This is a genomic window from Paenibacillus sp. Soil766 (genome assembly GCF_001428105.1).
Lineage (GTDB): Bacteria > Bacillota > Bacilli > Paenibacillales > NBRC-103111 > Paenibacillus_E.
Window position 1 is genome coordinate 288,356 of the sequence record NZ_LMSJ01000054.1, and the last position, 91,106, is coordinate 379,461.

Genomic DNA, 91,106 nt, shown 5'->3' on the forward strand with positions numbered 1-91,106 from the left:
TGAATGCCAGCGCCACCGCCACTGTCCGAGCCGGCAATAGTCAATGCTTTGTAAATCGCCACGGTACTCCCCCCACTACCTTTTCGTAACTTAATGTTCTAACGGTTATGACGGATGCTGTCATCACCTACATCACGATCTCCATAATCTAACGGACACGGCAGTCGTTATTGCAGCTGAATTCTCCAAGTGAGTAGGAATTCCTACTGAATAGCGACCTCTGTGTCCGTTAGCCTTGCATAACACTATACCCGGCTCAATCCATCCATCGGACTGCTCGCCGACGCGTAACGCTTTTTCGGAATGCGCCCCGCTTCAAAGCCAGCACGTCCCGCTTCGATCGCGAGTTTCATGGCGTAAGCCATTTTGATAGGATCCTTCGCGCCCGATACTGCCGTGTTCAGCAGCACACCGTCCGCTCCCATTTCCATCGCCAATGCTGCATCCGAAGGTGCACCAATCCCTGCGTCCACGATGACCGGAACCGTCGCTTGCTCGATGATGAAGCTTAGATTCAACGGGTTAATGATCCCCTGCCCCGTGCCAATCGGTGATGCCCCAGGCATAATCGCATGTACGCCGAGCGCCTGCAGACGTTTAGCTAATAACACATCGTCCGATGTATAAGGAAGTACAATGAAGCCTTCCTCTAGCAGCATTTCTGAAGCTTTTAGTGTTTCGACTGGATCGGGCAGCAGCGTCATTTCATCTCCGATGACCTCGACTTTGATCATGTCGCACAAGCCAGAAGCTTTAGCTAGACGTGCGATGCGAACGGCTTCTTCAGCGGTTTTGGCACCAGCGGTATTCGGCAGCAATGTGAAATTCGACGTATCCAGCATGGATAAGAAATTCGGCTGACTCGCCTCAAAAATGTTCATACGACGCACCGCGAACGTTAGAATTTGCGACTCACTGATATCCACCGCTTGTTTTTGAATCTGAAAATCTGGAAACTTCCCCGTGCCTAACAACAAACGTGAGCGAAACTCATATGGACCAATTTTTAACATGTATTTATCCTCCTCCAACGAAATGAACGATCTCAATTTTGTGACCTTCCGCAAGCTCAGCGCCGGCGTGATCCTCTTTATGTAAAATGGCTGCGTTATGCTCAACCACGAGCATTTTGTCGCTTAGGTCGAAATGCTCAAGCAGCTCTACAACGGTCCGAATCGTATCGGGTACGTCGACCCGCTGACCATTAATGTGCAGTTTCAATGCTTATCAATTCCTTTCCTGTAGCTGAAAATGTGTCCTGATCCTGCTGACTCACTCGATTAGTCTTTGGCGATAAATCCGGGCTGAAGGCATCTAGCCAAGGGGCTATCGCACTATTCCCCTGTTCACTTGTGCCCTCTCCACCCAAAATCAAATCCGCCATCACCCTCCCGGTGATCGGGCTCAGCAATATCCCGTTGCGGTAATGACCGCACGCTGTATACAAACCCTCCACCGTCGGCACTTTGCCGATGTATGGCAGTCCGTCCGCTGTCTGCGGACGCAGCCCCGACCAAGCCTTCTCCCACTCAGCATCGCAAAGTAGCGGCATGAGGCCCCTCGCGCGTTCCATCAGCTCGGCTAGCCCTGATAGCGACACCTTGCGGTCATAGCTGTGCGGCACGACTGTCGCGCCAACCACCAGCCGTCCGCCGGCTTTCGGAACGATATAGCACCCTGGCGAGAACAGGGTTTTCTTCAATATAGGCTTCGGCGTCCTTACGGAGAAGCACTCGCCCTTCACGGGATACATCGGCAACTCGATGCCGATGCTGCCAAGCAGCTGACCGCTCCACGTGCCTGCGGCGACAACCACGTGGTCGCTGTAGAGGGGACCGGCGGCCGTCTGCACGCCGATGACGCGCTCCTGCGCGGTCAGCAGCCCTTGCACCTGGGCGAACGGTTGCACCTTCGCCCCAAGCACCCCAGCCGCCTGCGCGAATGCCGCCGCAAGCAGCGGAGCATCAACCTGCCCATCATCGGGCAGGTACAGGGCTCCGCACGTCGCCCCGCTCAGCGCGGGCTCTATGGCCGTGGCTTCAGCAGCGCTGAGCCACTGGGCCTTCTCGCCCGCGGCGCGCTGGAGCTTCTCCCGCGCGCGCAGCTCCGCCTCTTGAACGTCGCTGAGCGCGACGTTCAGCAGCCCCTCACGGACGAGGCCGATGTCGATGCCCGTGAGTTCTCGCAGTTCCCCACTCAGCTCGGGGAACATGGCACGGCTCTTGCGCGCCCACTGGAACAGGGCGCCGGTATCTTCCATCTCGGACTGCGCGCCGAGCATGCCGGCTGCCGCCGCCGAGGCTTCTGTACCTAGCTGGCTGCGCTCTAGCAGCGTGACGGATTGCCCTCTTTTGGCCAAGTAATACGCGATGGATGTACCGATAACACCGCCGCCAATGATGATGACATGGGATCTTGTTGTTGACATTGTGCTCACCTCTATTTATTGAAGCTCATCATGATAGGCTAGAACGGCTCCTAGCGGATCCGCTGCTTCCCAAATTCCGCTCATCACCGCGATGCCAGATGCTCCTGCATCCAGAGTGGACTTTACCCTCGCAGGTGTCATTCCACCTATCGCAATTACCGGAATATTAACGTGGCTAACTAGTTGTCTTAACTGCTCCAAACCTCTTGGTGGTACGCCTTGCTTAGAGCTTGTCGCAAAAATATGACCGAACATAACATAATCGGCCCCCTCTTGTTCACGCCATTTTGCCTCATCTGCCTGATGCACAGAGACTCCGATGCGCTGTATCCCCCGGCAAAACTCATCCTGCATAACAAGAGATGGCGTCGTACCTGGAAGCTGAACCCCCCCTGTTTGCAAGGCCAGAGCGACGGAGGGAAGCCCGTTAACGTACAGGCTTTTGGCAGGAATCCCTTGCTCCAATAAATACTGAATGCCGATAAACACTTCATCCAAGGATTTCGTTTTCTCACGAATATGAATCGCTGTGACATACGGGTGAATCTGCGCCGCAATCTTTGCGATCTCAGACCATGTAATCTTCCCATTGGATATGACATGCAGCTCTTTCTCAGACATTGAAGGCGACTCCTCTCAACGAAACCTCACTTCTCTTTAACCCTGCGAATCATCCTGACTGTGCAAATAAACACAAAAAAACCACTTTCCTCAGGAAAGTGGTTGTAGGCTGCCTCATCATAAACAGTAATAAAATCGGCTCCAAAGCTCGTTCCACTTTCCTCCGCTGGCATAAACCAGATCAGGTTCAAAGGGTTCAGTCTACACTGTCTCAGCCTCTCGGCGCCCCTAGGGATTCATTCGTATGCAATTACTAATCATCATAGCATGACAGCCAACTCTTGGAAATACCAATTTTCCATTTTCAATTGCAGTCAGCCTATCCTTTCTCAGTTTAGTGAGAATTACGTCTTCCTACTGAAACCAATTCCATTACTTGCCGTATAGAATATCAGTAAATCTTATATTAAGGGGTGTTTGTCATGGAACCATTTGTACTGCCCGAACCCGATCGACGAAGACCATCCTCACTCCCGCCGCGCTTGTTTACCAAAATTACTATCGGCCTTGCTATCGTTCTCGCCCTTATTTTTGGTTCTTCTACCTTCTACACCGTACAGGAGCATGAGAAGGCGGCTATTCTAACATTAGGCAAATATACGACCGAGAAAGAAGCAGGGCTTCACTTTAAACTCCCGTTTCCCATTCAACAAGTGGTTGTACTTCCTGCCAAAAAGACACAACGTATCCAAATCGGTTTTCGTGAAGCCAATGGCAAAATCACTCCTGTCGAAGAAGAAGCCATGATGATTACAGGGGATGAAAATATTTTATCTGCTGATGCCGTGGTGGAATGGAATATCAGTGACATGCGTAACTACTTGTACAATATTGATAATGCCGAATTGTTCCTTCGCAACTCCGCAAGTGCAGCGATTCGTTCAGTTATTGGCGCTACGGCGCTAGACTTTGCCATTACAGAAGGAAAAACCGAGGTCCAAGGCAAGGTCAAAGAACGATTGATTGAGATGCAGACGAAGTATCAAACAGGTATCCATATTGTCGATTTGAAATTCCAAGATATCGAACCGCCAGCTGGCGATGTGCAGAATGCTTTTAAAGACGTAACGAATGCTCGTGAAGAGAAAAATACGAAGATTAATGTGGCTACAAAATACGAAAATGATATCCTTCCAAGAGAGCGCGGTAACGCTCAAGCACTGCTTGAGAATGCCGAAGCTCAGAAGAAATCACGGATTTTGAATGCGCAGGGGGATGTTGCGAAGTTTAATGCCCTGTATGCGGAGTATGCCAATAATAAATCAGTTACAGAGAGCAGGCTTATCATAGAGACGTTAGAACAAATATTGCCGAATGCCAAAATTTTCATTAGTGACAGTTCCGGCGAAACAGTTAAATATTTACCAATTAATGAGCTGTTGCGGAATCCTGCTGCTGCAGCAACTGGTACAACAGGAGGGACTGCGAAATGACCTTACAAAGTAAATGGATTTTGAGATCCATCATTGGTGTCGTTCTCGTCTTTTTCTTCCTGATCTCCATCTTTATTGTCAAAGAAGGCCAATACCGCGTCGTTCTCAAATTCGGTGAAGCCGTTCGTATCCAAACAGAGCCCGGTATTCATTTTAAAATTCCCTTCATTGAATCGGTTCGCACGCTTCCTAAATATCAAATGGTGTATGATAGCAAGCCTACATCCATTCTGACCAAAGATAAAAAGCCGATCGAAGTTGATAACTATACGGTATGGCGCATTGATGATGCTCAGCAATTCTTGCGCACGATTCAATCGATCACAGGCGGGGAAGAGCGTATCGATGCCGCCGTGTACAACACCGTTAGACGGAAGCTTTCGGAGATCAATTACAGCGATATCATCAGCGAGAATACGCAGCGCGGTAATTTGAACGATGAAATTACGAAGGAAGTTTCGGATTTGATGGAGCGTGATAATTACGGCATTCAAATCGTTGATGTGCGGATCAAACGCACGGACTTACCCGATTCGAACAAGCAAAGCGTGTATAAACGGATGATCTCCGACCGCCAATCCATTGCAGCGAAGTACTTGTCCGAGGGAGATGAAGAGTCGAAGAAAATCACCTCCAAGGCTGACAGACAAGCAAGCGAGTTGATCGCACAAGCGCAAGCGGATGCTAAGAAAATCGTAGCCGAAGGCGAGCAAGAAGCGGCTAAAATTTACAACTCCGCTTACGGCCAGGACCCTGCCTTCTACAATTTCTATCGTACGTTGGATAGTTACTTGGTGTCATTTAAAGGGGAGCCAGTCATTATGCTGCCAATTGATTCCCCGTACACGAAAATTTTACTAGGTAAATAATATAATTACGCCCCAAGGTAACCAAGGCATGCTCATCTCAGGATGGCATGCTTTTTTTTATTTATGTGATTAACCTTCGTCCAAGGAGCAGGACAGCCACTCCCCATCACCTGGAATCACTAATTGATTCAACAACCCTTCCATTTCCAATCTGCTCAATAAATCCGCACGTGTCACGTGACAATGATTGATCGTATCCATGTGTACGGCAACGATATGCGTGAATGGTGCGTACCTGCATAGGCTCACCACATCATTCGCATCCATTGTAATGGGATCACCTACTTCGAACTGAGCTCCACCCGCATTGACAACGGTCCAAGCTGGTTGATGCACTTCCAACGCTCGCTGCACATCGTCACACCAAATCGTATCCCCCGCGAGATACAGTGTCGGCTCGTTCTCCGCTTTGAAAACAAATCCGGAAACCTGCCCCATCAACTTCCCAATCTCACCAGTCCCATGTTGTCCACCTGTTCGGAACAAGGTTACTCCCCGTATTATATAAGACTCCTGAATCGCCGTTACGGACGTAAACCCCGCAGCCGTAAACGCTCCTTCATCCCCTGGTTGGCACAGGATAGGCGTTGATTTAGGTATGGCTTCCGCAGCTGCCCGATCCCAATGATCCCCGTGCAGGTGGGTCACGATGACCACGTCGGGTTGACCTATTTCCGCTAATGGAAATGGCAGAGGCACGATCGGATTCCTTCTTGGATTAGCTGTATTCATGATCGGCGGATTGGCTCCTGCGTCACTAAACATCGGATCAATTAGAACTGTAACTCCTGCGTATTCCAGCCAAAGTGTAGCGTGGCGGATTAATTGAAGGTTCATTCCCAAAGCACCTCTTATCTTATAATTGTTGTTCTGCTACAATTGTAAAATAGTTGGCGTGTTACTCATACAATCTGATGAAAAGAATAATCGATTTTCCATTTCATTGTGAAAGGAATTTATAACGTGTTAAGCAATCCACCGATCGATGAGATCGATTTACGTATTTTGCAACATTTGCTGCAAGATGCCACTCAGTCGCACAAAGTCATTGGCCAGCAAGTACATTTAACGGGACAAGCCGTTGGTGCTCGCATTCGTAAGTTACAGGATCTCGGTGTAATAACTGGCTATACCGTAAACTGGAATCCCGAGAAAATAGGGCAAGTCGTGCATGCCTTTATCGTTGTTTTCATGAAATCAAACACCGCTCATCAAGCGTTCCTCGCTTACATTGGGCATCAGGAGAGTGTAGTTGAAACGCACCGCGTAAGCGGCGAAGGCTGCTATTGGATGCGGGTTCGCGTCCGTTCGCCCCTTGAATTGAATGCGTTCCTTGATGAGCTTCTCACATATGGCAATTACAAAGTCAGTCTTTCCATCGGTCAAGTTAAATAGCAGACTAGACCTCAAGCTGATCACGAAAGGATGTTCACCTAGATGCTGCCTCAGTTGAATCGCCAACTAGAAAAGATTTTGCCACTCATCACCCCCATCAGTGTTCTTATCGGGGTTCTGCTTGGAAGTCACTTATCTGGATTCACTTATTTATCACCATGGTTGTTTGCTTTCATGACCTTCTCGGGAAGCATCGCTTCGAGCTTCAAAGAGTTCATCAAGGTGGTCGTTCAACCACTTCCTCTTCTTACTACCTTGTTCATTTTGCATGTCGGGATGCCGCTAATTGCACTCGGACTCGGTCATGCTGTCTATAGTCAAGAACCGTTGACGATTACGGGCCTTATTTTAGCCGCAGCCATTCCTACTGGGATTACAAGCTTCGTGTGGGTGGCGATTTATCGAGGCAATATTGTGCTGACGTTGTCGATCATCCTGATGGATACGATCCTTTCACCTTTCGTCGTACCTTATACGCTTTCTGTGTTGGTCGGCACTAAAGTGCAGCTCGATACGTTCGCAATGATGAAAGGCCTGTTCTTCATGATCGTCGTTCCTTCTCTCATCGGGATGGGGCTGAATCAATGGACGCGGGGAAAAATTAAGGAGCAGTGGGGCGGCCGTTTCGGTCCTTTTTCTAAACTATTCATGGGCGTTGTCGTTGCCATTAATAGCTCTGTCATCGCTCCGTATTTGCGCGACTTCAATGCGAAGCTGCTCGGGTTGGCAGGCTTTGTACTTGTCGTAGCCTCCCTGGGCTACATGATCGGTTGGCTCGTCGCTAAATTGTTCCGCTGGGAACAAGATGTCGTGGTTGCCCTTACTTTTAACAGTGGTATGCGTAATATTAGTGCAGGCGCGGTACTTGCCGTAGCATATTTCCCGCCGCCCGTGGCGATTCCAGTCGTGCTTGGCATGCTGTTCCAGCAGTCGCTCGCTTCCCTCTTCGGTTTTCTGCTGAATCGGAAATATGCGTTGAAAAGTGACACACCCAGCTTAACCGTTAATGGTGTTAAACAAATGTGAAAAAAAGACTGCTCAGCTTTCGCTGGGCAGTCTTCATTTTACCAATTTACTTCGAAAGGCGTGTAAACATCACATAGGAATAGATGATCGGAATGAAGGAACTAACGACAATTGCCGTAATGAAGATGATGATTGCCATTGAACTCATTAAGAACGCCGCTATGAAGGCAATGATGCCGCCAATCATCATCAGCGGACCACCTAAACGATGCGTTTTTCTCCAAATTTCTTCATTTGCAAGTGTCCACGGTGTCCGTATGCCAAACGTGTAGTTGGGCTTCACTTGCGTTAAGAAATTCCCCATCACGGCAAACAACACACCTAGCAAAATCATCGTAATTTTCTTAAAGTCCAGGCTGTACCCTAAATTAAAGAATATGACTGCCCAGCCGACAACAGCTAAAAGGATGCTAATCCCGAACCGCGTTACCTCATAAGCCGCAGGAAATTTCTCGAAATTCGCTTTCTTCGGATCAATTGCTCTCATCACTCGCATGAACAGCGGCAGCAAGCCTAACAGCACCAGCATGAGCAGCGACATTTCTTTGCTCATCGTACCGTTCACTTCATTATTCACGCCAAAATGACTCGCCATCGTATCTGGTAGTCGATTATACAGTACGAATCCCCCTAGCGCTGGGGAAAGGCTAATCACATACAACAAAATCTCTTTCCACTTTTTCATGATGATTCCTCCTCATCTTTTTTGTTAAGTATGTTAAACATCCATCCGATGACGTCTTCAACAACCGTGGTGTGCAAGGTGTATTGAATATGTTGCCCCTGACGTTCATCCATTACCAATCCTGCCTGTTTAAGCAAGTTCAAATGATGCGATATGCTCGGCTTACTAATCTTGAAATGATCAGCGATATCACCAGCATGCATACTCTTTTCTCGCAACAATTGCAAAATTTCACGACGAGTCGGATCCGCTAGCGCTTTAAATGCCTCATTCAAAAGATTGCCCCTCCTTATTTAGATATTTATCTAAATGTATAATAAGATAATACCTCTGTTCTTCCAACATGTCAATTGGCGTTTGCTCTCCTTCGTTTTGGCGATTAGACGAAGTAGGTTTATAATGAGAAAATCATACTTACATCTCTCGTCAGACAGGATGGATCCGCATGAACGATAAAATTGTAATGCCCGTTTGGACAATCGGTCTGTTCATTGTTGTTATGAATACAACGATGTTCAACGTTTCGATCCCCAGTATCATTCAAGATCTTAGCATCACAGCAGATCTCGGATCATGGGTCATTTCCAGCTATTCCATTGGCTATGCCTTATCTACGGTCATATACAGCAGACTTTCGGATGTGGTACAGATACGCAAACTCCTCATCGTAGGTCTAGTTGTGCTTGGACTTTCTTCCATATTCGGACTGTTCGCCAGGGAGTTCCACACCCTGCTGACCGCGCGTATTCTCCAATCCACAGGCGCAGGGGTGATGTCTGGCCTTGGATTGGTTCTCGCCAGCCGCTACATCCCAATTGAGCGAAGAGGCTCGGCGATTGCGATGATTTCCGCAGGAAGTGCTATGGCCTTCGGCCTAGGTCCGATCGTAGGCGGCTTAATCAGCGAATATTGGGGCTGGAATGGGTTATTCGCGATTACTTGTTTGGTCCTCGTTATTCTTCCAATACTCTTGCGATTGCTCCCCAAGGAGCAGCCTGTGCCGTTCCGCTTCGACATGCTAGGAGCGCTATTGACAGTCGTCAATGCCGCAACCTTATTACTCGCTGTCACGCAAATTTCTGGCATGTGGCTTACCATCAGCGCCATCTCTTTCGGCATGCATGTTTGGCACCTACGGCGATCCAATAACACGTTCATTAACCCTGTATTGCTGGCGAATCCAGCATTTCGGAAGCTTGTCATGATCGGGTTCTGTATCTTGGTCTTGAACCTTGGGAATCTATTTCTGATGCCACTTGTTCTCGCCAAGGTGTTCCATCAATCCGCCATGACCATCGGTTTAACAATTGCACCAGGAGCGATCCTCTCCGCATTCCTAACCCGCTTCGTCGGCCGCTGGATCGATCGCTTCGGCAACATGCGGTTTTTACTGATTGGACATGGGGTTTTATCCACTGTGATGGTTGTATTCTCGACGTTGCTTGGTGCTTCACCACTTGTCGTGCTAGTCGGCTATCTTTGTTTCTCGCCTGCGTTTTCCGCGACAATCGCATCGCTAAATAATGAGACTTCACGTATACTGCCGAAGCACTTAATAGGCTCAGGCATGGGACTCATGCAGCTGATCCAGTTTTTCGGAGGATCGATGTCGGTCGCGATATGCGGCATTCTACTTGAAATCCAGCAGAATACATCGCTCCTTCAATCGTACAAGCATGTGTATGGCTTGTTAATTGTAATTGGGATCTGTTCACTGGGATTGCTGTTGTTGTACAGACTGTCGGGGATGCGAGTAGGCATCGAGGATCGTGCAGCAGCCAAATAGCGGGGGGAATCATGTTCCGTACACAGAAAAACTTCTGTACAAGTCCTTCGAGGATAGGCGACTGATGTTTCTATTAGTTTCCATCTAGTGATTGAAATAATCAAACAAGGAAGTGACATCTGATGTGGAACAACTTTCATCTTCACCTGATTCCTCTAGCAATCAAGGCCCGCCATTCCTCAGTCTGACCGATACAAGGACTTTGTTTGGGGCTACCACAAGCGTTAACATAGGCTATAATAATAGCAAAGTTGTCACATTAAGTACCCAGCTATATAAAATTGGTAATTTACAATTACCACCTACTGCTGTGGATCATCATTTGCATATATCAGGTCTTATCTATGAAAATCGTTATGTGGATTACAATAGCATTGCCCCAGCCTTTCAAATCACAGTGAAGAACCGATAGGCCAATGAAGCATCCATACCTGAACAAGTTGCCGCGATAAAATTGCTTTATAATTTGAGTGATAGTAGTAGGCTCTATGACATTTCAATAGATCAACCTCTTAAGTCAGGATTGCATCAGTTAACCATTAGTTTCCAAGTTGGCGAACGAATAGTCTTGCAGCGGGACTGGGATATCATGAATACGGCGAAATAGCCGGATGTACAAGAAAGCAGGTTGCCGAGGCAACCTGCTTTCTTGTACCTACAATTAACCTTGCCTCCACTCTCGCTTCAGCATGCCATATACAATGAGGTCAATGTAATGATCGTTCAGCCATGCGGCATCCCGAATCTGACCTTCACTCGTAAACCCGAATTTCTCCGGAATGGCTCGGCTTTTGAAATTGGTATCTCCGCATCTGATTTCAACTCGGTTTAGGCCAAGTTCATTAAAAGAATAATCAATCATCCATTGGCATGCTCGTGTCATGATCCCATGTCCTTGAAAGTCTTCCCCTAACCAGTAACCCAGACTGGCGAAATGATTAGCCCAATTAATCGGGTGAAATCCGATGCAGCCTGCCAATTCACCTTTAAACCAAATGCCGGCATTGAAGCCATTGTTGGATGCCTCTTGCGTCTGACAGTGCTGAATAAAAGCTCTTGAATGATCGCTATTCTGCGTGGCGTCCACCCAAGGCAACCATTCTCTCAGGTAATCTCTACAGCTGTCGGTTAGTTCAAAAAGAGCCTCGGCATCCTTGGGCTCAAACGATTTCAGTGTAAGCTCAGCGTCCAGTTCAATTCGCATAATTTCCTCCCCTCTAGGTGATTTTTCAAGTCGTTCCCTTCGCATAAACAGCAAAAAATAACATCATTTCTCCGATGATAACGTAATTCGGCATTTCAAACATCAGATCCAACCCAAGAAATACAGCTAGTAACCCTAGAAATACAGCTAAATGCCCTATCTTCAACCGTTGATGTGCATGCCTATATTTGTGGAAAACCAGTGATGTCGAGAAAAAGTAGAGGAGCACGGAGCCGAAAATAAAGCTTATCATAAACCCATAATTCAACTGTTCCAAGAATAGCAGCTGGATCGATGCGGCCATCATACATAAGGATAAATAGATGAATAAATGGCCATAGATGATGGTCTGTCCTGCCGTTTCTAGGTCTTTATTCACTTTCTTCTCGACGTTCTCGAAATATTGCCACCACATCGCAATGATGAGCAGGAATGTGATCGATGCAAAAAGTATGGATCGCCATGTCCAATCACTCGACTGTAGGACAGTCAATATGCTTATAACCGATTCTCCGAGCAGAATCAGCGTAAATAGTGAGAAACGCTCTAATAAATGATGCGTATTAATGGGGCTTTTCACTAAGTATTTCCGACCCAATAAAGGGAGCAAAATATCCACCATAATTCCCGCATACAACACCGCGTATCGAATCCATGAGTCAAAAAACAGAGAAAGTGCCGATATGACCAGTCCGATCCAAAAACGGCTGCCTAAATAACGTGCAGTAGTCCGTCGATGATCTTCTTCTTTTTTATGTACAGCTAGGTATTGAATGGCTGTCATCGCTCGCAAACCTAAGTAGCCGATGAGAAAGGGCACAAAATACTGATCAAAATCGACCGACAGGCTGGCCGTCATAATTAACACGAAAAATAATTGCAGAATAAGAAAAACGCGATGCGAGGTACTGTCCCGCCCAAACCGATTAACAAAAACGGACTGCCCCACCCAAGCCCACCATATCGGAACAAAGATCAGAACGAATTTGCTTAAATACTCAAGAGGGATGGTGCCATGATGCACATGCAGCAAGACATGGCTCGCTTTGGAAACCGCTGCTACAAAGAGCAGGTCGTAGAATAGCTCAAGCCAGGTTACTTTTTTCTCAACCATTGCTTTGATGTGATGCAGCCCTGGTGTGTGATTGTTCATTGTTGGGCTCCTTTGTTATAGTTGTTATTTAAATTTCTGCCGATATCATGTTATTCGAGATCCAACTCGATAATCCTGTAGTATCCGTCGTTAGATAGCTTATTGAAAAAAAGCCGCACCCCTTAGAGGACGCAGCTTCGTACCACAACTTTATTTAAATACAGGAATTTCCTCTGCATAAACTTCATTTGGTCTGCCGCTTGTATAGGTAACCTTACGGTCAATCATACAATATCCATTGTCGCGCTCCTCCCAACTACTTGTCTCCACTCATTATACCTTATAGGGCCTCCATCAACCATTGTCGTTCCTCTGCCCCTACGGCGTGGATCAGGTGCGCAAGCACTTTCTTCTGTTCCGGATTTAATCGCGCAAATACCTTGGGCTCCGCATGGCACAACGCACGAATCGCAGCTTCAAGCTCCTCCCGGCGGTTAGCCGCCTCAGGATCACCTGTGAACGTCGGAAACGCCTTCGCTTCTGCAAATTCCTTGATGACAGCATCGGATAATTTCCGCAGATACGGCTTCCTTTTCTCACTAATGAACGTGCCCAGCTCATCCAGCAGATATTGAAAAGCGTCACTTTTGCGGCTCGCACCGAATATAAACGACTGCTGACCGCTCAGGTCTTCATGACTAAAATCAAACTGATCAAATAGTTTACTCTGAATGTAGACACTATGATAAAAGGAATCCCCTTTATTGTTAAACGTTGTGGGCTGTTTATGCTGCTCTTTCATCTTCGAGTCGATAAAATACAGCTTCGAATATTCGTGATTCATGCGATCTTCCCAACGAATATAGGTAATTCGAAATTTCGTCTGCGACATCGGATGCACAGATAGGAAGGTTTCCTTTTCCGCGATCAAGCTAGTGTAATCCAATGGCTCACCATCAATACGAATCGTATACGGCTTGTCCGCATGCAGTTCCAAAAACCAACCGAATTCTCTGCTCAAAAATGCCAGAAAATCCTCAACCACGAACTCCTTAATGATGTTCGTAAACGTGACGGTTGTCCCTCTATCCTTATCTGTTAGATCAGGCTTAGTCACTTCATAGGCATCCAATCGCTTCGCTTGAATATGAATCTTATACGTATTTTTGAGCAGGAGACCATCCTCGTACGTGGTTTGCCAGGTAGCCTCGGAAGCAAAACGGTGAAATGTTAAGCGACCTATCCCATTTTTACCGTGCATAGCCGAGGTTGTTCTCCCCCGTTTATCCGGATCCACAGCTTTCTCCGATTCATAAAAAGGCGTAAACTTTCCCTCTAAATCCTTCAGCTTAATGCCATAGCCATTGTCTGCAATCACGATTTGATCCACGCCGTCTAGTATGTTTTTATGAAGGGTTATGTCTACCGCCGTAGCCTCAGCGTCGAAACCATTCCATATGTATTCGGCAATAGCTTGCAAATAATCAAACTTACGAAGCGCTTTTTCGATACCTTTTGAGGATATTTTTATGTTGTTCATGGCGATCAACCCTTTCTTCATATAATCTGCCTGTACGTATACACTTATCATATTGCAAAAAGCTCATTTCGTATGTCGATTGATGTACGCTCAGGGCAAGTCTTTTTCGACAAAAAAAACTGACCCCTAAGGTGTCAGCTTCCATACTTCAATTCGGCTATCGCTTTTTTGTACTTATCGATTCTTTCATAGTCTTGTCGGGTAGGCTGTTCAATTCGACCAAGGTCACAATTATCTTCTAAGTCTAAGAGCTTCACAATCGATGCTAATGGATTTACTTTGATCCTCTTAATAAATCCCTCATACGACTCATCAGGCCTTCTAGTAAGGCAATCTAGCGCTTCCAGGATAGGTACACTAAAGCCTTCTTTTTTCAAATCAAAGAGGGTAAAACTCGAATCCTCCACGACATCATGTAAGACAGCAACTATGGATTCTTCCGAAGATTTCGCCCTGCTAGCTAAACGAATCGGGTGCAAAATGTAGGGGCTTCCCCCTTTGTCTACCTGACCATCATGGGCCTTTGCTGCGATTAAAATGGCTTTCGTTAATGTGCTCATCGATGTCACCCTCTCACCTTCTTCGTGAAAATAGCTTTTTCACCAGTTATAGCATAAGTCCCTGTTTTTGCATACGGGTGCCGCATTGTATAATGTATAAATAATACCAAAACAAGGAGAACCATTTATGCTAGAGAATAACAACTTTTCAGAAGTTACAACGGCTGGTAAACGCCTACATATGCAAGGAGATTGCGAGAATTGCTTTGGTTTATGTTGTGTTGCGCTGCCCTACGCAGCTTCAACGGATTTTGCTAACCATAAGGATGCTGGACAACCCTGTACGAACCTGCAAGCCGACTTTCGTTGTGGCGTACACACCCAGCTTCGACAGATTGGCTTTCGAGGCTGTACCGTGTATGACTGCTTCGGCGCGGGACAGAAGGTTTCGCAGCACACTTTCGGAGGTACGGATTGGCGGAAAGCGCCTGACACCGCGCAGCAAATGTTTGAGGTATTTCCGCTGATGCGCCAGCTTCATGAGCTGCTCTGGTATTTGACGGAAGCTTTACAATGGCCATCAACTGAGGAGATTCATGGGGAGCTAAGCGCTTTGCTCGCTGAAACCGAACGCCTCACGAACCTCGATCCCGACAGCCTGGCCAACTTGGACGTTGCCGCACATCGCGCTGCCGTAAATGCTCATCTTCTTCAAACCAGCGAACGTGTGCGCGAAGAGGCGCTTCAAGCACTTCCAACCACCAAAGGACGCCGTAAAACTTATGGGAGAGGCGCCGATCTGATTGGTGCTAATTTGAAAGGTGCTGATCTCCGGGCCAGCAATCTACGAGGAGCCTATTTAATAGCAGCTGATCTACGAGGTGCCGACCTGCGGAAAGCAGATCTGATCGGAGCCGATTTCAGAGACGCCGACCTTCGTGGGGCAGATTTGAGTGATAGCCTGTTTCTTACTCAGTTTCAAGTGAATGCCGCCAAAGGGGATAGGCACACGAAGTTACCTGCGCACTTAACACACCCTGCACATTTCAGTAGCGAGTAGCCTTCTGGCAGACAAATAGTCCGATTTATCCGAAATAAAACGAGAACTTCTAGTGAAAAAGTAAGATCGACTAATAGATGTGGTGGCGCCATCCGACCTAGAGGTCCTTGACCATTCGCCATACAGCGTTAGGTTGGTCTTCTTCTTTTTCTAGGAGGCGAAAGCCACATTTTTCGTACAAATGAAGCGCAGGCAAATTCGTTGGAGCCACACGTAAATGATACGATTTCACAGCATATTTCTCAAAGAAACCTTCTGCATACATCACTAATCGTCGACCGTATCCACGTAGGAATCTTTCCGAAAAGCTATAATCGTTGCTCGATCCTTCTCCACATCTATCGGTCTAAACTCCATAGGTGTCGCCTCCCACATGGCATTTTAATCCCTAATTTTAAGCTGGCTTTCAGCATTTATTCGCTATTCTTTCATAATAACATCGTACAATGACAACGTGGACAAACAAAAAATAGGAGTGATACATACACGTATGAGTATGAAAAAACTAGCAGGCATATGCATCTTGATCCCCATTCTTCTAGCAGGATGCGGGAATCAATCAGACACTCAAAGCGCAGCAACTGGCACCTCTCAACCTGTACAGCAAACGGAGAAGGCGGCAGGTAATAGCCAAGAGAATAACCAACAAAATCGCCCTGCGATGAATTCTGCACAGAGACAGCTTTTCAGTACGTTCCAAATGCTCAGCATGATGGATAAATCGGATGGTTTGACCATTACGAAGGAGCAAGCGCAAGCCATGCTGCCTGTCGCTCAGGAAATCGTCACGAAGAATGAACTCAGCGATGATAATAAAACGAAGCTGCTGGCAAATTTAACTGATGCTCAGAAGTCCTTCCTAACCGATTCAGAAACACGCATGAGTAATCGCGGTAATGGCGGCAACGGCGGTCCAAACGGACAAGGCAATGCTGGGCAAAATGGCCAGGGATCAGGCAATCGAACTGGTGGTTCCAGCGATGCAGCTAAATCTCCTGCGCCAGATGCTTCAGCTACCCCTAAAGCGGGCGCAGCAGATGGGACAGGAAGTGGCCAACAAGCTGGCGGCCAAAAACCGAATGGTGCTGGTGGTGGCGGAAATGCTGGAGGAGGCCTAAATGGCGGAGGCTTCGGTGGAGGCAATCGCCCTGCAGGCGGACAAATGGGAGATGTGGGTAAGCAGTTCATTGAATTGCTGCAAAACAAGGTGAAATAAGTCGAAATATTTCCTAGGAAATCAAAATAAACGGCTAGTATAGAGCGGAAATAGCGGCACATCAACTAGATTTCCTTAGTTCCGTTACAAGGGAATGAGCGTTTAGGGAATTGGGTTCTCATACATTTTTATCTCTATCATCTATCAACCCATGCAATTCTATCTGTCGAGCATAGAATAGTTGGCAAGTAGTGCATATACCGATAGGAGATGGCGAGATGACTAATAAACGACGTATCGCAGGAAAACCGAGTAGAATTGTTCGACTTCCAAGAAGCGCAGGCATCCCAAAAGTGAAAGCTATGCTGCTATACCATGCTCAACTGAAGAAGCACAGCAAACTAGGAGCAGGCCGCTTATTTCCGAACCAAAGAACAATCTCAATTGGTACAGATAACTCTTGGTTCAACGCTCAGGAAATTCCGCGTAACCCAGGATGGATACCAGTGACCAACGCTAACTATGTTTGGTTCTCTGGCAACCTGAACAGTGAGAATGCGGTCATTTCGACACGCTTCTCGCTCTCGCAACGAAGATCTATTCTGAGCGCTTCACTTTTCTTATCCGTTGATAACTTCGCGGTTGTCATCATCAACGGTGTACCCGTGGTCTATGACGCGCCACAGAACACCCCTTCTTTCTACAACACTGGACGCAGCTTCAATATAAGACGATTTTTACGACGCGGCCGTAATGATATCGTCATCATCGCCTTCAACTTTGGCGGACCACGCAGTGATAGCAATCCTGCTGGTGTAGCAGCAAGACTGGACATTCGACTCAGCTCACTTCTGTAAATTCATGTAAATAAGAAAAAGACCTCCAAACCACAATCTGTTGGTTTGGAGGTCTTTTTGCAGTTCATTGCTATGCTCTTAACGCCTGAATAACCTGCTCTGCATCCGCTTCACCGCTAGCAACCTGCTCGATGTGCTCACCGAACATATCACACATATACACGAATAGGGTGAGAATTTCTAACACTTCATCACTCTCGAACGTACGCGAAGCCGACAAGCTATACACATAACGATAGTGGATCTCGCCTTCCTCATTCACACCAAAATGGCCAATTGGCAAGCGTGTATTAATTTCGAGCAAGAGCGCGGCTACACCTTCACGGGCATCTGCTTGCAGATGAAACGGCAGTGTGCTGTAAATCTGTAGAAGTTGAATGGCAACAATTTCATCATCATTCAATGGCAAAAAGCTAAAATGAAGGAAACGATCTCTTCCTTGGCTATCCTCTTGAAAGCCTGCCATTAGCACATGTAGCGGAATCGCTTCGGACTTCTCTAATAAATTCGTGGCGAGCTCTGCCCCATCCAAAATCTCTTTCAATTGCCCTAATTGCGCCAAGTGGCGCGCGTGTGCAAGTTCAGTCAACATATCTGTTCAATCTCCTATTCTCTCTTACCCATTGCTTCAACAATAGCGCTTTTCAGCTTAGTTGGATTGCCCTTGAATTGATTCAAAGCTTCAATGCTGATACCAGCTGCTTCTACGAAGCTCCAAACTTGTCTATATCGCGTTACAACTGCTGCGTCCGCTTCGTCATAGTCAGGGAGCTTATCGAACATATCATAGATAAGATCCGTGTCATGCGCACGTTTCTCGAGCTTCTTCTCGGTTGATTTATCCGCGTTGAAGACTGCCTTAGTAATTCCCCATGCGCCAGCTTTCGATGCGCGATCACGTCCAGCTTGCTTCAAGGATCTGGCAATTGGTATAGCTGCACTAATACCTGAAGCAACGATTTTCAGTGGCATCCCCACTTGTGCTCCTACCCCTGTAAGCGTTGCAATATCTGCCGCAATTTTGGTGAGCTCAAGACCGATTTGAATAGCTCCACGATCTGTTCGCTTCACGTTAATATTTTTCATTTCTTTCGCTAATTCATATTTAGCGATTTCATCGAGCTGCTGATTGGCTGCGGCCACTTTGGCTGGATCACCTGATGCAATATCAGCGTTCAACTGCGCCTTTTTCGCAGCCAGCTTCGCTTTGTCAACACCTGCATTTCGCGTGTACCAACGTTTTTCTTTGAGAATATCGGCATTCTCTGCTTTGCCTTTGAAGTCACGTTTCATCGTCGTCATCGCGCTGCGATTTAAACCGGCTTTGATCACATCAACCGTTTTGATAGCAATTTTCACGCCGCTTACGGCAATGCTTACGCCTGGTATAACGGATGTTAAGCTAGCTGTACTTGTCTCCATGATATCCATGATGCCTTTGGCCACTTTGATACCGGATTGCGCAGCTTGGATCGCGTTACTAATGATCTCGATAACGCCTCTAGCTTTTTCCCCTTTATCAAGACCACCATTGTCCACACTCTTTTTATACATATCATAAATCGCTTTAACGGCCATAATTGTATTCTTAACTGCGGAGATCGCTTCCGCAACTGTCCCTGAGTAGTCACTGACGGATGAGGAAGCCCCAACACCATCTTCTTTACCCGTGGATTTGGCAGCTTTATCAACGAGGCCAGCCGAGCCGCTGACCATTTTACCGCCTGCCTCAATCATAGTCGATCCTGTACCTGCATACTGAAAACGTTTATCATGATCCTGTCGCTCACGAGAAGCAATAATTGTTTCTCTGATCGCACTCATGATCTGGAACGGCCCGCTCACAAGATCTGCTGTAGAAGCTACGGCCCCCATGGTAGCTGACTGTTGCGCTGTTCCAGCATCCTTCGTTTTATCGTAGGAGTCTTTCAAATCATCTGAACGTTTACCGAAGCTGTCGGAGAACGCTCCGCCAACCCCAGCTGTCATGTCTGCATTATCCTTCGTATCATCACCCGTTGGATGCATCGTAGAGGCAGAAGCAACTACTGGCGGAGCTGCATTTCGGGTTAAGGTCGGCGGCGCTACCTGCGACGCTGGTGCCACTGTAGCYGCTCCCGGCGGAGCGACCGTCCCTGCAGCAGTTCGCGTTAAGGTCGGCGGTGCTACCTGCGACGCTGGTGCCACTGTAGCCGYTCCCGGCGGAGCGACCGTCCCTGCAGTTCGCGTTAAGGTCGGCGGTGCAACCGTCGACGCTGGTGCCGGAGCAAGGCCTGTTGCTCTTGCTCGGTGGAACGTCACTTGAGGACCTGGTGCTGCAGTCTGCGGCGCAACCTGTGAAGCTGGCGCAACTGTTGATGTTGGTGCAACCGTCGATACTGGTGTCGGAGCTAGTCCGGTTGCTCTAGCTCGGTGGAACCTTACTGGAGGAGCCGCCGCCGTTGCCGCTTGTCCCGAATTATTACGCTGAATAACCTGATTCGCGTAAGCTTGTGTAGCACGATTACCAACCGTTCGTTGCATCTGCATAAAGACGTTAGTCCCCATAGGTGACATTTGCGAGGTACTCGTACTTGTCGGAGCCGATAGCGATTGCTGCATTTGCTGATGCGAGGGGCTCGCTGGTTTGGTCTGGCCTTGTTTTCCTTGGGGCATCTCTACCATGCTCCTTCATGTTATATTTCTTGCTTATTTGCTTTACTTACCGCCTCGCTGTTGAACAACATGGGTTAATTCATGACCAAGCAGTTCTTGCCCCTCGCGTGAATCTGGATTGTATCGGCCTTCTCTGAAGAACACGTCATTGCCCGTAGCAAAAGCTTCTGCGCCTAACGATCTATTAATCTTAGTTGACTCTGAATCATTATGTATGTTTACGTTGCTGAAATCTGTTTGGAACGCAGATTCCATCTTCGCTTGAATGCTTGAATCCATTTTGCTGCCGCTGCCTTGTTTGGCCTTAATCTGCGACTCAATTCCTTCACCAGCTTCAAATCCGCCTTCGGACGATGACTTCATTTGCAGTTCCTCTTCCTCCGACTCGCCGCCCTCTGAGAGTTGGATCGACTCTCCTGAAGAAGGCTTCATCTGCAGCTCCTCTTCCTCCGATTCGCCGCCCTCTGAGCGCTGGATCGACTCCGTTGATGGCTTCATCTGCAGCTCTTCTTCCTCCGACTCAGCGCCCTCTGAGCGCTGGATCGACTCCGCTGACGGCTTCATCTGCAGCTCCTCTTCCTCCGACTCGCCGCCCTCTGAGCGCTGGATCGACTCCGTTGATGGCTTCATCTGTAGCTCCTCTTCCTCCGACTCGCCGCCCTCTGAGAGTTGGATCGACTCTCCTGAAGAAGGCTTCATCTGCAGCTCTTCTTCTTCCGACTCAGCACCTTCTGAGCGCTGAACATCTGGTTTAGAAGCCCCACTACTCTCCGAAGAAGCAATGTGCTCCGCCGCGTGTTTCCCCATTTGGTCCGCTTCCTGCTCATATGCATCACCAGCTGGACCAACGGTCATCTTGGTCTGAATGTTCAACATATTGCCAACAGCGCGATTGCCGATAGCACGTTGAATGTTCATCAGATCAGAGGATACAGAAGAATTTGTTTTATTACTTTTTTGATTCGTATGCAAAGAAGAATCTGGTTGCCGGTTAATATGGGATTTTTGCATGGCATAACCCTCCTAGCGAGCTTTTAATGGAATCATTCATTCAAATCTGATCTGCACGTCTATATGTCCGTCCCTCTGTGCAAGAAGTCTGTCAATTTACTATATCACAACGCTATGAAGCGGAGTTTACTATTTGAGCGAATTGCGATCAATAATAAGCACAGCAATATCATCGGACTGAACGGCACCATCTGCGAACAGATCCACATCTTGCACCATTTGACTAAGCAAATACCCAGGATTACTTGCTTGCTCCCTCACTAATACATCTTTGAGGCGGGCAAAGCCATATTGGTGCTGAAGTTGGTCTTCAGCCTCCGTTATGCCATCCGTATACACGATAATGCGATCTCCTAGGTCTAACATGACCTCATTATCCATATACAACGTATCGTCCATAACACCAAGAGGGAGTCCCTTTTTCCCCTTCAGTAATTCTACTTCACCATTAGCCCTCACCATATAGGGTGGACAATGACCGCCGTCACTATATAAAAGCTGACCTGTCGCTACGTTCAATACCCCGCAAAAAATCGTCGCAAACATAGTCGAATCATCCTTATACAGCTCTTGATTGACAGCCGTCAGCAGCTCACCTGGAGTCAACTCCACGGACATCTTTCCTTTGAGCAGCGTCATTGTCACCGCCATGAATAAAGCAGCTGGAATTCCCTTGTCAGAAACATCACCAAGAACGAAGAACATACGATTCTCGTCAATGCGAAAATAATCATAGAAATCGCCGCCTACTTCGCGTGCGGGTCGAATGATGGCCTCCGCATCTGCCTGCGCTCTGCCGCCGAGCGTCTCCGACGCGGAAGTTCCAAGCGTGGCATCCTCACCACGGCTTTGCAGACTTAAGCTCTTCCGAGGAAGAAACCCCATCTGAATATCTGTTGCGATACGCAGTTCACTTTCCATGCGTTCCTTAGCTGCCGTCGTGACTTTCAACGCATGTACCGACTTCTCGAGTGCATCGTACAGCATCGCATTTTCTAGCGAAGCTGCCGTCGGTGAGGCGATCGACTCCAGCAACTGCAAGTCTCGATCCGTGAACGGTGTATCGCCACGCTTGTTCAACACCTGCAGCACGCCAATGATTTTCCCTTTACTGACAAGAGGAACACAGAGCATGTTGCGGGTTGGATAATCAACGCGCTTCGCGACCTTGGACGACCAGCGTTCATCTCGCGCAGCATCGTCAATCTTGACCGACTTCCCTGTCTGTGCGACCCATCCTGCGATGCCTTCGCCGATCTTCAGTCGGATTTCACGCACCTCATCACCTTTGGCGCCAAGCGCAAGATCGAAGAACAGTTCACCTTTGTCCTCATCAACCAAAATAACAGATGAAGCCTCCGCGTTCATGATGCGAGATGAGGTTTCCATGATTTTAACAAGCAAATCCTGTTTACGAATCGTCGAGTTCACTTCCAGGCTCACATCAAAAAGCTGCATCGTACGCTCGAGCTCCAGCTCTGCTGCGTGACGCTTACGATTCCCAAGCTGCCACTGGATGACAGCCACAAGACACAGGATAACAAGTACACCTACGGCTATCTCCATCCAGCTCAGCTCCTTTGCATGTCGTGTAATTAACCAACTTAACAAGTTCTTTCGAACGAAGTGCTACTCACTTTAGTCGAATTATTTAATGGCATTAACTGCTTCATCTTCCGTCTCATATAGCTTGAAAATGCTGCTAAATCCTGACATATCAAAAACTTCCTTCACTTGCTCATTCATACGAGATAGCGCAAGCTTGCCCTGAATGACCTTGACCATTTTGGCAGCGGACAGCAAGCTTCTTAGTCCTGCACTGCTCACATAATCAAGTCCTTGCAGATTAAATACGAACTTGCCCTTACCTTGCTCCACCAGCTTAGCGAACGCCGATTCCAAGCTTGCCGATGTATTCCCATCCAATCTGCCTTGTAAACTTACTACCACAATGTCACCTTGCACCTGCTCGGTAATATTCACGAAACACCCTCCTCTTGGATCCGATTCTTTCTCATTAGCAGAACATTCTCCTCATTCAAACGTTCATACCGAAGTTCGTCCATAACTTGCCGGACAAAGTGGATACCCAGCCCACCGATTCCGCGTTCTTCGATACTTTGGTCGGTGCGGGGGCTGGATTTGAGCAGTGGATTAAAAGGAATTCCCTGATCACTCAAACAAAGCTCCCAACCATCGGGGGTTTGCCCAACATCAAGGCGAATTGTATGCATCCCATTTTGATCAGATGGGTAGCCGTATAGAATAATGTTTGTTATGAGCTCATCGCAGACCAAATTGATTTGAAACAGAGCCTTCTCATCCATGCCGAGGGACCCTGATAAGCCTTGGATAAAGGCTGCTAGACGCTCTAGCTCTTGTAAATCGTTGCGCAATACGATGGACTCAATACCCAAGACGATCACTCCTACGACATTTTCAACAGCATGTTCTCAAGCAATCGTACTCTTGCACTTGATGCATGTAGCATCCCGATCCCAATCTCCGGATATAACCTCACTAAGCGAGACAAGCTCTCTCCTTGCAAGGTAAGAACACGTACTTCATCAAAAATGACCTGTGCGGTAACAGACGACGGGGAGCCATCTAACGCAGTCGTTTCACCAACCGCTTGCTTAGGTCCCAAAACACCAATCGTCGATGTCTCTCCAACACCTGTCTCATTGCTTAATTCAACATGCCCCTCAATTAGTAGATACATGGCTGCGTTCGATTCACCCCGCCGCAACAAGTAAGTTAAATCCTCGTGCACTTCTTCCGTCGCAATACCCGCAATTAACCCTAGCTCATCGACGGACAAATCCGCGAATAAGTTGACTTGCTTCAAGAAAATCACTTTATCCAACATCGTTAGAAATTTACGTTCTTCTTTCATATCAGCACGCTCCAATGCGCTTAGTGCGTAGATGGAAATATCCTTAAGCCAGCTATCTGACCATGTTGTTGCTTCTTGAAGCAGTTCCAGCGGCTGTAATCCCTCCATGACATCTGTCACGCCTTGTTGCTTTAACTGGTCTAATAACGCATAGGCCAATTTACGATCGCCTAATCCCTCCGCAAGGACCTCTAATCCGTTCTCACGAAGTTCGATATTCTCGTCTTGAATGGCTTCACGCAGCGTCATAATGATCCGCTCATCAACAAGCTTAGCCATGACCGCCCAGGCTCCATCAATCAGTGCCTCATGCAGCTCACCACATCGTTCCTTAGCCAATTCTGCTAGACCCGTCAGGCCAAGCTTCTCTAAAGCAGCAGGCAATACACGCTCTTGAGTTGATGCTTGCAGACGCTCTGCACATTGTGGGGCGAGCAGGGAATGAAGTCTGCTTTCATCTAGTAGCTCAGCGAGTGTTGTTACAACCGCATTCCAAATGAATGGATTCGGATGGTGACTATACTCCAGCAAGATCGGCAGTGCTTTATCACCCATATCCACAAAAGCTTGCAGAATGGCTTTGAGCAGCTCTTGATCCGCCATGGAGACCATCCCCAGCATCATAGGGATGCTTTCCACATGCTGAAGCTTACCAATACAATGCGCAGCTGCCACCTTCACAGCGGGACGCTCCTCATCGAGTAAAGAAACGACCCAATCCGTGTACGTATTCAGTTTCAAATCAGCTACGGTATGACAGCCATAGACGGCCCATTCGCCGCCGGTATCTAGCATTTTGATAATAGCTTCGTCGCAAGCCGCGTAGCTCTCTTCACTTTCTAGGGCATACAGGGCTTTGACCCCTTCATGCACGACCTTGGGATGCGTATCCAACAGCTTCACACGGATAAAGAAATGAGACTGACTTCTCAAATGCGTTGCCTTGGAAATCAACTTCACACACTCCGCACGAACCTCTGGATCCTCATCCTCCAGGAATGAGGCGACCTGCACGAGGTCTTGAATCGTGGCACCTTGCAAGTTCATCGCACGTAATACCGCAATGCGAATCCGCGAGCTCTCTTCTCCAATCATTTGGATCAAATGCGGCAAGAACGCAGAATCTTTGGCTTTACCAATAATTTCGAGAGCTAGCTCCCGCACGTAATCATTCGGATGTTTCAGATAGGCTAGAATAGCCGATAAGGCTTTGGAACTGCGAATGCCCCCGATAAAAGAGCCCGCAATTTCAGATAAATCTCCGTGTAGGGATTGAACGCTTTTGACTAATTCACGAATATACAAATTCCGGCCGAACCACGCTACAACGACTAGAATCCCTGCAATCACCACACCTAGCCATGCCAGAGGCGACAATTGAAGGAGACCAAACGAATACAGCATAGAGAAGAACGAGCCAATCAGAATACCGCCAGATGCTGCAACCCCTTGCGCGAAATAGCGATAGCCATCCCGTTTGGAAATTGGCATCATTTTGAAGAACAGCTGATAACAAGGCTCTGCGATGTAGTACAGCAAAATATAAAAAACCGCATAAGATCCAGAAACCATGACCAATCCGAGCGACTGATTCATGAATAACGCTGTGAGGCCAAAACCGCCAAAGAAGATGACTGTGATGCCTAATAAAATATTACTGGCGCCTAACCAGTTCATTAAGCGAGTAGATACCGTTTGTAGCAATAAGCAGAACGTAAATTGAATCGCTGTGATTAAGCCATAAAACGAGGTCAAATCTCCTTCATTAGAAAACTTATATTCCGCTGCCGTAAAATATTGATACTCCATCATAAAATAAACAGCCGGCATCAGTGTCATCAGCGCAACCGCACACAGCAGGAAGGGACTTCGCAGCATCTGTTTCGCATAGTAGCCTGAAGTTTGCTGCTTCTCTTCCTCACCAGTGAGAGGGACTGGCTGGGCCCTAGTCAATCTCTTATCTTCTTTCAGTGTAAGCGGAACTAAATATCGCATAAGTGCCCTTCGGAAGAAGACAAAGCCGAATACCATGAGAATTGGGGCGAGTGCATATACGGCTTCCGTGCCAAGCAATTTGCCAAGCTGATGGGCCAACAACCCTGCTGTAATTCCACCTGTCGTTGTAGCAGCGATAAAAACGGGCATAAGTCGCTTCGCCTGCTGCGTAGGACACAGATCAAATGCTGTACTCCACAGGAGTAAGGTTAGCTGCCTTACGACAAAGTTAGAAGTGAGGAAAAGAATTGGATAGTAGTATCGATAGTCGAGGCCGCCTAGCTTGAATCCCAGGAGCACAACACCGTTCAGGAAGAGAAGTCCCATCATAATGAGATAGAGCGTCGTCATCATCTTAGCCTTCGGCAGTCGGTTCGCCAGTTTAGCTAAGAGCCAGCCTTCTAGCGGCATGATAGCAGCTTCAACCATATAAATATAGGGCAAATATTGCACGCCGAAGCGCTGATTAAAAAGTGCCATGAACGCCGTGTAATTCAAGGATTCCGCAATTCCGCTAAAGTAAAAGATCGGCAGCATCATCCAAAGCTTACGACTGTCTTCTGTGCGCAGCCCCATCCACCCTTTTAAGGTTCCTTGCATATCATCAGGTCCAATCTATTAGTCTATCTGTCAAGGGGACAGTGGTTTATAAAACGCTAGTCTAGCTTCACCTTCATAGTAATAATTCGGATACGTACCAATGAGTTCGAAGCCATTAGCTTTGAACATCTTTTGAATGGGGAGGTATTCCGGTAAATCACACGTGTAGGTCAAAATGTAACGTCCTTCTGCAAAACGGGCAAACGTTTCTAATGCTTGGAATAACACCTTGGCAAATCCATGTCTTCGATATTCCCGGTGAACAGCCAAGTAATCCCAGAGAAATCCGCCGGATTGATGCTCATTTTCTTTGCAGCTCGTCACTGCGATTATGTCACCAGTCTCATTCTCTATGTACCAATGCCGGTGATTGCGCTGAGATAAACTAAGCATTGGCGCATGACGGAAATGATCTAACTCGCCTGGTGTATGACGTTGATCATCGAAAGAAACAGGTGATAAATAGAAATCTGTAATCCGTAACGCATCTTTCTCATTGGTTAATTCATGCACAGTCCAATTACTTACTTCCATCTCACAATCCCCTTAAAATTTTCGTTAGAAAACTAGCTTCATAAGTATTATCTTAAGAAACAGATAATGTACCATTCCATTCACCAGTCGTACCCTTTTGGAAATATTCATCACACATATAGAAATACAATTGGGCTGCTTTATCTTGACGATTCTGTTTAATAACCATCAAGAACGCTTCGCGTGCATCATAGAACCGTCCTACCTGATAATACGTAACAGCTTGCTCGAACAAGGCTTTCGTCTTCTCTTTCAGGGCACGGATCGTTTCTGCATCACCTTGATACACATCGAACAAGTGAAGAGGCTCTTTCACACCATCTACTTGAATCAAACCAAGATCTCGATAAAGGAAGTCTTTAGGTTTTTCCAAGGTCAATACCACGGAGTCCGTGATCAGAATGGATGATCCTAGCGGCTCAGTCATCTTCTCCAGCATGGTCGCTAGGTTCACTCCATCAGATATAACATTTCCTTCCAAGCGTTGTTCCTCCCCAATGATACCCAGGCGGAGCGGTCCTTTATGTAGCCCGATTCCGAAATCAAGCGGCGAATAACCTACACTCATTCTATGCGAGTTGTAGATATCTAGCTCCTTCCGCATCTCCACACAAGCGTACAGCGCTTCATCCGTCTGATTCGGGAATAAAGCCATAAAACCTGCACCCAAATACTTATTCATAAGCCCTTCATGCTTGCGGACATACGGACCGAATCGTTTGAGGAACGAATTGACGAAATTAAAATTTTCCTCTGGCGTCAGCCTTTTGGATAATTGGTAAAATCCTCGGATGTTAAAAATGAGAATGGACATGTGCTGTTCCACTTGATCTCCAAGCTCGACATCCAGAATACTCTCCTTGTTCAGAAAGCGCAGAAACTGCTGTGGAACGAATCGATAGTAGGATTGACTAAAATTTTCAACCTTGGTGATGTAATCTCGAATCCGCGCAGCCATGGTGTTCACACTGTCGCCCAGGTCCGACACTTCGTCCCGTGTATTAATTGTAACGACAGTATCCCAGTTTCCTTTCGCAATTTCGCCTACGCTGTTACGCAGCTTCCGAATGGAAGAGAGGAGAACATACGTCATGAGTACCAGAACAAGCAGTAAGCCTATGGAGATAAACGCGATATTCCGAATAATTGAGTTTAGGACGGATTGGCGATGCTTCAGCAAGCCATCTAGGTTTTTACTCGTTTCGAAAACACCGACAATTTTACCCGCTGAATTAAAAATAGGTGCAATGGCATAGCGCCATTCTCCAGAGAAATCCTCCCATTGTCCTGTTGCCGGTTTGCCTTCTAGTACAACCTGTTGATTCTCAGGCGTTTGTTGGAATGGATTAAACATATGCATGCCATCATCGTCTTCCATTATGCGATAAATGACACCATTTTCGTATTTGTATACAGCCTTATAAAAGCCTTGATTATCATCCAGTGCATTATTCTCGAAGACAGATTGAATCTTCTTACGGAAGGATTGATAAGTCGTACCTCCATAATCCAAAGGAGATGCGAGGCTTTCCAATTTATCGCCATCCACAAGGTTTTGCCCGTTTTTGGCAAGTAAAATCAACTCACTAAACGTCTCTTCTTCCATTTTCTTCGAAAAACTGTTGTAAATGACGGTAGAGAGGAGAATCATAGCGACAGTAACAACCGGTATGAGTATGAAAATCTGCTTTATCATAAGCGGCAAGCGTCTCTTAAATAGGTTAACAAACACAATTCTAATCGCATACAACACCAGTAAAATGAAGACTACACATATCGACCATACCAGGATTGCATGGTTTTGAGCAGACTGACTGAATTCTGCTTCAACTAAGGAAGGTGTAATCGTACCATCGGGAAGTCGGCGATTAATTTGAGCGGACTCTACGATAATCAGACTGCCATCAGGACCAATACTGCTCGTAGTCGCGTCAAAAGCAAGCTCTACACCGCTCGCTTTGGCCTTCTCGTCGTTAACAATCCCCTCTAATACATAAGGTTGTTTCGGATCCAGTCTTGTAATCATACGCGAGTTAAAATCAATGAAAATCAACCGTCCCTGATGGTCCAAGAGGAAGCTCTCTGGGAAATTACGTCGTGTGCGATCGATCCCAGGAAGCGGATAGACCAACTCGGAGCGCCCCTCACTATTAGCACGATAAATTTCACCGCTGCGCGTGGAGTAGTAAATTTCACCTGGTTTAAATCCGTCTGCTTCTGACACGTATTTGTTGTCTGGAAGCGTAATCGAATACATGAGCTTAGGCTCAGTGGTTGTACTATTGCCAACAGGTGTTTCGTATAGAGATAACTTCTTCACTTCATCGTTGAAAAAGTACACCATACCCTCGTGCACTTGCACATTACGCAAGGAGCCTAGTCGGTATCGCTTTAACTGAGCATCCCCATATTCCTGAGTGAATAGGCTGCGATCAAATTCACCATTTGGTTTATAGCGCACAATTTGTTCGGATTTCACAGCGATCCCATAAGGATCTAATAACGTACGAATGGTATATAAATAGCCCTGATCATCGACCGCCATATCGTTAAAACGATATACTTCACCATTCTTCCCTGTTTCACTAGTAATGGAGAATTGTAGAATACCTTGAGCATTTAGTTTATGTATCGTTTTCTTGGCGTTATCGATGACGAATAAGTTATTCTGCGAGTCTGAGATGGCCTTCGATAATCCGTCGAAAGGCATGCTCTTCTTCCATGGCCACAGCTGGATGCTATCTTGATGTGTGCCCAGATAAGTACCTGCAGCACCCAGTAGCAGCAAGACGAGCAGCAATGCCGCAATCGATTTCTTCATCGCTTGTAATCTCCTCTTAATTTGTAATCTGAATGATTTGCATGGCTGCGTTCCAGTCGACACCTAGGCCTAAGGACTCGGAAATGAATCTTAATGGCACATAAGTCCTACCATCTAGCAGCAAAGATGGTCCATCAATCACGATAGGCTGCCCATCTATATAAGCAGTAACTTGATTAATAGAGCTTGTAATGGTTGTATATTCCGTGCTCACCGTGACTGTAAAGCTCTCCGGGTCCCAATCTACCGCCGCTCCAAACGATTCGGAAACGGATCTAATAGGTAAATAGGCTTGTCCATTTATTATAACAGGCGGAGCGGCAAATTTGATAGAAATATTGGAAGAGAGCACGTTTTCTGCCGAAAGAGGTTGAATGGTGACAGGAACTTCAGCCGAATTAGCTGAACCAGTCGCAGCTGGGATAGACGTAATACTCGCCAAGCTTTCTGCCACTGCTGCAAGTTCCTGCTGTTCCTCCGGCGCGTACTTCGTCTTCTCCTGGAGCTGCAGATCGCCTAGCAGCTTCTCCACCTGCTGTTCCAGCTGCGCTTGTACGGCCTCATTGGCTGGCAGCTCCGCCAGCAACAACTGTACCGCGTCCAGCTTCGCGAACAGCGCGGCCTTCTGCGTCGACAGCTTCGCTGAGTCGACGGCCTCGATCGAGCGGGTCAGCGTCGCCACCCGCTCCGCGTCCTGCTGAGCCTGCGCTTCGCTCAGCGCAGCCTGCAGTTTCTGCTTCGCTGCTGCGAGCGAAGCCAGACCCTCGGATGCGCCTACTTGCGCATCCGCGAGCTGCGCCTGCGTCGCGAGAAGGGGCTGCAGCAAGGCTGCAGCGGCTTCCGGCTCGCCGGCGGCAAGGGCTTGCTCCAGCTTCTGCTGCTGGAGCTCAGCTTGGGCGGCCAGCTGGTCCTCGCTGGCCTGGCCGTTGGCGGCGGGGGTACCGTCGCCGCCAGAGTTGCCATCGCCCGGCTCAGCCGGCGATGCGTCTTCTTCGGACAACGCTGCGATCAGCGCGTCCGGGTTGTTCACGAGCGCCATCTGCGCGAGCGCGGCCTTGGCGTCACCTTTGAGCAGCGCCTCGAGCATGCCGAGTTGGGCCTGCGCGTCTTTGATTTGCACGGCGAGATCTGCGATCTCGCTGAGCTTCATGGCAGCAACTGCAGTAGTTTTGGCTGCTTCTAGTTTCTCTATGTCTTGTTTTAGCGTATCGATCTTACCTTGAAGCTGCTCAGGCGTCTCAAGGGAAGCAATGGCACCTGGCTCCTTGATTTCAACGGTCACCTTGAGCGTATCAACGGCTTTTTGAGAAAGAACTGCAGAGCTTGATGGGTTTGTTAGTGCGCTAGGATCTAAGACATCCTCCATACCAATCCAAGGAGCTCCTGGCGCATCCGATTGATACACCATCCCTTGTCCTGATGACGCCATTGTAGCGGTAGCCGCATTAAAAGCCTCAGGTGTCAACGCTTCTAGCTTCACTTTGTACGATCCGATAATGACCGTTCCTAAACCTTCATTCTCACCATCAGAGTCTTCACCCTGTCCAGCATTCTCAGCGGTGTCATCTGTCCCGTTGCCATCGTCGCCACCGTTCTCAACGCCGGCCTGTCCAGCAGATGAGCCACTGCCAGCACCATTGGTGCCACCGGCTCCTGTATTTCCTTTGCCACCATTACTTCCAGCATTTCCTTGATTCCCATTGCTTCCTGTGTTTCCTGTACTTCCTGTACTTCCTGTGTTTCCATTATTGCCATTGCTTCCTGCTTGTCCGTCCGTACCCGCACTGCCATCCGCTCCAGCACTCCCGCTAGCGTCTCCCGAAGTCGCGCCGTCCGCAGCACTCGCTGCAATTAACTGTCCCGTACTCCCTTTACCATCAAGCGGCAGCGTCTGAATGACTTTCCCTTTGTTATAAAGCACGACCTTTATCTGATCAATTTGACTAAATTTGAGCGTCAAATTACGCAACGACTTATTAATCTTCGTCCGTTTCCCAACTTTTTTACCGTCTGTAGTAAATACGGCGTAGTCCGTTGCGCCCAGCTTCTTGCTTACACTTATGCTGAAATCGCTAAGCAGTTGTCCAACCACCGGTTTCAGCTTCCAAGTACCCAATGGAGCTTTCGGTTTCTGCGGTTTCATCGGAGACAAGCCGTCATCGAGATCACGATAGGGCAGAATCCCTTCGCGAAGCGTACGATTCACAGCTCCGCCTGTGCCTTGATCGAGCTTGCCAAGCACCATTTTATAAGCAATTTGTGCGGATACAATTTGTTGATCCGCTTGATCAACCGCATCTTTAAATGCTTGAAGCTCTTCTGATTTCATCAAGCTCAGCTTCACCTTTTGATTTGCCTTATCTAAATTAGTTACCGCAATATCTTTATCTCGCAACGCTTGGGCGTAAGCTTCTTCCGCTCCCTTAGCTTCCAAGAAAGATTGCCGTACAGCCGCGATTACCGCAATTCGGCTTTCTTTTTCCTGCAGCTGCGCCTTATTCTGTTCCATAGTTGCAAGTGGTAATGCATTCTTCAGGTCATCCAAATAGCGCAGTCCATCAAATTCACCTTGCAGCAGTGATTTCGGAATTGGAATGAACCCAAGCAGCATAAAAAAGCCCTGCCAATCCTCTTTCACTCGTCCAAGTGTTTCATCATAGCTTGCTTGAAACAGCTCCATATCGATCTCTTGCTCTTTAAATAACCCATCCATCACCCTCATGCGCGCCGGGCCAAATTTACTGCTATATAAATCACGCGTCGTGTTCAGCTTTTCATCCGCCAAACGCCGAGACTCTGTATCTCTTAATAGGCTTAATGTTGTCTTCTGCCCCATCGATAGATAGGCAGGCAACATGCTCTGGTTCAAATCGGCGTAATCGGGCTGAAACGAAAGCTCCACTTTATTTTCCATATCAAGCTGCAGTAGTTTACCTAGTGCCAAACGACTAGACTTCGCCGTCAATTGCGCTTGTTTGTAGTCCGAAGCCGCCTTCTCTAGCATTTTGTCCACTTTGTCCTGTTCAGCAGCATCTGCGAGACCGAATTTCCGCTTCTTACGTACCGTGTCGACGGATGTCTTCGCTTCCTCAACTTTCTTTCGAGAGCGCTCCTCAACCACAGCATCTTGATAGGCGGTTAAATAACTTTTCTCGATCTCATATCGAGTTGAATCCGCTTGCTGCCGCAAATTTTCCTGCGCTAAATATAACTGAGATCTAGCATCTGGCACCTTCATACGCGTACCAATATCCTGGCTTAAATTATGAGGCTTGGCGAACAATCCGGCTGCTTTAGCCGCTTCATTGTTAACGGTATGCTGTGCTTGCTCTAACTCGATTCTTTTCTTCAGGATATCTGTTCTAGCATCGCGCAGCTGAGGACTCTTTTGGAGCCCTTGCTTAATAGCCTCCCCCATGGTTAAAGCCTTCACCCCAGCAGCTTCCGCCTGAGTATTTGCAACCAGAATTGAGGATGTCGCAAGTATGCTTACGAGCCCTATTTTCACCATATTCAAATCATTCAGAATAAACCCCTCCGCTCACCTACTTCTCTCTCTTTATAGTACAATATCTCTACCACTCTCGCATCCATTCTTTGGAGAAAAATAGCGAAATCTAGCGAATATAGGATTAGATTGCCGCCTATAACCTTTTCTAGTAGTATAAAAGAAAGATGAAAGCATATTTTGCCGAAATATTGCACGGGAAATAATTTCAAGGAAGGGGCTTGGATCATGGGGAATATCGTATGCGGCGGAGCAATGCTGCAATGCACGTTCGGCGCAGCACCTAGCTCTTTAATGGTGCTTCCTGCGAATATGGTCATGACGGCGATGCCGATTGCCAACATTATGGATAATAAGCCCATGGTGAATATACTGCCGTTTGGGATGTGTAATTCTCCATCCAATCCGATGGTTGCAGCGGCAACAGCCGCAGCTTTAGGCGTACTGACACCGATGCCCTGCATCCCGGTTACAGCAGCCCCTTGGGTACCCGGAGCCCCGACTGTCCTTGTCGCGAATATGCCCGCGCTTAACAATAGCTCCAAATGCATGTGTAACTGGGGCGGTGTTATTTCTGTTCAACAGCCTGGTCAGATGACGATTCAGGTCCCCTAAATTCTACTATTTTGACAATTGAAATAAGGAGTGAAAGCATTGGAGCCGATTAAAACGATTGAGAAAGTGCTGAAGCCTATCGTAGCACCTTTCATCGGACATATTATGAAGGCCATCCTGACCGTAGGAAGGCTGCCTAAGCTAGCGATTATTAAATTTCAGCAAATGATGCGAGTCATGTTGCAAACGCGTGAATCCTCATTAAAAAACTACGTTTTGATCGGCTCCTACTACATCTCCAAGAGACTGCTCATCTTCATCGTATTATTCATCCTTGTTCTCATTTTTTTCATTTTTATACGACCACCTAAGATCGTTAATAAATGGTTCAACCGCGTGCCTGTACTTCAGGAAAATACAGCTAAGTTAGGCAGCTTTTCGGGTAATGGTAAAGTCGTTGTCGATCCGAAAAAAGATAAAAAAGAAGCTCGCTATGTCGGCGATCTGGTCGATGGTCTTTACTCCGGCAAAGGTAAGCTGTATCACGCTAACAGTGTACTCGCTTATGAAGGTGATTTCGAGAAAGGCCTGAAAGCCGGAAACGGCACGCTCTATGATGAGCAAGGACACCTGATCTATAAAGGCGCCTTCATCGCAGACAGCTATAACGGAGCTGGCACGTTGTACGACGAGAAGCAGAAAGTGATTTATATCGGTGAGTTTCAAAATGGTAAATTCGGCGGGGCTGGCAAGTTATATGTACCCAGCGGTGACTTGCTCTATGAAGGAGCCTTTAATGGCGGCATGTATAATGGCGCTGGCAAGCTCTTCTCTTCGGGAGGAATTACCCAATACGAGGGAGAATTCTCTGCAAGTTTGTATAATGGGGCTGGCAAGCTTTTTGATGCGAAAGGTATTCTCTTGTACGAAGGCGGGTTCAAAAATGGCAGCTACTCAGGCGAAGGCACGGAGTTCTACCCTAACGGCATGATGAAATATAAAGGCCAATTTCTGGTTGGTTTGTATAATGGCGAGGGTACCTCTTTTGATGAAAAAGGCGTACCGCGCTTCAAAGGCGCGTTCCAGAGCGGCGCCCTGACTGGCGCTGGGGAAGCGTATGACGAGTTAGGCAAACTCGTCTACAAAGGGGATTTCAAGGCCAGCGTCTATGACGGCCTTGGCACGGTGTTTGACGCAGACGGCGCGCCGCTGCTGCGGAGCTTCTGGGCAGGCGGCGCCGTCAGCCTGCAGGGCTTCATCGGTTTGTCCAGCAAGAAAGTCGAAGACTTGCTGGGCAAACCGGCGGAAGTGACGCTGCAGGATGACAGCGTCATGCTCGCGGGCCAGGAGGCGGCGGTCGCAGACGCCTCCGATGCTGCTGCGCTGCCTGCCGCCGATGCGGCAGGCGCGGGGGCTGCCCCAGCAGCAGGCGTGAAGCTGCTGCTGAGCTACCCGGCCTACCAGCTGTCGTTGCTGGTAGAGCCGTCGAAGACTAACCCGAAGGAAGCGGTAGTCACCTCCCTTAGCATTTGGGGCTCGAAACCTCTAGCACTGCTGCAGCCAGGCATCGAGACGTTCAAGAAGCTGAATGAGCCGAATGAAGCTGGCTACAGCGTTATGGAGCTTGAAGTCGGCGCAGGTGCCGGCGCGTACAAGAACAGTTACTATAAGGGTGATTATCTATTCACGCTCACCCATTTCAATAAAACCAAAGAAGCTCACCTGTTGCAGGTGAGCTCGACGAAATAAACGGCTCCGTCCCTTAGACGTATCAATTCCAGACGGCGTTTGTGGCGTTTGTGGGGTTGTGGCGTTTGTGGCGTTTGTGGCGTTTGTGGGGTTGTAGAATAGGCTTAGAGGACACGCACACTACACTTTGTATTAACTGGAAAATGTACAGCTATTTATGAGAAATTCCTTCGAAATCTCGATTTAACTGTAAAATATGTAGTTAAAATCACATTTTTTCATCCATATTGGCAAACTGTAAGAAATTAACTGTAGATTCTCCATCTAATTGAACATTTGCTCGAAAAATCCCGAAATTTAACTACATAAAATCCATCTATTTGCCTGAAGCACCGTAATTTACAATATATCTAGCCGCCAGCCCATTATATAACGACTGTCGTTGCGAACTAAAAGCCTCTAGCCATGATTTCCATGGCTGAGGCTTCTTTCTTACACTTCTATTGTCGATTAACCATCCCGAAATTCTTGCAAGATCCTGCTCGCTTCATTCCGGTCCTCGACTTGCAGTTTATTCAAAATCATCGAAACGTAGTTGGCAACGGTTTTGGCGCTTATATTTAGACGTGTCCCGATCTGAGCATTGGTGTGACCTTCAGCAATCCGCTCCAAAATCTCCATCTCACGTTTGGACAGTTCAGATAGTGCTGGGTGTTCCGAAGGATTGAGTGTTCTCGGCTCCGAGAAGAAATGCATCATGCGTGCCGCAATATCGGAGCTGAAGACAGCGCCGCCATTGCCAACCATACGGACAGACTGAAGCAGTTCGATCTCGTCAGCGTCTTTGAGTACATATCCTTTGGCTCCAACACGCATAGCGGTAAAGACCGACTGGTCGTCTCGGAACATGGTGAGAATTAACACATGAATGTGCGGATACTTTTCTTTGACTAACTGGGTCGCTTCAATCCCGTTGAGTCCTGGCATCCGTATGTCCATTAAAATCAAATCAGGCTGACATTGTTCCACAAGCCCCAAAACCTCATCTCCAGATGCCGCTTCTCCTACGACTATCAAATCTTCCGTGGTTTGAAGCAAATTTCGGACACCGCTTCGAAATATCGGATGATCGTCTGCAATCATTATTCTCATCATCTGTCATTCTCCTCTACACCGATTCATGTACGTTCAAGACAAAGGGATAACTGCCATAACCCTGGCCCCTCCGCCTGCAAGCCGATCTATGTTACAATGCCCCCCCAATTCAGCCGCCCTTTCCCGCATGGTAACCAGCCCAATCCCGCTTTTCCCCCCAGGTACTGGATTAACTGACAAAGGAGCAAAGTGAGCGCCATTATCTCTAATTTCAACTTGAAGCTGACCGTTTCCGGACACCTCTAGCCTTACCGTACAGGAAGTAGCTTTGGCGTGTTTCACGACATTGACTAACGCTTCCGTAACAATTCGATACACCGCTACTTCAACAGCGGCTGGAAGCGTAGGCAACGGCCCAGGTGCATGTAGTTGAATCTCCAGCACTTCGGCGCCTTTCTCCCCTGCAAGCACTGCTGTTGGCTTGGATAGAAGGGCAATCCGTTCTTGTATGGCTCCGATTAGCCCAAGCTCATCCAGTGTTGGGGGACGCAGGTCATGTACCAACGTGCGAATTTCATCCACCGTTGAGCGGATAACTTTGCGCAAGTCCGCCAGCATTTCAATCGCTACTTTCGGTTGTTTCTCGACATAAATTTGAGCCGTCGCCGCATTCAGCGCCAGGGCAGCCAGCTTAGGCGCCAAGTCATCGTGCAAATTATTACGAATGTACAGGCGCTCTTCTTCCCGCGCTAGCACCAACTTTTCCCTTGACTCCTGCAGATCTTGTGCGAGCAGCTTCATCCCCTGTGTCATATGCCAATTCTCCACAATCGGTCCAGCTTGCCTGAGGAGAACATCCAAAAATTTGTTGTCATCCGCCGTAAATACTTCCCCTGCGGATCGGGTGGCGATGTGCAACGTTCCCAATTCTATCCCGCGATGAATAATCGGCAGGACATGTTGCTCATGAAGCAGGCTGCCAGCCGAAGCAACTAATGTCGTCTGTCCGCCGATACCGGTAAAGATTGCCGTATAGGGAAGACGAAGCGCATCCTTCACCGTTTTTACAACCGCATGTAACATCGCATCGGGATCCTGAGGTTGTATCAACTGATTACCAAGCTCAAGCAGCACTGCGTAAGGATCGTCGTGGCGGCCTTTCATTAGCCGATTTATTTGCCGCTGCAACCATTCTTTCAGAGGAGCAAAAGCTACTGCTACAACCGCGGTTGCCAGTAACGAAGCGACATAATGATCCTGCGTTTGAAATACACGGCTTAAATAAAAGACGGTCACGGTATAAATGAGCACGATGCAAACTGACAATGACCCATAAACCAGGGTTCGTTTGACCAGCGGATCAATGTTCCACAGTCTTTGCCGCAGCACGGCGAACATTAAGGTAATGGGAATAGCTGTAAGGGAGGCATTCAATACACCGTTCAAGTATACATAAGTCATTGCAGTTCCATTATTAAGACTAGGATCAAACAACGCACTCATGCCAATGAATCCAACAATGCCAATGGAAGCTCCATAAACAACCCATTTCGTCTGTTGCCGCTCGGCAGCAGTAGCCCTTTTTCGAAACCGATAGACTTGGGAATAGATCAAAATTAGCGTGGATGAACCATACCAGAATAACTGGAATATAGGCGGGATATGAAACTTTTCCCACATCTGCCCTTCGTAAACGAGCGTCATCGCATCCACGATCATAATGAGTATAAAAACGAAACGCGACCAATTGGGCACGAATTTGCCATTCGGAAATAGCAAGAGAAACAACGACAAGGAAACCCAACTTAGCATGGAGACACCTAAGAACCAATAATGTGTAAAAACAGTTCCATCGGATGCGGCCATGACCAACGATGGAAAAGATGATCCGAAAGACACCATCGCGACGACTGCCACCAGCCCCATCGGTTCCCGGAATCCCTTCCAAAGCACGATCGCTGATGTCATATAAAAAACAAAGGTAAATAAAACATCAATAAGTACGAATAACAGTCCAAATTGCTCCAAGTTAAACCCATTTGCCGGCAAAGGCATGGCAGGAACGAGATTACCGCAGCCTTGCATGATGCATTTCCCTACGAGTACCTTGTAATAGCTTGGAATTAAACTTACATATAGTACAGCTGTCAGTAGGCTGAAGCTGACTACAAAAAACTGTGCCATCCGCATCGACCACAACACTTGCCGCTTGTTAACAGCTCCCTGACTGCCTGCTTTGCTCAGATTTAACATTCTTCTCACACCGCCATTCTTTCTTCATGAATCTTTACCTGATTGTATTATAGCTTGCTAGAACGATTGCTGAATATGGATATTAAGCAATTTCCCGTCTCTGAACCGACGATTCCCAAATCGTTCCCGCAAATATTCCCGAAAATCAGGAATACGATGCTCTGTTCGCCATGATTTCCCATCCAGTAATCTAAACACAAGAGCAATACACTTAATCAATTGGAGGATGAGTAAAAATGGCTGAGCAAAAAGTAATTAAATGGCTAGGCATGATTTGTATTTTAGCAGGAATTGCAAGAATGGGGATGACCCCTGCCTCACTAATTTGGGGAACCGATAGCACACAAGAATTGACGACAGGCTTAATTGCTTGCATTCTGATGTCTGTCGGTTCCATCGCATTTTACCTGGTACAATCCCGTGAAACAGGGGTCACCGGTTTTATCACGATTCTCGCCATCATCATTGGAAATATACTAACAACAGCGATGCTATGGTCCCAATTTGCTACTGGCGGCGCAGTTGCGGTCAAACCGGAAGGGTTGCTGTTTAACATTTCGCAAATGTTCGGTACGATTGGTTTCCTCGGAGGCACTTTGGTGTTCATGATCCTGACTTTCTTGGCCAAAGTTTTTCCTCGTTGGGTACCCGCACTCATGCTGATTATGATTCTCGCCATGTTCCTGCCCATTGCCGATAACAAATATTTTGCTTTCTTCTGGGGATTGTCGTATGTAGGTATGGGGTACTGCATCTGGGCTAAAAAGTTAGTGAACGCTGCTTTACCACCATCACAACTCACTTATAATCGCGATGAGCGGATATCTGGATAAAAAAAACGGGCAAGAAGAAAACCGTCAGGAGAGGTTCATCCTGACGGTTCTATTTGAGTTAACCCTTCGGTATACGATGAGATTAGTCCAGTTTTGCCAAACTAATCTCACTATCCGCGTCATCGCCTAACTGACTTGCGAATAATGCAATATCCTCCTTCGTTAAAGGAGTAACGAGGGCAAGTTCCTTGCCCTGCGCCGTTTCAAGCTGCTCCCGTGCTTCCTTGATTCGACCAAGCTGCTGAAGCGTTCGCGCATAGTAATAATAGGACTCCGCGTGCTTAGGCGTTTTGGCGATTACTTTGGTGTACATCTCATCCGCTTCATCTAGACGACCGAGCATATAATAGTTTTGCGCTAAATTATCCATAATGGTTAGATCATTGTCGTTATAATCGTAAGCCTCAAGATTATAGGTAAGTGCTGCTTCCAAGTCACCCTGCAGGATTTGAAAATAACCATAATTCCCATAAACCAGCGTATTCTTAACCTCGCTTGCGAGCTCCTGCAGCATACTCAAAGCCTCGTCCCGCTTGTTCTTCAACCAGTAGACCGTGGCCACATTGAGCTTCGCTTGTATGCGGATATCTGCAGCATTCGTTGATTGCAAGACCTCTTCGAACATTTGCTCAGCCTTGGCAAGATCACCTGTCTTCATTAACAGATAGCCATATCCGATCTGATGTTTAGGTAGAAAAACTTTCGAAACATACGCTTTTTCCATCCAAATTAACGCTTGCTCACGATCCCCTCTCATATAGGCCAGATTGCCCCTCTGAGCATACATCGCAGATCGGTTCACATAAACAAAATAACCTATGATGGCCACGATCGCAGCTACCCCAACAAGCCAGTTAACTTGAAACCCCATGACAATGACGATAATTACAACGATTAATTTAAGAATACTTTTGAGGATAGGCGGCATGCAAACTTCTCTCCTTTACAACTCTAGTAAGTTAGCAACATTGTACCAAAAAAGTAAGCACTTCTCCTAACCAAAAAAATAAGACCGAATGACCATCTGTTAATTGGATGGCTCCGGTCTCATGCAAAGTAGATCCTATGGCAGAGCTAATTTCCCCAAAATCGTCGGTCTTTCCGCTCCTGTCGCCGCAGGAACATTGTTCGGCTCACCTTGGATGAACGCATTACCCAGTAAAGCAAACAGGATCGCTTCCTTCGCATCGCAGGATATGCCCAGCTCGTCTGATGTCAGAATGGTCTGGTCTGGCAGCAATTCACCAAGCATGCTAAGCAGCGTGCGATTATGCGCACCGCCTCCACTCACGATCACTTCCGCAATGCTGCACTGTGGCAAAATGTAATCCTGATACCCGCGAGCAATCGTATGTGCGGTAAAAGCTGTCGCCGTCGCCACGATATCCTCGTGCGCCAGCCCATGCTCCAGAGCAGATTCTAGCCATTCCGAGGCATAAGCTTTCCCGAACATTTCGCGTCCCGTCGTCTTCGGAGGCGGTTCTTGGAAATACGAGTGTGCGAGCATGTTCGCTAGCAATTCGTTATGCACCTTGCCTTTGGCAGCCCAATCACCATTGGCGTCGTACGAAAGCTTCCCTTTGGATAGCTCATATACAACCTGATCCATCACCATGTTGCCTGGGCCGGTATCAAAAGCAATCATGCCGCCATCCGCACTAGCGGCTGGCAGCGCTGTGCAATTGCCAATTCCGCCTATATTTTGAAGGATTCGGCCTTTATTCGCATCTCTGAACATGAGATCGTCACCATAAGGTACGAGCGGCGCGCCTTGCCCGCCAACGGCTATATCGGCTGTCCTGAAATCGCCAACGACAGGCTTGCCTGTTCGTTTGGCAATCACGGACAGATCCCCGATTTGCAGCGTCGATTTGGGAAGAAAACGGTCCGCTTCATCCGCTACTGGAATGTGCCAGATCGTCTGCCCATGTGTCGAAATAAGATCGATTTCATCCATGCTTATGTTTGCAGCTTGGGCCGTTTGGATTACTGCATCTGCGAAACGCTCTGCTATGGCGAAGTTCATGCCGCACACTTGTGCAACATCGGAATGCTCTATCGTACATAATAGCTTAAGCTTTTCTCGCATCTCTTCATCGAAAGGTAGACTATCAAAGTGAAGCAGCTTGATATTCGTCTCTACGCCTCGTCCTTCTATGTGGACAATGGCAACATCAATGCCATCCAAGGAGGTGCCAGACATGAGCCCCGCTATGGTTAGAGAAGTTTGATTTAATAGTGTACGAAGCATGAAAACTCATCTCCATTCTTTTCGTCTACCTTATTTATCTTCATTATGTTATCTGTTATTGCCCAGTGAGCTTAATACAGATACAACCGCAATTTTAAGAGCAACTGTAACTGGTTTTACATGTTCCACACCATAACTGCAGGTGTTAGTGTGTCTCAACATGTATACTTGGGCACTGCAATGGATCCAAATGTGAAAGAATCAGGATGAATTTCTACCAAACCTAGTTGGATTGCGCGAGAATGAGATTATGCAGCCTTGGCCGTATCTGCAAGATGTGGTCCGTTCGCCCAAAGTGAACCCGGTTGGTAAGAAAAATGACTTGCAGATCCCGCTCGGGCTCGAACAACAGGCTCGTTCCTGTAAAACCAGTGTGCCCGAAGGAATGTTCGGATGCATAGTCACCGCTAAACTGAAAGCTGCTCGGATTTCTCAGCAACCAGCCGAGACCTCGAAATTCTTGAGCGCACGGTGTAAAGTTGCAGGATGACAGCTCGATAGCTGCCTTGGAAATAAGTCGTCGCCTCTTAAAAACGCCTTTCTGCCGGATCATTTCAGTGAAATTTGCCAGATCATGCACGGTCGAGAATAACCCTGCGTGACCGCTTACGCCTTGCATGAGTTCCGCTTTTTCATCATGAACGAGGCCTGACTTGTAGGCTTGGCGGTGTTCCGAAAACTCGGTAACCGCATAGCGCGATTCCTCAAACGTTGGACAAAACCCTGTTTCCGACATCTCCAGCGGATCAAATAGCTCCCGTTTGAGATAGGTAGAGAACGCTTCACCCGTCACAATTTCAATGATTAGGTAGAGTACTATCATGCCAATGTCACTATACACGACCTTTGTTCCTGGGGGATGCAGCGGCCTTTCTTTTAAGATGAGGTCCACCAGTTCGTCGCGGGATAGATGCATCATTGCTCTTATGCCGGGGATATCCGCCCTAAGACCCGAAGAATGTGTAAGCAGGTGCACGATTCGGATGGGCTCTTCCTGATGGCAGCGAAATTGGGGTAAAAAGACACCAATCGGATCAGCCAAAGAAAGTTTCCCTTGATCCATCAATTGAAGCACTGTTGGCAGCGTTGCAACCACTTTGGTCAGGGAAGCCAAATCAAAAACAGTATCTACGCTCATTGGAGCAGTTTCCGGATACGTAACTCGGCTACCATAGGCCTGCCTCATAACTTCCGCACCTCGTTGCGCGATATAAAGGACCGCACCAGGCAGATGTCCTTCACCAATTTGTTGTTCAATGAAGTTGCTGATCTTCGCGATATCCCAATTGGACATAACGGCTGTGCTCCCTCCACTTTTATTGCATTGAATCCGTAAGACTATCTCGATTCAAAGAGCAGCTCCGCACGAGGAGTTAGTCGAAATATTCGACTATCTCTCCACAAAGAGCAGCTCCGCACGAGGAGTTAGTCGAAATATTCGACTATCTCGCCACAAAGAGCAGCTCTGATCGTGGAGTTAGTCGAAATATTCGACGATCTCTCCACAAAGAGCGGCTCTGACCAAGACGTTAGTCGAAATATTCGACTAGCTTACCTCGATAAGGGCTTCTGACTGAGGAGATAGTCGTTAAAATCGAGTTACAGACCTTCACTTCCTATTAGTCCGGAATTGCCGAATTAATCACACTGACGCTACTGTAAAATCTGAATTAGTCCTAAATAACCTAACTAAATTAACCAAAATCAGTCTCACGCAAGGATAATGGTTAATTAATTCGGCAAAATCGGACTAAACGTAGCTGCCTCTGGTGAAAATCTAAAGTGAATTATTTCCCTTACTCCCATTTCCAGCCTGCCGGATAGTCCGCGCCAAGCGATACCGGCAAGCGGCCTTGCGGAGTCACAATGCCCAGCAGCGCACGCGCCGTGCTATGCAGCGCTAACGGTCGGCTTTCGTAGGCCGCGACGAATGTCGCTACGTCCGGGAACTCCAGCAGATCGTACGGCACGCGCAGCGCGACGACGACCAGCGGCTTGCCGAGCGCTTGCAGCTCGCGCACGAGCGCGACCTGCGCAGGGTGGAATCGGGCGTTGTACGTCCCGATGACGATCTGCTCCGCAGCGCCCGCATCCGCAAGCACAGCTGCGCGCAGCTCGCTCACTTCCGCAAGCGGGAGCACGCGATCGAGCACGTCCAAGCCATGCTCGGCCAGCGCAGCGCCCAAGCTTGCGACGCCGGCGTACGCTTCGTCGACGCCCGACGAAACGGCTGCGGCCACGGTGACCGCGAGCGTCCGCACGCGCGGCAGCGGAAGCAGCTGCTGCTCGTCCTTGACGAGCGTGATGCTCGCTTCGCTGAGGCGCTGAGCGACCGCGCAATGCACCGCGGTCCCGACCTCTTGCGCCGCTGTCGCAGAAGGCTGCTCCCCAATCACCCCGCGGCGCGCTTTCAGCGCCAGCAAGCGCTGCACCGAAGCATCGATCTGCGCTTCGGCAATACGCCCTTCGCGCACCGCTTGCTCAATCGCCGCAATAGCGCCGATCTGTCTCTCCCGGCTGTGACTGATCAGCACGAGATCAGCGCCAGCTTCAACCGCCATGACAGAAGCCGCAACCGTACCGTAATGCTCGGATATGGCGTTCATCTCCATGCAATCGGTCATGATCACGCCGTCATAGCCAAGCTCCTCTCGAAGTAATCCAGTCAGCACAGCCTTGGAAAGGGTAACAGGCAGCTTGCTTGACTCTAAAGCTGGGAAATAAATATGCGAAGACATAATCGCATCTACCCCACCTGCAATCGCCTCTATGAAAGGCACCAGCTCCACAGCGCGAATCCGCTTTTCATCATGTATGATTGTCGGCAAATCTAGATGGGAATCCGTATTCGTGTCCCCATGTCCAGGAAAATGCTTCGCCGTTGCAACGACGTTCGCATCCTGGAAACCGCGCACAGCCTGAATGCCGAACTGAGCAACTCGCTCCGGTGACTCCCCAAATGAGCGCACGCCAATGACCGGATTATCCGGATTGTTGTTCACATCCAGGTCCGGTGCAAAGTTCAAATTGATACCGAGCGAGCGCAATTCCTTACCCGAGATAAGGGACGCCTCATAAACTCCCTCTGGACCTGCATTTCCGGCAGCCAATGCCATAGATCCCGGCATGAGGGCAACCCCCTCGGTAATCCGAGCAACCATGCCGCCCTCTTGATCAATGGAAATCCAAAGCGGCAACGTGCCATTACGCTCCGCTATCGCTTGCAACCTGCCGGATAACTCAGCAATCTGCTTGGTATTTTGTACATTCCGGGCAAAATAGATAACACCACCGATGTGCTGCTCCGCGATTAGCGCTTCCAGCGACTCCGACGGTTCTGTGCCTTCAAAGCCGCAAAGAATCATCTGTCCGATTTTCTCCTGCAGCGACATGTCCTGAATTTCTCTCATCTTTACTACCATCCCTTGTTACATAAGTGTGTGTATGTGTGTCACCGCAAACGGTTAAGCGCCATAAGGGCAGCACCGCTTGCAGCATCTCTCTTCGGTGTTATACAGGTCATAGCTGGATAACGTTCTTTGAGCCCCTCTATAAAAGCTGTCTGTATGAAGCTATTCTTTAGCAGCGCACTCCCAGCCGTCGCAAGAACACCTTCCTGCATCGACAATTTTTCCGCAACAGGTACAACCAGTTCAAGCAACGAACGGGCACTTTTATCGACAATGGCCAGTGCTGCTTCATCCTCAAGCTCACAAGCCCTCGATAAAATAGGCGCCAATGCCGCGATATCCTTTTTATTCGTCGTTTTGTCATAAACAAACCCAATGATTTGTTGAATCGAAGTCATGCCTAATTGCTCAAACACCATTGGCGTAATGACCGTCTCCGGCATACGTCCATCATGAGCACGAACGACTACTGACAGCAGATCCCTGCCGATACTATAACCGCTGCCCTCATCATCAATAAGGTAGCCGTAGCCGCCAGCACGATGGATGTCACCAGCTTCATTTTTGCCATAACAAATCGAACCCGTTCCTGCAATCAAAATGATCCCAAGTTCCTTGTTATGCGCGCCACAGAGCGCCGTATCTTGATCGCCGGTTATGAATAGAGCTCCCTCATACCCACATGCCCGAACACTCGATTCCAAACGGGTCGTAACGGTCGGATTACTGACACCAGCTGCACCAATACACACTTGCGCGCACTGATGAAGTCCACCGCATACGCTTGCAATTGTTCGAAAGATTTCCTCTAAACTAGCTTGAACACTCGCCTCGTCCTGGCCATTATAGTTAATAGCTCCCGATGTAAACGTGTGAACCTCGAGACCACTCTCATCGACGATGGTTACTGCGGTTTTCGTACCTCCGCCATCAAGTCCCACTGCATATCTCTTCATCAATCAACGTCACCTCCTCATGCCTCTACTATAATGCTCTCTAATACAGATGGTATTGCTGCTTTCTTCGAGCAAACGCATTGCTCTCCTCACGGAATTGTTCCAACAAAGCCGGAACATCAACCTCAGTCTCACGGTAGTAGCTGCCTCCGCCAAGCAAATCTATGAATGGTCTTGAGCCCTCTCTCAAAGGGGGCAAAAATGAAAATTGCTCATAATTGTTCTGAATCGTGTACATCAACGTAACGCCAATATCGATGGGACGAACCGCGCGGTTGTCGAGGACATGAATTTGCACGCCTGCACATTGCTCTCCCTGAAACTTCGAGAACGACGGTTTAAAATAAACAGGACGGAACACGACACCTGGCAGCTTCTTCGCATTCATTTCATCCGCTAACTTGTGTGCATCAATGAACGGAGCACCAATAATCTCAAACGGGGCTGTCGTTCCTCTGCCTTCAGATAGATTCGTTCCTTCAATGATACAAGTCCCAGGATACAGCACAACTGTCTCAAATCGCGGAATGCCGATGGATGGCATAATCCATGGACGTCCCGTTTCTGGGAAGAGCATGTTACGATCCCAGCCTTCGCAGCGTATGACGTGCAGCTTCCCCTGCCACCCCTTTTCATCGTTCGCCATCATCGCGACCTCTCCAGGCGTCATGCCATAACGGACACTAAGCGGGTAGTTGCCGACAAAGGATTCGAATCCGCTTTGCAGCACATTGCCTTCTACCGTAACGCCATCCAGCGGATTAATGCGGTCCAGTACGACGAATTCTTTGCCAGCTCGCGCACAGTCTTCCAAAGCATAAAGCATCGTATATAGAAAAGTATAATAGCGGGTTCCAACATCTTGAATATCGTAGACAATGATGTCGACCGCATCCAGCATTTCCTGTGTCAGACGTTTGGAATCTTTCCGATACAAGCTGTAGACGGGAACTCCCGTCTGCGGGTCCACATAGGTGTCAACAAGTGCCCCCGCAGCTAAATCGCCTCGAACGCCATGCTCTGGCGAAAACAACGCCACTAGATTGAACTTCTCATGGAAGATTTGAATCGTTGATACAAAATCCTTGTTTAATCCCGTAGGTGCCGTAATCAACCCTACCCGTTTACCTGTGAACAAGTGAGCATACTTATCTATACAATCAATACCATTTAAGATCATCGCTGCCTCCCCCAAACTCACCTTGATTTTAAAATGACTGCAACAAGCTCAAGTCTCGTTACAGTCATTTGGTATTTTTTTAAGATTCAGTTTTATGATTTCGTATTATAATTCCGATTGGCGAATTCGCATCGTTTCTTCAGGCACCATGAACGTCTGCGCATATTCTTTTCTCGCTTCAAGACCGCGTACACGCATCAGATGCTTGTAATACTCCAAGTATTGGAACGATTTACTGCCCGTCACGAACCAATGTGTCGACACCGCCTTCACCCATAGATCGAACGCCTCTTTTGGGAAATCGACATAGACATAAGGACGATAATCGACGGCATCTTCCCAGTTCTCGGCGTAATACAACTTGGCTGCAAAATGTGCAGGTTTCTCTCTCTCAAACGAAGATAGCCCCGCGAAAAAGCGCGCATCATTCACAATACGGTGAGTCGTCATATGATCCTTATGCATGCTGTTCTTAAAATGAGTGATGATCACGTTCGGCTTCACGTCGCGAATCACATCGCATACCCGATAACGCATTTCTTCGTTATCTTGCAGTTCACCGTCTGGAATGTCAAAGACGATAGATTCCCCGCCTAACATTTCTGCGAAAGTTCTGGCCTCATTTACTTTTTGCACACGATATTCCTTCATGTCTTGTCCAGCAGGAACGCCACGCTCCCCGGCAGTTAACGCTAAAGTAACAATGCGATCACCCTTCAGAGAGTGGTGGGCTAGTACGCCTCCTGCGGTTAATTCCGCATCTCCGACGTGACCTCCGATAGCTAGAATGGTCAATTTTGGCTCGCTCATTAGACAAACTCCCTTCTCATTACAGCAAAATGTTTCACCGTTTGAAAACCTGCTCGTTCATAAATTCGGATGGCTGGGTTCGACATCCCAGTAAATAGCGACATGTATTCGGTGCCAATTTCCTGAAACGCTTCACATAGCTTATAAAATAATAGACTGCCTAAACCATGTCCCTCATGGTCATGAAGCACACCGATACCGGCAAAATAACCTCGTCCATTCGCTTGACGAATAACGGGTCCTGCGAAGCCAATAACCTTGCCTTGATAGGCTGCAATGACAACGGGCACACCCTGCGCCGTCGCGCCACCGATCTCCTTTTGCCATAACGGATTCCCAAAGCCCTCCAACATGACTTCCACAGCAGCGTGCTTACCCGAGTCAAACATATCGATCGTGTACCCGTGGGCTCGCGCTTTGGCTTCTTTCACACTGTATTCGCCCGGCATCGTAAACGCTGACAAATGGAGATACATAGCGCATTGCTTCGCTCGTTCGAAATAGCCTGTACCTAGCAAAAACGTATAAAACCTACTTTCTACCGGTACACCTGGGGCATTATTATGCTCATGCTTGGGAGTATCCGGGATATACCATGGCAATAACATGGGATTGAAAAAGAGGATATCGGCTTGCTTCTTCCCCAACTGTTTAAAGCGGTCTTCCAAAGCAGTTAATAGCATTAAATAATTCGCATCCGTGTCATGCCCGCTCGCCAACACGATGCAGGTGATGTATCCAGCCACGTCCCCAAGGGGAAGATCATCTCCCGTGCATCCGCACGCAAAACCGATGACCACATCATCTGCAAGTAGAAGGAACGTGCCTTCTCTATCGAAATAAGGATTCCCCGCAAAGATCCCATCAAAGCTTTGTTCTGTAAGCTCCTTATAGCCATCCTTCACCGCGGCTTCATTCCATAACGCGATAACGGATTGCCGATAGGAATCATCCCAAGTTATCAGCATGCTGCAGCTGCCTCCTTTTGACCCGAGTTTAGCCCTTCACTGCGCCTACCGTTACGCCTTCCAAGAAGTATCTTTGCAGGCTAAAGAATAGTATAAACATAGGTAATGCCGAGATTGTAGCCCCTGCCATCATTGGCGCGATCAACGTTGTATTGGCAAAACGGAAGCTTTTCAGACCGACCTGAATCGTCTGCATTTCCATCGTATTGGTCACAAGCAGCGGCCAGAAGAACGTATTCCAGCTCTCCATAAACGTCAGAATCGCCATAACGGCCATAACGGTTTTGGACAAAGGCAGAATAATTTTTCCATAAATCTGGAACTGATTGCAGCCTTCAATTTTGGCACACTCCAGAATTTCGTTCGGGATGCTGCCCATAAATTGTTTAGCAAGAAAAATATTAAACACAGTAACTAAACTTGGCAAAATCAATGCGCTGTACGTATTTTGCAATTCAAACACGTTGACCATCAAAATGTATAACGGTACAAGCGTCACTTGATGAGGAATCATCATGGAACCAAGCAGCAATGCAAAGAGAAAGCCTCTGCCTTTGAATTGAATTTTCGAGAACGCGTAGCCCGCCATACTGGCAAATAAAACGTTTGAAATCATCGTAATGACTGCTACAATGAGCGAGTTCAGCAACCAACGAACGGAATGCTCATTAAAGGCAAAGAAGTATTTATAGGACTCAAGCGTAAATTTTTTAGGAAATAGAGAATACTCAATCTCTCCGACCGCAACTGGATCACTGAGTGATGAAATGAACATGAAGTAAATTGGAAATATCGTCGCCAAAGCAAAAAGTAAGAGGGCGATAAAAATGATCGCATTTCTAATCTTTTTCACTTTAGGTTTATCTGCGTGATTGCTATACAAAGCCATTTATTATCGCCTCCTTAATACTCGACGTCTTTACCCGAAATTTTAAACTGAAAGTATGCAATGATGCCGATCACGACAGCCAAAAGCAAGGATTGTGCTGCGGCTTTACCGAAATCGAACAGCGTGAACGCATTGTCGAAAATAAGCAAACCAACCATTGTCGTCGCATGATTCGGTCCACCGCCGGTCATTAGGAAGGCATTTTGGAATACCTGGAATGAACCAATAACGCCAGTCACCAGTAGAAACAGTGTAGCTGGACGCAGGCAAGGAATCACGATGTGCCATAGCTTCAGGAAGAAGCCCGCGCCATCAAGCTCTGCCGCTTCGTAATACGTTTCGTCAATACCTAGCAAGCCAGCTAAGTAAATAATGATGCTTGTGCCATGACTCGATAGCCAGGACATGAGGACCAATGAGAACATTGCTGTTGCGCTTTGGCCTAGCCAGTTCTGATTCTCGAAACCAAAGAGAGCAATGACATGATTCATGATACCGCCGTCCATCGGGTCGAAAATCCAGAGCCATACAACCGCCAATGCAACACCTGAAGCGACCATTGGCAAATAATAAATGCCTTTGAAGAAAGATTGCGTTTTCTTCTTAAGCGGCAAAATCAAAATAGCTAGTATAAAGGAAAGAAACAAGTTGACAGGCACCGTCAAAACGGTATAAACGACTGTGTTGCGCATCGCTTTCCAAAACAACGGATCCGTCAACGAATTTACGTAATTGTCAAAGCCAATGAACGTGGAACCAAGCGGTTTGTATTTCTGCATACTAATGATAAAGGCACTTACAACCGGGTAAGCATGAAACAACACAAACACGATGAGAGAAACAGCAATAAACGCATAACCCCAAAGGGCATCTCCTTGAAACTTCTTTCTTTTAATCGGTTTTGCGATATGATTCAAACTTGTCACCCCCCTTTCAGAAACTTTCGCTTAAAATAGTTCGGATAGCCGCGCAGCAGTTGCTGCACGCCTATCCGAAGATCACGCTATATGTTAGTCTTTAGCAATTCCGTCTGCACCAAACTCTTTAATCGCTGCAGCTTTCACTGCATCATACATAGCTTGAGGCGTAATTTCACCTGCAAGTAGACCTTGGAATTTAGGAACGATTACTTCTGTTTCCAACTTAATTGCTTTTGCAGCCAAATCAGTCGGAATATCTGTACGGTTCGGTGTTGCATTTTTAAGCATGTTGTCCACAGCTGCTACGTTGTCAGGATTTCTGTCAATCTTCATGCTCTCAGCAGCTTTTTTCGCGCTTTTCGTAATATGCGCAGCGAACAGATCGTTATTCGTCGCTGCTGCAACGTTACCGCTAGCCAAGAAGTAAGCCGCTTTTACAACGTTTGCTTTATGCTCAGCAGTCGGCTCTTTTTTGCCGCGGAACGTCATGTAACCATCAACAACTGTGTTCGCGGATGCTTTAGCACCTTGGAACGTTGGAGCAGGCAATACGATGTAATCAACGGGTACGCTGTCTTTTACAGCACTAGCGTCATTTGCTTTAAGTTTCGCATTGTTTGCTTTTGCGGAGTTTTCAAATACAGCAAGACCTTTACCTGTGATCATTGTTTGAGCTGTTAAGAACATGTTCCAACGCTTACCTGCATCGACGGAGCTAAGCTCTTTCGGCATGGAACCGTCATCGATCAGTTGACGAAGATCCTTCAGCAAGCCCAGGTAGTTTTTGCTTGTGTAAGCATATTTCATATCGGATGTAAATGCGTAAGGCATACCAGCGTTTTTAGCCATAATGCCCAGGTAGTCAACCGCAGCTACCCCTTTTACTGCAAACGTAAAGCCGTAACGCGTTTTACCGTTTTCAGTAACTACGCCTTTCTTGATCGCTTGACGGAATTCATCGTAAGTCCAGCCATTTGTCTGTACTTTTTTCCAGTCAATGCCCGCTTTCTCTAAGAACTCTTTATTACCGCCTAATGCATGAACTTCCATGTAAGCTGGGAAGCCGTATAGACCTTTGCCGCTTTTCATGTAATCCAATGCCGTTTTATCGTAATCGCCTGTCATCTCAGCTGTAGCTGTATCTGAAACATCCATCAACAAGCCTTGCTCCAAATATTTCGGGATTGTTCCTGAACCACCGAAAGCGATATCCGGAGGGCTACCTGCATTCACTTGTGTATCCAGCTTCTGTTTCATATCTTCCCAGCTTGCTGGTTCGATTTTCAACGTTAGGTTTGGATATTGAGCTGTGAAATCCTTGGACAATTGTTCAAATGTTTTTTGATAGTTCGGTGAAACCGGTGGAAGTAGTGCAGTAATCGTGTCTTTCGCAGTGCTGGCTGTAGCTGCAGGAGCGTTCGTGCCTGCTGGTGTAGTTGTTTCTTTCGTACCAGAAGTACCACCACAAGCTGTTAGAGCCATTGTTAAAGCTACGACAGAAGCTAAAATGGGCATTTTTCTTTTCATGAAAAACAAACCTCCTAGTGTAGGGATCCTTGATGATTGATCAAGTCTCTCCTCATTTGTTTTACTAATGATTACACGACTTTTACATAGGTCCGTATGGCTCTCTTCAAACTACCCTCACACTGTTCTAACGCGTCTTCCGCTTCCTTCACATCCATGCCGGTTTTAATCATCATAATGGCAAGTTTGCAGTTCATAGATGCTTTCTCGAGATGGGCACTCGCTGTTGCTTCATCCACCCCAGTTGCAATCCTTATGATGCGAATAGAGCGATCATGCAATTTAATATTGCTAGCCTTCATGTCAACCATGAGATTGTTATACGTCTTTCCAAGCTTAACCATTGTTCCCGTAGTCAGCATGTTAAGAACCAGCTTCTGTGCTGTACCCGCCTTCAGACGAGTAGATCCCATAATAACTTCTGGCCCAACCACTGGCGCGATGCATACATCTGTAACAGCTACCAATTTGGAATCCTTGTTATTTACGACACCAATTGTTGCGGCACCAATTTCTTTCGCTTTCTTCAAGCAAGCGATAACGAATTGTGCACTTCCGCTGGCCGTAATCCCAATTACCGCATCCTTAGCTGTCACTCCGCATCGTTCAATGAGGGCGACCCCCTCCTCAGCGTTGTCTTCAAAACCTTCCACTGCTGTTCGCAGTGCCCCATCGCCACCGGCGATATGACCTTGCACCATCATTGGATCAATGCCAAAGGTTGGAGGACATTCAGAAGCATCAAGCACACCGAGTCTGCCAGAGGATCCAGCTCCTACGTAGAGCATTCTGCCACCGTTTTTGAGAACTCCATGCAAAATATCAACCGCTTTCATGATCTGCGGTATTTCGGCTCCGACTGCTGCTGGAACCAATGCATCCTGTTCATTCATCATCCGAAGCATTTGCTCTGTTGAACATTCGTCTATTGTCTGTGTCTTCTCATTAATCTCTTCCGTAGTTAAACCCGATAGATACTCATCCATGCTGTTGTCCTCCTGCCTGCTGTACTCTTTTCCACAATAGAAAGTATAAGTTTTCGATTCTCGAAAACGTCTTTCTGTTTGGCGATAAAACACACATCTAAACGCGGCCGCTCATCTTTGAATGGCCTCGATAGAGGTTTTCTCACTGGTTTTATATTAGCGAAAAACTTCAACTTGGTCAATACTTTTTGAAATTTTATTTTATGGTAAAATAAAATATTGATTTTTTATTTCTAAATTTTCTACAAAAAAAACGAAGCCTGAAAGGACATCGTTAGTGTGTTCGATTTGCTTATTTCCTATGCTTGCTGCTGGCAATAATGTCGTGTGTTTTGGCCAAATACTTCTTCACATGCTTATATTCGCTGCTGGCTACTCCTGCAAAAAGAATATCAATCACGGTTAACATGGCGATTCTTGAACCCATGGCTCCGCTTCGAATCGTGACCTCTGGTGTCGAGATACTAAGTACAATATTCGCATTATCTGCTAAGGCGCTTTTATTATACTTGGTAATGGCGATGATCGTAGCGCCGTTCTTCTTGGCGATTTCGAGCGTATCCAGAATTTCCATTGTGCTGCCCGAATTCGATATGAAGATGGCGACGTCACCTTTCCCAAGCAGCGTAGCGGCAGTAAGTTGACTGTGTCCATCTGTATAGGTGTGACACATCTTGTTAATGCGTGAGAATTTCTGCTCAGCATCCATCCCGACTAAGCCGGAAGCACCGATCCCGAAGAATACGATTCGGTTGCATTCAACCAGCACTTTCACCGCGCGCGCAATTTCATTTCGATCAATAACACTGCGCGTATCTTCAATGGATTTGCTATTATTATGCGAGATATTAGAAATGATAGTATTGAGATCATCCCCAGGTTGAATATCCGTGTATTGGTCTTTCTGCTCATCATCCATCGATCCCAGCGAAGCTGAAATACTCACGATAAAGTTGCGGTAGCCCTTGTACCCCATCGTTTTGCAGAAGCGCAGTACAGAGGCATCACTTGTTTTCGTCAATTGAGCGAGACTCTTAATCGAGAGATGTGGAATCTCATCCACATTGTCTAATATATACTCAGCCACTAACTTCTCCACGGGAGTTAGGCTGTCTTTCATATCGCGAATTTTGATCAAAATATTATCATTTATTGACATATAGGGTCCCTACTCACCATAGATTATCCGTGCTGAAATCACCTCCATCATACGGATTATTAGTTAAAAACACAAGATGAGACTGTAAATTTTTCATAAAAAATAACACCAATCAAGAAATTTTATTTCGAAATAAGTCAATCGAGATGAAATTAAATGCCGTAATCTGAGTCTATGAATACTGCGATACGTGAGGATAAAGCCCCGTTCGAGAATCGCTCTTGTGTGTGGTTCTTTGTGCGATAGGCTAGCTGGAAATTTAACTACTTCTACTTCTACTTCTACTTCTACTTCTACATCTACTTCGACCGCCCAGCCGTTCTCCGTCGTCCCAAAAAAATTAAATGGATTTTACGCAGTTAATTTGGTTCAAATATCCTATTTAGTATAAAATAACTGGATTTCATGTAGCTAATTTGGTGGTTTTTTGTGAGATCAGTTCAAATCCGGAGAAATAGCTGGAGGTTTTCCAGTTATCGCCAGAAACATGGAAATGCTTATGAATTAGCTGTATATTTTCCAGTTAATCTGAAACAGCCTTCCAACTACCCCATTTCGGCTCGCACCTTGCGACCATTGGAAAGATGTTTTCTCTATCAAATCTAATACAAGAAACCCCCAACCGTAGAGGTTGGGGGCAATTTATTAGGCAATAAGTTCGGTGGATCTACGCTGACTGGAGGTGATTAGTTTCCTTCTTCACCGTTATCTTCTGAGCCTTCTTCTTCGTTTTGATACACGATTTTCTCATCCAGCAACATGCGTGATTCACCTCCTTGGGTATATATGCCTATATTATAAAATAAGGCGACATACACTAGCAAGATGACTTATGACTTCGCTCAAAATTTGATGAAATCTTAATGAAATTGTCGAAATTCGAAATTTCACGTAAGCGAAACATCCTCTTTGGCTAATCGCGCCACCTTGATCGAAGCCAATGCATACACCACGAGTGCGCTCCAGATAAACGCAAAGCTAATTAGCAGTACAGGCGAGAACTTTTCTTTAAACATAAAAATGCTCAACAGAAGTGTGATCGATGGGCCAATGTACTGAATGAAGCCTAGCATAGACAGCGGCAGTTGTGCGGCAGCTTTGGCAAACCATAGCAAAGGCAGCGCTGTGGCAGCGCCAGCTAGGAGCAGCATAATCAGCGTGATCGGCGGCAGTGTCCAAGCAGCATCCTGATGCGTTGCAAATAAGTAGATGACGTAGGCAATGGCGATCGGGAAAACGAACGCTGTTTCCCCCGCGAGCCCGATTGAGGCATCATAGGTTACTCTTTTTTTCACCAGGCTATATAAGCCAAAGGTACCTGCTAACGTGAGCGACACCCACGGAAATCTGCCATAGTCAATCGTGGCAATCAAGACACCAATCGCTGCCAAAGCCACTGCCAGCCATTGTCTGCCCGACGGCTTCTCGCGCAGGAACAATACCGCCAGCATAATGTTGAAAAGTGGCGTAATGTAATACCCGAGACTCGTCTCGATCACATGCCCATTATTTACCGCCCAAATAAAGATTAGCCAATTGGTGCTGATCAGCAAACTGCTTGCCCCCACCAATAAGAAAGTCTTGCGATTCATGATAAGACTGCGAAATTGGCGCCATTTGCCTTTACCAACGAGAATCATAATCGCCATAAATACGAATGACCAAATCACGCGATGCGATAATATTTCTCCAGCCATTAACGACCCGAAAAGCTTCCAATACACAGGCAGCAATCCCCAAGCAATATAAGCAATAATGGCGTATCCAAGCCCTTTTTTCATCGTAAAAACCTCACTTCACATACGAGTAACACAATTCTATGCCGCATAAAATTTGTCCGTCGGTTAATTATATTGCTCCATTGTAATGTAGTGTAGGGATTTTGTATATGCCACCTCTATTTCCACATGTTTTGTCATGAATAAAATCCCAATAATCTTGGATAATAAAAGAAAAGAATATGGGATGAGCGTGGTGAAGATCGATGCTATTTTCAAACTGGTTCGGAAAGAAGAAGTATCGTTCGGTCCAAGAGCAAGTTAATCAGCCGCCTAGCAACACCATAAGTACGTCTTTGGTGCAAAATATAACCTATTTACATAGTCAGTTCAGTCAAACCCCCGACCTGGTTGTGCGGCATTTTATCATAAAGAAGTCTGGTGAGCAGGCAGCGTTAGTCTACCTCAATGGACTAGTAGATAAAAGCGCAATTAATAATAATGTGCTCCGCCCGCTGCAATTTGAAATGGGAGACGGGAATGCAGTTGACGATATTACGGTAGATGTAGGCCAAATTCAAAGCTTGTTTACATGGCCGCATGTCGAGAATGCCATTTTGCGAGGCAATAGCATTCTCTTTGTTAATGGGCAGACAAAAGCCTCCGCCTTAGGGACGCAAGGCTGGCCGCAGCGGGCGATTGAAGACTCACAGATCGAAGTTTCTTTAAAAGGAGCACATCAAGGCTTTGTTGAAACAGGCAGTCAAAATATTGCCTTAATCCGCCGCTATATTCAAAACCGTGAATTGAAAATTAAAGAACTGGTGGTTGGGCGAAGAGGAAACACCTTAGTTTCTATCTTATATTTAGCTGATGTCGCTAATCCTGAGGTGCTGAAAGAACTGGAAGACCGGATTCAGCAACTTGATGTCGATGTCATCCTTAACACAGGCGAGTTAGCAGAGTTTATCGAGGACAATCCGTACTCGCCATTTCCTCAATTTATTACAACGGAAAGACCGGATGCCGCGGCTTCACAAATATTGCAAGGAAGATTCGCAGTTGTCGTCGACTGTTCACCAAGCGTATTGATAGCACCGGCAGCATTTATGTCGTTTTTTCAAAACATCGACGACTACAGCACACGATGGTCGATCTCTACTTTTATTCGACTGCTGCGGATGTTCGCATTTTTCATCGCAATCTTTTTGCCGGCGTTCTACATTGCCGTCATTTCCTATAACTTCGAGATCATCCCCGTTAAATTACTGCTCACGATTGGCGAGTTCAGAGGTCGAGTACCGTTCCCGCCGTTTTTGGAAGCGATCATCATGGAGCTAACGCTAGAAATGATGCGGGAGGCTGGGGTGCGTCTCCCTGCTCCCGTTGGGCAAACCGTTGGTATAGTCGGGGGCATTGTTATTGGACAGGCAATCGTTCAGGCAGGATTCATCAGCAATACTATGGTAATTATCGTTGCTTTTACAGCCATTGCATCGTTCATCCTGCCTAATTATGATATGGTCGCGGCCGTCCGGCTTATCCGCTTCGCCATGATGATAGCTGCTTCCATGTTCGGCTTTGTAGGCATCATTATTGCATTGATGACAATGATCGGGCATCTAATTGCGCTCGAATCGCTTGGAACACCGTACGGTACCCCTTTCGCACCGGTTCGATTTGCTGATTGGAAAGATACGTTCGTCCGTTTACCGCTGTGGACAATGGTCAAGCGACCTTTAGGCACAAGAGCGACTCAATCGCAGAAGCAAGGATCAAATCGTCCAAAAGGTGATGGGAAATGAAGAAATATGCATTCAACGAGATCACCTCTACACAATACATTTTTCTGAATAGCGGCATTCAAATCAGTGTTTTCTTTTTGTCGATGCCACGGAAATTAGCCGAAAAGGCAGGTACGGATGGCTGGATCGCACTCATCATCGGCTGGGCTGTTACGGTAGCAGCAAGCTTGATTGTTATTCAGGTGATGAAAAGGTACCCCGAAGGAACATTGTTTGATCTACTAACACGATATGTGGGCAAATGGACAGGTAAGGCGGCTGCCATCTTTTTTGCTCTTTATCTCTTTTATTACGCTTACACGGGGCTCGTCCAGGCGGTATTACTTACAAAGGCATGGCTTTTGCCGCAAACTTCGGCATCTATCGTCATGCTGTTATTGCTCATTCCCACTTATGTGATTGCACGTAATGGACTTCGCGTCTTGGGCAGATATGCGGAAATTGTTTTTATGATCTCCTGGTGGATACCATTTGTATATTTACTTCTGCTCAGGGACGTTAACTGGCTCAATATGTTTCCTATATTAAAGGAAGGATGGATGCCTGTATTTTCAGCGGTACCAACAACGTTCTTTTCATATATCGGATTTGCTACTACGTTTATTTTGTATCCGTTTTTGAAGAACAAACAAAATGCTTCTAGCGCTATTATGATCTCCGATACACTGACGATGTTTGGGTATTTGTTCATTACGGTTATCTGTTTTGTCTATTATAGCCCGGATGAAATTCAGAAGTACAATGAACCTATGGTTAGTATCTTAGAATCAATCGAGTTTAAGTTTGTAGAACGGATAGGAGTGCTGTTTATCGCATTTTTTTTGCTTATTTTCTCATTAGCATGGATACCCGCTATCTACATGGGCGTTTTTTGCACAAGCTGGTTGCTCGGAAAGCAGGATCATCGCAATCATTTGCGCCTATTGTGGTTATTCACTGCTGTGGGTACGTTTTTCTTCATCCCAACATTTAATCAGAGCGATCGCATGAATGATTTCCTTATTCAGGTTGGTTTTGGGATCGAATACGTTTTTCCCGGTTGCCTACTCATCTATGTATGGATGCATGATCGTTTTCAGTGGAGGAAGAACTTATGAACAAACGTCCCCTTCAAGTTATTCTCATTGCAATGGTTGTCGTCATCATTTCAAGCTGCAGTGACAGGTTAGATATGGAAGATGCCTCATTTGCCTTATTAGTAGGTTTGGATCTCGATAAGGAAGGTGAGTTCATTGTATATAGTACATCTCCTGTTTTCAGTGAAGATGTCGAGAAAAAAACGCGTGAACTTAGGGTGAAACCACAAACGAATCGTCAGTCAAGAGAAAAACAGGACAGTTACACACTGGGTGTTTTCCAAGGTAGAAGTATTCAAGTCATACTGTTATCTAAGCAAATTCTGCAGCAAGAAAATTGGTTCCAACTAACGGATGTCTGGTTTCGCGATCCGAAGAATGCGTTAACTCCAAGGATCATTGCTTTCGACGGACCTCTCTCTGAAATCATATACCTAAATTCGAAAGATCAGCCGATGCTGCCCTTATTGCTGCGGGAAATGATCGATACGAAGGACGCCAGATCCGAAACGGTAAATACGACTTTGCAAGGGCTTCACATGCAATTACGTGAAAAGGGTGGCACTCCCATCATCTCTGAAGTTCGAGTGAAAGATAAACAGATTGCGATGACAGGCATAACACTGTTAGATCATAAAGGGAATTTTGCTGATTCTCTGAACATAGAGGAAAGTATTCTATTGCGAATATTGCAAAACAGTACGAAAAAGACCGTCAACTTAACAATCCCCATTCCCGGCGAAATGAAGATCGGACCGTTTCATACAGACAAATTAAGTTTAAACGCTGATAACATAAAGGTAAAAATCAAGACCTCCTATCTCATGGACAAGTTTCAGTTCGATATGCACATTACCATGCGCGTTGGATTATCCGAGCTTATGTTCCCTTACGACGTGCGAAGTCATGGAAAAGAGTTGGAGAATAAGATAACCGATCAAATGCAAAAGCAGTTGGAAAGCCTCATCAAGAAAATACAAGCGGATAAAATCGATCCGATTGGGCTTGGGTTCCACGCACGGGCGCACGAATATAGCCATTTCAAGAATGTGGAAGATCATTGGGGTGAAACGCTGGCCAAAGCCGACATTCATGTTTTCGTGAAGACAATCCTAGGCTCTATGGGAACAGTGAAATAAAAGCTCTAAGGGAGGACAGCAAGTGAAAAAATATACATTGAATGAAATCACCTTCATGCAGTATATCTTTCTCAACTTTGGTATGGTAGTGAGCATCGGTTTTTTGTCGCTGCCGCGAGTATTAGCCGAACAGGCAGATACGTCAGGCTGGATCGCTCTCATCATCGTTTGGTTGATCTCATCTGCAGCGAGCTTGATCGTCATACAGGTGATGAAGAAGTATCCAGATGGCACCTTGTTAGATCTATTGACGGTGTATTTGGGCAAATGGGCAGGAAAAGTGGGAGCCGTCCTATTTGCTCTTTATTTTTTTTACTATGGATACACCGGTCTTATCTATACAATATTGATTACAAAACAATATCTTTTGTCGCAAACTCCGGCGTATATCATTATGCTTCTGCTACTCATTCCCACTTATGTCATTGTGCGGAACGGCCCTCGCATCTTGGGCAGATATGTGGAAGTGATCATGCTCCTTTCTTTATGGATCCCCTTCGTTTATTTGATTCCGCTTAAGGACGCTCATTGGCTCCGTCTGCTTCCTGTGCTTAAGGAAGGATGGACGCCTGTATTCTCAGCGGTACCTAGCACTTTCTATTATCATATAGGTTTTTCAACCACGTTTATTCTCTATCCATTTCTCAAAAACAAGCAGAAGGCCTCAGCCGGAATTCTTATCTCGTATTTACTGACGATGCTCATGTATTTGTTCATAACCGTTATCTGTTTCGTGTATTTCAGTCCAAATGAAATGATGGAGTACAACGAACCGACGATCAATGTACTGAAAACGATTGAGTTTAAGTTTATAGCGCGGATCGAAGTGTTGTTTATTTCGTTCTATTTACTTATCTTTTCATTATCATGGATACCGACGATGTATATGAGCGTTTTTTGCACAACTTGGCTAATCGGAAAGCAGGACCACCGTAATCATTTGCGTCTGCTTTGGCTATTCATCGCTGTGGGCACGTATTTCTTCATGCCTACTTTTTTTCAGAGCGAACAAATGAATACTTTGCTTGGTCAGATCGGCTTTGTTGTCGAGTACATGGTTCCTGCTGGTTTACTCCTATATGTATGGCTACATGATCGTTTGGGGTGGAGGAAGCAATTATGAACAAGCGGCCACTATCCGTTTTTTTCATCATTATGATAATGGCTATCGTACCGGGGTGCAGTGATCGGTTGGATTTAGAAGAATCCACAAACAACCTCGCTCTCGGTCTGGATCTCGACAATGAAAACAACTTGCTTGTATATTCGAGCAGCCCTTCGTACGGTAGAGATATAAAGAAGACAACACTAGAAATCGAAACGCAGTCGCAAACTGTTCGTCAATCGAGAGAGCAGCAAGATCAATTTGCACCAGGTGTTGTTACAGGCAAAAAGGTTCAAGTCATGCTTATCGGAAAACGTATCCTTGAACATGAAGACTGGTTCCCGATACTGGACCCTTTCTTTCGTGATATGAAAAATCCATTAACAGCAAGAGTCGTCGCTTTCGATGGATCTATCTCCGACATTATCTACCTACAACCGAAAGATCAGCCGATGTTACCTTTATTGTTGCGGGGGATGGTCGACACGAAAAGTACTAGATCCGAAACGGCAAAAACAACGCTGCAGAAGCTGCATTGGCAAATGTATGAGAGGGGGGTGACGCCCTATATCTCCGAAATCCAGTTGGACACGGCCAAACAGATCAGGCTGGCTGGCGTAACATTGCTAGATCATAAAGGGAAATATGCGACTTCTCTGAGCGCAGAGGAAACCGTTTTACTTCAAATATTGAATAAAAACGCCAAGAAGCCTGTAAGCTTAACACTTCCAATTCCTGGTCAAAAGAAGAGCGGTCCATTTCATACAGACCATTTAAGTATATCGGTTCAAGGAATGAAACCGAAAATAAAAACCTCGTACAATCAGAGCAAGTTTCTGTTCGATATCAACATTAAAATGACAGCCGGTCTTACTGAACGTTTATTCCCCTTTGATGTGCGAAAGAATCGAAAAGAGCTAGAGAAAATGATTTCTGAACATGTGCAAAAGCAATTCAAGAACCTCATCAAGAACTTTCAGAAGCATCAAATCGATCCGATCGGGCTTGGTCTCTACGCACGAGCTCATGAATATCGTCAATACAAGAAAGTAGAGGATCATTGGGGAGAAGCGCTGTCAGAGGCAGACATTCATGTTTCCGTTAAGGTTATATTAGGAAGTATTGGACCCATGAAGTGACTGGTCCTAGGGCGGGGGACAAGCGAAACGCAAAAAAATCCCCGATACACGGGGATCCTTCACACGATTATCCTTTTACCGAACCTGCAGCTATACCTTCTACAATTCGATTACTCAATAAGATGAATGCGATCATGATTGGCAAAATACTGATCATCAGGGTCGCGCCAATCGCGCCCCAATCGGTCGTATATTGGCCGACGAAGTTCTGAACACCTACGGTCAGGGTCTTATACTTTTCCGAGGAAATGAACGTATTCACGAAAATAAACTCGTTCCAATTATAGATCATATTGATGATCACAGCGGTAGATAGCACTGATGCCGTCATCGGCAGCGTAATGCTGAAGAAAATACGATTCACGGAGCACCCGTCCATAACGGCTGCTTCTTCTACTTCACGTGGGAGTGTGTAATAAAAGCCGAGCATAATCATGATCGTAATCGGCAAATTAAACGCAATGTAGGACAAAATGATCGATAACGGATGATTGGTTAAGTTCATTTTCATAAACATACTGAATAGCGGAATGAGCGTCGAATGCACGGGAATCATCATGCCAACCATAAACAGGCCCAGCACCAAGGATTGCAGCTTCCATTTCATCCGGGTCAATGCGAATGTCACTAAGCTTGCTAATAAAACAGTGATCCCAACCGATGCTAACGTCATCCAGACGCTGTTAAAAAAGTAACTATTGATATGGCCCTGCGTCCAGACCTTCTCGTAATTCTCCCAACGCAATCTCTCGGGGAAAGCCATCGGGGCGAGATTGAAGATTTCCTCATTATTTTTCAAGGAGAATAGCATGAGCCACAAGAGCGGAAAAATCTGAATCACAGCGACAATCGATAACACGATATAGAGTATGCCATATCCGATTTGTCCTGGCAGCTTGCTTCGTTGGGTTAGCGCCTGTGCCTGACGACGGGTGGTTTCGAGTTGCATTGGAATCGGAATCTCCTTTCGTTACGAGTATTGAATTTCATCTTTGGACGCTGTCGCTTTACGAATTAACCACGTAGCCACGAGGCATATCAAGAGCAAGAAGAAGCCAATTGCGCTGGCATAACCGAAATCGTAGCCTTTGAACGCTTTGCGGTACATGTAAGAAGCCATTACTTCACTGGATCCGTTAGGTCCGCCCCCTGTCATGACATAGATGAGGTCGAAATATTTCAGTGATCCTACGACGGCCAGAACGACCGTTACTTTCATCACCTCTGCGATTAACGGAACACGAATGGAGATCGCAATGCGCCACGGGCTGGCACCATCAATACGTGCTGCTTCGATCAGCGAGGTTGGTACATTTTTCAATGCAGCGTAATAGATCAAAATATAAAATCCGGCGTACTGCCATAAGATCGGCATGAAAATCGCGTATAGAACAATGGATGGATTGGACAGCCATTCCGGTGTATGCGTAACCCCCAGAGACGTTAGGATAGCATTCAATACCCCGTTCGTTGGGTGGAATATTTTCAACCATAATTGCGCGATAGCGACAGAGGAAAGCAGCATAGGAATGAGATAGATTTTGCGAAAAAGATTAGCCCCGCGAATGTTTGCGGACAGTACCAAGGCGACTAGCAGATAGCCGAGCAGGGAGATCGTTGAGAAGATCGCCAGCAAAAACGAGTGCTTCGCGCTTCCCCAGAACAATTTATCTGTAAGCAGTTCTGCGTAATTATGCAAACCAATAAAACTCATTTTGCCTACGCCATCCCATTTCATAAGCCCGTAGTAGCCCGTCATAATGATCGGCATATAGATCAAGGCTAGCAGCAGAAATAACGAGGGGATCACGTAAATCGCAATCATGGATTTGTTAGACATGACTTTATCCATAGCAGGCACTCCCTTTCTGAAACCAATAAAGGTAAAGGACATACCACTTTGCAGGGATATGTCCTTGCCCGTATCGTTCGTATTCGTTAGATTACTTGGCTTCTTTCGCCATGGCATCCTCATGATTCTTCGCAAAAACTTCCGGTGTCACTGCTTTACCAAACAAAGCTTGAATCATATTCAAGTGAACTTCTGCGGAAGCAGGCTTCATCTGAACATCTGCGAACAGCGTAATGTTGCTCGCTTTATTCAACTCATTTAAGAGGTCAATGTACATTTGTGGCAGCTTCACTTTGGATGTGTCTACTTTCGTTGCTGGGATTACACCTGCTTCAGTAATCGCGTGCTCGCCCCACTTCGATACGAAGAAGCTAACGAATTTCTTGGATTCTTCTTTTACTTTGGAGTTGTTCGCTACGAACAAGCCCACGCCCGGTCCGCCAACCCAGCTATCCATGTTGCCTTTACCGCCATCAACCGTTGGGAATTTAAAAAATCCGATTTGATCCTTGAACGCTTGCGGCACATCTTTGTTCGTTGTGTAGTTCGGTAATTCCCATGTTCCCATCATATACATCGCGGCTTTGCTGTTCATGAACTCCGCTTTACCTTCGTCATTGCCAAGCCCATTGAAGCCTTTGTTAAAGGCATTCATATCGACAAGCTGGGAAATTTCCGTAGCTGCGCGAACTAAACCTGGATCGTTGAAGGAACCTGTGCGGTCAATCGCTTTTTTCAATGTTTCTGGTCCGCCGATACGGTCAGCAAGGTACATGTACCATAGTGAGCCAGTCCAACGGTCTTTGTTGCCTAGTGCGATTGGAGCTACACCGTTCGAGCTCAGTGTTTTGACTATGTTTTTGAACTCATCATATGTCTTAGGAGGGGCAAGGTTATACTTGGCAAAAAGTGCTTTATTGTAATACACCGGCACGATGTTCAATTCAACCGGAAGACCGTAGGTTTTACCGCTGAATGCGTAAGCATCTGTTGTGCCTTTCACGAATTTATCTTTCAAATCCCCTTGCAACAAGTCATCAAGCGGAGCGAACATGTCGCCTTTTACATAAGGATCCATGTAGCCTGCTGCCCACGTGAAGCCCACATCAGGAAGGGCATTCGAGGTAGAAAGCACTTTCATTTTATTCTTGTATTGTTCATTCTCGAGCACTTCTTGCTCAATCGTCACATTCGGATTCGCAGCTTGATACTCTTTTATGATATCGTTTACAATTTTGTTTTGTGTAGCGGAGTTTCCTGTCGGCCACAGGTGCATCATTTTAATCGTTACTTTTTTGGCGGGTTGCGCAGTTGCAGCTTCCGTTGCTTTCGCTGTCTCTTTAGGCGCTGTTGTCGTTTGACCTGCATTATCGGTGGAGCTTGAACAGCCCGTCAGTGCCATCGATAGGCCGAGCATCGTAGTTAGCGACCATGTAAGCGTTTTTCTTACCATGTTTGTTTCCCCCTAATCATTTGTGTGCTACGTGTTTTATTGTAGCGCTTTCATTGTGCCCGCAGGGAGTAACAGCTATCGGGTAATATTCCACTATTTCGAGGTATCTATCCGATCATCGGCGTCCACCATCTGTTTCCGATACTGATTCGGGCTCGTCCCTTCATACTCTTTGAACAGCTTGATGAAATATTTCGACGTCTGGTAGCCTACCTGCTCCGAGATATCCGCAATCGTTAATCTGGTTTGCAGCAGCAGCTCCTTCGCCTTCTGGATCCGGTTTCTCGTAACATATTCACTAAAGGTGAAACCCGTTTGCTCTTTGAAAAGAGCGCTGAAATAGCTTGGATTCAGATGGATCTGGCTTGCTACCTCGCTCATGCCGAGGGGATCTTGTAAATGTGCCTCCACGTAATCTACCGCTTGTTGGACAGGTGGACTGTAATTTTTGGCGGAAGTTTTCGCCTGCATTAAGCGCGTGTCCACCATTTTCTCCATCGTTTCAACGCGGCCGCGTTCTTCCTCAATGCGCAGCGCCTGCTCGACAGCATCGATCAGCTTGCTCTTCTGAATGGGCTTGAGCAGATAGTTAACAACACCTAATTCGATTGCTGTTTGTGCATATTGAAAATCCGGATGTCCTGAAATAATGATAACTACTGGCTTGTGGGCGAAACCACGTGTGCCTTCTACGACTTGCAGACCGTTCATCTCGGGCATGCGGATGTCTGTAATTAAGAGATGCACGGGTCTTGATTGTAAAAGCTCAAGAGCTTCTGCCCCATTGCTGCAGCTGAGTATCGCATAACGCCCGATGGACCAGGCTTCTAATGCTTTGCGTATGCCTTCTCTCGTTAATGGCTCATCGTCAACGATGAGTATGGTTTTGCCCGATTGGTTCATCGTGTTCCTCCTACAATCTCCCCACAAAGTGACGTGTTCCTTCGAAGCATATTCCGTCCGCATCGAGCTTTAGCTCGATCGGCGTCTAAACTTACTTTTCAAAACGGTCATACATCTCTGAATTGCTTCGATAATAGTTTAGACATTACTTCGCGGGGACCCCAAGATATTTATTTTTCGCCAGAAAAACTAGCCTCGAAAGCATTCGCGTAAATAGGAATATCGAAGCTCACGCTGGTACCCTGTCCGAGACTACTCGTGATCGTTAAGCCACGATATGTATCTGGAAGTGACGGATAATAGAGCTGAAGACGTCGCTGCACATTGGAAATGGCCATGCCTTTTCCTTTGCTCGTTGGGTTATTTGTGTTAGGGCAAGCGCCAGCAGATGAACCCAGATTCGGGCTTGATGGAGAGCTCGATGCGGAAGAGCTAGATTCATTGCCCGTGGCTGCGCTATCACGTTCCATCGACTCCAGCACAGCTTGCAGTGTCTGTTCATTCATCCCAGGACCGTCATCACGTACCGTGATGCGCAGCTCCGTCGGCTCAAGCGGCGACGGTTCCACGCAAATCGTGATGAGTCCCGCGCCTATTTTGCCCTCCAAGCCATGCAAGATTGCGTTCTCCACCAAAGGCTGAATCAGCAGCTTCGGTACGTGTACGTGACTGTACATCTCTTCGCTGTCTATTTTCCAAACGAGTCGCGAACCGAACCTCACACTCATAATGCTCAGATAACGCTTAATATGCTCCAGTTCCTCCGATAGGTTGACCCACACATCCTTGTTCGGATTGCCGATGACATAGCGAAATAAATCAGACATAGCTACAACAAGATCAGCTAGCTCTTCTTCCTCTTTTTCCTGCAAGGACCAGTACAGAGCTTCTAATGTGTTATACAAAAAATGAGGATCAATCTGCGCTTGAAGTGCTTGCAGCTCTGTTCGGCTTTGAATCATTTCTTTCTCGTACACGAGTTTGATGAGTCGATTCATATTATCTACCATCTGATTGTAAGTCATGTTCAAATCATTCAGCTCTGTGGTGTAAGACTGCGTCAAATTGGGTGTGAGTACCCCTTGCCTTGTATTCCTCATGGCTCGCATCAATCTGAGGATGGGTCTCGTAATCATCGAGGATAGCAGAAACGACAGGATAATAAACAGCACCAAACCGATGGCCCCAGATACGATAATCGCCCAGCGCAACACAGAAATCCCATCTGTCACATCACTCACTGGGTACAAAATCATCAACGTCCAGCCTGTCTGCTCCGAGAGCTGTTTCACCAAAATATACCGTTTCTGCTCTAACGTAACCTGCTGCGAATCGGTATGCATCAGCCCGCTGATGTTCGCAAGTGCTGTGCCTTCAGAGACAATTGGCCTTGCCGAGCTATCGGCAAGCAGCATTAATTCGCGATGCCCCGCATCGGGGAGTTGGCTTTGGAAATCAAAATAGCTGCGATTAATCCGCACCATCAAATATCCGCCATTCGAGAACCAACGGTCAATTAAATTGATCCGACGAATGGCGAGAACTGTGTCCGGATTCTTCGGATCGCTCCCAATCCAGATCAGCCTGCCCTTCTCTTTATCCGCCTGCTCGATCCAATTCGGCTCGATAAGATCAGTTAGCTTTTGCTCGTCCAGTGGAAACATGCGCGCAAAGTCCGTCGTATACAACTCGACATTGCTCACACCACTGTAAGCTTGGATGTGATTGGCGATTTTCAGCAGCGACTGACGCTCACTGAAGTTTGGCGCCTTTCCTTGAACGGATGATAAAAACAATTGCTGCAAATACACATCATTTACAGCCTGTAGCGTCAACGTATCGATTTGCGTAATGATCGCTTCAAGCCGGCCGTTCGCTTGACTAGCGATTTGCTTCATCTGTGTCTCCGCCTTCGTACCCAGGAGGGTGGACACCGAATTATACGTAATCGCACCTGCACAGACCAGAACGATAATCATCACAGCAATAAATCCCGCCAACATCTGATTGCGCAATGTATTCCAGTTAGCTAGCTTCTGCCACAAGCGGAGTTCCCCTTTTCGAGTAGAGTTTGTGATGCGAGAGATACTGCAGATTCGAGAGATTCGAGAGATTCGAAAGATTCGAGAGTCAATGGATTTAAGCATCCAATGGATTCAATATGCAAAATCATACTACATAGAAGTTAGTTTGGCTATTAAACTATCTAAATTTTGAGTGGAACATTTTTTAAGTTTTCACCACAAGCACAATTGGTCCGCTGTAAGTCGATTTTTTCGACTTGCGTGAGCAAGACAGGGGCTTTCGGGCGCTGTAAGTCGATTTTTTCGACTTACGTGAGTAAGACAGGGGCCCATGGAGCGCTGTAAGTCGATTTTTTCGACTTGCGTGAGCAAGACAGGGGCCCATGGAGCGCTGTAAGTCGATTTTTTCGACTTACGTGAGTAAGACAGGGGCCCATGGAGCGCTGTAAGTCGATTTTTTCGACTTACGTGAGTGAGACAGGGGCTTTGGCGCGCTGTAAGTCGATTTTTTCGACTTGCGTGAGTGAGACAGGGGCTTTGGAGCGCTGTAAGTCGATTTTTTCGACTTACGTGAGCGTGACTTGGGCCCATGGAGCGCTGTAAGTCGATTTTTTCGACTTGCGTGAGCGTGACTTGGGCTTAACCAAAAAAAGCCCACCCACCTTCACACCAAATGTGAATACGTGAGCAGACTGATGGACTTGAAGGACTGACCGTAACTAGTATTTTCTACTGTGGTAAAAGAAATTAGGCAGCTTCACTTCATTCGTGTAGTGCTGATGAAAAATGTGCGTCGTCGCCGGGGACATCGGCGGAATCAGCCACGTCCAATCGCCCGTGACATCGCGTTCACTTTTCTCTTCCTTGTCCTCGAAGCGATTGAACTGCTTCGCTGCCGTGTGGTGATCGACGATGGCAACACCTTGCTGCCCATACGAATGCAGCACCGCTACATTCAGCTCGACCAGCGCTTTGTCTCGCCACAGCGTCGACTCCCGCCGCGTGTCGAGCCCCATGATCGACGCTACCCGCGGCAGCATGTCATACCTGGCCTCATCGGCAAAGTTCCGCGCGCCGATTTCGGTTCCCATGTACCACCCGTTAAAAGGCGCCGCGGGATACATCACGCCGCCTATTTCGAGGTACATGTTAGCTACCATTGGCACCGCATACCATTGCAGATTCAGTTCAGCGAAGGCTGGCAGCTCAGGATGCCTGATAGCCACCTCCATAATCAATGCTCTCGGAATCTCGAACAACCGCGGAGCTCGTTCTCCCACTTGAAGCATGAGCGGCAGCACATCAAAATGTGTGCCAGCTCCCTGCCAGCCAAGTGCCTGGCATGCCTTGGTGAAAGCCACTGAAACGGAATCGCCGACGATCCCATGTTCCGTCTCATAGCCAGCATAGCGAATCAGCTGCTCATTCTTGATCTGAACAACAGATTTCCCTGCACGCGAAGGAGGAAATATCGTGATGACGGGGCGGATTTTGCCGCCATTCGTCGCTTCCTCGATATGTCTGAACAGCGCATCCGCCGCGGCTTCCTCCGTCTCTATATGCCGAGCGTCGTGTACACGAAGCGACTCCCAGAACAACCGACCAATGCAGCGGTTGCTGTTGCGCCAAGCCATTTTTGCACCGTGCACCAGCTCTTCAACCGTATGCTCATACGTCCCTTTATAATGAATCGCTTGCGTAATTTCGGCAACACGCGTGTCGATTTGAGCCTGACTTTTGCCCAATTCGGTATAGCATTCTTGTATAAAAGGGATCGCTTTCTCTAGTTGCTGGACTTGAACTTTCATGGTGTAGCTCCAATCATTTCACACTAAATTGGTCGGGAATATAGCTGATATGGGAAGTTGCGACGATCGTTAGCTCGCCCAATTCTACCGCAAACTGCACAGCATCATCACCGACATAGAACCATAATTTCCGTGTAGGCTCATTCTCAAACTCTTGGAAAACAAATACGTTCAGTTCATTTTTCCATTTCAAAAGCTCCGCAATACGCTCCGGCTGATCAATCTGAACACGAAACAACCACTGTTCGCCTTGCTGCTCCCATGTATAGGGCACGGGGTGCTTACCCGTATCAATAAATGCACGACCGCCAACCGCATGCTTCACTAGAAAAGTTTCCTTCATCGCTGAACCTCCTCCATCTCTCCAATATCGCCTTATGGCAGATCAATAAGCATGAAATGTGTATCTTCGAGCGCACGAATCGTTAACGTTGACTCTGCTTGGATGCGCGCGCTATCCTTTGTTTCGAGTATCGCATCATTGGCCGAGCATTTCCCGCTAACGAGCATGAGAAAAATACGACGATTCTCACCTTGCTCGAACACCAACTCTTTCCCTGCATCCAGTTTGCTCAGGTAGATGCTCATGTCTTGATGGATTTTGGCGATGTGAGGGCCGCCTTCGGGTGTCACGACTGGCAACAGATGATTAATCATCGCCTCTGGCTCATACGTCACATTTTCAAAAGAGGGCTCTATCCCTCGCTTCGCTGGCATAAACCATAGCTGAAATAGACTCATCGGCTCCGTTTCCGATGCATTGTACTCGGCATGAATCACGCCGCTCCCCGCGGACATCCGCTGCACACCGTTGGAAGCCGTTATGGCTACATGGCCGAGGCTGTCTTCATGCTTAATCGCTCCGCTGAGCACGATGCTGACGATCTCCATATCACTATGGGGATGCGGGCCAAACCCCCGTCCTGCTGCGATATCATCGTCATTACACACTCGCATGACACCAAAGCTGACATTTTCTTCATCAAAATAGTCGCCGAATGAGAAGCTTTTGTGGCTCTTGAGCCACCCCAAATCAGTTGAATTACGCGTGTCAGCCGGGAATACTTGGATCACAGCAATCGCCTCCTTCTATAAGTACCTATAGCTTATCACACTGGAGTTCCTAACTTCCATGTCAGATCGGTGGCAGAACGAAGCCAGTTGTGTGACGATGGCCAATTCTGCCTCTGTATGCGTGTTTTTCACCGTTACAGCTTGGGGTAACACCAGCCAGCCAGTCGCTACTCCCCCTGCATCCACTGCTCATACAGCGCATCCAACTTCCCCTGCACAAGTTCCCGCTTCTCCCACAACACCGCGAGCTCCGCCGGAGTCAGCATCTCGCTTTCCTGCTGCAGCTGCCCATCCAACGCTGCCAACTCCGCTTCTACGCTCGCGATCCCTTTCTCCAAAGCGGCTTTCCCAGACGCCGCCGCTGGTTTCCCCGGCTTAACAGCCGAAGCCTCGGGCTGTTTCACTTTTGCTTTCGCTTTCGCTTTGTCCACGGTAGTGACCCTACTTCGTTCCTCAGCCAGAAGCGCCTCCCGCGCGCGTAGCTCCCCGCTCTTTTCTTTATACACATCAAAATCACCTATATAAACGGTGATCTTACCCTGATCCAACTCCCATATTTTACGCGCCAGCCGATTCATAAAATACCGATCATGCGTCACCGCAAGCACCGTGCCGGGGAATTCCTCCAGCGCATCCTCCAGCGCTTCGCGCGATGCGATGTCCATGTGATTCGTCGGCTCATCCAGAATGAGCAGGTTCGGCTTGCGCAGAACGAGTAGCGCTAACCGCAATCGCGTCCATTCGCCGCCAGACAAGGAACTCACCGCTTTGAACACATCCGCGCCATAAAATAAATAAGCAGCCAGCCTCCCACGCGCTTCCCCTTCTTCCAGCTTCGCTTCCTCGCAGAAATACGCTAGTACGGATTTCTTATCATCCGCTGGATACACTTGCTGCGCCAGGTAGCCGATATCGACGCGAGCCCCTAGCTCGAGCTCGCCGCTATCCGGCTGCACTTCACCGAGCAGCATCTTCAGCAGCGTCGTTTTTCCAGAGCCATTATGCCCGACGAGCATCACCTTCTCGCCGTATTGAAGCGAACCGGTCGCCTGCCTCAGCAGCGTCTTCTCGCCGTATCGCTTCGTGACACTCTCGAAGCGCAGCACCTTGCGGCCGGAGCGATCCTCCGGCTTCAGATCGAAATCAGCCGCCTTCGGATCGAGCACAGGACGCTTGAGCTTTTCCATCCGATCTAGCGCTTTCTGCATCGAGAACGCCCGACGGAAAAACTTCTCATTCCCACCAATACGCCCCCATTCAATCAGCTGCTTGATCGTCTCTTTCATTTTGCGGATGACTTTCTGCTGCTCTTGGTACTCCGCAAACTGCTGAAGCAGTCGTACTTCTTTTTCCTTCACATAGCCCGAATAAGAGCTGTGATACGTAACCGACTCCCCGTCTTCCAATTCCACAATTTTCGTGACAACGAGATCCAGAAAGTAACGATCATGGGAGACGATGATACAGGCGCCTTCATAATGCTTAAGGTATTCCTCCAACCATTCCACACCTGCCAAATCGAGATGATTCGTCGGCTCATCCAGCAGCAACAGGTCTGGTTTGCCGATCAATTGGGAAGCTAAAGTAATCTTCGTCTTCTCTCCCCCCGATAGCGAGGCAAAGCTTCGCTCATAAAACCCTTTTGCAATCCGCAGCCCATTCGCCACTTGATCAATTCGCGCATCTAGCTCATAACCGCCTTCGCGCTCAAATCGCTCTTGCAGCACCGCATATCGCGATAATAGTTGATCCATCTGATTCTCATTGTCCATTACCGTTGGGCTCGACATCTCACTCTCGAGCTCCCGCATCGTTGCTCGGCACGCAAGCAGCTCCCCAAAGCTCGCAGCCAGCACATCATATACAGTGAAGCTTTCCCAAGCGCTTGGGATTTGGGACAAATACCCAATCCCTGTATCTTTTCGAACAGTCAATTGCCCTTCATCGGGCTTCTCCATTTTGGCAATAAGGCGCAGCAGCGTTGATTTTCCACTGCCATTGCGACCGACAAGTCCGACTCGTTCTCCTTGATGGATTTCAAATGTAACATCCTCAAGCACCAGTTGGGCACCGTGGTATTTTTTTATATTTTGACCATTAATAATTAACATAATAAAGGATCCTCCTTGGTTTGAAGACAGACCCTGACCTGCACGCAGCTAACACAAAAAGGCCGCAGGAAAATTCCTACGACCTTTCGGATCATTTCCGTAGAGGGTTAAGGTAGGCGTCTTTTCGTGAGTTGGTAAACCGTATGCGCATAAGTGGACAGACCTCTCGCGTCTTTGACTTCTGCATGAACGATGCCAGCCATCGCAATGGGTAACTGGCTCACACGGTTGTTTACGAACTCTCGATTCATCCTACCTTCACCTCCTTCTCTTTCATTCTTATAAAATAGTACCATAACCACCGGTCAATTCGCAATGGATCCCGCTAAATCCGGGCTGCCATCCGCGTTATATTTCAGCACGCGTACGAAAGTGTGCCTGTTCGGATCATACAGGGGATCGCCAACAATTTCTTTATAATTTCTAGCATGGAATACGAGAATGTCTTGGGTCCCGTCTTCTGAGACTGTGAAGCTATTATGACCTGGTCCAAAAAGACCAATACTTTCGTTGGTTGTCAGTACTGGGCTTGTTGTTTTCACCCATGAACTCGGATCCAATAAATCAGCATCTTCTTGCGCCGTCAGTAACCCCATACAGTAATTGAAGTCTGTAGCGCTCGCCGAGAAGCTGATAAAGATTCGACCGTTTCTTATCAATACAGCCGCACCTTCATTAACCTTAAACCCGATGACTTCCCAATCAAACTCTGGCGTTGCAATCATGACTTGCTTGCCGCTCAGTGTCCATGGATTACTCATGGCTGAAATATATAAATTGGAATTGCCTGCAATGGCAGGGTCCTTCTGTGCCCAAACGAGATAGCGTGTCCCCTTATGTTCGAATGACGTCGCATCTAAGGCAAAGCTTTCCCAAGCCGTACGCAACTGCCCTTCCAGCTGCCAGCTTCCTTCGAGTGGATTAGCGGCATCTGTCGTTAGCACAAACATCCGGTGATCGAATAGACCTTCGTTGGTTTCAGTCGTTCTTGCGGCTGCGAAATAGATGCACCAGGTGCCTGCGACGAAATGGATCTCAGGTGCCCAAATATTCGCGCTCAAGGGACCTTCCGCCGGTTTACGCCACACGATCACTTCCTTTGCGTCCTTCAGACCGTCAATGGTAAGGGAGCGTCTAAGCTCAATACGATCATATTCCGGCACGGAGGCCGTGAAATAATAATAGCCATCTGTATGTTTATATACCCATGGATCAGCACGCTGCTCCAAAAGTGGTTTGATATAGCTAATTTCCAAATTCCCCATGATTATTCTCCTTTAATTTCATCTGTCTACATGCCCCAGATGTTAATGTTACTCCCCTTGCCGCTACCCTTTTACGCCGCCAACCGTGAGACCTGATACAAAGAAGCGTTGGAAGAAAATAAATACAATGAGAATGGGAACGATGGCCAACACAGAGCCAGCAATGAGAATGTCATAGTTATTTCCGTAAGGCGTTACTAGACTCGCTAGTCCAATTGGCAGTGTTAGCTTTTCTCCTGTTTTGAGTACAATTAACGGCCACACAAAGCTATTCCAGCTCGCCAATGCTTGCAAGATGGCCATAGCCCCGAAAGCAGGCATCATTAATGGCACCATGATTTTAAAGAAGATACCATACTCCGAACAGCCGTCGATGCGCCCTGCATCTAGAAAATCCTTGGGCAGCCCTTCGGCATATTGCCGAAAGAAGAAAATCGGCAATGGTGCGACAACGAATGGAAGAATTACGCCGCTAAAGGTATCGATTAAATGAAACGAAATCATCTGCTTATACAACGGAAGCATAATAATCTCAACAGGCACCATCATGACCAGCAGCACAAAGACAAATATAAGATTTCTCCCTACGAAACGATACATCGCAAGTCCATAGCCGACCATGGAGGACAGCAAGAGGCAGAGAACCGTATAGATGAGGGAGATCAGAACACTATTCTTATACCAGAGCAAATATTTCTTCGCTGATGCAGAAAATAGGAACGTATAATTATGCATGGACAGCAATTCTGGCTGCAACTTCACATTTAGCCCATATCGGAGCATCTCCTTCGAAGGCTTGAGCGAAGCTAATGCGAGACTATAGAACGGGAAGAGCGCGAGGCCTGCAAAGACTATGAAAAGCAACAAGAGCAGGAAGGAAGGAATTGGCCTTTTTCGTTGTTGTGTGATCATGCTTAATCCTCCTTCCTGAATAAACCAAAAAATTTCAGCTGGATCACATTGATGATCATCGTAATCGCGAGCAGCGTAATGCCGATGGCCGAGCCAAAGCCTAAATTATTTTTCTCGATCCCTTCGCGATAGAGAAGACCTATCATCGTTAGACCAATATCATTCGGTGAACGGTTGCCATTCCAAAGAATGAAACTTTCTGTAAACATCGAGTAACCGCCGTAAATAGAAATGGTGATCACATAAATCGCAACTGGTTTCAACAAAGGTAAGGTAATGCGCCAGAACCGTTGCCAAGCATTCGCACCATCAATCTCTGCTGATTCGTATACTTCATGCGGAATACTTTGCAGCGCAGATAGGAAATAGATGATATTAACACCCGTAAAGCGCCATGTCGCCAATATAACCAAAACCAACATCCCTGTTGTCGAATTCGCCAACCAGTTAATCGTCGGCATGCCTAATAGATGACGGAATCCATTCATAACGGAATCATCCAAGCTTCCGAATACTAGCCTGAAGATCGTTCCAGCAACAACAACAGAGGTGAGAGATGGAATAAACAAGGCGGAACGGAAGAACGCGCTCGCCTTCGTTAGCTTCGAATTTAAGAAAACAGCAAGAACAAGAGGAAGTGGAATGAGTACAAGCAGCGTCCAGAACGTATACCGGCTGCTATTTTTGAGCGCAGCAAAGAAAGTCTCACTCCATAAATTTTTATAATTAGCGAGACCAATATAATGGGTCTGCCCTGGCAGTACTTCTTGAAAGCTCATGTTAATGGTTGTGAATACCGGATACGCAAAGAAAATCAAAAACGATAAGATAAAAGGCAAAACGAACACGTATGGGGCTATCCGAGAAGAATATAGAAATTTATTCATACCGTTCGAACGTCACTCCTTTCTTGAAAGCACTGAAAGCTTAACCCGAGGGAAACTCCCCTCGGGTACAGCCTGCAGCGGAACGCTTGGCGTTCGGCTTACTTAATGTTTTTAACCGCGTCAGACAACACTTGTTTCGGATCCTTCATGTCATTAAGGGCTTGGAACATCGCTTTAGTCTTGATATAATCCGACACAGCCGGTGTTCTTTCTTTCACATTCGTTGGCGCGATTTCACCCTTCACACTAATCAATACATCCCATAAATTTTTGCCGAAATAGGACGTAAATTTATTATCAGCTTTAAGCGCTGGATCGGACCAAACGTCAGAACGGATGGGATCAAATCCAAGTTGGGACCAAATTTGGATATTGCCTTCTTTGGAAAGCTTCGCATAGGAAAGGAACTTCTTCGCCAAGTCTTGATTTTTGGATTGCTTCGTAATGACGGTACCTGTTCCCCCCATACCGGAAGATCTCATTTCACCCTGTTTAAATACCGGCATCGGTTTAATGATAATTTTGCCTTTCAAGTCAGGCATGTAATCCGTGAAACGTCCCATGTACCACATTGGCATCCAGACGGAAGCTGCGCCACCTTTGTTCATAAAGCCGTAATACTCTTCAGCATGGTGGAAGCCCCCAGGAGCAGCCACGGCTACTTTTTCTTTTACAAGCTTCTGTAGGTAGGTGAGTACATCTGCATTTGCTTGGTCCCCGAGTGTTACATTCCCACTCTTATCCAAGAAGTCTGAACCATGCTGCACAACCATTGGCCAGTAGGACCACTGATCCGTTGTTTCTACAGTCGCCATTGGCTTGCCCGTTTTCTCAAGAACCTGTTTGCCTGCTCTTTCGTAATCATCCCAAGTCTTAATATCGTCGGCATTGACGCCTGCTTTATCGAGAATTTCTTTATTATAGTAAATGACTTGTGCGCCTACATGATAATCGATCCCGTAATACTTGCCGTCCTTCGCATAATTGTCCAAACGGGACATGACGAGATTCCCTTTCTCAGGCTCTACAATATCATTCAAAGGTGCCAATTGTACGTCACCTTTTAAGTAGTTGCCGATTTTACTGATCTCGATATCCGCCATATCCGGTCCGCCTGTTCCAGATTGAAGGGCGACCAACAGTTTATTATGACTATCATCATAAGGGAACGTTGTTGCTTCAATTGCAACTTGCTGATCAGGATGAGCTTTATTCCAAGATGTTGCCATGCTTTCAAAGAATTTTTGATGCAGCTCATTAAAGGTCCAGAAGCTTAATTTAACGGGTGTGGAGCCATTGGATGCGCTCTCATTTGTAGTACTCGAGCAAGCAGTCAGTAATACCATGGATGCTAATAAGATGGCCGATGACACTTGAAGTTTTTTCTTCATGTAAGGTATCCCCCTATAGAAATAGTTTTGAAAGCGTTTCAATAATTGAATTATATGCTAAGTAAATTCATAATAATATAATCAATTGGTATTAAAATTATAATTATTATGTTTATCATATTCCATTTTTCGTCATTTCTCGTTACAATACAAGTATCAAATACATGAATTAGGTGATGCTACTTGCATAAAATGCCTCTCTATAAGCAGATTTATCAATCCATAAAAGACAGAATCCAAACAGGTGAGCTTCGTCCCAAAGATCGTGTACCCTCCGAACAAGAGTTCATGGATGAATACAAGGTTAGTAAAATCACAGTTAAAAATGCTTTAGCTGCTCTAGTCGATGAAGGGCTCGTTAATCGTATTCAAGGAAAAGGGACTTTCGTTTCCTCCATCCCTTCATTGACTGTTCAGAAAAACGCATCCCTACCTGCGCCAACGTCCAGCGGCTATATCGGACTCATTATCCCTACGATGAAAACCATGGTTATTCAGAAGCTTGTTGATTATATCGAGTACTATATCAAAGCCGCAGGGTATCAACTTATCCTTCACATTACACGGGAATCTTCCCTTGAAGAATCGCGCTCTGTTCAGGAATTAACGAGTTCCCCTGGGATGCGCGGAATCATTGTATTCCCGACGGAGGATGAAATATATAATGAATCCTTGTTGCGTCTGTCCTTAGATAAATTCCCCTTTGTCTTCATCGATCGTTTTCTACGAAACATAGATACGTATCGCATTATTTCTGATAATTGGGGCGGCGCTTACGAGACGGTGTCCAGATTGTTGCAAGCTGGGCATCAACAAATTGCGCTCATCTCACCAGCGAATACGAATACGACAATTGAGGACCGTACGCTTGGCTTTGAGAAGGCCTTAATTGATGGCAATATTCCCATTGATAAAAACTTGTGGTGTCATGTGCCGATCGACATTCTAAGAACCGGTGATACTTACACTCACCTTGTTCATTTCCTGCATCAGCACCCACAAATAACCGCTGTCTTTGCTTTATCTGCTGAAATGACTAGGCTGACATATCGTGCGCTGCATCAGGAAGAAGGCTTGAACGAGCGTATTCATCTGGTATCCTTCGATGATCCTGAAATCCCGAATCTCCCTCATATTTTGCAAGATGAGGAGCGCATGGCGCGATCTGCCGTCGAGCTATTACTTGAGCAATTTAGCGGAAAGTACACGCCACAGCGGGTCGAAATTCCTGTGAAGTGGGTCAGTGGATAGGGCAGCGCGGCAGCCTCATTAGTGCACAAGAAAACCCTCACAAAGTCTGCACTTTCGCAGTTTTTGTGAGGGTTTCTACGGATCATACAACATCTATATGAGTAAACCTGCTCTCCTACATCAAGCTCCAAATCTGCTTACCCACCAATAGCACACATACCGTGATAAAAAGTGGCCGCACATACGTCGACCCTTTACGGATCGCCATCCGAGAACCAAGCAATGCGCCGCACACCATCGCCAAGCCCATCGGGATTCCAATCCAATAATTAATAGAGCCCAGCGCCAGGAACGTAATTAGACTAGCGATGTTGCTGCCGAAATTAAGAATTTTGGCATTGCCTGCTGCTTTGACGAAATCGAAGCCGACCATTAGAAAAACGAAAATAAGGAATGACCCTGTACCTGGACCAAAGAACCCGTCATAGAAACCTAAGACGAACGCTGCGCAACCCATGAGGAAAGCGGTCCTCGCCGAGTACTGACTGAAGGTCGAGATGTCTCCCCAATTTTTGCGGAATATCGTGTAAATCGTAATTAGAATCAGCATGACCACGACCAGTGGTTTGAGAAAATCAGACGGAATTTGCCGCAGCACGAATACCCCGCATACCGCTCCAGCCAAGGATAGCACGAACAATCCGCGTACCGCTTTGAGATCAACATTCCCTGTCCGCATGAATGAAATCGTGCTTGTCAGCGACGACATCGTCCCCGCTAATTTATTCGTACCTAACGCCAGCGCTGGCGGTATTCCTGTTGCGAGTAAGACTGGCACCGAAATAAGCCCGCCTCCCCCAACAACCGAATCCACATAGGCTGCCAAGAACCCACCGACGATAACGAAAATCATCATTTCCCAACTCAAATGCAACATGATGTTAATGAACTCCTCTTATATATGAATAGATCTTGCTTGTCCAACACCTATTCTCGCATGATGAGACCGTTCTAGCAAGAATTTACCTATGGTAAAAAAGAGGAGATTAACTGAACGCTTCTGTAATTCATCTATAACCCGATCAACGACGAGCACCTGTAGCCTACCTGCTACTCATGAATCGTGTAACGAAGTGGGAGGAGATCTGCTATCCACGTTGAAAAGAGTCTAAGTACGATTAACTAAGAGGATGTGTTCTTTAGATGAGTTCTTATGATGTACATATTGGTAAGCTGATCAGCGAAAGACGGGAACTGGAAGGAAGCGGAACGTATCTCATCTGCACACCAGATAAAGACATACTTGAGGTCGATTCTTATGCACCTGAAGACGGAAAGTTTATCAGTTCCAAAGATATCGAAGACGCTCTTTACGAATTCTGTCAATCTGCGTTGGACGATTACATCGCAGACGGAAGCAATAAGGATGTCTACACCTTTTCAATTTATACAGATTCCTATAACGGTAGTTATGTGATTTATATCAATAATCAGGCCTCATTGAACGATAGTGTAGATAGTGCCTATGTCCGTTATCAGAAGCAGTATCTTGAAAAAGGCTATAAGCACTATAACAAGACCCGTGAGCAGCTATATCATGAGTTTAAATACGGAGAAGGTGATTACCCTTTTATGTATGAGAATATGCCAGCACGTCTTGAGAAGTGGCTAGGTATGATCAATTGCCTCACGCAAGTGGAGCCTGATTATCTAAGTATCGACCAACGCTTCATATTTGAGAAAGAAATCGTCGATTCCCAGCTATTCCTGATTGCAATCGATGTCATTCACCGTCTGCAAGATAACTTGAAGCTACTGGATCAGACGGATGATTTTATCGCCTATGTATCCGCGGCAGATGGCGTCGGCGGAGACTATCTAACCTTCAGCCAATTGATTCGGAGATGCGTTCATGAAGATCAGTTATATAAGGCCCTGCCTGACTTAAAGGAGAAGGACTTCGCGTTTCAGTCTGCTGTGCAAGCGGTACAACAGAAACCACTTCACGAGCAAGTTGAACATTGGATCACTGTGATTGAAAGAGGGGAATTTGGAGAGGGCAGCATGCGCAGTTTCTTGAAAACGGACTACGAAGCCTACGAACAGCTCATTGAGCTGGGTACGCTAGCAATCCCTTTCATTCAGGAACATGTGAATGGGAGTCTCAAGCCTGATACCCAAAATATTCTTGAAATGGTTCTACAAGATCTGAATACCTAACGTCTCATGAAAGCCATCATCTAGAACTCGCTCCCATCCTTATGTCCTTCCCCACAAAAAATAACCCCACAGCTCATCCCTGTGGGGTATTTCTATTCCTTTATTTATCTTAACGTTTTTAGTGCGCCGCTCCAAGCTTTCACTTGATCGAGCATCGCATTCACGTTGTCTTTGTGTAGATCAGCAGGCTTGAATACGGAGAAGTTCTCGAAATCTGTAAACAAGGAGAATGTTGGATGCACACGAACGTCTGCTACCAATAGCTCACCTAGAATGCCACGCAGATGTTCAGCTGCACGCGCACCACCTGTAGAACCGTAGCTCACGATACCAGCGGCTTTGTTATTCCACGGCTCACGTGCGGAGTCCAAGGCATTCTTCAAAGCACCTGTAATACTGTGATTATATTCTTGGACAACGAATACGAAACCATCCAGGCTCTCAAGCTTTGTATTCCATGCTGCAAGTCCAGGCTCTTGCCCCGTACCTTCACCAAAGAATGGCAGTTTATATTCGGCAATATCAACTATTTCGTACTCAGCATCTCCGCGTCCGTCAGCTATTTGCTTAACCCATTCGCCTACTTGAGGGCTAACACGACCTTGACGGGTGCTGCCAAGAATAATACCAATTTTCAGTTGCTCATTCGACATCTTTGTTACCTCCTAAAATTAAGTGAATTACTTACTTAACGTAACTACATCAGTATAACGATTATTTTGGCACACTGGAAGTAGGCACTTTAAAGATACCGGGTATACTTTAGGATACCTGCTTCACTAATTGATAATCCCATGCCCGATAATCTCCACTTTCATCGCAATTTTGAAATTCGCCTTCGAATAGTCTTTCTCCCAGTCCATCTTTTTCCACTCCTCCGGGTAAAATGCCATTACATCCCGAGCGATCCCCAAGGTATCAGAGTTTGCCTGCTGTAGCAGCTTACATATCTCATTCCCTTCTTCCGTTAATACCTCAGAGAAGCGCTTACTCAATCGTTCGATCGTTTGCTTATCTCCTAGGTCTTCCTTGGCATATTCAATGACTCTACCCTTCATATTTAAGTTGATCTGAATCTGCACATGCCCCTCCGCGTCAACCCAGACCTCTTTTTTTCGCTTTAAATTCGTTATGTTAAGTGCTAAATAATCAGAGGGTTTATTTTTGCCATTGGAAGAATCCTCCTCGATATCCCTTGTGATCACACAAATGTCATCTTTCTCCCCGTTCATTAATAAATACAACATGGATTGCTCGGGGGATAAGGAATGGCCTGTATATTTGCGGGCATGCATAAGAGCCAAGCCATCAACCACAGCTTTATCGGAATCCTTTCTCAGAATCGGAATAGCGGGATCCCGTCCGGAATCATGCAGCATGGGGTAAAGTGAATGCAACGTCATAGATGGTATCAGCGTTTCATATTTAGCACTTCTCAGGATTTTCCGCAAATATTCGCCAGCCGTTGCAGAACCAACACGATCAAGGCGAATCAAATCTCCAGCTTTCCCGCGAACAATAGCCACTTTAGCTAGCATAGGAACATTAGAACTCCGAAAGGAAGCGTCCAAAATCTGTGCTACATCTTTTCTTGCCAGTTTCTCGCCGATCAGCATGACTTGATTTTTGGAAGTACCTATCGGACCTGCTATTTGCAAGCCAATTTTTTTAAATAACGCATCTTGCAGCGTTGGTCCCGTTGCGGATAACACCTCATGAACCGGCGCTGTTCGTTCCTTGCCCCCAGGAGACTGAATGGTTACTGTAGTGACAATCTCATTTTGCTCATTGGTATCAATCGAGGCTGCATAGATAAGCTGTAAGTTTTTAAGCTCATTCCGATAGTTGCAACCCGAAAGTAACAGTAGACTAAGGCATCCGATTACAAGCTTTCTCATATCGGCAATTGTCCCCTCTTCCCTCTCAACCAAGCTAATAGTAAGAGTACAATCGGAATCCCAAGAATGATAAGACTATCAAATTGGGTGATTTGCTCTAAGACTTGAATGCGATTCTCCGATCGCCAGAATACCCCAGTTAAACAGACTAGAGGGACAAGATAATAGATGACTTTTTTGTGCTCATTGTTGTGTAATAGTAACCCTAATCCTTTCCCTGCGCTGTAGAGGTAGCTGATCTGTGTTGACGTTACTTTCACTAGCCAGATGGAAAGAAAAAGCAGATCCAATCGTTCAAGAAACGGTAGGGAAATCCCATTGAGATAGTACGGCACGGGTTGTGGAATGAAATCAAGCGCTTCAGGATTAAAGTTCAAATAACAGATGAGAACCATGGTCAAAAAGAAGAAGGTTGCCAGGCCATTTGCCCACAAAATAGGTGGAATTAAGCTCTTTCCTTGGGCTTGAATATCGGAATTCAGCACTAAAACCACTTCAAATCCCAGAAAAGAAAGCACAGAGCTTTTGACCCCCAACAAAATGGTGTGGAATCCCCCTTGTCCAATCGGCAGCAGGTATCGGTAATCCATATTTCTAAAGTTCGTCAGCATGATAGCCAGCATTACAATAATTAATAGCGAAATTAACACGTTGTAACGAGCAATAACCCGAATATTCTCCTTGGCCATGTATATGCACACGATACAATTCGCGACGATGATGAGCCCCGGGTTCGTTTGAGGCAATATCCATAACTCTACGAACATCATTTCCATCAATAAAATCAGACAGCTCGTAAATGTAAAATGTAAAATATATACCGCGTTGAGCGTATTCCCAAGCCATTTGCCCACAATGAGAGGTGCGAATTGATACAGATTTTGCCGCGGAAATCTTTGACATAATAGGGCATAACCCAGCAGAAGCAGCTGTACACCGACGCCAGCCACGAGAACAGAAATCCATCCGTCTGCACCCGCAGCTTTATGCAAATCATAAGGGAAAGAAAGCACAGCGATACCGATCTGCGTTTGCAAAATGAAAGCAAATAATTGAACCCTAGTCATGATGCCCTCCTATCAGGCGCTTTACTACCGAAGATTCGTTTCGGTAATTGAACAAGCGTAGTTAGAATGCGTCTTGGTTCGAACGGCGTAAAGGGATAGAAGTAGGGCACGCCAAATGTTTCGAGTTTACTTAGATGCATGAACAAGAAACTGAAACTAAAGGCGATACCCGCAAAACCGAGCATCGCGGATGCAATCATGATGGGGAAAGAGATGAGTCGAATCGCAAGGCGCATTTCATGTGATGGCAAACTGAAAGATGCTACGGCTGTCAATGAAATGACAACAATCATCGTCGTGGAAACTAAATTCGCGTTCACAACTTCACTTCCAATCACGAGACCTCCGACGATTGACAGCGTAGCTGCAATTGATTTCGGCAATCGGATTGCGGCTTCTCGTAGAAGCTCTAACACGGTTATCATGAACATCGCTTCCATGAGGGGGTTGAACGGGATATTTTCCAATGAAGCCTTCAATGAAAACACCAAATCTATGGGCAATATATCAAAATGATTCGAGACAATAGAGATATATACAGAAGGCAGTGCGATCCCGATCATGACGCTGATGAGTCGAAGAATGCGAAAAAATGTCCCGTTCCACCACCTGGCATTAAAATCATCTGCCGCTTGAAAAAACATAAAGAATGTAACGGGCAGAATCGTCGCGAACGAACTTCCATCTATGAGTAGTGCTATTCGTCCTTCCATTAAATGTGAAACGGTCGTGTCGGGTCTTTCAGTAAAAAGCAATTGTGGGAATGGCGATAAATGACTGCCTTCCAACCGATCGGTAATTTGTCCCCCCGATTTAATGAAGGTTGCCTGATTCGTGAGCAAGTTGGCGATAATATCGTCAACAACCTTCATGTCGGCAATATCACACATATATAACAACTTCACGTTCGTTGGACTTTCTGAACCTAAGGTGAAATGCCGCTCAACCAGGTTCACATTTTTCAATCGTTGATGAACCAGCTGCCCATTGATATAAACATCATCCACGAATCCAACATGTGATCCGCGAATCGTTTGTTCATTTTGCGATTCACCCACGCTGTGTGCGACCTTTGCACTTGCATCTACCAATACAATATCCATTCTTTGCTCGAGCAGAATAGCACACTTTCCTTGCAGCATCCCTGTTGCAGCAGACTTCAAATCGGTAACAAGTTCCACATCCAGAATAGGAAGTACGTCCTCAAGACGGCCTTCCCCGGATTGCAGCAATGGTTTCAGAATATCTGACTGCAGTTTATCTGTATCCGTAATTGTTGATAAATAAAGAAGACTTCCCTTTAGGCTTTGCATGGTGAATTCCCTGGAGCGCACATCGTCGGAAGAATGGAAATATTGGTATAGGTTCTGTATATTCACCTCGATCTCCTCAGAGATCTGCAAAGAATCCTGCTGCATTTCCATACTCGCCCCCTCCGTCCACATACATTTCCGTTAGTATTTACCCGTTTCGGGGGATTATCCAGATACAACCATGAGAAAAACCGCCCTGGCTTGTGGCCAGAGCGGTTTACATGGAGATCCTGCAATATGTATTCACTTGCCCCACTTGATTGATGAAAATCGGAATCGTGCCGCTCAGCCCCGTCGCTTCATAAACCTCCACCTGATACTGAGAAGCCGCCATCGATATACACGTCAAATTTGCCTTTCGCTCTTTAGTGATGGAAAACATCACTAATGCACACACACTAGCTGGCCTTTCACCCTTTAGTGATGAAAAACATCACTAAGGCACACACACTAGCTGGCCTTTCGCGTTTTAGTGATGAAAAACATCACTAAGGCTCACACACTATCTGGCCTTTCGCGTTTTAGTGATGAAAAACATCACTACGGCTCACACACTACCTGGCCTTTCACTCTTTAGTGATGAAAAACATCACTAAGGCTCACACACTACCTGGCCTTTCACCCTTTAGTGATGAAAAACATCACTAAGGCTCACACCCTTCTTACGCCTCCTATTTCCCAAAAGGTTGCCTTTTCGCACGTTTGTGCTCGGGGATCCTTCTAAAAAACTTCCCACTTGCTCCCACGAAATCTGCCTATCGCCCATCTAAATTAAAAAGCACCTCCAGCCGCAAATTTCAGCCGAAGGTGCTTCTTCACTTCTATGGAATCACCCCAAATCAGGCGTATCCGTCAGTTCAATGATGGCCTTCTCCGTGTGATGCAGCTCCAAGACGATGATCTCGTTGCATCCTGTTTTTAATAAAGGAGCTGGCAGATACAGCGTGTTTTGGGGGCCTTTTTCCCAGAATCGACCGAGGTTGAAGCCGTTGATCCACACGACACCTTTGGACCAGCCTGCCAACTTGACGAACGTATCTCCTGTTTCATCTACAAGGAATTCCCCGCGATAGAGGGTCGGACGATCTAGGGTTTTATTCGCTGTGTCCGTTGTTGTACCTTGACCTTCGGCCCCAACGTCTGTCTCAACCTCCGCCTCCTCACGCGCGAAAGGAATCGCTGCTAGTTTGTCTAGTGGGAGTGGATGGATAGTCCAGTCAAAAAGGAACTGATTATTCATTCGCACACCTTCTGTAATGCCTTTGTAATCACGGAGACGTGGACCATAATTAACGCGTCCCATGTTCTCGACAACGATATCCAGCTTCGCGCCCTCAGCAGGAATGTCCATCTGGAGTGGACGTGGATCCCATCGCTCTACCGTGCCCTGATACACGCCATCCAAGAATACTTGTGCACGATCGTGTACCTCTTGAAGATGCAAACTTTCGCCGATTCGAGGTCCAGACACCCTCGTCGAGTAGACGATGAAGCCATAATCTTGCCCTATAAGCTCCATCGAGACTGGAGAAACATGTTGGATTGGTTTCGCTAGATAGGAGAGAGATTCCAGCAAATCAGCCTTTTCCGTCAAAGCAATGTGCCCATAGCCCTTCTTCTGAATTGGCGCAGGCAGCGCAGGGAGTTCTTCTATGCTTTTCCCCAAATAGTTGGCAACCACCTTGCGAATCGCGCTATATTTCTCCGTCACATCACCGCATTCGGACAAGGGTGAATCGTAATCATAGCTCGTAATTGTCGCTTCATACTTCTCTTGGTAGTTCGCACCGTTGTAGAAGCCGAAGTTCGTTCCACCGTGGAACATGTAGAAATTCACCGAGGCACCTGCTCGCAGCATTCGATCAAACACATCCGCAACATCTCCAGCGTCCCTCGTGTGATGGGGCTTCAACCAGTGGTCAAACCACCCGTTCCAGTACTCCATGCAGAAAAGCGGCTCATCCTCGCGATATTGACGGAATTTCCCAAAAGCCGTTTCCGGCTGTGAGCCGAAATTAACCGTAGCCAGCGTTCCTGGCACCGTACCACCTTGCAGCATCCCATCCTCGGGACCGTCTGAGGTAAATAGCAGCACATCCACTCCACGACTTATTAAGCCGTCTCTTAAATAGGTTAAATACGCAGTATCGTTCCCGTAGCTGCCATATTCATTCTCAATTTGCACAGCTAGAATCGGCCCGCCATTCGTGCTCAGCAGCGGCTTCAAACGAGGGATCAACTCGTCGTAATAGCGATCGACTTTTTGCAAATACATAGCGTCCATACAACGTAATTTCATTGAGGGATATTGAAGCAGCCAAGCCGGCAACCCGCCAAACTCCCACTCCGCACAAATGTAAGGACTAGGCCGCACGATCACATGCAGACCGAGGTTTCCTGCCAGCTTCACGAATGCCTCCACGTCCGCGAGGCCGCTAAAGTTGAATTCGCCTTCCTTCGGTTCATGCAAGTTCCAAGGTAAATACGTCTCAACCGTATTGAAACCGCAAGCTTTTAACTTCAACAATCGGTCTTCCCAATAGGCTGGTACTACGCGAAAATAATGAATAGCTCCTGACAAGAGTTGGATGGGCTCCCCATCCAGTAGAAATTGCTTGTTTCCCGCTGTTAAAATCGCCACGATGATCCCTCCGAATTATCCGTAAAAGTGGTCTTTCTTCTGCTCTCATCATCGCCCATTCCTACTCTTCTACTCAATCGCCAAATAACGCAAGTTCTATACCAAATGTGCCAAAGAATGTTATTATGGAGACAGCATAATTACCGATCAAACGCTAACTGGGGGCATTCCGTATGGAGGATTTGTATAGAGATATTTACCGTTTTCCCAATATGATTCAAACGTTGCAGGTCGTCGGTTGTCACTTTGGGCTGAAGCCCCCAGGGTGGGCTTATCCGAGGCATCATCATCATTTATTTGAGCTGCTATACTGTTCGGAGGGCGAAGTTCAGCATGAAATTAATCGCCAATCGATCACCATGTTCGCAGGCGACTGGCTGCTTATTAAGTCTGGTGTCCGACATCAATCTGCTAACCAGTCAGCTGTTCATTATGGCTATTTCAATGTCCACTTCGATCTCGACGATACGGAAATTCGCAATCTACTAGCGGCAACACCCTACCAGTTGATCCGTCAAAAAGAAGCTTCTACGAGCAAGCTTTGCAACTACGTAGGTGAATTAGAAGCCGTTGTGGCGCGTAACCGTCTGTTAGAGCAGGATACTGGGCAGGCTCAGCCACCACAGCTGCTCTTCGAGGATAAGCTGTTGCTGCAGTCCTACACGCTGCTTATCATTCACGACGTGCTTGCATTGCTTCGAGCCCAGCAAAGCGCGGGAGTAAGGACAACGCGTGATAGTACGAGTGCAACGAACCGTGATGCCTCGTTATTCTCAACTGACGTCGCACATGCGATCGAGGAGAAGTTGTCCCTTGGTCTGGGTGAGGAAGCTTCCGTCGCGGGGATCGCCAAAGAGCTGAATATGAGTCGCAGCCAGTGCAGCAAGCTGTTCTCCAAGGTGTACGGGCTATCACCGCGCCAGTATGTCAGCCAGCTAAAGCTGAAGCAGGCCAAAGAACTGCTCGTTACAACGCATTTGTCGATGAATCACATAGCCGATAAGCTTGGTTTTCAATCCGCTAGCCACTTCTCGCGGCAATTCCGCCGCTGGACAGGCCAGTCGCCAAGCGAGTTCCGGCCGAAGCACCATACGGTGCAGTAGCTTTCCGCGCGGCGAAAGTGCGCGGCGAGAGTGCACGGCGAGAGTGCACGGCGAGCTGTAAGTCGATTTTTTCGACTTACAGCGGCTCCTTGACGCGTTTGGCGACCTGTAAGTCGATTTTTTCGACTTACAGTAGCTCCTTGACGCGTTGGCGACCTGTAAGTCGATTTTTTCGACTTACAGCGGCTCCTTGACGCGCTCTGCGACCTGTAAGTCGATTTTTTCGACTTACAGCGGCTCCTTGACGCGCTCCGCGACCTGTAAGTCGATTTTTTCGACTTACAGTAGCTCCTTGACGCGTTGGCGACCTGTAAGTCGATTTTTTCGACTTACAGTAGCTCCTTGACGCGTTTGGCGACCTGTAAGTCGATTTTTTCGACTTACAGTAGCTCCTCGACGCGTTTGGCGACCTGTAAGTCGATTTTTTCGACTTACAGCGGCTCCTTGACGCGTTTGGCGACCTGTAAGTCGATTTTTTCGACTTACAGCGGCTCCTTGACGCGCTCGGCGACCTGTAAGTCGATTTTTTCGACTTACAGTAGCTCCTCGACGCGTTTGGCGACCTGTAAGTCGATTTTTTCGACTTACAGCGGCTCCTTGACGCGTTTGGCGACCTGTAAGTCGATTTTTTCGACTTACAGCGGCTCCTTGACGCGTTTGGCGAGCTGTAAGTCGATTTTTTCGACTTTCAGTAGCTCCTTGACGCGCTCCGCGAGCTGTAAGTCGATTTTTTCGACTTACAGCGGCTCCTTGACGCGCTCCGCGACCTGTAAGTCGATTTTTTCGACTTACAGCGGCTCCTTGACGCGTTTGGCGACCTGTAAGTCGATTTTTTCGACTTACAGCGGCTCCTTGAC

The 91,106-nt window shown here is 46.9% G+C and carries 82 protein-coding genes and 1 riboswitch (1 of these 83 cut by a window edge); of the genes, 21 read left to right on the forward strand and 61 right to left on the reverse strand.

Annotated features, from left to right (window positions below; translation table 11 throughout):
* The 5 genes from thiD to ASG89_RS30770 all read right to left on the reverse strand — a co-directional run.
* Positions 1-62 carry the start of a bifunctional hydroxymethylpyrimidine kinase/phosphomethylpyrimidine kinase gene (thiD, locus tag ASG89_RS30750; protein ID WP_057315149.1) on the reverse strand. The gene continues 793 nt to the left of window position 1, outside the view, so only the first 62 of its 855 coding nucleotides appear in the window; it begins with the start codon at positions 60-62; its stop codon lies beyond the left edge, outside the window.
* A gap of 183 nt (positions 63-245) precedes the next feature.
* Positions 246-1,013: a thiazole synthase gene (locus ASG89_RS30755; protein WP_057315150.1), complete on the reverse strand. Its 768-nt coding sequence runs from the start codon at positions 1,011-1,013 to the stop codon at positions 246-248.
* Positions 1,014-1,017: 4 nt separating this feature from the next.
* Positions 1,018-1,221, reverse strand: a complete 204-nt coding sequence (gene thiS, locus ASG89_RS30760; RefSeq protein WP_057315151.1) for a sulfur carrier protein ThiS — start codon at positions 1,219-1,221, stop codon at positions 1,018-1,020.
* Positions 1,205-2,428 carry a glycine oxidase ThiO gene (gene thiO, locus ASG89_RS30765; protein ID WP_063868220.1) on the reverse strand — a complete coding sequence of 408 codons (1,224 nt, stop codon included), beginning with the start codon at positions 2,426-2,428 and terminating at the stop codon, positions 1,205-1,207. The genes thiS and thiO overlap by 17 nt, the downstream gene beginning before the upstream one ends.
* A gap of 15 nt (positions 2,429-2,443) precedes the next feature.
* A complete protein-coding gene (locus ASG89_RS30770; protein ID WP_057315152.1) occupies positions 2,444-3,049 on the reverse strand; it encodes a thiamine phosphate synthase in 606 nt (201 codons plus the stop codon).
* A 141-nt stretch (positions 3,050-3,190) separates the two neighbouring features.
* Positions 3,191-3,289: riboswitch (TPP riboswitch) on the reverse strand.
* A 182-nt stretch (positions 3,290-3,471) separates the two neighbouring features.
* Between ASG89_RS30770 and hflK the strand changes: the two genes are divergently transcribed.
* Complete coding sequence (hflK, locus tag ASG89_RS30775) at positions 3,472-4,482, forward strand: FtsH protease activity modulator HflK (RefSeq protein ID WP_063868223.1); 1,011 nt, start codon at positions 3,472-3,474, stop codon at positions 4,480-4,482.
* Complete coding sequence (gene hflC / locus ASG89_RS30780) at positions 4,479-5,351, forward strand: protease modulator HflC (RefSeq protein ID WP_057315153.1); 873 nt, start codon at positions 4,479-4,481, stop codon at positions 5,349-5,351. The genes hflK and hflC overlap by 4 nt, the downstream gene beginning before the upstream one ends.
* Positions 5,352-5,420: 69 nt before the next feature.
* Here hflC and ASG89_RS30785 read toward each other — a convergent pair whose 3' ends face one another.
* Complete coding sequence (locus ASG89_RS30785) at positions 5,421-6,188, reverse strand: MBL fold metallo-hydrolase (RefSeq protein ID WP_057315154.1); 768 nt, start codon at positions 6,186-6,188, stop codon at positions 5,421-5,423.
* Positions 6,189-6,296: 108 nt separating this feature from the next.
* On the opposite strand from ASG89_RS30785, the gene ASG89_RS30790 reads away from it, so the two are divergent.
* Positions 6,297-6,746, forward strand: a complete 450-nt coding sequence (locus ASG89_RS30790) for an Lrp/AsnC family transcriptional regulator (protein ID WP_235549986.1) — start codon at positions 6,297-6,299, stop codon at positions 6,744-6,746.
* Positions 6,747-6,788: 42 nt separating this feature from the next.
* Complete coding sequence (locus ASG89_RS30795) at positions 6,789-7,772, forward strand: bile acid:sodium symporter family protein (protein ID WP_057315156.1); 984 nt, start codon at positions 6,789-6,791, stop codon at positions 7,770-7,772.
* A gap of 46 nt (positions 7,773-7,818) precedes the next feature.
* On the opposite strand, the gene ASG89_RS30800 is transcribed toward ASG89_RS30795, so the two are convergent.
* Complete coding sequence (locus ASG89_RS30800) at positions 7,819-8,457, reverse strand: SdpI family protein (RefSeq protein ID WP_057315157.1); 639 nt, start codon at positions 8,455-8,457, stop codon at positions 7,819-7,821.
* Positions 8,454-8,732 (reverse strand): autorepressor SdpR family transcription factor, encoded by a 279-nt coding sequence (locus ASG89_RS30805; protein ID WP_057315158.1) that lies wholly within the window; start codon positions 8,730-8,732, stop codon positions 8,454-8,456. Before ASG89_RS30805 ends, ASG89_RS30800 begins: the two co-directional genes overlap by 4 nt.
* Positions 8,733-8,902: 170 nt before the next feature.
* Between ASG89_RS30805 and ASG89_RS30810 the strand changes: the two genes are divergently transcribed.
* From ASG89_RS30810 to ASG89_RS38005, 3 genes are all read left to right on the forward strand, one after another.
* Positions 8,903-10,243 carry an MFS transporter gene (locus ASG89_RS30810; protein WP_057315159.1) on the forward strand — a complete coding sequence of 447 codons (1,341 nt, stop codon included), beginning with the start codon at positions 8,903-8,905 and terminating at the stop codon, positions 10,241-10,243.
* Between the two features lie 124 nt (positions 10,244-10,367).
* Positions 10,368-10,655, forward strand: coding sequence for a hypothetical protein (locus ASG89_RS38000; RefSeq protein ID WP_057315160.1), 288 nt, complete (start codon positions 10,368-10,370; stop codon positions 10,653-10,655).
* A 54-nt stretch (positions 10,656-10,709) separates the two neighbouring features.
* On the forward strand, positions 10,710-10,850 hold the full coding sequence (locus ASG89_RS38005; protein WP_235549987.1) for a hypothetical protein: 141 nt from the start codon (positions 10,710-10,712) through the stop codon (positions 10,848-10,850).
* 54 nt (positions 10,851-10,904) lie between these two features.
* On the opposite strand, the gene ASG89_RS30820 is transcribed toward ASG89_RS38005, so the two are convergent.
* The 4 genes from ASG89_RS30820 to ASG89_RS30835 form a co-directional block, all read right to left on the reverse strand.
* A complete protein-coding gene (locus ASG89_RS30820) occupies positions 10,905-11,447 on the reverse strand; it encodes a GNAT family N-acetyltransferase (RefSeq protein ID WP_057315161.1) in 543 nt (180 codons plus the stop codon).
* A 25-nt stretch (positions 11,448-11,472) separates the two neighbouring features.
* The gene (locus ASG89_RS30825; RefSeq protein WP_057315235.1) at positions 11,473-12,561 is read right to left on the reverse strand and encodes a low temperature requirement protein A; all 1,089 of its coding nucleotides are present in this window, start codon (positions 12,559-12,561) and stop codon (positions 11,473-11,475) included.
* A 319-nt stretch (positions 12,562-12,880) separates the two neighbouring features.
* Positions 12,881-14,131, reverse strand: a complete 1,251-nt coding sequence (locus ASG89_RS30830; protein ID WP_057315162.1) for an ATP-binding protein — start codon at positions 14,129-14,131, stop codon at positions 12,881-12,883.
* 83 nt (positions 14,132-14,214) lie between these two features.
* Entirely contained in the window at positions 14,215-14,640 is a 426-nt protein-coding gene (locus ASG89_RS30835; protein ID WP_057315163.1) for a GTP pyrophosphokinase, read from the reverse strand.
* A gap of 127 nt (positions 14,641-14,767) precedes the next feature.
* On the opposite strand from ASG89_RS30835, the gene ASG89_RS30840 reads away from it, so the two are divergent.
* The gene (locus tag ASG89_RS30840) at positions 14,768-15,640 is read left to right on the forward strand and encodes a pentapeptide repeat-containing protein (protein WP_082593712.1); all 873 of its coding nucleotides are present in this window, start codon (positions 14,768-14,770) and stop codon (positions 15,638-15,640) included.
* Positions 15,641-15,737: 97 nt separating this feature from the next.
* Here ASG89_RS30840 and ASG89_RS38785 read toward each other — a convergent pair whose 3' ends face one another.
* Entirely contained in the window at positions 15,738-15,905 is a 168-nt protein-coding gene (locus ASG89_RS38785) for a hypothetical protein (RefSeq protein ID WP_082593713.1), read from the reverse strand.
* Between the two features lie 225 nt (positions 15,906-16,130).
* On the opposite strand from ASG89_RS38785, the gene ASG89_RS30845 reads away from it, so the two are divergent.
* A complete protein-coding gene (locus tag ASG89_RS30845) occupies positions 16,131-16,856 on the forward strand; it encodes a hypothetical protein (RefSeq protein ID WP_057315164.1) in 726 nt (241 codons plus the stop codon).
* A 218-nt stretch (positions 16,857-17,074) separates the two neighbouring features.
* Positions 17,075-17,653 (forward strand): hypothetical protein, encoded by a 579-nt coding sequence (locus tag ASG89_RS30850; RefSeq protein WP_057315165.1) that lies wholly within the window; start codon positions 17,075-17,077, stop codon positions 17,651-17,653.
* Positions 17,654-17,723: 70 nt separating this feature from the next.
* Here the strand turns inward: ASG89_RS30850 and ASG89_RS30855 are convergent, their stop codons facing one another.
* The 10 genes from ASG89_RS30855 to ASG89_RS30900 all read right to left on the reverse strand — a co-directional run bounded on the left by ASG89_RS30855 (position 17,724) and on the right by ASG89_RS30900 (position 33,676).
* A complete protein-coding gene (locus tag ASG89_RS30855; RefSeq protein ID WP_057315166.1) occupies positions 17,724-18,245 on the reverse strand; it encodes a YbjN domain-containing protein in 522 nt (173 codons plus the stop codon).
* Between the two features lie 14 nt (positions 18,246-18,259).
* Positions 18,260-20,308: a hypothetical protein gene (locus ASG89_RS30860; protein ID WP_057315167.1), complete on the reverse strand. Its 2,049-nt coding sequence runs from the start codon at positions 20,306-20,308 to the stop codon at positions 18,260-18,262.
* A 42-nt stretch (positions 20,309-20,350) separates the two neighbouring features.
* Complete coding sequence (locus ASG89_RS38010; RefSeq protein WP_057315168.1) at positions 20,351-21,319, reverse strand: DUF4157 domain-containing protein; 969 nt, start codon at positions 21,317-21,319, stop codon at positions 20,351-20,353.
* Between the two features lie 129 nt (positions 21,320-21,448).
* Positions 21,449-22,885, reverse strand: coding sequence for a PP2C family protein-serine/threonine phosphatase (locus ASG89_RS30870; RefSeq protein WP_057315169.1), 1,437 nt, complete (start codon positions 22,883-22,885; stop codon positions 21,449-21,451).
* Positions 22,886-22,966: 81 nt separating this feature from the next.
* Positions 22,967-23,302 carry an STAS domain-containing protein gene (locus tag ASG89_RS30875; RefSeq protein WP_057315170.1) on the reverse strand — a complete coding sequence of 112 codons (336 nt, stop codon included), beginning with the start codon at positions 23,300-23,302 and terminating at the stop codon, positions 22,967-22,969.
* Complete coding sequence (locus tag ASG89_RS30880; RefSeq protein WP_057315171.1) at positions 23,299-23,736, reverse strand: ATP-binding protein; 438 nt, start codon at positions 23,734-23,736, stop codon at positions 23,299-23,301. Before ASG89_RS30880 ends, ASG89_RS30875 begins: the two co-directional genes overlap by 4 nt.
* An 11-nt stretch (positions 23,737-23,747) precedes the next feature.
* Entirely contained in the window at positions 23,748-26,786 is a 3,039-nt protein-coding gene (locus ASG89_RS30885; protein ID WP_057315172.1) for an MFS transporter, read from the reverse strand.
* A gap of 54 nt (positions 26,787-26,840) precedes the next feature.
* Positions 26,841-27,344, reverse strand: coding sequence for a GNAT family N-acetyltransferase (locus ASG89_RS30890; RefSeq protein ID WP_057315173.1), 504 nt, complete (start codon positions 27,342-27,344; stop codon positions 26,841-26,843).
* Positions 27,345-27,396: 52 nt separating this feature from the next.
* On the reverse strand, positions 27,397-30,165 hold the full coding sequence (locus tag ASG89_RS30895) for an adenylate/guanylate cyclase domain-containing protein (protein ID WP_057315174.1): 2,769 nt from the start codon (positions 30,163-30,165) through the stop codon (positions 27,397-27,399).
* Between the two features lie 16 nt (positions 30,166-30,181).
* Positions 30,182-33,676 (reverse strand): stalk domain-containing protein, encoded by a 3,495-nt coding sequence (locus ASG89_RS30900; RefSeq protein WP_057315175.1) that lies wholly within the window; start codon positions 33,674-33,676, stop codon positions 30,182-30,184.
* 225 nt (positions 33,677-33,901) lie between these two features.
* Here ASG89_RS30900 and ASG89_RS30910 point away from each other — a divergent pair, with 225 nt between their 5' ends.
* Both ASG89_RS30910 and ASG89_RS30915 read left to right on the forward strand, forming a co-directional pair.
* On the forward strand, positions 33,902-34,288 hold the full coding sequence (locus ASG89_RS30910) for a DUF4280 domain-containing protein (protein WP_057315177.1): 387 nt from the start codon (positions 33,902-33,904) through the stop codon (positions 34,286-34,288).
* 39 nt (positions 34,289-34,327) lie between these two features.
* Positions 34,328-35,977: an MORN repeat-containing protein gene (locus tag ASG89_RS30915; RefSeq protein WP_057315178.1), complete on the forward strand. Its 1,650-nt coding sequence runs from the start codon at positions 34,328-34,330 to the stop codon at positions 35,975-35,977.
* A gap of 450 nt (positions 35,978-36,427) precedes the next feature.
* On the opposite strand, the gene ASG89_RS30920 is transcribed toward ASG89_RS30915, so the two are convergent.
* Both ASG89_RS30920 and ASG89_RS30925 read right to left on the reverse strand, forming a co-directional pair.
* Positions 36,428-37,072 carry a response regulator transcription factor gene (locus ASG89_RS30920; protein WP_057315179.1) on the reverse strand — a complete coding sequence of 215 codons (645 nt, stop codon included), beginning with the start codon at positions 37,070-37,072 and terminating at the stop codon, positions 36,428-36,430.
* Between the two features lie 33 nt (positions 37,073-37,105).
* Positions 37,106-39,265, reverse strand: a complete 2,160-nt coding sequence (locus ASG89_RS30925; protein WP_057315180.1) for an ATP-binding protein — start codon at positions 39,263-39,265, stop codon at positions 37,106-37,108.
* Between the two features lie 236 nt (positions 39,266-39,501).
* On the opposite strand from ASG89_RS30925, the gene ASG89_RS30930 reads away from it, so the two are divergent.
* Positions 39,502-40,098 carry a hypothetical protein gene (locus ASG89_RS30930; RefSeq protein WP_057315181.1) on the forward strand — a complete coding sequence of 199 codons (597 nt, stop codon included), beginning with the start codon at positions 39,502-39,504 and terminating at the stop codon, positions 40,096-40,098.
* Positions 40,099-40,180: 82 nt separating this feature from the next.
* Here ASG89_RS30930 and ASG89_RS30935 read toward each other — a convergent pair whose 3' ends face one another.
* From ASG89_RS30935 to rarD, 15 genes are all read right to left on the reverse strand, one after another.
* Positions 40,181-41,026, reverse strand: coding sequence for a tetratricopeptide repeat protein (locus ASG89_RS30935; protein ID WP_057315182.1), 846 nt, complete (start codon positions 41,024-41,026; stop codon positions 40,181-40,183).
* A gap of 135 nt (positions 41,027-41,161) precedes the next feature.
* Complete coding sequence (locus ASG89_RS30940; protein WP_057315183.1) at positions 41,162-42,349, reverse strand: anhydro-N-acetylmuramic acid kinase; 1,188 nt, start codon at positions 42,347-42,349, stop codon at positions 41,162-41,164.
* Positions 42,350-42,572: 223 nt separating this feature from the next.
* Complete coding sequence (locus tag ASG89_RS30945; protein WP_057315184.1) at positions 42,573-43,643, reverse strand: serine hydrolase domain-containing protein; 1,071 nt, start codon at positions 43,641-43,643, stop codon at positions 42,573-42,575.
* Positions 43,644-44,145: 502 nt separating this feature from the next.
* A complete protein-coding gene (locus ASG89_RS30950; RefSeq protein ID WP_057315185.1) occupies positions 44,146-45,759 on the reverse strand; it encodes a glycoside hydrolase family 3 protein in 1,614 nt (537 codons plus the stop codon).
* 41 nt (positions 45,760-45,800) lie between these two features.
* Positions 45,801-46,715: an N-acetylglucosamine kinase gene (locus tag ASG89_RS30955; protein WP_057315186.1), complete on the reverse strand. Its 915-nt coding sequence runs from the start codon at positions 46,713-46,715 to the stop codon at positions 45,801-45,803.
* A 40-nt stretch (positions 46,716-46,755) separates the two neighbouring features.
* A complete protein-coding gene (locus tag ASG89_RS30960) occupies positions 46,756-47,895 on the reverse strand; it encodes an exo-beta-N-acetylmuramidase NamZ domain-containing protein (protein ID WP_057315187.1) in 1,140 nt (379 codons plus the stop codon).
* Between the two features lie 105 nt (positions 47,896-48,000).
* A complete protein-coding gene (locus ASG89_RS30965; protein ID WP_057315188.1) occupies positions 48,001-48,705 on the reverse strand; it encodes a PIG-L deacetylase family protein in 705 nt (234 codons plus the stop codon).
* Complete coding sequence (locus tag ASG89_RS30970) at positions 48,705-49,673, reverse strand: GNAT family N-acetyltransferase (RefSeq protein WP_057315189.1); 969 nt, start codon at positions 49,671-49,673, stop codon at positions 48,705-48,707. Before ASG89_RS30970 ends, ASG89_RS30965 begins: the two co-directional genes overlap by 1 nt.
* Positions 49,674-49,701: 28 nt before the next feature.
* The gene (locus tag ASG89_RS30975) at positions 49,702-50,562 is read right to left on the reverse strand and encodes a carbohydrate ABC transporter permease (RefSeq protein ID WP_057315190.1); all 861 of its coding nucleotides are present in this window, start codon (positions 50,560-50,562) and stop codon (positions 49,702-49,704) included.
* 14 nt (positions 50,563-50,576) lie between these two features.
* Positions 50,577-51,479, reverse strand: a complete 903-nt coding sequence (locus ASG89_RS30980; protein ID WP_057315191.1) for a carbohydrate ABC transporter permease — start codon at positions 51,477-51,479, stop codon at positions 50,577-50,579.
* Between the two features lie 93 nt (positions 51,480-51,572).
* The gene (locus ASG89_RS30985) at positions 51,573-53,009 is read right to left on the reverse strand and encodes an ABC transporter substrate-binding protein (protein ID WP_057315192.1); all 1,437 of its coding nucleotides are present in this window, start codon (positions 53,007-53,009) and stop codon (positions 51,573-51,575) included.
* A 71-nt stretch (positions 53,010-53,080) separates the two neighbouring features.
* Positions 53,081-53,995 carry an N-acetylmuramic acid 6-phosphate etherase gene (gene murQ, locus ASG89_RS30990; protein ID WP_057315193.1) on the reverse strand — a complete coding sequence of 305 codons (915 nt, stop codon included), beginning with the start codon at positions 53,993-53,995 and terminating at the stop codon, positions 53,081-53,083.
* 292 nt (positions 53,996-54,287) lie between these two features.
* Complete coding sequence (locus ASG89_RS30995; protein ID WP_057315194.1) at positions 54,288-55,154, reverse strand: MurR/RpiR family transcriptional regulator; 867 nt, start codon at positions 55,152-55,154, stop codon at positions 54,288-54,290.
* A gap of 686 nt (positions 55,155-55,840) precedes the next feature.
* Entirely contained in the window at positions 55,841-55,978 is a 138-nt protein-coding gene (locus ASG89_RS38015) for a hypothetical protein (protein WP_157276872.1), read from the reverse strand.
* Positions 55,979-56,041: 63 nt separating this feature from the next.
* Positions 56,042-56,935, reverse strand: coding sequence for an EamA family transporter RarD (gene rarD / locus ASG89_RS31000; protein WP_057315195.1), 894 nt, complete (start codon positions 56,933-56,935; stop codon positions 56,042-56,044).
* A gap of 203 nt (positions 56,936-57,138) precedes the next feature.
* On the opposite strand from rarD, the gene ASG89_RS31005 reads away from it, so the two are divergent.
* The 5 genes from ASG89_RS31005 to ASG89_RS31025 are packed head-to-tail and all read left to right on the forward strand — an operon-like array spanning position 57,139 to position 63,136.
* Positions 57,139-58,677: a spore germination protein gene (locus ASG89_RS31005; RefSeq protein WP_057315196.1), complete on the forward strand. Its 1,539-nt coding sequence runs from the start codon at positions 57,139-57,141 to the stop codon at positions 58,675-58,677.
* Positions 58,674-59,774, forward strand: coding sequence for a GerAB/ArcD/ProY family transporter (locus ASG89_RS31010; RefSeq protein WP_057315197.1), 1,101 nt, complete (start codon positions 58,674-58,676; stop codon positions 59,772-59,774). Before ASG89_RS31005 ends, ASG89_RS31010 begins: the two co-directional genes overlap by 4 nt.
* Positions 59,771-60,892, forward strand: coding sequence for a Ger(x)C family spore germination protein (locus ASG89_RS31015; RefSeq protein WP_057315198.1), 1,122 nt, complete (start codon positions 59,771-59,773; stop codon positions 60,890-60,892). The genes ASG89_RS31010 and ASG89_RS31015 overlap by 4 nt, the downstream gene beginning before the upstream one ends.
* A 22-nt stretch (positions 60,893-60,914) precedes the next feature.
* Complete coding sequence (locus ASG89_RS31020; protein ID WP_057315199.1) at positions 60,915-62,015, forward strand: GerAB/ArcD/ProY family transporter; 1,101 nt, start codon at positions 60,915-60,917, stop codon at positions 62,013-62,015.
* Positions 62,012-63,136 carry a Ger(x)C family spore germination protein gene (locus ASG89_RS31025; RefSeq protein WP_057315200.1) on the forward strand — a complete coding sequence of 375 codons (1,125 nt, stop codon included), beginning with the start codon at positions 62,012-62,014 and terminating at the stop codon, positions 63,134-63,136. Before ASG89_RS31020 ends, ASG89_RS31025 begins: the two co-directional genes overlap by 4 nt.
* A gap of 67 nt (positions 63,137-63,203) precedes the next feature.
* Here ASG89_RS31025 and ASG89_RS31030 read toward each other — a convergent pair whose 3' ends face one another.
* The 14 genes from ASG89_RS31030 to ASG89_RS31090 form a co-directional block, all read right to left on the reverse strand.
* The gene (locus ASG89_RS31030) at positions 63,204-64,085 is read right to left on the reverse strand and encodes a carbohydrate ABC transporter permease (RefSeq protein ID WP_057315201.1); all 882 of its coding nucleotides are present in this window, start codon (positions 64,083-64,085) and stop codon (positions 63,204-63,206) included.
* Positions 64,086-64,106: 21 nt separating this feature from the next.
* Positions 64,107-64,988 carry a carbohydrate ABC transporter permease gene (locus tag ASG89_RS31035; RefSeq protein WP_057315237.1) on the reverse strand — a complete coding sequence of 294 codons (882 nt, stop codon included), beginning with the start codon at positions 64,986-64,988 and terminating at the stop codon, positions 64,107-64,109.
* A gap of 91 nt (positions 64,989-65,079) precedes the next feature.
* Positions 65,080-66,441, reverse strand: a complete 1,362-nt coding sequence (locus ASG89_RS31040; RefSeq protein ID WP_057315202.1) for an extracellular solute-binding protein — start codon at positions 66,439-66,441, stop codon at positions 65,080-65,082.
* Positions 66,442-66,534: 93 nt separating this feature from the next.
* The gene (locus ASG89_RS31045; protein WP_057315203.1) at positions 66,535-67,344 is read right to left on the reverse strand and encodes a response regulator; all 810 of its coding nucleotides are present in this window, start codon (positions 67,342-67,344) and stop codon (positions 66,535-66,537) included.
* Positions 67,345-67,514: 170 nt separating this feature from the next.
* Positions 67,515-69,389 (reverse strand): sensor histidine kinase, encoded by a 1,875-nt coding sequence (locus ASG89_RS31050; protein ID WP_235549988.1) that lies wholly within the window; start codon positions 69,387-69,389, stop codon positions 67,515-67,517.
* Positions 69,390-70,087: 698 nt separating this feature from the next.
* The gene (locus ASG89_RS31055) at positions 70,088-71,176 is read right to left on the reverse strand and encodes a nitric oxide synthase oxygenase (RefSeq protein WP_057315204.1); all 1,089 of its coding nucleotides are present in this window, start codon (positions 71,174-71,176) and stop codon (positions 70,088-70,090) included.
* Between the two features lie 13 nt (positions 71,177-71,189).
* A complete protein-coding gene (locus ASG89_RS31060; RefSeq protein WP_057315205.1) occupies positions 71,190-71,519 on the reverse strand; it encodes a hypothetical protein in 330 nt (109 codons plus the stop codon).
* 32 nt (positions 71,520-71,551) lie between these two features.
* Positions 71,552-72,250 carry a pirin family protein gene (locus ASG89_RS31065; protein WP_057315206.1) on the reverse strand — a complete coding sequence of 233 codons (699 nt, stop codon included), beginning with the start codon at positions 72,248-72,250 and terminating at the stop codon, positions 71,552-71,554.
* Between the two features lie 167 nt (positions 72,251-72,417).
* Positions 72,418-74,361, reverse strand: a complete 1,944-nt coding sequence (gene abc-f, locus ASG89_RS31070; protein ID WP_057315207.1) for a ribosomal protection-like ABC-F family protein — start codon at positions 74,359-74,361, stop codon at positions 72,418-72,420.
* 107 nt (positions 74,362-74,468) lie between these two features.
* Positions 74,469-74,612: a hypothetical protein gene (locus tag ASG89_RS37240; RefSeq protein WP_171632188.1), complete on the reverse strand. Its 144-nt coding sequence runs from the start codon at positions 74,610-74,612 to the stop codon at positions 74,469-74,471.
* Positions 74,613-74,666: 54 nt separating this feature from the next.
* The gene (locus tag ASG89_RS31075; RefSeq protein WP_057315208.1) at positions 74,667-75,626 is read right to left on the reverse strand and encodes a family 43 glycosylhydrolase; all 960 of its coding nucleotides are present in this window, start codon (positions 75,624-75,626) and stop codon (positions 74,667-74,669) included.
* A gap of 63 nt (positions 75,627-75,689) precedes the next feature.
* A complete protein-coding gene (locus ASG89_RS31080; protein WP_057315239.1) occupies positions 75,690-76,535 on the reverse strand; it encodes a carbohydrate ABC transporter permease in 846 nt (281 codons plus the stop codon).
* Between the two features lie 5 nt (positions 76,536-76,540).
* The gene (locus tag ASG89_RS31085) at positions 76,541-77,425 is read right to left on the reverse strand and encodes a carbohydrate ABC transporter permease (protein ID WP_057315209.1); all 885 of its coding nucleotides are present in this window, start codon (positions 77,423-77,425) and stop codon (positions 76,541-76,543) included.
* A gap of 98 nt (positions 77,426-77,523) precedes the next feature.
* Complete coding sequence (locus ASG89_RS31090) at positions 77,524-78,816, reverse strand: ABC transporter substrate-binding protein (RefSeq protein ID WP_057315210.1); 1,293 nt, start codon at positions 78,814-78,816, stop codon at positions 77,524-77,526.
* Positions 78,817-79,008: 192 nt separating this feature from the next.
* Between ASG89_RS31090 and ASG89_RS31095 the strand changes: the two genes are divergently transcribed.
* Positions 79,009-80,067 carry a GntR family transcriptional regulator gene (locus tag ASG89_RS31095; RefSeq protein ID WP_063868241.1) on the forward strand — a complete coding sequence of 353 codons (1,059 nt, stop codon included), beginning with the start codon at positions 79,009-79,011 and terminating at the stop codon, positions 80,065-80,067.
* Between the two features lie 115 nt (positions 80,068-80,182).
* On the opposite strand, the gene ASG89_RS31100 is transcribed toward ASG89_RS31095, so the two are convergent.
* The gene (locus ASG89_RS31100; protein WP_057315212.1) at positions 80,183-80,944 is read right to left on the reverse strand and encodes a sulfite exporter TauE/SafE family protein; all 762 of its coding nucleotides are present in this window, start codon (positions 80,942-80,944) and stop codon (positions 80,183-80,185) included.
* 266 nt (positions 80,945-81,210) lie between these two features.
* Here ASG89_RS31100 and ASG89_RS31105 point away from each other — a divergent pair, with 266 nt between their 5' ends.
* Positions 81,211-82,227 (forward strand): hypothetical protein, encoded by a 1,017-nt coding sequence (locus tag ASG89_RS31105; RefSeq protein ID WP_057315213.1) that lies wholly within the window; start codon positions 81,211-81,213, stop codon positions 82,225-82,227.
* Between the two features lie 104 nt (positions 82,228-82,331).
* On the opposite strand, the gene ASG89_RS31110 is transcribed toward ASG89_RS31105, so the two are convergent.
* From ASG89_RS31110 to ASG89_RS31130, 5 genes are all read right to left on the reverse strand, one after another.
* Entirely contained in the window at positions 82,332-82,880 is a 549-nt protein-coding gene (locus ASG89_RS31110; protein ID WP_056617739.1) for an NADPH-dependent FMN reductase, read from the reverse strand.
* A 126-nt stretch (positions 82,881-83,006) separates the two neighbouring features.
* Entirely contained in the window at positions 83,007-84,125 is a 1,119-nt protein-coding gene (locus ASG89_RS31115; RefSeq protein ID WP_057315214.1) for a Ger(x)C family spore germination protein, read from the reverse strand.
* Entirely contained in the window at positions 84,122-85,192 is a 1,071-nt protein-coding gene (locus ASG89_RS31120) for a GerAB/ArcD/ProY family transporter (RefSeq protein WP_057315215.1), read from the reverse strand. Before ASG89_RS31120 ends, ASG89_RS31115 begins: the two co-directional genes overlap by 4 nt.
* A complete protein-coding gene (locus ASG89_RS31125) occupies positions 85,189-86,616 on the reverse strand; it encodes a spore germination protein (RefSeq protein WP_057315216.1) in 1,428 nt (475 codons plus the stop codon). Before ASG89_RS31125 ends, ASG89_RS31120 begins: the two co-directional genes overlap by 4 nt.
* A 718-nt stretch (positions 86,617-87,334) precedes the next feature.
* The gene (locus ASG89_RS31130; RefSeq protein WP_235549989.1) at positions 87,335-89,146 is read right to left on the reverse strand and encodes a glycoside hydrolase family 35 protein; all 1,812 of its coding nucleotides are present in this window, start codon (positions 89,144-89,146) and stop codon (positions 87,335-87,337) included.
* A gap of 173 nt (positions 89,147-89,319) precedes the next feature.
* On the opposite strand from ASG89_RS31130, the gene ASG89_RS31135 reads away from it, so the two are divergent.
* On the forward strand, positions 89,320-90,249 hold the full coding sequence (locus ASG89_RS31135) for an AraC family transcriptional regulator (RefSeq protein WP_057315218.1): 930 nt from the start codon (positions 89,320-89,322) through the stop codon (positions 90,247-90,249).
* Between the two features lie 279 nt (positions 90,250-90,528).
* On the opposite strand, the gene ASG89_RS37050 is transcribed toward ASG89_RS31135, so the two are convergent.
* On the reverse strand, positions 90,529-91,106 hold a 578-nt coding region (locus tag ASG89_RS37050; RefSeq protein WP_162259746.1), incomplete at its 5' end, for a hypothetical protein.

Bases quoted from the DNA above. Each gene is read 5' to 3' on its own strand.
- ASG89_RS30755 (WP_057315150.1), bottom strand. From the start codon at position 1,013: ATGTTAAAAATTGGTCCATATGAGTTTCGCTCACGTTTGTTGTTAGGC.
- thiO (WP_063868220.1), bottom strand. From the start codon at position 2,428: ATGTCAACAACAAGATCCCATGTCATCATCATTGGCGGCGGTGTTATC.
- ASG89_RS30770 (WP_057315152.1), bottom strand. From the start codon at position 3,049: ATGTCTGAGAAAGAGCTGCATGTCATATCCAATGGGAAGATTACATGG.
- hflK (WP_063868223.1), top strand. From the start codon at position 3,472: ATGGAACCATTTGTACTGCCCGAACCCGATCGACGAAGACCATCCTCA.
- hflC (WP_057315153.1), top strand. From the start codon at position 4,479: ATGACCTTACAAAGTAAATGGATTTTGAGATCCATCATTGGTGTCGTT.
- ASG89_RS30785 (WP_057315154.1), bottom strand. From the start codon at position 6,188: ATGAACCTTCAATTAATCCGCCACGCTACACTTTGGCTGGAATACGCA.
- ASG89_RS30795 (WP_057315156.1), top strand. From the start codon at position 6,789: ATGCTGCCTCAGTTGAATCGCCAACTAGAAAAGATTTTGCCACTCATC.
- ASG89_RS30800 (WP_057315157.1), bottom strand. From the start codon at position 8,457: ATGAAAAAGTGGAAAGAGATTTTGTTGTATGTGATTAGCCTTTCCCCA.
- ASG89_RS30810 (WP_057315159.1), top strand. From the start codon at position 8,903: ATGAACGATAAAATTGTAATGCCCGTTTGGACAATCGGTCTGTTCATT.
- ASG89_RS30820 (WP_057315161.1), bottom strand. From the start codon at position 11,447: ATGCGAATTGAACTGGACGCTGAGCTTACACTGAAATCGTTTGAGCCC.
- ASG89_RS30825 (WP_057315235.1), bottom strand. From the start codon at position 12,561: ATGGTTGAGAAAAAAGTAACCTGGCTTGAGCTATTCTACGACCTGCTC.
- ASG89_RS30830 (WP_057315162.1), bottom strand. From the start codon at position 14,131: ATGATAAGTGTATACGTACAGGCAGATTATATGAAGAAAGGGTTGATC.
- ASG89_RS30835 (WP_057315163.1), bottom strand. From the start codon at position 14,640: ATGAGCACATTAACGAAAGCCATTTTAATCGCAGCAAAGGCCCATGAT.
- ASG89_RS30840 (WP_082593712.1), top strand. From the start codon at position 14,768: ATGCTAGAGAATAACAACTTTTCAGAAGTTACAACGGCTGGTAAACGC.
- ASG89_RS38785 (WP_082593713.1), bottom strand. From the start codon at position 15,905: ATGTATGCAGAAGGTTTCTTTGAGAAATATGCTGTGAAATCGTATCAT.
- ASG89_RS30845 (WP_057315164.1), top strand. From the start codon at position 16,131: ATGAGTATGAAAAAACTAGCAGGCATATGCATCTTGATCCCCATTCTT.
- ASG89_RS30850 (WP_057315165.1), top strand. From the start codon at position 17,075: ATGACTAATAAACGACGTATCGCAGGAAAACCGAGTAGAATTGTTCGA.
- ASG89_RS30855 (WP_057315166.1), bottom strand. From the start codon at position 18,245: ATGTTGACTGAACTTGCACACGCGCGCCACTTGGCGCAATTAGGGCAA.
- ASG89_RS38010 (WP_057315168.1), bottom strand. From the start codon at position 21,319: ATGCAAAAATCCCATATTAACCGGCAACCAGATTCTTCTTTGCATACG.
- ASG89_RS30870 (WP_057315169.1), bottom strand. From the start codon at position 22,885: ATGGAGATAGCCGTAGGTGTACTTGTTATCCTGTGTCTTGTGGCTGTC.
- ASG89_RS30885 (WP_057315172.1), bottom strand. From the start codon at position 26,786: ATGGGGCTGCGCACAGAAGACAGTCGTAAGCTTTGGATGATGCTGCCG.
- ASG89_RS30890 (WP_057315173.1), bottom strand. From the start codon at position 27,344: ATGGAAGTAAGTAATTGGACTGTGCATGAATTAACCAATGAGAAAGAT.
- ASG89_RS30895 (WP_057315174.1), bottom strand. From the start codon at position 30,165: ATGAAGAAATCGATTGCGGCATTGCTGCTCGTCTTGCTGCTACTGGGT.
- ASG89_RS30900 (WP_057315175.1), bottom strand. From the start codon at position 33,676: ATGGTGAAAATAGGGCTCGTAAGCATACTTGCGACATCCTCAATTCTG.
- ASG89_RS30910 (WP_057315177.1), top strand. From the start codon at position 33,902: ATGGGGAATATCGTATGCGGCGGAGCAATGCTGCAATGCACGTTCGGC.
- ASG89_RS30920 (WP_057315179.1), bottom strand. From the start codon at position 37,072: ATGATGAGAATAATGATTGCAGACGATCATCCGATATTTCGAAGCGGT.
- ASG89_RS30925 (WP_057315180.1), bottom strand. From the start codon at position 39,265: ATGTTAAATCTGAGCAAAGCAGGCAGTCAGGGAGCTGTTAACAAGCGG.
- ASG89_RS30930 (WP_057315181.1), top strand. From the start codon at position 39,502: ATGGCTGAGCAAAAAGTAATTAAATGGCTAGGCATGATTTGTATTTTA.
- ASG89_RS30935 (WP_057315182.1), bottom strand. From the start codon at position 41,026: ATGCCGCCTATCCTCAAAAGTATTCTTAAATTAATCGTTGTAATTATC.
- ASG89_RS30940 (WP_057315183.1), bottom strand. From the start codon at position 42,349: ATGCTTCGTACACTATTAAATCAAACTTCTCTAACCATAGCGGGGCTC.
- ASG89_RS30945 (WP_057315184.1), bottom strand. From the start codon at position 43,643: ATGTCCAATTGGGATATCGCGAAGATCAGCAACTTCATTGAACAACAA.
- ASG89_RS30950 (WP_057315185.1), bottom strand. From the start codon at position 45,759: ATGAGAGAAATTCAGGACATGTCGCTGCAGGAGAAAATCGGACAGATG.
- ASG89_RS30955 (WP_057315186.1), bottom strand. From the start codon at position 46,715: ATGAAGAGATATGCAGTGGGACTTGATGGCGGAGGTACGAAAACCGCA.
- ASG89_RS30960 (WP_057315187.1), bottom strand. From the start codon at position 47,895: ATGATCTTAAATGGTATTGATTGTATAGATAAGTATGCTCACTTGTTC.
- ASG89_RS30965 (WP_057315188.1), bottom strand. From the start codon at position 48,705: ATGAGCGAGCCAAAATTGACCATTCTAGCTATCGGAGGTCACGTCGGA.
- ASG89_RS30970 (WP_057315189.1), bottom strand. From the start codon at position 49,673: ATGCTGATAACTTGGGATGATTCCTATCGGCAATCCGTTATCGCGTTA.
- ASG89_RS30975 (WP_057315190.1), bottom strand. From the start codon at position 50,562: ATGGCTTTGTATAGCAATCACGCAGATAAACCTAAAGTGAAAAAGATT.
- ASG89_RS30985 (WP_057315192.1), bottom strand. From the start codon at position 53,009: ATGAAAAGAAAAATGCCCATTTTAGCTTCTGTCGTAGCTTTAACAATG.
- murQ (WP_057315193.1), bottom strand. From the start codon at position 53,995: ATGGATGAGTATCTATCGGGTTTAACTACGGAAGAGATTAATGAGAAG.
- ASG89_RS30995 (WP_057315194.1), bottom strand. From the start codon at position 55,154: ATGTCAATAAATGATAATATTTTGATCAAAATTCGCGATATGAAAGAC.
- rarD (WP_057315195.1), bottom strand. From the start codon at position 56,935: ATGAAAAAAGGGCTTGGATACGCCATTATTGCTTATATTGCTTGGGGA.
- ASG89_RS31005 (WP_057315196.1), top strand. From the start codon at position 57,139: ATGCTATTTTCAAACTGGTTCGGAAAGAAGAAGTATCGTTCGGTCCAA.
- ASG89_RS31010 (WP_057315197.1), top strand. From the start codon at position 58,674: ATGAAGAAATATGCATTCAACGAGATCACCTCTACACAATACATTTTT.
- ASG89_RS31015 (WP_057315198.1), top strand. From the start codon at position 59,771: ATGAACAAACGTCCCCTTCAAGTTATTCTCATTGCAATGGTTGTCGTC.
- ASG89_RS31025 (WP_057315200.1), top strand. From the start codon at position 62,012: ATGAACAAGCGGCCACTATCCGTTTTTTTCATCATTATGATAATGGCT.
- ASG89_RS31030 (WP_057315201.1), bottom strand. From the start codon at position 64,085: ATGCAACTCGAAACCACCCGTCGTCAGGCACAGGCGCTAACCCAACGA.
- ASG89_RS31035 (WP_057315237.1), bottom strand. From the start codon at position 64,988: ATGGATAAAGTCATGTCTAACAAATCCATGATTGCGATTTACGTGATC.
- ASG89_RS31040 (WP_057315202.1), bottom strand. From the start codon at position 66,441: ATGGTAAGAAAAACGCTTACATGGTCGCTAACTACGATGCTCGGCCTA.
- ASG89_RS31045 (WP_057315203.1), bottom strand. From the start codon at position 67,344: ATGAACCAATCGGGCAAAACCATACTCATCGTTGACGATGAGCCATTA.
- ASG89_RS31055 (WP_057315204.1), bottom strand. From the start codon at position 71,176: ATGAAAGTTCAAGTCCAGCAACTAGAGAAAGCGATCCCTTTTATACAA.
- ASG89_RS31060 (WP_057315205.1), bottom strand. From the start codon at position 71,519: ATGAAGGAAACTTTTCTAGTGAAGCATGCGGTTGGCGGTCGTGCATTT.
- abc-f (WP_057315207.1), bottom strand. From the start codon at position 74,361: ATGTTAATTATTAATGGTCAAAATATAAAAAAATACCACGGTGCCCAA.
- ASG89_RS37240 (WP_171632188.1), bottom strand. From the start codon at position 74,612: ATGAATCGAGAGTTCGTAAACAACCGTGTGAGCCAGTTACCCATTGCG.
- ASG89_RS31075 (WP_057315208.1), bottom strand. From the start codon at position 75,626: ATGGGGAATTTGGAAATTAGCTATATCAAACCACTTTTGGAGCAGCGT.
- ASG89_RS31085 (WP_057315209.1), bottom strand. From the start codon at position 77,425: ATGAATAAATTTCTATATTCTTCTCGGATAGCCCCATACGTGTTCGTT.
- ASG89_RS31090 (WP_057315210.1), bottom strand. From the start codon at position 78,816: ATGAAGAAAAAACTTCAAGTGTCATCGGCCATCTTATTAGCATCCATG.
- ASG89_RS31095 (WP_063868241.1), top strand. From the start codon at position 79,009: ATGCCTCTCTATAAGCAGATTTATCAATCCATAAAAGACAGAATCCAA.
- ASG89_RS31100 (WP_057315212.1), bottom strand. From the start codon at position 80,944: ATGTTGCATTTGAGTTGGGAAATGATGATTTTCGTTATCGTCGGTGGG.
- ASG89_RS31105 (WP_057315213.1), top strand. From the start codon at position 81,211: ATGAGTTCTTATGATGTACATATTGGTAAGCTGATCAGCGAAAGACGG.
- ASG89_RS31110 (WP_056617739.1), bottom strand. From the start codon at position 82,880: ATGTCGAATGAGCAACTGAAAATTGGTATTATTCTTGGCAGCACCCGT.
- ASG89_RS31115 (WP_057315214.1), bottom strand. From the start codon at position 84,125: ATGAGAAAGCTTGTAATCGGATGCCTTAGTCTACTGTTACTTTCGGGT.
- ASG89_RS31120 (WP_057315215.1), bottom strand. From the start codon at position 85,192: ATGACTAGGGTTCAATTATTTGCTTTCATTTTGCAAACGCAGATCGGT.
- ASG89_RS31125 (WP_057315216.1), bottom strand. From the start codon at position 86,616: ATGGAAATGCAGCAGGATTCTTTGCAGATCTCTGAGGAGATCGAGGTG.
- ASG89_RS31135 (WP_057315218.1), top strand. From the start codon at position 89,320: ATGGAGGATTTGTATAGAGATATTTACCGTTTTCCCAATATGATTCAA.